Below are 115,343 nucleotides of genomic sequence, written 5' to 3'. Positions count from 1 at the left end.
TCATCTCTATCTGCTATATGTCGGTCTATTCGTTTTCTGTGGTCAGCATCCCAAACTCTTGAAGTTGCGATGTATTTGGGGGTATTAGAGTGTGATAGGGCTAGGTTTTGAGCGTAGCTACTTTTACCAGAACGCTCGCCACCTGTGATGTAATAAATCATAATTCTAAAATATCTGACAAAGGTTAAAAACATTTTTCACAATGGAAAGGTATATAAGAAAGATGTACTTTTGTTTTTAACTAATGTACGTTTTTATGATTGTTTCTTCTTTTATGCCTGCGGTTACCCAAATGATTTATGACATGGGTTTGCAAGATTATTTGGATGGCGTAACTTTTGAGTGCCCCGCAACTGCTCTACGTGAAAAACAAGTTGCTGTACGGTATAAACTGGAAGGACAAACGTTATCAAGTGAAGAAATAAATACCATTTTTTCAAAAACAAAAGCTGAAGGTGGGACTTTGTATTATGTAGATGAAGACATATTAGAACAAATTGCTCCAGATATTATTTTTACACAAGACGTTTGTGATGTCTGTCAAATTGATACTGCTTGTGTGGCAACTTCGGCGTATAAATTAACTAAAGTACCCCAACTCATTTCAATAACACCTAATTCTCTTGAAGATGTATTCAGTAATGCATTGACAATCTCTAAAGCCATTGGGGAAGAGGACGTGGGGATTAATTATGTGAATGCACTAAAAGAACGTATTTACAACATTATAGACTTTCAGCGTTCAAAGAGAATTCAGCCAAAAAGTGTGCTGCTTCTAGAATGGGTAGCACCTTTGTTTAATTGTGGCCATTGGATTCCTCATCAAATTGCTTATGCTGGTGGCATGGATTTATTATCGCATCCATCTGGAGATAGTATTGTAATTTCTTGGGATAAAATTGTGAAGTATGATCCAGAGGTAATCATCATTGCACCCTGTGGTTATGACATAAATCGTACTAAAGAAGATATGCATTTCTTAGAAAATAGACCAGAATGGCAGGCTTTAAACGCTGTAAAAACAAATCAAGTGTATATAGCAGATTTCGATATGTTTACCCAATCTTCTGCAGGAACATTAGTTGATGGTATAGCATGTTTGATGGCCATGATACATTCAGAATATTATAATGCTCCAGAACATTTAGCTTCAAAATTTTTAAATTATAGAGATTCACTTGTGTTTGATTCATAAAAAATACTCTACATTTGCATCGAATTTTGGTTCCAAGCCATAGTAACGTTTGGATTAAAAGGGAATCTGGTGCGAAGTCTTATTCAATTCCAGAACTGTTCCCGCAACTGTAAGCTATAAAGCTTCATGTTTAACTTCAAGTCACTGAAGAATTTCTTTGGGAAGACTAACATGAAGACGTAAGTCAGGAGACCTGCCATATTCATAACCAAATATTAAAACTTTCGGGATAAAAGTTTAGTTATTATGAAAAACACGCTATTCATAGCAGTATATTTTATTTCTTTTAGTTGCTTAGCTCAAAATGATAGTTTGGTAAACCAATTGGATGTGGTTCTTATTCAGGCCGATAAAAAACTGGATAAGCACTCTGCAGGATATAAAGTAGAACGATTAAACGATTCTGTAATTGAAAAAAATATAGAATCTTTTTCTAATTTACTTCGGTTTAATGCACCAATTTATCTCAGAGAATACGGGGCAGGAGGAACGAGTTCAGCTAGTTTTAGAGGAACAAGTGCTTCAAATACCGCAGTTATTTGGAATGGTATTAATATAAATTCTATTAATAATGGGCAAACGGGTTTTAATTCATTAACCGTTAGTTTATTTGACGCCATAGATATTAGGAGTGGGGGTGGAAGTTTGGAATATGGTTCTGGAGCTATTGGAGGGACCATTCATTTAAATGATAATTTGGAGTTTTCAAGTAAGTCTCAAACTAAAAATCAGGCTATCGCTTCAATTGGTAGTTATGAAACCTATAGAGGGATTTATAAATTAAAAGTGTCACAGAATAAGCTAGCCATTAATGCAGGTATATCTTATAATCAATCAGAGAATGATTATCCTTGGTTAGGTACAGCTTTTAAAAACACAAATGGAGCGTATCAAAATTTAGGCATTAATATAAGTGGTGCTTTTTTAATTAGTCAGGCTTCTAAGCTTAAGCTTTATACTGCTAATTACTGGGGAGAGCGATTCTTTTCTGGGGAATTACCAAATCCAACTTCGGCAAATGATAAGTATCAAGATTTAAGCAATCGCAATTTGTTAATTTATACGAATAATCAACAAAGATTTAATCATGAGGTTAAACTTGCTTATTTAACTCAAGAGTATCGCTATTTTGAAAATAAAGCCATTGAAGCGTACAATTTTGGGAGTTCTAGGCAATTTCTCATCAATTATAATGTTTCTTATGCCCTCCCTAATTTAAATGCTAGCATAAGTTCGTATTCGGAGTATGAATCTGCATATGGAAAAACGGATAGAATAGACGAAAGGAATAGGCGACAATTTTCTCAATCTTTCATCTATGATCAAAATATTAAGGGTGCTGTTTTTCTGGATGCTAAAATTAGAAAAGACTTTAATTCTGACTATGAAGTACCTTTTACTTATGCTCTGGGTGTAAAAGCAAAAGCTACACAACAGTTATTTGTAAGAGCCAATGGATCTAAGAATTTTAGAGTCCCAACATACAATGATTTGTTTTGGCCAGGTCAAGGAAACTTAGATTTAAAACCAGAAACGGCATCGCAGGTTGAGTTTGGTGTTGGCTTTAAAAACAATCAATTTTCAATAGATATCGGCTCATTTTTTATCCATGCAAAAGATAAAATCGTTTGGACTCCAAGTGGCGATCCTGAGAGGCCTGGAATATGGGTGCCCATAAACATTTCAGATGTTAAGAATAAAGGCGTTGAACTTGTGTTACACTACAAGGCAAACTTTAATAAACATGCTGTGCAGATAGACTTAAACTATAGTTACACTGAAGCTATTGACAGCGAAACAAATAAACAAGTCATTTTTGTACCAAAGCATTTGGCTAATTTGAATATGGGCTATTCTTATAAGCGCTTTAGTTTCTTTTTTCAGCAATTATTTAACGGTGAGGTTTATACAACTGAGAGTAATTCTAATGATTTTATTGTGCCCCACTATTTTGTGAGCAATACAGGATTGGATTATAGGCTGTTAAATGGAGCAAAACAACAACTATCACTAGGAGTCAAGGTTAATAATTTGTTTGATACCTATTATGTGATTCAGCCTAGACGTCCTATGCCCAATAGAAACTTTAATTTAAATATAAACTATAAATTTTAAACAATGAAAATGAATTCTTTAATTACCAAATGCCTCTTTCTGGCCTTAATTTGTCTTACTTCTTGTAGTGATGATGATGAAATAATTGTGGTTCCTAAAGGCGATTATGAAAACGGACTGATTATTAGCGGTGAAGGTTCAGGTGCTGGTACGGGATCGATTTCTTTTGTCTCTAATGATTTAAGTGAATCTGAAAATCTTATCTATAAAAAGGTGAATAATGTGGAATTAGGTACTTTTTTACAATCTATAGCTTTTGATGATGATAGTGCTTACATTATTGTAGACAATGCTAATACTATAACCGTTGTTGACCGCTATACTTTTGAATTTAAAAATGAAATTATAGTTAATTTGTCTACGCCTAGGTTTATGACCGTAGTTGGTGATAAAGGTTATGTGACAAACTGGGGATCTACATCTGATGATAAGGATGATTTTATTGCTGTTGTTGATTTGCAAACATTTGCAGTGGATAAAACTATTAGTGTAGGAAACGGTCCTGAACGTATTATTGCAAAAGACGGAAAATTATATGTTTCTCATAAAGGGGCGTTTACAAATAATAATATTGTTTCAGTAATTACTATTTCTACTGAAGAGGTTGAAGAAATTACAGTTAAGGATAAGCCCGATGAATTATTTTTTAATGATGCAGGCGATTTAGTGGTCTTATCTGAAGGAAGGACATTGTATGATGCTAATTGGAATGTAACCGGTCACACTTTGGCGAGTATTTCAACTATAGATGTAAGTACTTTGGTTATTGATACAGCATTAGATTTTGAGCTTGGAGCACACCCATCACTTATGGTTTTAGACGATAACACTATTTACTATGCCTTAGGTAACGATATTTTTGCAATGGATGCTGATGCAACTGTATTACCGGGAGCTTCACTATTAGCTGCAGAAGGTTATTTGTATGGTATGGCCGTTGGAGGTAATAGAATATATGCAACAAATGCATCTTTCACTGATGTTAGTACATTGAATATTTATGATTTAGCGTCTCAGGATAAAATAGATACTAAGGAGATTGCTTTGGGGGCGTCAAAAATATATTTTAATTAATAAAATAACCTGTCACACGTATTTCTTAAAAAAATACCACTTTTAGTGGCATTTTTTTATGGAATTAAGTCACAGTACCAAACGCCGTATTTATCTGAATCACTCTTACAGATAGTATCATCACCCTTGGGGTTTTTATATTCTCGATACACCTTTTCTCCAATACTAAAATTTACGGGCGCCTTAAAAATAGGTCCATCAAAACAAAACGTATGAAATTCACCATTTTCCCCGCATGGATCAACTTCTGGAGGTAAATCATTTATAAAATTTTCGTCAATAATAGTTCCAACAAATTCTTCTCCAAAATATTTGGAGTTGGCGCAAACTATAATGGTTTTAAATCCTAAATCTAGAAATTCTTGAAGCAATGCCTTGGTATTCCTTTTCCAGAGCGGAAAAACAGCTGTTATGCCTTGCTTGCGTAGCTGATCTTCTCGGTATTGTCGCAAATCTTCCAGGAAAATGTCACCAAAGGCTGTATGGGTAAATCCATCATTTTTTAATCTAGAAACCGTTTCTAACATTTTTTGTTCATAGACATCCATAGATGGCATTTCAGGAAGCTCTATTAAGCTGGCTTCTATGTCTAAAGCATTGGTTTGTGCAGTGAGAAGTTCTTTCCTTAATCCGTGCATAGACACCCTGTTGAAATGACTGTTTACGGTAGTAATCAGTTCATCAACTTGATATTTTTCATTTCGTAATATATGGTATAGTGCTAATGCTGAGTCCTTGCCAGAACTCCAGTTAAAGTACGTTTTGTGTTTAGTCAATGGTTTTTGTTTTAATCAATAATATTACCGCCTTCCAGTGGGTTAAAGTCATTACTGGTCAAAATGAGTTCAACATGTTTTTCGGTAGATTTTATTTTGTCGACCTTAGAAGTAGCATTTTCTATATCAGCTAGAGCCAGTGCTAACATGGGCTCATTACGATTTCCTAAAACACCATAATTTTGTGGATTTTCGTTATATTCATAACCAATACTTGGGGTTAGCCCCGTACCTGGAACCAATTCATCATTTTTGTTAAAACCATCTGCTATTAGTGGTTGCATGGCGTAGGTATGACCCGGATTTACACCTTCTCTTGAAAAATCTGGCGAATCATAAAGTGTTCTTGACGCCTGCGTTTTGCCAACCGTATTATTGCCTATATGTACCACCTCTATATAAGGTTTTAATCCATTAATGAGGCCTTCACTTGCTGATGCTGAAGACCTCGTTGCTAAAACATATACTTTATTAAGTCCTAAAGAATTAAGGCTTTCTCCAGATTGCAACTTGTTATAGAATAAAAAGTCAAAATCATTATTCGTTTGATTCTCATTATACCTTAATTTTTCAAATACTTGACCTGTAAACTGCCCAGTAATCATGCTAGCTAAAAAAGCTGTAGTTAGGACAGAACCTCCTGGATTGTATCTTAAATCTAAAACCATTTTAGTAACATTATTACCTTTAAAATTAGCAAATATGGCATTAAGCTGGTTTTCAGAATTTCCAATAAATCCATTATACATAAGATATCCAATATTTTCTCCTCCTACGTTTAGTATTTCGGTTTTGAAAATTGGGTTTTCGGTGTAGAGTACTTTTGTGAGTGTGACATCAACATTTAGCGGATCTATAGAATCATCTGATTCTTCTGGTGTCCCCTTATCATTATAAAAGCCAAGGTTAATGGTATAGGTGTCTTTATTAATAAGCTGACCAATATTTTCTCTGGTTAATTGCGTGCCATCAATACCGTAAATGATATCACCGCGCTTAAGTGTTGTATTTGTAGCAGGGCTTTCAGGTAGTACCAATCGAATTACACCATAGGCATTAATTTCATTATTAGGTGAACCGTAAAAGTTAAACTCCAATCCATTGGTTCCTCTTGTACCTTCAAACTGACGTTCTAATTCAAAATAATCGTCAACAATCCAACTAAATTTATCTATGGTTTGTCTTTCATATATAACACTTTCAAATAATTCTTCAGGACGAGAAAAACTATTTAAATAACTGGCATATTCATTGGTATTTGAAAATCGGTCATTTGCAAGATCAGGACTGTTCTCTAAATAGAGGTAATAGGAATTCATACCTTTCCAAACGAAATCATTTATTTGGCTGGCAGAAACCGTATTGTCATCGTTATCTTCAAAACAACTTAAAAAGCAAATAGAAAGCGAAAGTAAAAGAAGCGGGGCTATTAATCTTTTCATGCAAAGTATTTTAATAAGTAGTCTATTAAACCATAAAATTACTTACAATATTGTGTAATAAAAAATTAAGGAGCACAAATGTAAAGACCTGCTATGTTTTGTCGACATTGTAATACCTTTCTAAAAGAACAGTTTTAAGGGGTATTTTAAAAAATATGATATGTTTTGTAACAAAACATATTAACGCTCGTCGTAATATCAAATAGCGATAATTAAGCTGTTTTTAAAAACTAATTAAACCAAAAGATGACTCAGATAGAGTTTTTAAATATTGTTACCCCGTTTAAGGATAAGGTATTTCGTTTAGCAAAGCGATTACTGGTATCTACCGAGGAGGCTGAAGATGCTACCCAGGAAGTATTAATTAAATTGTGGAATAATAAAGCGAAAATTCAAGAGTATAAAAATGTAGAAGCGTTTTCAATGACCATGACAAAAAACTATTGTTTTGACAAACTGAAATCAAAACAGGCGCAGAATTTAAAAATTGTGCATAGTAATTATGAGGACAAACAAACGGCGCTACAAAAACAGGTTGAATTAAAAGATAGTGTGAGTTGGGTAGAACGTATTATTGAAGATTTACCAGAACAACAGCGCATGATTATTCAACTTAGGGATATAGAAGAATATGATTTTGATGAGATAGCCAAAATGCTAGACATGAATAATACAGCGGTGCGTGTATCTTTATCAAGAGCAAGAAAAACAATAAGAGAAAAATTAACTAATACACATAATTATGGTATTAAATAATATAGAAAAATTACTCGAGAAGTACGACAACGGCGAAACTACTTTAAAAGAAGAGCACATATTGAAAAACTATTTTACAGGCGATGATGTAGCTCCTCATTTAGAAATGTATAAACCTATGTTCGCGTATTTTTTGGCAAACCAGCAAGAACAATTTACTAAAGACGTTCCATTAAAAACTAAGCGAATTTTAAATTACAAATGGATTTCAGTCGCAGCAGTAGTGCTTCTTATGTTAGGTTTTTATTTTGGTAAATCATTAAATAATAATGATTTAGGTACTTATGATGATCCCCAGTTAGCTTTTAACGATTTCTCTAAGTCAATGGAGTTAATATCTCAAAAGCTTAATAGAGGAACTTCAACCGTAGGATATCTCAATGAAGTTAATAAAGGTACGGCAACATTGGGTTACCTTAATGAGATTGAGAATACAACAAATATTATTTTTAAAAACTAAAAAGAATTTACAACAATGAATATTTTAAATACAAGAACAATGAAAAATAGATTAATAGTATTGGTGATGGCGGTAATGCTTATGCCAATAATGGGAATGGCACAAAAGGATATTTTTGAAAAGTATAGTGATGATCCAGATGTTACTTATGTATCCATCAAACCAAAAATGTTTCAAATGATTGCCAAAATGGGTATTAGTGTAGATGATCCCGAAGCACAGGCCTATATGGATATGGTAAAGAGTATTACAAGTTTTAAAACCATAGTCACAGACAATAAGGCTATTTCTGAAGATATTTCTAAATATGTATCATCACGCTCTAGCTCATTAGAAGAATTGATGGAAGTTAGAGATGAAGGTACAGATGTTAAATTTTATGTTAAGGAGGGTAAAGATGCAGATCACGTTAAAGAGCTTTTAATATTTGTTAACGGTGTGGATAAGGCCATGAAGGGTCAAGGTGTTGAAATTAATGGGGAAACTAGAAAAATTGAAACTGTAGTGGTGTCTCTTACCGGGGATATTGACTTAAATGAAATTTCAAAATTAACAGATAAAATGAATATTCCAGGTGGTAAACATCTAGAAAAAGAAAACTAAAAATCAATCATGTTACGAACAATCAAATATTACTTCTACACATTATTTACCGCAGTTATTTTAGTTAGCTGCGGACAAGGTGAGACTTTACAACGTTATTATGTAGATCATCAGGAGGCTAAGAATTTTATTTCTCAAGATTTTCCGTTATCCATGATAGAAATAGATAAGTCTAATTTTACAGAACAACAGCAAGAAGCTTATAACTCAGTAGATAAGTTAAATTTTTTAGGATATAAAGCTAGTCAAGAAAATGCAGACACTTTTAAATCTGAATTGTCAAAGGTAAAAGCTATTTTAAGTAATGAAAAATACAACGACCTGATGGAGTTTAGCGATAAAGGGAATAAGATTTCTGTAAAGTACCTTGGCACAAATCAAGAAGCAGAAGAAATTATACTCTTTGGTAGTTCTCCTGACATGGGCTTTGGTATTGTTAGAATTTTAGGTGATGATATGAGTCCAGATAAAATGATAACGCTTATAGAGGCTATGCAAAAAGCAGATATTGATAAATCTCAAGTAGAAAACATCATGAATTTCTTTAATTAATTTCCTTTAGAGAAATTATGGTTATAAAAAAAGCTTCCTAACTGGAAGCTTTTTTTATAACCATAAGACATGGTAAATATTACATTTAGAAATGTTGTTTTATTCTTTGATCTTATTTCTGTTTTTAGATTTCGAATAGAGTATATTTATAATAATGGTAAAAAACAATATAGTTAGAACGGTAAGCACTACAAAGTTTTGTAACAAATCTAGAATGCCGAATATAAAAATACCCGCAACCATAAAACCTGTTAATATTAAAGACTGCCTATCGCTTAACATAAATTTAATTCTAGATTCCTGTATAGTTACTAGGAGTAATACGTTTTAATTCTTCTTTTATTGTGTTGGACACTTCTAAAGTATCAATAAAATCAGAAATAGAGTTTTGATTAATTCTAGAATTTGTTCTTGTTAAACCTTTTAATGCCTCATAAGGATTAGGGTAGCCCTCTCTTCTTAAAATAGTTTGAATGGCTTCGGCAACTACGGCCCAGTTGTTTTCTAAATCTTCAGCAAATTTAGTTTCATTTAATAATAATTTATCTAAGCCTTTTAAGGTGGATTTAAATCCAATGATGGTGTGACCAAAAGGTACTCCTACATTTCGTAAAACGGTACTATCAGTTAAATCACGTTGCAATCTTGACAGCGGTAATTTAGCAGCAAGATGTTCAAAAACAGCATTTGCAATACCTAGGTTGCCTTCTGAATTTTCAAAATCTATTGGATTTACTTTATGCGGCATAGCTGAGCTTCCAACTTCCCCGGCTTTTATTTTTTGTTTGAAATAATCCATAGACACATAAGTCCAAATGTCTCGGTCTAAATCAATAATTATGGTATTGATACGTTTTAAAGTATCGAATAAAGCAGCCATATGATCATAATGTTCAATCTGAGTGGTTGGAAAAGAATGATATAATCCTAGTTTTTCCTTCACAAATTTTCCTCCAAATGCTTTCCAATCAATGTTAGGATAAGCCACATGGTGTGCATTGAAATTTCCTGTAGCTCCACCAAATTTGGCGGCGTTAGGAATGGCATTTAGTAAATTGAATTGTTCTTCTAAACGTGTAACAAATACCGCTATTTCTTTCCCTAATCGCGTAGGAGAAGCAGGCTGACCATGTGTTCTTGCCAACATAGAAATAGAGGCCCAATCATTAGAAAGCGCTTTTAGTTTATTGAGCAATATGCTGTATTCAGGGATATAAACCGCATCAATAGCTTCCTTAATACTTAATGGGATTGCTGTGTTATTTATGTCTTGAGAGGTTAAACCAAAATGGATAAACTCTTTGAACTCAGATAATCCTAACGCATCAAATTTCTCTTTTATAAAGTACTCAACAGCCTTAACATCATGGTTAGTTACACTCTCAATTTTTTTGATGGCTAATGCGTCATCAGATGAGAAATCTTTATAAATAGCTCTTAAACTTTCAAATACAGAAGCGTCAACAGATTCTAATTGAGGCAACGGAATTTCACAAAGCGCAATAAAATATTCTATTTCAACTAAAACACGATATTTTATTAAGGCTTCTTCTGAAAAAAAAGGCGCTAATTCCTGCGCTTTACTTCTATAACGACCATCAATAGGAGAGATGGCATTCAATGCTGATAATGACATAATCTATGAGAATTTTTGAAGTTGCAAAGATAGGATTTTAGACCGAAGAAAGGCAATGTAAAGGGCGTGATTTTAGTTTTACGATTTCAGTTTTTTTAACTTTTTTAAAATATGACGAGCCCTAGCCTTAAATGCGGCACTTTGATTTTGAAAATCAGTTATTAGGATACCTTCTAGCTCTGGATATACCCAGTCAAATTCTTTTCCAAGCATAAAAAGAGTGGTCATGCCATAAGCTTTTGCTGCTACTTTTTCATCATTAATCATATAGTCAAAACAGGTTTCTATAATGCGTTCTTTGTGGCTATTCTTAAGATGGTGTTGAAGGTCGTTTTTAGTTTTGCAGGTATAGGCTTTTGCAATTAATTCACAAATTTTGGCTACAGGTCTTACTGCTGAGTCTAAATGGACTTCATGTATATGATTCGTAAACACATCTAAATAGGGTGTAATTGTGGCAATATTGGTGCTACACATAAACTCTAACACCCATCCCGCCCGTGGAGAAATTTTGTCGTCAACTTGAAATAATATATCTAAAAGTTTGGGGATTAAATCAGGATTGGCTAAAACCAAATTAGCATAATGTAAGCGTTTTTCTCTTGAATGATTAACATGATTTAATTCGGAATATAGTTGCTCTGTAGTCAAAAGCTTTTCTTATTTTAGTTTTTAAAAATAATTAAAATGACGGTATTAAAAAAGGTGTTATTTGGTGTGTTAATTGTTTTTGGAATAGCGCAATTTTTTGGTCCTGACAAAAATGAAGGGCAAATGGCTTCCATGAACGCATTTCTAGAAGATACAAACCCGCCAGAAGATGTACGGCTAATTTTGCAGAAAACATGCTATGATTGTCATAGCGATGTCACAGAATACCCTTGGTATAATCATATTACACCTATAAATTATTGGTTAGCGGGACATGTAAAGGATGGTAAAAAGCACTTTAATATGTCAAATTGGGCAGGTAATTCCATAAAGCGAAAAGATCATAAATTTGAGGAACTTATTGAAATGGTTGAAGATAAAACCATGCCTTTAAATTCCTATATATGGACCCACTCCGAAGCTAAATTAACCGATGATCAAATTAAGTCTGTTATCGATTGGGCCAATTTAGTGCGGATAAAATATAGCTTTGCACCTAAACCTGAATAGTTTTAAGACCCCTATAAGTTTTATGAGAAAAACGTGTCTTATTATTGGATTTGTGTGGCCTGAGCCAAAAAGTTCAGCAGCTGGGGTTAGAATGATGCAGTTGATTGAGACTTTTCAAAAAGATAATTATCAGATTACTTTTGCTAGCCCATGTGCAAAAAGTGAAAATGCTTTTAATTTGGAGGCTATTGGGGTTGGCCAAGCCACTATAGAGCTAAACAACTCTAGTTTTGATGGTTTTGTAAAAGAATTAAACCCACACATTGTTTTGTTTGACCGTTTTATGATGGAAGAACAGTTTGGCTGGCGTGTTGCTAAGCATTGCCCTGATGCCCTAAGAATCTTGGATACTGAAGATTTACACTGTCTAAGAAAAGGGAGACAGCAGGCCTACAAGAAAGGCGTTCCGTTTGACACTAACTACTTATTTAATGACATTGCCAAACGTGAAATAGCCAGCATCTACAGATGTGATTTAAGTTTAATAATATCTGAAGTAGAAATGGAAATTCTTCAGACTAGGTTTAAAGTGGATAATACGCTTTTAATGTACTTGCCTTTCATGGTGGAGCCCCTTACGGAAAAAGAGATTCTGAATTTGCCAAGGTTTGAAGAAAGGGCGCATTTTATAACTATAGGAAACTTTCTACATGCCCCTAATTATAATGCCGTTTTATATTTAAAAGAAACCATTTGGCCTTTGATAAAACAACAATTACCGGAAGCCACAATTGATATTTATGGTGCTTATGCGAGTCAAAAAGTGACACAATTGCATAATGAAAAACAAGGCTTTTTAATTAAAGGATTTGCAGAAGATGTTAATGAAGTCATGCAATACGCGAAAGTATGTTTGGCTCCAATACAATTTGGAGCAGGATTAAAAGGTAAATTGCTTGATACTATGATAAACGGCACACCCAGTGTTACTACCTCGGTTGGAGCAGAAGGCATGTATGGTAATTTAAAAGTGAATGGTTTTATTGAGGACACGCCTAAAGATTTTGTAAATAAGGCGGTGCATCTATACACGAATAGCGCTGATTGGAGTGATAAGCAATTAAAAGGCTATGAGATTATTAATTCACGTTTCAATAAGGCAGAGTTTCAGCAAAAATTATTGTTGAAAATTAATGCTGCTATTCTTGGGCTAAAGAAACATCGATTGAATAATTTTACAGGACAAATGCTCATGCATCACACAATGCAAAGTACTAAGTTTATGAGTAGGTGGATTGAGGAGAAGAATAAAAAATAATTGTAATGCGGAAAATAAAGGAATTATATCTTTTGATATTACTTAGTCTACTTATATCATGTAAGTCAACAAAGGTGGCTGAAATAAAGGTCGAGAAGCTCGCTGAAACAACTAAAAGTTGGAATGGAGATATATTGCCAAAATATCCTGAGGGAAGTCCTAAAATTACTGTTTTAAAAATTACTATTCCACCAAAAACTAAACTTCATAAGCATTACCATCCCGTAATTAATTCAGGAATTTTACTGAAGGGTGAATTAAAAGTAGTCGATATTGACGGTCATACGCTAATATTAAATGAAGGTGATGTTATTGTGGAATTGGTGAATAAGATACATTACGGTGTTAATGAAGGCAAAAAACCAGCTAAAATTGTTGTGTTTTATTCTGGAACAGTGGACTTGCCTATTACGATAGTTGAGGAAGAGTGATGTTTAATTATGTGAAAAAAAAATCGACTATCTGCCTATAAAGTAGAGCCTACGTCAATATTTTATCTATTTAAGAAGCAATGCGGAATTTATTTAGAATACGTTTTCTTATTCATGATTTTGATTTAGTCATGTAGTTTCTTGCAAGTAAAATGAGCCTCTAAATATTTATATTCGTATCAGTTTTATGAATTAGATTTAAATCGTAAATCGTAAATCGTGGATATTGGTAGATGCAAAATGATTTTTACCCTACTAAATTCCTGTGATTCAGTTTATGAAATAACTGATTATGCTAGAACGGTGATGTTTTTTTCTTAAAATCTATTAAAATACCGATTAATTTTTATGAGAAAATGATTTAATTGTATGCTTTCTAGGTGTTTATAAAATGGTTTTAATTGGATAGTTTTGTAGACAAAATCTGTATTTTTTGTATTTGTATTGATATATTTGTTACATTTGAACGGTATTAAATGCGTTTAGTCGATATTTTTGTTCCAGATGTACATGATTAAAGTGTTAAAAAATATAGTTTTATTTCTGTTTTTATTGTCCTGTGGATTGGTTTCCGCGTTTTTCTATTTTCGTACGGAGCTAAATAAGTCCGTCGATGAACGTAGAAGTGTTTATATTAAAACAATTGATTCTAAGCCTATACTTTTTAGAAATGGTAAACCTTTTAAAATCAGAGGTGCTGCCGGAGCTCGAGATGCTTCATTTGAATTGCTTTCCAAAATAGGAGGAAACACGATTAAAGTATATGATACCATTAATCTTAAATCAGTTTTAGATCGGGCATTTGAAAACCAACTCGCAGTAATTGTTGATATCAGGTTGCCAAAATACAATGAGAAATATAATGCCTATTCAGATCAAAATCAAAATGATAAATTAAAACAGGAAGTAAAGAAGTTGGTTCTTAAGTATAGAAATCATCCTGCGCTTTTGTGCTGGAATTTGGGGAATGAAATTGATTATCCATTCGTTTTAATAAAAAATAGCTTTATTAATACCTACAATCAATTAATTGATATAATCCATACAAATGATCCAAACCATTTGATAAGCACCACATTAACAGCATCTGTAAAGCAAACTTTGGCTATACATTACCATTCACCAAATTTAGATTTACTAGGATTTAATACATTTGGTGCTTTGAAGCGATTAGATTTGGTTTTGGAACGGGTCAACCTCATTAGAGAGCCATTACCTTTTTACATTGGTGAATATGGATATAATGGACCTTGGGAGCAAGAAAGTACATCATGGGGAGCTCCTATTGAGCCAACAAGTACTAAGAAATCTGAGATGTATGCAAATAGATTCTATAATATTGTGGAAAATGACATGCAATCTGTTGGAGATTTGGTTTTTTATTGGGGACAGAAACAAGAAAGAACACATACCTGGTTTAGTATTTTTGATGAAGCGGGAAGAACTTCTGAGGTTTATTATAAGTTAAATGAATTATGGGGAGGAAAGTCTAGTAACCTAAAACATCCGCCTAAAATAGATTATATGCTCATTGACAATAAAGGAGCAAAAGATAATCTGATTTATAAACCAGATATGGTAAAAACAGCTCAGTTGTTTTTTGAAAAAAATAAAAATTCCAAATATCAAATTGTTTGGGAAATATATGCTGAAGGATGGGATTACAATTTGGCGGATATCGAGAAAGACCCCCTAAGAATATCTAAAGACACTATTAATAGTGGCAGTTCTCATACTTTTAAAACCCCTGATAAAACTGGTCCTTATCGGATTTTTGTATATGTATACGATGATTTTGGGAACTATGCCACCACAAACACCCCATTTTACATTCTAGAATAATTATGATTGACCAGAATCAAGTAAAACAACCTACAAGAAAGGAAATTGTCAAGCTGAGACTTATTATAATTATAGGTCTACTTAGTACAATAAATTTTTTTTATTGGTTTCTAAAACCCCAACTTGTTGGTGATAAAATTCTCTTTTATGGAGTTGTTATCGTCTTGGTATTTGATACCTTAAGAGTCCTATACATATGGTATCACTACTGGAACATAAATATTCCAGAAAAGCCAGAAACTTTTAAGGCGTTAACGGTTGATGTATTAACAACATATTTTCCTGGAGAACCTTATGAGATGACCACTCAAACACTATTGGCTATTAAAGCAATGAGTTACCCGCATACAACATATTTATGTGATGAGGCAGATGATGAATATCTAAAAAAGTTTTGCAAGGAACATGATATAATACATGTCACAAGAGACAATAGAATTAATGCTAAGGCTGGAAATATCAATAACGCATTAAAACAAGCTAAGGGTGAAATTTGCCTTATATTAGATCCAGATCATGTTCCAAAACCCAACTTGTTAGATGAGGTTATACCTTATTTTTCGGATGATAAAATAGGGTTTGTACAATCGGTTCAGGGGTATTATAATATTAATGAATCTTACGTTGCTCGCGGAGCTGCAGAGCAAACGTTTCATTTTTATGGCCCGATTATGATGTGTATGAATGCGTATGGCACTGTTAATGCTATTGGTGCAAATTGTGTTTTTAGAAGGGAAGCTCTGGACTCCATTGGAGGACATGCACCAGGTCTTTCAGAAGATATGCATACCGCCATGCAATTGCATGCTAAAGGCTGGAAATCAGTCTATGTGCCTAAAACTTTGACCAAAGGCTTGGTGCCAGCAACACTTACATCTTATTATATGCAACAATTAAAGTGGTCAAGAGGGACTTTGGAACTCTTTGTAAGTGTTTTTCCAAAACTTTTTAGGAAATTTACGTGGAGGCAAAAACTACATTATGGCATACTTCCCTTGGGTTATTTGTCGGGCTTCTTTTTACTCATAGGCTTTCTTATTCCAATTATTTCATTATTCAACGCATCTTTACCATGGAAAGGAAACATTATTAATTTTGGACTTATATACATGCCGGTTTTTATTTGTATTGTAAGTATTCGAATGTATGTCCAAAAGTGGGTGCTTAATAAAAGTGAACGCGGCGTTCATATCATAGGAGGATTGCTTTTAATCTCTACTTGGTGGGTGTTTTTAATAGGATCTGTTTATACCGTTTTTAGAAAAAAAGTGCCTTATTTACCTACGCCAAAAGAAGATAAGGAATCCACCAGTTTTAAAATTTTAATCCCGAACATTTTGGTTGCTATGGTATCATTAGTAGCAATAGTTTATGGGCTATCTATTGATTTGACTCCTTTTACAATTTTTATGTCAGGCTTTGCTCTTCTGAATGTGTTTTTTATGCTTTACACGCTAGTATTTGCCTACCAAAAACCCAATACTGTTAAATTAAATTTAGAAGAACATAAAATAGCATACACTAAAAAAATCAGTAATTATAACTTTAGAGTTTTTAATAAATTGTCTCTTGCACTCGTGATATTTGGTACTTTATTGTCCATGGCATTTTTATATTATGGTGAACATTTAAAATGGTCTGGCATTATTCCATCTACTCAAAATAAAACACCTATTAATTATGTTGGTGTTTTTGCTCCAAAAGAAGATAATGGCTTGACTAATTTGAATGATTTGGAAAAAAATGGACATATCAATAGTTCTAGGTTCGATTTAATTTCTTTGTATCTGTCTTGGAACAAGGATATTGATAAAAACTTTCCTCAAAAATTAATAGATTCTATATATCAAAAAAAATCATTACCCGTAATAACTTGGGAGCCTTGGTTAAATTCTTTTCATGATGAACTTACATTTGAAGATAAACATGTCTATGATTATATTAATACAGGTTTTTTTGATCATTTTCTAAAAAGTTTTGCTAATAAATTAAAGGCATTGGATAGGCCTGTTTTTTTACGTTTTGCTCATGAGTTTGACAACCCGTTCTATCCTTGGTCCATCTCAGGCCTTGATGGCCAGGCTAAATTTAAAAAAGCTTGGATTCACGTTTATGAGATTTTTAAAAATCAAAATGCAGATAATGTTATTTGGATTTGGAACCCATGGCAACCAGATAATGTTGCCACCTATTATCCTGGAAAAGATTATGTAGATTGGATAGGCGTTAATATTTTGAATTATGGTACACTAAATGAAAATAAGAAGAATCGTAGTTTTGAATCTTTATACCAACCTTTTCATGAGGAGATAAAAAAATTGCCTGCAACGCCGGTAATTATTTCAGAATTGGGATCATTATCCAATATGTCATCTGAAAATTGGATGGATCATACAATACAGATGATCCAAACATATTATGAAGAAATAAAGTCTATTATTTATTTTCATAGTAAAGTAGATGATAACTTGCCCAACCAAGAATTACCTATTCAATATTTAAATTGGACGGAGGCATCCGAGAAATCTACTAAAAAGTTATTCCAAGATAAGCAGGTGCCTTCTTACGTTTTTAATAGTTTTAATAGCAAAAATCAGGGCGGCTTACAAAAGAGTTATGAGGCTATTAGTCTAGAAAAATTAGAAGGGGTTAATCTAAAAAAAGGTTATGACTGGAAAAATGATTACCATATTTTAAGCAGAAAGAACCTTATTGTTGATTTTGAAAAAATGAAGGCCCTTGGTTTTAATACCGTAAAATATCAGGGTAACGCTATTTATGATTATAATGTGATGCAAATAGGTAAAGACTATGGGTTTAAAATAGCATATAGTTTTTGGATTACTGAAGATACCAAGTTTGTAGAGGATACTCTAGTCACGCAAAATTTGTCTAAACATATTCTAAAAGATATTAAAAGATTGGAAGACAACGATCAAATAATTTCATGGCATATTGAAAATGATATTCTTTACAATCAAAAAGAATATTTTCATAAACCTGAGATTCTTTATCAAAACACAGCATACATTAAATGGTTGAAGGACTTGTTGAATGATATTAAATCTATTGATACTAAAAGACCAGTTGTAGTAGATATCGAAGTAAACACTGAAACAATTCATAATATTGAAAAGATAAGAAGTCAAATCAGTAATATAGATGTCTTTGGTTTGGTTGTTAAAGATGATGCGTATTTTAAAGTTGTAAGAGATTATCTTAATAAGAATAAAATTAATTTCATCATCAGTTCTTTAACAACGGAGTATATTGATGATTATTTAAACCTAAAAGAAGAATCTTCTGTGTTTATGGCCTCTTGGCAGGATAAGCATGAGGTAGGTAAATTAACTTTTGATGGGCTTATAGATCGAAAAGGACGTTTAAAAGAACCTTATCATTATCTGTACACACAAGAAAATGGAGATGAAGATACGTTTAATATTCCTGAGATAAGCATTTTGAAGCCTGCCATTTTAATTTATGATAATCTTCATTATACTTACATTGCCATGACCTATACTAAAGAAAGAGGTTGGCAACCTGGCACCGAAGAGGATGGATTAACTTATGAATGGACGCTTATAAAATGCGACAAATATGGTAATGAAATAGCGTTAAGAGAGCTTACCAAAACTTCAAAAATTAGATTTAAAGTTCCTGAGAATCATGAAAATTATAAATTACAACTCATCGTTTTAAAAGGTAATCAAGTTAGACAAATACATACTGAGTTAGATACGCCTCTTTTGAATGTAGCGATTTTGGAAATAATTGAATAATTTTTGTGTGATAGCATAAATGATTATTCGGGTGTAGAAAATAAAATTTTTTATTTAATTTATTAAAACTAAAAAGTTGTTAGTAAAGGCTGTTAAATATTGAGAAATTATTTTAAATGTTTGTTGTTCGTATAATGGACTGAGCACTCCAGTATATTGGAGGGAAAAGGTGTCAGACTAAAAACTAATTGTTGCTAGTTTAATCAGAACATCTGAATTAGAAGAAGATTCGAAACTTTTGATTTTTTTCTTTTTTTAGATATAAGCAATGCATGTTAATAGAAGATTTAATTTATCAAAAGGTTAACTGTTGAATTATCCAAAATTTTTGTTTCAACGATTAATATTTTTAAGATCAGTGATTGAATGTTGTGGCATCGAAGCCTGTTTGTTAAATAACTATGTTTCATTTGAACAAGATGTTATGGAAGTTGTATTATATTGGAAATAGGATAAAGTTTTTATGGGTTTTTGTAATGCTGTTTTATGTAATTGGTCTAAGGAAACTTATTGAAGGTCCTGCCTTAAAATTGAAGAAAAAAAGGATTTTAAAGGTCGTTTGAATTATAAGTTTCGTGTTTTCAGGATTTATGCCTTTATTAAGGATATCAGTTGCGTAACACCTTGTGTTGCTGGTAATTTAATTACCGTTATATTATCACTACTCCCAATATTTGGCTTAGGATCTATAAAATAGATAGGCGTGTTTTTAGTGATATTATGCATTAAGCTAGCAGCTGGATATACCTGCATGGATGTACCTATAATAACAAGGATATCAGCAGTTTCGCATATTGTAGCGGCTTTTTCTATCATAGGTACATCTTCGCCAAACCAAACTATGTGGGGCCTTAGTTGATAACCTGCTTCACATGTGTCTCCTAGGACTAAATCTGTTTTCCATTCTTTTATTTTATTGTGGTTTCCAGTGCTACGTACTTTTAATAATTCACCATGCAAATGAATAACGTTTGTACTTCCTGCACGTTCATGCAAATCATCTACATTTTGAGTTATAATACTAACCTGGTAATCTTTTTCTAAAGCAGCTAAATCAAAATGTGCTTGGTTTGGTTCAACTTCAAAGAGTTGTTTACGGCGTTGATTGTAAAAATCTAATACCAATGCTGGGTTAGAGGCAAAACCTTCAGGAGTGGCAACTTCCATAACGTCATGACCTTCCCATAAGCCATCAGCATCTCTAAAAGTTTTTATGCCACTTTCGGCACTCATCCCTGCGCCTGTGAGTAGGACGATGTGTTTCATTAATTTTATTAGCGTTTAATAGATTAGATTTTTACATTACCTAAAAGTATTATAAAAATTAGACTTCTTTAATATTAAACTATTAGTATTTTTGAAATTATGGAAAGACTATCATTTTTATTCGCGGCCGTTTTATTATTCTCAAATGGTGTTATGGCACAAGAGAAAGAAGTTTCTGTTTATGAGGTTTTTAGAGCACATGAATCGATTGTAATAGATGGTGAAATGAATGAAAACACATGGAATAGAGCAAGTGTTCAATCTTTTGATAATCTTTACGCGTCTCAAAAGCCAAGCGATAACCAAAGTAGTAAATTTAGAATGCTATGGGATGAAAAAAGTATATACGTGTTTTATGAGTTTGAAGATAAGTATTTGACAGCAAGAGAAATAAATCGTGATGGAGCGCCTTATAATGATGACTGTGCTGAAATATTTATAATTCCAGTTCCTGATGCCTTAGATACTCATTTTGGTTTTGAGGTAAATATGTACAAAGCTTCTAACGACTTTATTTATTTTAATAATTTTTATAAGAATAATAGTCTAGGCTTAAAAAGCTTTAACCCTGATTTTAATGTTGAAGTAAGGTATAAAGGTACCATAAATGATAATAGCGATATAGACCAGGGATGGACCCTAGAGATGGAAATTCCATTATCAGTTTTTGGGTTTTTAGGAGAAGTTGTACCTGTTCAAAAGGGAAACCTCTGGACTTTTCTAGCACTTAGACAAGATAGGAATGATATTGATGGGGAACGCAGATCAACTTCAACGCTATTTCCTATAGCAGATTTCTCTAAAAATGTACATGAACCCACCGACTTTGGTTTAATGAAATTTGTAGATTAGTATTGGGGGATTCCTAAGTGTATTCGTTACTATTTATTATGATTGATTTAAAACTCCTAGAACACCTTGAAGATTATCTTACGGCGCACAGATTGGAACGATTTGAAGCTGTTTTATCTGGACGTACCAAGCATTTTACTGTAGCTACCGAGGATGTTTATCAACTTCATAATACGAGTGCGGTGATGCGAAGCTGCGATGTGTTCGGAATACAAGAATTGAATATTGTGGAAGAACAAAATTCAAAACATATTGATAGAGAAATAGCTATGGGTGCTCAAAAATGGGTGGACTTAAACCGCTATAGCAACGTAAATGAGTGTATAACGAATTTAAAGCAAAACGGTTATCAAATAGTGGCTACAACACCGCATACTAATGATTGCGAACTACATGATTTTGATGTGACGAAAAAATCATGTTTTTTCTTTGGACGCGAAACGAAAGGATTATCGGATGAGGTCATAGCCCGTGCTGATAGTTTTTTGAAAATCCCTATGTATGGTTTTACAGAAAGCTTAAATATTTCGGTGTCAGCGGCCATTATTCTACAGCACGTAACCACTAGACTAAGACAATCAAATGTAAATTGGCAGTTAACAGACCATGAAAAACATGAAAAACGTCTGGACTGGTGCAAAAAGACCATTAAAAGCTATGATGACATTGTAGAACGATTTTATCAGAAATAGTGAAAACTATATTTTTCTGCTTCTACCTCTACTTAATAGCTTATATTCTTCATAACATTCACTAATAGCATCCAGAATTTGTAAATCGTTGGCCGTTTGTATAAAGCCCGCAGAATAATCACATTGATTTACGATTTCATCTAAATCTACACGGTCTACTTGCAGTAAAACCATAAGCATTTCTCTGTCAAATCTAGAGGCGAGCAGGTTTCTAATTTCATCATCCTCTTTCATCTTTTTGAGTTTTTTCATCTCATTTGGTTTTTTACCAAACATGCGATGTAAAAAGTCGGCTGGATTAAAAATAGAACCAATAACATTAGTTAATCCTGATTTTTTGCTTGCTTCATAACCTGTACCTTCCATGCCAGAAATACTATAACGGTAGTTATCATTAACAATAGGTACTTGCTTAATATCTACTTCTAAATAACCGGTTAGTCGCAGTTGATTAACAACAACTTCTTCCAGTGCTAATGCCAACTCTGTTAATTTAATTTCTGCACTCTCAAATAACATTAACCAGTCATTGGTTACTCTTACTTTGATAGATTTAAAACCTAAGTATGATAAGTGTAACGTGTCATTAACTTTTGCTGCAATTGAGAATTCTCCTTTGTCATTGGTAATAGTACCAACAACTTGATTAAGGTTAACAATGTTAACACTCTCAAGTGGTGAATCATCTGAAGAATTTATAATAACGCCTTTGACTCTATCAGTCTCTTGCGCCCACCCAGTAGCTGTAACAAATAATAAGGCAATTATGATGAGGTAGTGCTTCATGAAAATAGTCAACGTCAATTTTGAGATAAAAGTACTAAAGAAAACCCTAATATTAGTTTTACACGATTTAATTTTGTCTAAATATTAACAAATTTGCCGTTTACTTTAATGGACGTAAAGCTGTTTTTGAACCTTGGTTATTGAAAATCAAATATGTTTTATACAGGCTTAAAGCAAGTGACACTTTAATAATGAATTATTAAAGTGTCACTTTTTTTATCTTCTAGAACGTCTAGGTCTAGAAATATTTCCACTACCAGATCCGGAGTCTGATCGTCTAGGTTTTGAGTCGCCTTCGCTACGACGGCGATCACTTCGGTTCCCAGAAGCTCCTTTTCTATGCTCACGTCTTCCACCGCTATGATTATTATCGCGTCTTCCGCCACCGCGTTTGTCGTTACGTCTTCCTCCACCACGATTTTCAGATACTTCAACGTTTACAAAACGCCCCTCATATTTAAAATCAGTGAAATAGCTGAGTACTTTTTCTTTTAATTCATTTTCAGTATTAAAGAATGAGAAGCTATCTTTAGTTTCAACTTTAAAGACGTCATCTCTACCTAAATCTAATTGTTCTTTTAAGAAGTCTTTCAACTTCATCCAATCAAAACCATCTTTTCCTCCAACATTAATGAAATAACGTGTAGAATCATTTTTTCCACCATAATTACGCCCGCCATCTCTTTCTCTGCTACCAGTATCTGAAATATTTAAGTTTTTCGCTTTTTGATAGTAGTTATAGAAACGTGTGAACTCAACAGAAAAGAATTTTTTAATTAATTCATCTTTATCCGTGTCTTCAAAAAGCGTATTAATACTTGATAAGTGCTTGTCAATTTCATGGTTAATCTCTGTGTTATGAATTTTATTGGCTAGAGACATGAGTTGTACTTCACAAATATCAGCACCATCAGGAATATCTTTTTTCTCGAAAGCCTTATTAATAATACGTTCGATACTTTTTATTTTTCGCACTTCACTTTTAGAAACAATAACCATAGAAACCCCAGTCTTTCCTGCTCTACCAGTTCTTCCAGAACGGTGTGTGTAGGTCTCAGTTTCATCAGGTAATTGGTAATTTATAACGTGCGTAATATCATCAACATCAATTCCACGAGCAGCCACATCAGTAGCTACAAGCATTTGGATTTGTTTTTTTCTGAATGAGTTCATTACTAAATCACGCTGATTCTGACTTAAATCGCCATGTAATGCGCCTGCACTGTAACCATCTTCTATAAGTTGTTCCGCTACTTTTTGTGTGTCCCGTTTTGTTCTACAAAATACCACAGAAAAAATATCAGGATTGGCATCAGAAAGACGTTTTAAAGCTTGGTAACGGTCTCGTGCATTCACTAAATAATATTCGTGTGATACGTTACTGGAACTTTCATTTTTATTACCAACTGTTATCTCCTGTGGGTCATGCATGAATTTTTTTGCAATTCTAGCTACCTCACGAGGCATAGTGGCAGAAAACAACCATGTGTTCTTATCATCAGGTGTGTGTGATAAAATATCGGTGATATCTTCTTTAAAGCCCATGTTCAGCATTTCATCAGCTTCGTCTAAAACCGAATATTGAATTTTAGAAATGTCTACTAGACGTCTGCTAATCATATCTTTCATACGTCCAGGAGTAGCTACAATAATTTGCGCTCCACGTTTAATATCACGTGCTTGATCCGTAATGCTAGATCCGCCATAAACAGCAACTACATTCAGACCTTTGCAATATTTACCATACAATTTCATCTCGTTGGTAATTTGCAAACAAAGTTCGCGTGTGGGTGATAAAATTAATCCTTGTGTGGTTCTGCTATTTACATCAATTTTTTCAAGCATCGGAAAGCCGAAAGCCGCTGTTTTACCTGTACCTGTTTGGGCTAAGGCTACTAAATCTGTTTCAGATTCTAATAAAATTGGAATTGCTTTTTCTTGAACTTCACTAGGTTTTGTAAATCCTAAATCTGAAATTGCTTGTAATAGATCTTCATTAAGACCTAAATCTTGGAATGTGCTCATTTTTTTGAACTAAGTATTCGATTATATTATGCAGTGTTACATAGAGAAGCGAATCGACATACTTAACCTTAAACTTCTTGCAACACATCCTCTCTCTGAGGAATTTAAACCCATTTTCTGAGTTTCAAGCGGCAAAGATACATTATTTTTATTTGTCACGCTTATGAAGGTGAAAATCTTAATCATTAGAAGTTTTATCTTAGAGTTGTAATTATTTTGGTACTGCTTTATTACCAATGTTTAGTTTTTGTTCAATAGTAGGTTTCTTTTTAATTCTAGGTCTTCTAATACCGAATGTCCCTCGGTTAATTTTTCCGCGCTTCGTTTTTTTATCTCCTTTTCCCATATGACTTATGTTTGTATGTAAAACATACGAAATTTAAGGGAAATAGTCAAGTGAGGTAATGCTAATTATTTTTAAATTCTAAAGAAGTATGAAGACCACGAGGATAAAAACCGAGTAAAACGTTAAACCTCATAAAACTCCTTCAAAACGGAAAAGGAAGTCGTATGCAGATTATGTATCGTAATACAATAATTCATAAAAAAAAACGCTAACAAATGAATGCCAGCGTTTTTTATGAACAAAACTATATTTTGCTGTAATTATTAAATCTTAGCAGATTTAACAGTTTTAATAATACGTCCAGCAATTTTATATGGATCTCCATTAGAAGCAGGTCTTCTGTCTTCTAACCAACCTTTCCAACCTTTCTCTACAGTAATAATTGGAATACGGATCGATGCACCTCTATCTGAAACGCCATAAGAGAAATCTGTAATAGCTGCAGTTTCATGATCACCAGTTAAACGTTGGTCGTTAAACTCACCGTAAACTTCAATATGCTCTTTTACTACCGGGCGGAATGCCTCACAAATGGCTTCATAAGTTTCTTTAGATCCGCAAGTTCTTAATGTATTATTAGAGAAGTTTGCGTGCATACCAGAACCGTTCCAATCCATGTCTTTACCTAATGGTTTTGGATGGTAATCAATATAGTAACCATACTTTTCAGTTAAACGGTCTAATAAATATCTTGCAATCCAGATTTCATCACCAGCTTTTTTAGCGCCTTTTGCAAACAATTGGAATTCCCATTGTCCAGAGGCAACTTCTTGGTTAATACCTTCAAAGTTTAAGCCAGCATCAATACATAAATCTGCATGCTCTTCAACTAAATCTCTACCGTGTGTATTTTTACCACCTACTGAACAGTAGTACATACCTTGTGGTGCAGGATATCCTCCTACAGGGAAACCTAATGGCAATTGTGTAGCTGTATCCATGATGAAATACTCTTGCTCAAAACCAAACCAGAAATCATTATCATCATCATCAATAGTCGCTCTACCATTAGAAACGTGAGGCGTACCATCAGCATTCATAACCTCAGTCATTACTAAATAACCATTGATTCTATCTGGGTCAGGGTAGATTGCAACAGGAACTAACAAACAGTCAGAAGATCCACCTTCTGCTTGTCTAGTTGATGAACCATCAAAAGACCAGTTTCCTAATTCTTCTAACGTTCCTTGAAAGTTTTCATGCTCTTCTACCTTTGTTTTACTTCTCAAATTTTGAGTTGGGTAATACCCGTCTAACCAAAGGTATTCTAATTTAATTTTTGCCATAATAAATATATTATAATTGAAATATTGAAAATAATGTAACAAATATAAATTTTTATGTTTTCACTTTAAATTTAATGGGGGTATTTTAATAAATAGGCGACTTATTTTTATTTATACCCCATTAATTTAGGGTTTATATTAAAAAAAGACTATTATTTTATATAAATACTGAAAAATTGTTAACAAGAAATTTTTAGGATTTAGGGTTTTGTTAGTAATGCTGATTATTTTTGTTTAACAATTCAATTTTAAATCGTTTTAAGAAATGTCTTTATTAAGATTTCATGCTATAAAAGAATCGTTAGCCTATAAATTTGTGAATGTTCAAGAGCATGAAAGGCGCTCAGATTTGTTCGGAAGAAATGTATTCAATGAAAATACCATGCGTCAATATTTAACTAAGGATGCATTTGTTGGTGTTAGGAATGCCGTACAATTTGGTAAGAAAATAGATAGGAATATTGCCGATCAAGTTGCGTCTTCTATGAAAGATTGGGCATTGGCCAAGGGTGTTACACATTACACACATTGGTTTCAGCCACTTACTGGTTCTACGGCCGAAAAGCATGATGCTTTTTTTGAAACCGTAGGTGGTGGTATGTCTATTGAGAAATTTGGAGGTACGCAATTGGTACAGCAAGAACCAGACGCTTCTAGTTTTCCAAGTGGCGGAATAAGAAACACGTTTGAAGCAAGAGGATATACCGCTTGGGATCCTACATCTCCCGCATTCATTTACGAAACTACTTTATGCATACCAACTATTTTTGTCGCTTATACAGGTGAAGCGCTAGATTATAAAACGCCACTTTTAAGGGCCTTGCATGCTGTTGACGATGCAGCTACGGCAGTATGCAGATATTTTGATAAAAATGTTAAAAAGGTGACTTCTTCATTGGGTTGGGAGCAGGAGTACTTTTTAATCGATAAAATGTTGGCTTCTAGTCGTCCAGATATTACATTAACGGGGCGTACCTTGTTAGGGCATTCTTCAGCAAAAGGACAGCAATTGGATGATCATTATTTTGGTTCTATACCCAATAGAGCGCTAAACTTTATGCGTGATTTAGAAAAAGAATGTATGCTTTTGGGTATCCCTGTGAAAACAAGGCATAATGAAGTGGCTCCAAATCAATTTGAGTTAGCCCCTATTTTTGAAGAGGCTAACTTAGCCGTTGATCATAATTCTTTACTCATGGATATTATGGGGCGTGTAGCTTCTAGGCATAATTTTAAAGTCCTTCTACACGAAAAACCCTTTGCGGGTGTAAACGGTTCAGGTAAGCATAATAACTGGTCACTTTCGACAGATACAGGGGTTAATTTGTTGGCGCCTGGGAAAACACCAATGAGTAATTTACAATTCTTAACCTTTTTTATCAATACCATAAAGGCAGTTCATCAACATGAAGCTTTATTAAGAGCTGCGGTGGCTTCGGCAAGTAATGAGCATAGATTAGGTGCAAATGAAGCTCCCCCTGCAATTATGTCGGTTTTTATTGGAGAGCAATTATCTAAGGTGTTAGATGAGCTAGAGGGCGTTACCAAAGGGAAATTGTCTCCAAAAGAAAAAACAGAATTGAAATTAAATGTGGTTGGGAAAATCCCAGATGTATTGTTAGATAATACGGATAGAAATAGGACCTCGCCATTTGCGTTTACTGGTAATAAATTTGAGTTTAGAGCAGTAGGTTCTATGGCTAATTGTGGAAATCCTATGACGGTTTTAAATACCATTGTGGCTAAACAACTAAAAGATTTTAAGACAGAAGTAGATGCGCTTATTAATAAGAAAGATTTAAAGAAAGATGAGGCTGTTTTTAATGTGTTGCGTGAGTATATAAAATCAACTAAGTCCATTTTGTTTGATGGAAATAGTTATGGAGAAGCATGGGAAGTCGAAGCTAAAAAACGTGGACTTAGTAATAATAATACCACGCCTCAAGCTTTGAAAGCAAGGGTTTCAAAGGCAAGTATAAGCCTTTTTGAAGAAATGGGCGTAATGAGTAAAATAGAAACTGAGGCGCGCTATGAAATAGAGGTTGAAGTCTATATAAAACATGTTCAAATAGAAAGTAGAGTACTTGGTGATATTGCTAGAAATCATATTGTACCCACGGCTGTTAAATATCAAAATGTCTTAATTGAAAACGTAAGAGGTTTAAAGGAAATCTTTGAAGAAAAGTATCATAATGTATCCAAAGAGCAGGTTAATTTGATTGAGGAGATTTCAAATCATATAGCGGGTATTAACGCGAACGTGACGAAAATGATTGATGAGAGGAGAAAAGCCAATAACATAGAGGATATAGAGAAAAAGGCTGAGGCTTATTGCAAACATGTCAAGTCTTTATTTGATAAGATTAGACATCATTGCGACAATCTAGAGCTTCTGGTTGATGATGAAATTTGGCCATTAACCAAGTATAGAGAATTGCTCTTTACAAGATAGTTTACTGTTTTTCTATTGTTAATATGCATGCCGTCTGAAGTTACTTATATATAGCTTCTATTTGAAAGACTAAAAACTAGTGCTACTATTTATGGGCATAATTAGTAGCTGAACTAAAAAAAGGTTTCTGTTTTTCTTTTAAATTAAGTAAAATAGTATAAAATGGCCTTCCTAATGATGATCGTCTTTCAATAATTCCTTAGGAAAATTAGCCTTGAATCTATTTAATCTTGGTATAGAAACATTTCTAATATAGCTATTATTGGGATTTCGTTTTTCGTAATCTTGATGGTATTCTTCAGCTATCCAAAATTTTTGAAATGGATAGACTTCCGCGGCTATTTTTACATTCAACTTTTTTTCTAGCGCTAGCTTTTTTGCTAGAATAAGATTCTTTTGCTTTTCATTTTGGTAAAAAATAATAGAACGGTATTGAGAACCTCTATCATTGCCTTGTCCGTTAACTTGCGTAACGTTTTGTGATGCAAAATAGACATCCACTAAAGTCTCAAAAGTTACAATGTTAGGGTTGTATATTATTTCTACAGCTTCAGCGTGCCCCGTTTTTCCAGTATTACTTGCGCCATATGTTGGATTTTTGGTATATCCTCCAGAATAGCCTGAAATAGACTCTTCAACGCCTTTAACACTTTCATATATAGCTTCTACACACCAGAAGCATCCGCTTGCAAAATAAGCCCTTGCTTTGCCATTTTCTATAGGCACTTCAATTGGGATGGCATTAATAACAGCTTGCTGTTCTTTTTTAGATTGTGCCGTATTTTGACAACTGAAAAATAAGGCAAGTGCTACTATTGGGATAATCTGTTTCATATTTTTGCTTTTTCTTTTATTGTAGACGAAAAAAAACAGAAAACCTTAAATGATTTTGAAAAAAGTTGATTTTAAATAGCATCTCAGGCTGAACAGGCTTCAAGGGCGTCTAAATTTAGGAAATAAAAAAGCCTTCAGTTTAATACTGAAGGCTCTAAATTATGTATTGTTTCAATGGATTAAAGTTTAGCAAACATTTTTTCCATTTTCACTTTTTGTTCATCGGCTAATGCTGAATCCACTAAAATTCGTCCACTATGCTCATCGGTAATTACTTTTTTACGTGAAGCAATTTCAACTTGAATTTGTGGTGGAATGGTAAAGAACGAACCTCCTGCAGCGCCTCTTTCAATTGGCACAACTGCTAAACCGTTCTTTACATTAGTTCTTATTCTGGTGTAAGCCGATACTAAACGAGCTTCTATTTGTTGCTTATATTCTTCCGATTTTGCAATTAAAGCCTTTTCTTCTTTTTCAGTTTCAGCAAGAATAGCATTAAGTTCTCCTTTTTTGTGTTTTAAGTGACTTTCACGCTCTTTTAAACGCTCTTTAGTCTCTCCAATCACTTCTTTTTTCTGTTCAATTTGAACTTTAAATTCGCGGATGTGTTTTTCAGCTAACTCTATTTCTAATTCTTGGAACTCAATTTCTTTAGTTAAAGAATTGAACTCTCTGTTATTTCTAACATTTTGTTGCTGCTCAGCATATTTCTTCATTAAAGCTTTTGATTCTTCAATCAAATTCTTTTTACTAGCAATATCATTGTCTATTATTTCTAAATTAGAAACTAATTTTTCTAATCTTATGTTTAATCCAGCAACTTCGTCTTCTAAATCACGAACCTCTAAAGGAAGTTCTCCACGAACATTTCTTATTTCATCTATACGAGAATCGATGAGTTGTAAATCGTATAAAGCTCTTAAGCGCTCTTCAACAGTTACTTCTTTCTTTTTAGCCATACTTTAAAAATACTTAACAGGATTGGTGTTTATCTTTGATAAAATGATTGCAAAATTAGTAATTTTTTTTGTAAGATGTGCTACTAATTCATTTTTTGTGAATTGCTCACTTTCATAATGTCCTATATCAGTTAAAAGAATGCGATTTTCAGCAGAAAAAAAGTCGTGATATTTTAAATCTGCCGTCACAAAGGCTTCAGCACCAGCGGCTTTTGCAGCATTTATAGCAAAACTTCCGGAGCCTCCTAAAACGGCTACTTTCTTGATGGGTTTGTCTAAAAGTAAAGAGTGCCGTATAGATTCGGTTTTCATCTTTGATTTTAAATGATTCAGAAAACTTAATTCATTCATTGGTTCTGGGAATTCTGCAATCATTCCCATCCCTATATTTTGATTCGTATTCTCTATGGTAGTCACTTCATAGGCAACTTCTTCATACGAATGATTTTTAAATAAAGCCTGTAGAACTGCTGACTGCAAATGTTTTGCAAAGGTTACCGTAATTTTAGTTTCTTCTTCGGTATGCATTTCTCCTTTTTTTCCTTTGGTAGGATTAGAGTTCGCATTACCAGTGTAAGTGCCGTAACCTTCAACATTGAAACTGCAGTTATTGTAATTGCCTATACTTCCAGCACCAGCTTCAAATAAATGCATTCTTAGCGCTTGAGCTTCACTTTTAGGTACGTAAGTGGTTAGTTTTTTTATGGTTCCCGGTTGTGGGATTAAAATTTGCTTGTTTATTAATCCTAATTGATTACAAATAATACTATTGACACCTTGAATCGAATTGTCAAGAGCTGTATGCATGCTGTAAATGGCAATATCATGTTTTATTGCTTTCATAACAACGCGCTCCACATAATTTTTTCCTGTTAACTTTTTTAGGCCTTTAAAGATAATAGGGTGGAAGCTTACAATTAAGTTGCAATTTTCTGAAATAGCTTCATCAACAATACTTTCAAGGGTGTCTAGGGTAACAAGTATGCCTGTTATGTCTTGTGTTTTATCACCTACTAAAAGCCCCACATTATCAAAATCTTCGGCATAGTTTAAAGGGGTAAGTTCCTCTAAATGATTTATGATATCTTGTACAATCATACTTTATTTGTTTGGTTCAAAGATAAAATATTATACTTTCGTTATGATGAAAATAATAAGATACATATTATTTCCGGTCGTCCCTATTTACTTTTTGGTGACTTGGCTGCGAAACAAATTATATGATTTGGGAATAAAATCTTCTAAATCCTATGATTTTCCTGTAATCTGCGTGGGTAATTTAAGTGTTGGTGGTACGGGTAAAACACCAATGATTGAGTACCTTATTGATTTACTAAATGAAGAATTTAAGCTCGCTACTTTAAGTAGGGGGTACAAAAGAAAAACAAAGGGTTTTCAGCTAGCTAATAAAGATTCTACTGCTGATTCTATTGGAGACGAACCCTTTCAATTTTATTCCAAATTTAAAGATTTAACTATGGTTGCTGTTGATTCAAATAGGCAACACGGTATTACACGTTTAAGAGCTTCTAAACCTGAAGTAATTTTATTAGATGATGCTTTGCAACATAGAAAAGTAAAAGCTGGTTTTAATATTTTATTAACCACTTATAAAAAACCATATTATAAAGATATTGTGCTACCAACCGGTGATTTAAGAGAGCCGAGAAGTGGTGCCAATCGTGCAAACATTATAATGGTTACCAAATGTCCTAATCGTTTAATGGATGATGAGAAAAATGACATTTTAAAACGTATTAAACCTAAGTCTTATCAAAGTGTTTTTTTTAGTTCAATAGTTTATTCTGATAAGCTCTTCTCAGCCAATGACTCGCTATTATTAAATGAACTTGAGGATTTTGTTTTAGTAACAGGTATTGCCAATGCAGAACCATTAGTTGCGTTTTTAAAGGCAGAGAACTTAACTTTTGAACATTTTAATTTTAAAGATCATCACGATTTTACGCAAGATGATATTCATGTATTTGCTAATAAAGCACGTATTCTGACCACCGAGAAAGACTTTATGAGGCTTAAGAAATTTGATAGTATTGCTCACAAGCTTTATTATATACCAATAAGCATAGCTATTGACAATGAGTTAGCGTTTAATAATCAAATTAAAACGTTTATTAAGCATTAGCAATAGTATTCGTGTTTTTTGAAGCTAAAGCGTTGTAAAGTTTTTTCTCAAACTCTTCTTGTTTGAACGGTTTAGGGATAATATCAGTAAACCCAGCTTCTTCAAATTCATGCATTTTATCTTCAATCGTTACGGCTGTAAGAGCGAAAATGGTGAGTTCTTTATCAAAAGTTCTAACAATTTTTGTAGCCTCCATACCACTAATACCAGGCATATGAATATCCATTAAAATGATGTTATAGTCATTAGCTTTTATCATTTCTACAGCATCTTCACCGTTATCGACAATGTCACATTTTAATTCCATTTTAGTAAGAATCTTTTTAGTGATCATTTGATTGATTTTGTTGTCTTCAACAACTAATATTTTAACGCTCTTTAAATCTAAATCGGCTTTGTTGCCATCAAAATAATTTACTCTCTTTTCCTGAGCTTCTTCTACTGTACTATGTTCAAGAGGTATTTCAAAATAGAAAGTGGTTCCTTTGTCTAATTCACTTTTTACGTAAATTTTACCTTTTAAAATATCAATAAGTCCTTTAACGATAGATAGCCCTAAACCAGTTCCGCCATATTTACGGTTAATTTGAATTGAGCCTTGAGAAAAGCTCTCAAACATATGATCTTGTTTTTCCTGACTAATTCCTATACCATTATCTTCAACTTCAAAACGCAAGGTATATATTTTGCCTTTTTCTTCTATTTTATAGGCACGAATCCATATGTCACCATTTTTGGTAAACTTAATAGAGTTACCAATTAGGTTAATTAAAATTTGAGATATTTTTAATTGGTCAGCAATAAAGTTTTCTGGTAAATCTTTATCATATTCAAAATGAATTTTGATGTTATTACTTTGCGCAGAATTATTTAAAGCTAAAACAATATTGTTTATTTTTTTATTAAGATTAAATGGTTCCGGTTCAATATCAACTTTATTTGCTTCAATTTTATTGATTTGAAGTATATCATTAATAAAGGTAAGGAGATAGTCTCCTGAGAATTTTAACGATTTTAAATGTTGTACTTGTTCAGGTTTGGGGTTTTCTTCCAAAAGCATATTGCTCAAACCTGTTACGGCATATAATGGTGTTCTGAGCTCATGCGTAACGGTTGACAAGAAATTGGCTTTAGTTTTAGATGCTAATTCAGCTTTTTCTTTGGCAATAATAAGCTCTCCATTTTTTTTGTGGAGCATGTTATTAGTCTTCAGCCTAATATTATTGTTTTTATATAATGATAACGTTAGAAGGGATAAAATTGTAATTAAAGCCACACTTAAAATTGAAATAAGAGTGCCTAAATTTTTATCGTCTTCAGCTTTTTCTAATTTCTCTACAATTTCATGGTTTTTCTCAATTTCTTCATTCAGAAGGTATTGTGTTTCTTGATCACTAGAGGAATTTATGCGAGTTAAATTTCTTATGGAATCTGAAAGTTTTAAATGTAGATTCAAATACTCTCTGGAGTTTTTATAACTTCCAATATTGTTATATACATTACTAACGACTAAATAACCTTGATTAAGCGTGTTGCTAAATTGTTTTGTCTTTGCAATTTGTATGCCTTCTTTACCTGCGGCAATAGCTTTTTCATTATTACCTAATTTATTGTAGACTAGGGCGTGGTTAATAAGTGATCCACTTTGTGTTTCTAAATAGTCATACTTCTTAGCAATGGCCAATGCTTGCTCAATAACATCACGAGCTTTGTGATAATTTTTTAATTCAATATAGGTTTTCCCTTCTCGTAATAAAGTTTCAGCTAATTCTTCATTGAGTTCTTCTTCTTCAAATTTTGATTTGGCAGCACGGTAAGAGTCTAAGGCAGAATAGTAATCTTTTTTTGCCAAATAAACATCTCCAAAGGTTTTGTACGAACTGCCTAAATTTAGATTGTCATCAATGATACGCTGTATTTCAATGGCTTTATTCAGAGACTTTATGGCTTTGTCTTTCTCATCAATAATTAATTGTATGCGCCCTTTAAGTGCATAAATAAGACCAAGACTTTTTTTATTGTCTCCTTTTTCAGCCAATTCAAGAGCTTCATCTAAATGCTTTTGAGCATTATAGTAATTGAAGTTTTGTAGTTCGGTTTGCGACTGTAAAATGCGGTAATTTATATTATTCTGTGTAATTTCAGGATCCTCTTCCATCGTATTTTGAGCAGATAGACTTAGACTAAAAATTAGCAAAATAATATAAAAGTAGTGTTTAGTATGGGACATAATTAAATTAATAATACAGACAAATATAATTATTTTATCGACAAATGGGAATTTTTTCCGATAAATTGCACATTAGGTCTATAATTCGTTGCGAATATCCCGACTCATTATCGTACCAGCCAATTATTTTAACCATGTTTCCAATTACAGATGTCATCTGAGAATCAAAAACACAGGAATGTCTATTTCCAACAATATCTATAGAAACAATAGGATCTTCAGTATATTCAATAATTCCTTTATATTGTGCTTTAGAAGCTATTTTAAAAGCATTATTAATGTCATCAATAGAAACTTGTTTTTTTACATTAAATGTAATGTCTGTTAAAGAGCCATTAATAACTGGAACTCTAATGCCACACCCGCCAATAGCTTTAGATAAATCCGGAAAAATCTTAGTCAATGCTTTTGCCGCACCTGTAGTTGTTGGAACAATAGATTGACCTGCCGCTCTAGATCGTCTTAAATCGCGATGGGGTTGGTCATGCAAACTCTGATCTGTGGTATATGAGTGGACTGTGGTAATATAAGCTTGATCAATGCCGCAAAGCGTATTAATTACATCTATCATAGGTGCAGCATTGTTAGTGGTGCACGATGCATTTGAAATAATAAGTTCAGTACCATTAATGGTATCTTCATTTACGCCTAAAACAATGGTTTTAATGTTTTCCTCATCAGCAGGAACACTTAGGATAACCTGTTTGGCTCCATTTTTTATATGATGCTTGAGTGCGGCACTATTTTTAAACTTACCTGTAGCCTCGATCACAAAATGAACATCGAATGGTCTCCAGTCAATAGATTTAGGGTGAGATTCATTTAATAAGGAAACGCTATTTCCCGCAATATTAATGAAATTGGGTCCTGATGTAATGTTGCCATCAAAAACACCATGAACACTATCATATTTTAATAAGTGACTCAATGTTCTAGCATCAGCTAAATCATTAATGGCTACAACCTTAAACTGTTTGGAGTTTTGAAGTAATCTAAAAACACGACGACCTATTCTACCAAAACCGTTAATGGCAACATTAATCATGTCTAATTGATATGTTTTTGAGCTTTATAAGAAGATCGAACTAGTGCGCTACTTTCAACATGTCTAAAGCCTAAATCTAATCCAATTTCTTCATACTCTTTAAACTGATCGGGTGTTATAAATTGTTTAACCGGTAAATGTTTCTTGCTAGGTTGAAGATATTGCCCAATGGTAACAACATCAACATCATTAGCTTTTAGGTCATGTAATGTTTGTATAACTTCTTCTCGTTTTTCGCCTAAACCTAACATGATTCCAGATTTAGTTCTACGTTGACCTTGTTGTTTTAAGTATTTTAATACCCCCATACTGCGATCATATTGGGCCTGTATTCTTACTTCACGCGTTAAACGACGAACGGTTTCAATATTATGGGAAACCACCTCTGGCGCCACATCAATAATTCGATCAATATGATTGTGTATACCTTGAAAATCAGGGATAAGAGTTTCTAGTGTTGTATTAGGGTTCATGCGTCTAACGGCCTTTACTGTTTCAGACCACATAATACTACCCATATCTTTTAAGTCATCTCTATCAACGCTTGTTAAGACAGCATGTTTAATGCTCATGATTTTTATTGAACGCGCTACTTTTTCAGGTTCGTCCCAGTCCACAGTCTCCGGTCTACCCGTTTTAACGCCGCAAAAGCCACATGAACGTGTACAAATATTTCCCAGTATCATAAAGGTAGCAGTTCCTTCTCCCCAACATTCTCCCATATTTGGACAACTACCAGAAGTACAGATGGTATTTAAACTATATTTATCAACTAAACCTCTTAGTTCTGTGTATTTTTTTCCGGTAGGAAGTTTAACCCTAAGCCATTTTGGTTTAGCCTGACGTTCTGGTAAAATATTTGAAGTAGTATCTGTGTTCATAGTTGAAAAAATATCGCATACAAAGATACGAAGTATTCTTTAATAAGACTTATAGCGTTGTGATATACCAAAGGCTAAAACCGATTAAAAAAATAATACCTGAAATACTTAAAATATGCAGGGATTTAGAGGGGTGGTAGGCTTTTGGAGTGTGCTTTCCTGAAATTAATTTGTAATTGACAATGGCAAAAAAAGGCGCTGTAATAAATGATAAAATAGTGGCCACTTTAATTAAAAACCCCATTTCTGCTGCAAAAAATAAAAAAATGCAAACCGTTCCAATGGAGAGGATGCCAATCCAAAAACGGTAATTAAACATATTTGATTTTTTTAAAAGTAACTGTGTGGTTTTGTCCATAGCCCTAGGAGCGGCATCGAGCGTTGTAAGCGTTGTGCTAAACATGGTTGTAAACGCAGCAATACCTATTATAATATAGGCCCAATTTCCTAAGCTTGTGGTGTACATATTTATAAGTTGTCCAGAAAATATGGTAGCCGAATTACTAAAGGTTTCGCCAGAATTAAACATAATTAACGTGCCTAATAATACAAAACCAATACCCAGTATTACGGTGCCAATATAGCCTACATTAAAATCAAAAATAGCCGACTTAGTGTTGTAGTTTTTTGTGGTATTCTGTTTTTCTAGAGACCATAAAGATTGCCAGACAGATATATCTAAAGGACCAGGCATCCAGCCCATGAAAGCGATTAAGAATGCGATTTCAATCTTATTTTTCGGTAAAACTTGTTGTAAAGATATTGGAGTGGAATTTTTTGTTAGGGCCATGATAACGGCTGTTAGCGTGCTAAGCGTAAGGGTTATTATTATGACTTTTATTAACCTATCTAGTAGTCGGTACTTACCAAGAATTAAGATAATCAAGCAAATTATAAGAATGATTATTGTCCAGCTTTTTAAACTAATAATATTTCCAAAAATTGATGAAGCCAAGCCGGCAGTTACAATGGTTACCGCAGTTTGTACGGTGAACATTGTTGCAAAACTAATAATAAAATATGCTACTAAAATTCCACGTCCTAGTTTTTTATAGCCATCCAACAAGCTTTCTCCAGTGGCCGTAGCATAGCGTGATCCATACTGAAAAAAAGGATATTTGAACAGGTTTACCAACAGTAAAGCCCAAATTAAACCTAATCCGAAATCTGCCCCTGCCCGTGTGGACTGAACTAAGTGAGAAACGCCTATACATGCGCCGGCGAAGATGAGTCCTGGTCCTAGGGTTTTTAATTTATTGAGCATTTATTTCTCTCGTATAATTTCGGCTAGAAGTTTTTTAGCTCTAAGTAGTTTTACCTTGACATTATTCATAGGCTCATTGAGCTCTTTAGATATTTCCTTGTAGCTTAATTCTTGAAAATAGCGTAGGTTGATAACTTCTTGGTAATGTGGTTTCAGTTTTTTTATATCACGAAGTAACTTAGCCAGGTGCTGTTCTGTAATAAGTTTATCTTCGGGAGTAGGGGATTCGTCTATAACCTGGAATACCTCTTTCTCATCATTCGATATTAACTGAGAAATGGATTTTTTTTCTTTTCTCAATAAATCAATATGGATGTTTTTTGATATGGAAATTAACCAAGTCTTGAATTTGAAATTTTCATCAAAAGTATTTATTTTGTCGAATGCCTTGGAAAATGTTTGAATGGTAATATCCTCGGCATCATTCTCGTTTTGAGTATGTTTAAGTTGATAGCCATAAACATTGTCCCAATAGATATCTAACAAATAATTAAATGCTTTTTGGTCATTATTTTTTGCAAGTTTAATAGCTTTCTCTATTTCCAATGGCTAGGTTTTGAAATAAGATTGATTATAAATATAGTAAATTGAGTAATAATTAAAAATATTTCTAAAATAGGCAAAAAATAGATGAGGTCCTTTTCATTGAGTTTTTTCGAAGAAAAACCAAAAGTAATGTATTGAATAATTAGGCGGCTTAAAAACAACCCGAGCACAATTTTCCATTCATATCCAGTCAGAAATAGAAAACATGATAAGAGCCAAAAAAATAGATTTGAACTAAAAAGCATACCAAGTAATACTTTATGTTTTGATTGGTAGTGCTTTGCAGTGGTAACGTGTCTTCTTTTTTGTTTAAACCAAGCGTTAAAACTTGCCTTTGGTTTTGATTCAGTAAAGGCGTCTTTTGAATAAACCACTGCCGTGTTTTGTGATGTAGCAACCTGATTTACAAATAAGTCATCATCACCAGAATGTAATTTTATATGATTTATAAAACCATTGGCCTTAAAAAACTCGTCTTTACTGTAGGCCAGGTTTCTTCCAACACCCATGTATGGCATCCCTGCTAAGGCAAAAGAAAAATAATTGATAGCAGTAGTCACTGTCTCAAATCTCACCAATTTATTTAGAAATGATTTTTTTACTTTAGCATAAGCGCCGTATCCCAAAACAATAGATTTCTTGGTGCTAAAATGAGCACTCATTTCTTGAATCCAAAATTCAGATAAAGGTTGGCAGTCCGCATCAGTGAATAAAAGATAATCATAGGATGATGCCTTAATACCTAGAGTTAATGCATATTTTTTATTACCCCAAAAGGCTTCTATGCCTTTGACGTCAACAACTTTTATATTGTCATGTTGGGATTCAAAATGTTTAATGACTTCTAAAGTATTATCACTAGATGAATCATTAATTAGTACAATTTCAAACTTGGGATACTTTTGAGAAACTATAGAAGGTAGAAAAGTCTTTAAATTGGTTCCTTCATTTTTAGCGCAGATAATAACGGATACTGGGTGGTTTTCAGAACTAGCCTTTTCTTGCTTTGAAAAAGCAAATCTGGAAAATAATAACAAATAATAAAAGACTTGAATAACAACTACAACAATAAATGCGCAGAAAACAATATCAAGTAATGCCATAAACTATTTATGAATGTTGGGGTTCAGTACATTCGCTAAATTGGTCAGGCGTTTTACCACAAAAACCGCAGGATTCCCCTTCTGAATTTAAGACGGGGTTTTGGCTTGCACACGTTCCTGCAAATTTACCGTCTTTTTTTGCCCAAATTTTAATTGCTATTCCAGCAATACCTACTGCTAAAAGCGCAATAGTTATAAAAAAAAGTTTCATTTATTAAAAGTGATAATTTATGCAAAGATATGCTTTTAGAGCATTTATTTAATAAGAAGTATGGCTAAAATGTTTTTGGTGTTTCCGCATTAAGGAACTTATTTGTACATTTAAATTCTAATCCATTAAATATATTTATATTATGAAAAAATTATTTGCAGAGTTTTTTGGTACCTTTTGGCTAGTTTTTGGAGGCTGTGGTAGTGCTATTTTTGCGGCAGGTTACCCAGATTTAGGAATTGGTTTTGTAGGTGTCGCTTTAGCCTTTGGTTTAACCGTATTGACAATGGCTTATGCTGTGGGTCATATTTCGGGAGGACACTTTAATCCAGCGGTTTCTTTTGGACTTTGGGCAGGAGGGAAGTTTGACGCTAAAGATTTAGTAGGGTATATTCTGGCACAATTAATAGGTGCTTTTGTTGCAGCCGGAGCTTTGTATTTGATCATAACCAATAAATCTGATTTTGTTACTATTGGTGGATTTGCTGCAAACGGCTATGATGCCCTATCACCGGATGGGTATTCTATGACCGCTGCTTTGATTGCCGAATTTTTACTCACCATGTTTTTTCTGCTTATTATTTTAGGAAGCACTAATGAAAGAGCTCCCAAAGGTTTTGCTCCTATAGCTATAGGATTAGGTTTAACCTTAATTCATTTGATAAGTATACCTATTACGAATACATCTGTAAATCCAGCTAGATCAACAAGTCAAGCTATATTTGCTGGAGGTGAATTTACAAGTCAGCTATGGTTGTTTTGGGTAGCTCCTATTGCTGGTGCATTAGTTGCAGGATTTATTCACAAGGCGTTATTTGATAAAGAGTAATTGTATTGACAAATAAGAACAAATAAAAAGCCTCGTGTAATTATTAAACGAGGCTTTTCTTTGATTAGTTCAATGGATTATTGTAAACTAATTTGTGCTACAGAGTTTTCAACAGAAGCTATTTTGTTTCCGCCTTTTGGCTCTATAGTAATACTTAATGCGAGGGCATCTTCCATGTAAGGAATGTTTCTTAATTTTCTGTCAGCTTTATCTAAAATACCAAGGTTTACCATTTTCCCTTGCAATTCAGCCCAAATTTGGTAGCATTGCTCTTTTGGTAATTCGGGCAAAGACACCACATCAATCATTGAAGTCTTTTCTTTGGCGTTAATATAGGCTACAGTTTTTAAATCCTTTGCACGTTCATTTCCTGTAATAATATATTTTTCAGTTTCAGGATTATTAAGCCTTAAAAGTTGTCTCATCACTTTATCCAGCATTTTGTTGTTCTGCTCGATATCACTTCTCAAATCATAGATTTCTTCAACAACCACCTGGTTTTCTTCCGATAATTTTTGGTTCTGATTGTAAAAAATATAAGAGGTGCCAGCAAAAATAAGAGCAGCAACACTTGCTGCAATACTGTACTTATACCACTTTTTGTATTTACTTCCAGAATTTTTTAATTCAATTACTGGTTTATCATCAAGTTCATCTAATATGTTATTTAAGATGTGCTTTGGCGCTTCAACCGCATTTGCTTTTGCAACTATTTCTAAATTGAATTGTAATGTGTTGTATGCGTTTTGAACTTCTGGGTATTTTGAAATATAAGATTCAACCATTTCTGTTTCAGCAGTAGAGGTATCACCTAAAAGATATTTTTCTAATAGGCCAGAACTTAAAAAAGTATTGATTTTCTCATTCATGACTTAATTATATTGAGGGATTATAAATTTTTTTCAATTCTCGTAATCCTATTTTTAATCTAGATTTTATGGTTCCCAAAGGAATATCTAATTCATCGCTAGCTTCTTGCTGCGTCATGCCTTCAAAAAAGAGGGCGTTAATTACAATTTGATACTTTTCATCTATTGTGCTTAGATGTTTTTTTATATCCATAACATCCTGATTAATTTCGTTGGATGTTATTTTATATACGGCAGAGGTTTCAATCTGGACTTCCTTCCCGCTTTTATTTTTTTGAGATCTTACCTTGTCTATAGCTGTATTATACGCTATGCGATATAACCATGTAAATAATTTGGCCTTATTGGCATCATATTTCTTTGCGTATCGCCAGATTTTGACAAAGGTTTCTTGAAGCACATCTTGTGCCGTGTCTTCATCAGAAATAATCTTTTGAATCACACCATATAAAGCGTCAGCATAATTCTCATAAAGCAGACTAATGGCTTTTTTATCCCCATTTTGCAGTAAGTCTACTATTTCCTTTTCTATTGCTGTAACCAATTACTAATGCTTTAAATGAATTCAGGTTATTTACAAAAATGTAAAATTCAAATTTAGAAATTTCTTTTCGATTATAAGATATTTACTTCTGCTTCAATAGTAATGCCAAAAAGAAGCTTTACCGTTTTTTGAATGAGTTTGGATAAATTTAAGATGTCTAAACCTTTAGCGCCTCCATAATTAACAAGCACTAAAGCTTGTTTTTTATGCACGCCATAATTATTAAAAGTTTTTCCCTTGAAACCAGATTTTTCAATTAGCCAACCGGCAGGTACCTTAACCTCAGTATCAGATACTGGGTAACTTGGAATATCTTTGAAGTTTTTATGCAACACTTCAAAATGCGTTTTAGGAATCACGGGATTTTTAAAAAAACTACCACTATTACCAATCTCTTTTGGGTTGGGTAATTTACTTTCTCTAATATTTATTACGGCTTTTGAAATATCCTTAATTGAAGGATGTTCTATCCCATTTTTATCTAATTCAGAAGATATTGCGCCGTAATTTACATGCAGTTTATGATGGCGCTTGGTAAGTTTAAAAGTAACACTTGTAATGACATATTGCCCCTTTAACTCTTGTTTGAAAATAGAATTTCTATAGCCAAAATTACATTTAGATTTTGTGAATGTTTCTAGTGTTCCAGTAGTTATAGAAATGGCGTCACAGGATTCGAAAACGTCCTTTATTTCAACACCATAGGCGCCAATATTTTGGATGGGTGCTGTACCAACATTACCGGGAATTAATGATAAGTTTTCTAAACCTCCATAATCATTGTCTATGCACCACATGACAAATTCATGCCAGTTTTCTCCAGCATTACATTTAATATAAGCGAAGTTTTCATCTTCAAAAATGACTTCTTTCCCTTTTATTTCGTTAAGAATGACTAAACCTTCAAAGTCTTTTGTAAACAATATGTTACTTCCTCCACCCAAAATTAATTTTTTAGGGTAATCCGCTAATGTTAGTATGCTTTGTAGGTCAGCTATATTGCTCGCTACAGTAAAATACTTAGCGTTTGTGTCAATGCCAAACGTATTGTATGGTTTAAGAGATATATTATTTTGTATTTGCACTAGTCTTTATAAACTTTTAGGGCTTCTTTTAAAATATGGGCGGCTTTGATTAAGCTTTCTTTATTAAGTACGTAAGCAATTCTTATTTGGTTTAGACCTACCCCTGGGGTTGAATAAAACCCACCTGCGGGAGCAACCATAATTGTTTCATTATCAACATCAAAATCTTCTAAAAGCCATTGTGCAAAATGATCAGAGTTTTTAATAGGTAATTCAGCAATACAATAAAAAGCGCCTTTGGGTTTAGCTACTTTTACGCCCTCTATGTTCTCTAAATGTTTTATTAGGGTATTTCGTCTTTCAACATACTCTTCAATAACATCATCAAAATAACTTTGTGGGGTATCTAACGCAGCTTCACTAGCTATTTGAGCATATGTTGGTGGACTCAGTCTAGCTTGGGCAAACTTTAAAGCTGTTTCAATTACACTTTTGTTTTTGCTAACTAAACATCCTATTCTTGCCCCGCACATACTATAGCGTTTTGAAACAGAGTCTATCATGATACCATATTCCTCTAAACCTTCCTCTTCCATTATAGAGTAATGTTGTATCCCATCATAGGTAAATTCTCTGTAGACCTCATCTGCAATTAAAAATAAGTCATGTTTTTTTACAATAGCAGCTAATTTTTGAATTTCCTCCTTTGAATACAAGTAACCTGTTGGGTTTCCTGGGTTACAAATTAATATGGCCTTGGTTTTATTTGTTATTAATTTTTCAAATTCCTCTATAGGAGGTAATTTAAAATCATCTTCAATTTTAGAAATAACAGGAACCACTTTGATTCCAGATGCCTGTGAAAAGCCATTATAATTGGCATAAAAAGGTTCAGGGATAATAATTTCATCATTAACATCCATGACGGTGCCAAAGGTGAATAATAGAGCTTCACTTCCGCCTGTGGTCACAATAATGTCTTCAGAACTAACCTTTATATTATTTTTTAGATAATAGGACGTAATTTTTTTTCTGTACGTTTCAGAACCTTCAGACTTTGAATATGACAAAATCTTAATATCATTCTGTTTAACCGCTTCGAGTGCAATTTCTGGAGTTTTTATATCTGGCTGACCTATATTTAAATAATATATTTTTTTTCCTTTTTTAGTAGCCTGTTCAGCATAAGGAACAAGTTTTCGAATAGGAGAAGCAGGCATTTCAAGTCCTTTCTTAGATATTACAGGCATGTTTAGAAGTTTAACTACAAAGTTGAGAAAATAATCTTAAAGTTATTTAAAAAAACACCTTTAAATCTTAGAGCTTGTCTAAAGCTTTGTAATTTAATATCTTTAAAATCAATAATATTACATGAAAAAAACTATTCTCTTAGTTTGCTTGTTCTTAAGTCAGAGCTTTTTTGGCTTTGCTCAAGATAAGTTTGTAATTCAAAACAAGAAACATTCAGATAAAATTAAATTCAAACTCATTCATAATTTAATTGTTATTCCTTTGGAAGTTAATGGGGTGACCTTGTCTTTTTTGTTGGATACGGGTGTTAGTAAACCTATTATCTTTAATTTTTTAAATGTCTCTAATACTTTAAAATTAAAAGATCCAGAAACAATATATCTCAGGGGGTTAGGCGGTGATAAATCAGTCGAGGCATTAAAATCTGGAAATAATATATTGAAATTAGGTGATGCCATCAAGCTTGAACAGGATTTATATGCCGTATATAACTCAAACTTGAGTTTGGCACCTAGGTTAGGTTTTCCCGTTCATGGAATTATTGGATATGATTTGTTTAAGGATTTAATAGTTCAGATAAATTATTCAAATCAGACCATTATACTGACCGAACCAGCTTTCTTTAAAAAGAAACCATGCAAGTCCTGTGAATACTTTGATTTAAAGTTCCATAAGAGAAAACCTTATATTCAAGCCAATGTTTCTTTAAATCAAAAGAATATTCCGTTGAAGTTACTCATTGATTCTGGTGGTAGTGATTCATTATGGCTGTTTGAAAACGACTCTATAGGCCTTAGTCCTGAAGGTAATATGTTCCATGACTTTCTAGGTCATGGGCTTACGGGAAGTGTTTATGGCCATCGTTCTAAAGTAAAATCATTTTCATTAAAATCATTTGAATTTAAGAATGTTAATGTGGCTTTCCCAGATTCTGAATTTACGGTTTTTGCGCAAAGAATTAAGGATCGAAATGGTAGTATTGCTGGAAACATTTTAAAGCGTTTTAATATGACTTTTGATTATCAAAAAGGGCAGCTTAGAATGAAAAAGAATAAATATTATAATGAAAAATTTAGTTATAATAAAAGTGGGATTGAATTGGCTCATGATGGCATGAGGACTGTTAAGGAGGTTGATGTTGAATCTGGTGCGGATAAATTGAGTTTTCAAAAAAAGAATCAGTCAAAAAATGTTTTTTCTGTTAAAAGTACCGAGCGTTATAAAATACAATTAAAACCTGCCTATGTTATTGCCGAAATACGTGATAATTCTCCCGCAAGTGAAGCTGGATTAATGGTAGATGATCTTATTTTAAGTATTAATGGTAAGGATACCAAACAATATTCTTTACAAGAAATTTTAGAGATGTTTTATGAAGATAATGGAAGAAGAATAAAATTAAAAATAGAAAGAGGTGGGAATATAATGTATTTCACATTCTTTTTAAAAGCGGTTTTATAATGCACTAAAACAAAAAAGGCTTAAACAGATGTTTAAGCCTTTTTTGTTTTAAAACGTTTCGTTTTACTGTTGCATCACGCTTTTATCTTTTTTTTCTAAAACATTCACGTTGCTAGGGTCTACAACTAGACCTTTTATTTTTAAGGCCACAGTAGGTGTATCAGCATTTGAAATTACAGTAATTGTTTTTCTAATAGGGTTTACTCTATTGGTATCGTATTTTACTTCAATCTCACCTGTTTTTCCTGGTAAAATAGGGTCTTTTGGTTTTTTAGGAATAGTACATCCACAGCTTGAAGATACTTTCGAAATGATAAGTGGTTCATCTCCAGTGTTGGTAAATTCAAAAACTCTAACCCCGTTTGATCCTTTTTCTACAGTACCGTAATCAATGGTTTCAGATTTAAATTCGATTTTCGCTTGAGCATCAATAGATAAACTTATCAATGCAATAAATAATATTGTAATATAATGTTTCATGATATTTATTTTTAGGTTTTAATACTTCAATTTATTTCTTTATTAGTCAAAAAGTAAAGCAAAGGGTATTAAGACATTTCTTAGTCAAACATACTTGTTTTTTCTACAACCTGCAAAAAAAATAGATGTAATACACTTTTGTTAATCTACAAATAACATCACAAAAGTACATATAGGCTTTCATCTGATACGTTTAAGAACTGTTAAAATCTTAACTTATTTCTGTTTTATCTATTGATTTTATTGTTTCACAACAACAGAAATATAAGTACTTTTGCAATCATTATTCAAAAATTATTCTAAAGCATGCAAATTCCATCAAAATATGATGCAAGTCAGGTAGAAGATAAGTGGTATAACTACTGGATGACCAATAATTATTTTCATTCAGAACCAGATGAAAGAGAGCCGTATACTATAGTAATTCCGCCACCAAATGTAACTGGTGTATTGCATATGGGACATATGCTGAATAACACGATACAAGATGTGTTGATTCGTCGTGCACGCCTTTTAGGTAAGAACGCATGTTGGGTGCCGGGTACAGATCATGCCTCTATTGCTACAGAGGCTAAGGTTGTTGCTAAGTTAAAGGAGCAAGGCATTGATAAAAACGATTTATCGCGTGATGAGTTTTTAAAACATGCATGGGATTGGACCGAGGAATATGGTGGTGTGATTCTAGAACAGCTTAAGAAATTGGGTTGTTCATGTGATTGGGATAGAACCAAATTCACAATGGATGATGACATGAGTGAAGCGGTTATTAAAGTGTTTGTAGATCTTTATGAAAAAGGTTTGATTTATCGCGGGTATCGCATGGTGAATTGGGATCCGGAAGCAAAAACAACATTATCTGATGAAGAAGTAATTCATGAAGAACGTCAGGGAAATTTATATTATTTAAGCTATAAAATAGAAGGTGCTTCAGAAACGCTAATTATTGCAACCACACGTCCTGAGACCATTTTTGGAGATACAGCAATTTGTGTTAACCCCAATGATGAAAGGTTTGCGCACCTAAGAGGAAAGAAAGCTATTGTGCCAATTTGTAATAGGGTTATACCAATTATTGAAGATGAGTATGTAGATATAGAATTTGGAACGGGTTGTTTAAAAGTAACACCTGCTCATGATGAAAATGATAAAAACTTAGGGGATAAACATAATTTGGAAGTAATAGATATCTTTCATGAGGATGCCAGTCTTAATAGTTATGGGTTGCATTATGAAGGCAAGGATCGATTTGTTGTAAGAAAGGAAATTGTAAAAGAACTTGAAGATAGCGGTGTTTTAGTAAAAACAGAAACCCATATCAATAAAGTAGGAACTTCAGAAAGAACTAAAGCTGTTATAGAGCCTCGTTTGAGTGATCAGTGGTTCCTGAAAATGGAAGATTTGGCTAAGCCTGCTATAAAGTCTGTTTTAGAAGATGGCGATATTAAGTTGTTTCCAAAAAAGTTTGAAAACACTTATAGGCATTGGATGGAAAATGTTCGGGACTGGAATATTTCGCGTCAATTAATGTGGGGGCAACAAATTCCTGCCTATTATTATGGCGACGGAAAGGAAGACTTTGTAGTTGCTGAAAATATTGATGAGGCAGTAGAAAAGGCAAAACAAAGAACGAAAAATACAGAATTAACGTCTAATGATCTTACTCAAGATAAAGACGCTTTAGATACTTGGTTTTCTTCATGGTTATGGCCCATGAGTGTATTTGATGGTATCCGTAATCCTGAAAATGAAGAAATAAAATATTATTACCCTACCAATGATTTGGTTACCGGACCAGATATTTTGTTCTTTTGGGTTGCAAGAATGATAGTTGCTGGCTACGAATACAAAGATGAAAAACCTTTTGAGAATGTCTATTTAACCGGATTGGTTAGAGATAAGCAACGCCGAAAAATGAGTAAATCTTTAGGGAATTCCCCAGACGCGTTAAAACTTATTGAACAGTATGGTGCTGATGGTGTTCGTGTTGGCTTGCTATTAAGTTCTGCCGCAGGCAATGATCTCATGTTTGATGAAGACCTTTGTCAGCAAGGAAAAGGCTTTGGTAATAAAATTTGGAATGCCTTTAGATTAATACAAGGTTGGGAAATTGATGAAACTATTCCGCAACCGGAAACGGCTAAGGTAGGGCTTGATTGGTACGAAGCCAAGTTTCAAAAGGCGTTAGTTGAAATTGAAGATCATTTTAGTAAATATAGATTGAGTGATGCGCTTATGTCCATTTACAAATTAATAATGGACGATTTTTCATCATGGTTACTTGAAATTATTAAGCCGGCATATCAAAAACCCATAGATGCTAAAACCTATAAATTGGTTATTGAAGCCTTTGAAAATAATTTAAAAGTGTTGCATCCATTTATGCCATTTTTAACTGAGGAAATTTGGCAATACATTTCAGAGCGAACACCAGAGGAAGCTCTAATTGTTGCTAAGTGGCCGGAAGTAAAATCCATAAATAAAGAAATAATTAATGAATTTGAATTTGCTTCAGAGGTCATTTCAGGAATTAGAAATATCAGGAAGCAAAAGAATATTGCATTTAAAGATGCTTTAAATTTTTCGGTAATTAATAATGAAAAAGCCAGTGCTAATTTCGATGGGGTTATTGCTAAACTAGGCAACTTAGAAAGTATTGAAGTGGCAGCTGAGGCTATTGAGGGAGCATTAACATTTAGGGTGAAATCTAATGAATATTTCATTCCTATGGTTGGTGCAATTGATGTAGAAGCAGAAATTAAAAAGTTGACTGAAGAATTAAATTATACTGAAGGTTTCTTAAAATCGGTACAAAAGAAATTGTCTAATGAGCGCTTTGTAAATAATGCCCCTGAACAGGTGGTGGCTAGTGAAAAGAAAAAAGAGGCGGATGCCTTGGCGAAAATTGAAACGCTTACAGCAAGTTTAAGCAGTTTGAATAATTAATAAAATTACTGGTTAACATATCTAAAAAATATTGCTTTAAAGAGATAGCAAGCACTATCTCTTTTTTTGTTTTTTGTATTGATTACTTGACTTTGGAATAGTTATTCCTTTAAAATAAAAGACATTGGAATATGGAATCTTTCGCTCCATGAATTTTCACTGTGATCTTTTCCATGAAAATGCTTTGTTATCCAGTTTTCATTAGTGTAACCTTTTGCTGCCATAATTGCATCAACTTTAATTTGATAAGGCTCGTAAATTGAATCAATACCAACTGAACCATAATCAAAGTAAATACTATGTATATTGGGATCAGGTAGATGCTCTTCTAAATACGCATAGAATGCTTTAGGAATGAATTCATTTCGTTCTGTAAGTCCCGGCCAATGCGTTGAAATGCATGCCGCCTTTCCAAATACCTCGGGGTATTCACAAATGCTATACATTGAAATTAAACCACCATAGCTTGAACCAGCTACGTAGGTGTGTTCTCTGTCTGTATACACCGAATAAGATGTGTCAATATATGGTTTTAATTCAGTCACAATAAATTTGAGATAATTATCGGATTGAATATCTCCATTTAAAATAAGTTGACCACTATCAAAAAGTTCAGCTTTATAATACTGTGCTTGTTGGTCTTGTTTTAAGGACTCAAATACCTTTTGGGGAAAGTATTCGCTTTGCCTCATAATACCATTATTCCATACACCAATCACAATGCATTCATTTAATTTGTACTCTTTGAATAAATGACTTAAGGTTTCATCAACCCGCCATTCTTGATGGTTCCAAGTAATTGAAGCGTCAAATAAAGACATTCCATCCTGCATATATAATACTGAATATTTTTTGTTGGTAGAATAATTTGAAGGTAGCCAGATATCTACATTCCGTGAATCCACGTATTTAGAGGCGACGTTTTTCAGATGTACAATAGTTCCTTTAGAAACAACTGGTACTTGTGCAAATGCCCAACTTGTAAGTATAAGAAACATGATTAAAAGTCTAAAAATGCGTGATTTCATAATTCAATTATTCATAAAGTGGTAACTTACGGATGGAGGATTACTTTCTAATACTCCATATTTCATTAATTGGATTGCCTTTACTAGATAATCCAGTATGGTGCCATGTACCATTAGTCAATTCATAACCAAATTTTAAGCTTAGACCAACTTTAGAATTGTCTTTTGAAAAGAATTCAATATTTTCAATATAGTCACCATTTTTGGTGCTATAAGTTCCGCCTCCAGTACCCATGAACTTTTTAGTTTCTGTATTGTATGCAATCCATTGGAATCGCGTTCCTGATAAAATCTTCATAGTCTTTCGCGGTCCACTTGTATCTCTTGTCTGCGTTTTCCCATCTCTAACTCTACCAGACATTAACCAAGCACCATGCAATTTACCTGGTGAGCCATTATCTATTCGGGTAAATTTCATATTGCTACCCACTATTTCAATAGTAGTTTCAGTAATAACTACTTCAAAACTCACTTTTGTGCCTACGCGTTCTGGCTGGTCTGTATGAAACTCAATGTTTTCAGTCATTAAATTACCTTCCAATTCCCATGTGCCACCGTTGCTGTGAATAAACTTTCCAGTAGCAGAATCATAGGTTGATAATGCTTGATAGCCATCAGCGAATATGACCACGTTTTTAATTAGATCCCCGTTTTTGTTAGTTGTAGTACTTTCCCATGCACCAATAATTCCTTGGGCATTAAGTACAAAAGATAAAGACATGCTAATGATAAAAGTAATAATGTTTTTCATGTTTTTTTTTTTTAATAGTGCTCATAGTACGATGCAACTGGTTCGTTTAGTTATAATTGACTTGGTTTTCATTAGACCTAAATTTAATAAATAATTAGCTACTTATCTTTTATTAGAATCAACCTTTTTGCTCACAAAAAACAAATAGAATGTTCATGAACGCAACTCACGTATTTATTTCTTCTCAACGCGTAATATTTTCTCCATTTTCCGTCCTTTTGCCAATTCATCATAAAGTTTATCTAAATATCTGCATTGTCTATACAGTTCAAATTCATCTTCTATTTCTTCAATACGATAACCACAAACTACACCTGTAATTAGGTGGGCATTAGGGTTTAATTTTGCGTTTTTAAAAAAGGTTTTAAAAGTTGCTTTTTCATCAATCAATTCTTGTATCTTTTTGTCATCATATCCAGTTAACCATTCTATGACTTGATGGAATTCCTCTTTGGTTCTGCCATTTTTCTCTAACCTATTTATGTAATGTGAATAAACGGATGCAAAGATCATTTTACCAATTTTTTCGTTTTTTTCAGCTGTAACTTTCATGATTATTTTAATTAATGCGTTCTATTATTTCAGATTATTGCTAACTGTGATTCTAATTTTTATCATTCAATTTAACCCATTTAAGACGGGTTTTGGGGTATTTATTGGTAATAGGGTTTAGTATTAATGTATCTCCAGAAAAGAGATAATTCCTTTTAGCGACTTTGCCCCACATATTTTGAAAATTTACAGATTCAATATAATGCGCAATAATTTTAAGGGAGTCATTAATCTTGTACTTGCCAAAATAGACAAAATTGTCAGCTAAATGTATTAAGTCTTTTCTTGTTAAACTGTCAAGGCCACCTCTTCCTACAAATTCGTATTTGTCATAATTTTCGGTTACGTGATGCACGCCCATGCCACCTTTGCCATCATAAATGATAAAACCTTTTCGATTTTTGTAATGATCTTGCCGGGGCTCCCATAATGAAGTCGAATCTGCTCTGGTTTCAACAATGTCTAGAGCCCATCGACCAGTGAATTTATCGAAATCAGATGATGTTTTTTTTGTTTGCAGGAAAGCAGTATTATTAACATGTAAAGATATCTCAATCTCATATTTTTAAATTGTTGTCAACGCTTTGGTATATGATTCCTTAACGAGGTATTCTTATAATTTTCTAAGAATGAAATCAATACCATTTAAAGTTAATGATTTTCTTTGAAGTAGATGAGTGACTATGCAGTATACATGCTTTTAACCTAGGTGTATTTCCTTTTTTCATTCCATTTAATGGTGCACAATGATTTTTTATATCAAAATATTATAACAATTTTCACCTTTTACACACCTAGAATATATTTAGAGCTTTTGTTTACGTTAGCAAGGATTTAGGAATATGTCTCAAGCGATCAATATTCGAGATTGACTGGATTAATCTTTTTTTAAATAATGACGAATTGAGGTGTTGATTGTGATATTATCTTAATTTCCATCTAAATCATCAATTACCTTAGGGATTTTTGCGTTTAATAAATTTAGGGATTTTATCCCATTTCCAGATTAGGAAAGTGATACATAAGAAGAAACCATTGGTAAGGAGAAGTATCACAATAAATGGCGTCCATGAGTCGAAGTTTATTTGATCTGGAATGAAAAGTATGCTTTCTCCAGAATCACTATCAGTAATAATGTGCCGTGTTGCCCAATTATTGCCTAGGTGGATTCCAATTGGAAAAAATAGCGTTTTTGATTTAATTAAAGCAGTAGCAAATAATAAGTGTCCAACCGGAATGGTTACGGCAAGTAAAATCATCATCCCCATATTATTCAAAACGTTTTCATCTAAAACATGAATGAGCATAAAAAGCATTGAAAAAATTACGTTTGCTAAGAATATACTCGTAATACTTATTGTTTTTTGAAATAAATACCCTCTGAACAAAAATTCCTCAGTAGTCACTTGAGGTAATATAAAATAAAAAGAAAACAATATGGCTGAATAATTTATTGAAGTACTTATTTCTATAGACTCGCCAAAATATAAAGCTCTAAGAATTCGTGCGGCTAAAAAGGTCATGGCACCAGCCAATACTCCAATTGGGAGAAATGACATGTTTTTAAGACTGAAGTTTAATCCAATAGCCTTTAGTGATTGCTTGTCCAATCTGTAAAGAAACCAAGTAGCCATAAGCAAGAGCAGGCATGATACATATGGAAAATGACGTTTTACGACCCCCTTATTTAACATGCCGCTTATAAAAAGCGCAGAACCAAAAAGTATAATGGCCAATACAAATCTTGAGACAAAAGGATATTTATGTAAAATAGTCTTCATGCGTTTACGTTTGTTGTTTTATTATAAAGAGTTTCAAATCAAACAAGAGTAGAAATTTTACAAAAGCAAGCGTTATTATTGATGGAAATAAACCTTTAAATAGAGCATAATATAGGCCGTTTAACTCCGATACATTAATTCTAGATAGTTCTGTAAATAATAATTCACCATAGGGTTGTGACGTATAGAAAAATGTCATCACTAGATTATAACCTAAATGAAAACCTAAAGCCATCATTATTGATTTGGTCTTATTGAATGTGTAAGCCCAAACATATCCTGTAAATCCAGTTACCAGAATAACATAGAATATAGGAACAAAGCGCTCTGAAGTCATTCCGTATGAAAATACATGATATACTCCGAATGCTGCAGCTGATATTAATAAAGCCCATTTTGCCCCTAATTTACTTATGAGAATATACAGGATTGCGCCTCTAAATATAAGATCCTCGGTTAATGCAGATCGTAGGTGGTACATGAATGATTTGAAAATTAACGTGTAATCAATAGGGCTCTTCAATTGCCAATCCACAGTCAAAACAACACTTTCAATATAAATCGTTAAAAAAGTAACCAGCATCATAAAAAATAATCCTATTAAAAACTGAATAAGACGTTTTTCATACGGAATGATACCTAATGCATCAATACTCTTTTTTTCAATAAAATGCAGGAGCACCCATGAGACCACTATTATTACTAATAATCCTAACATATTTTATGTGATAATTTTAAAAAAAGTTAAACCGTTTTAGGTTTTAAAAACGGAATGGATAAGGGGTAATTATACGTTGGCGTATTTAATGAAGACATGATATTCATTATACTTACTATGATTCCGTAGAGGAAAACAGCTCCAGTGCCGAAAAAGTTAATACCTGGAAAAGGGAAAAACAATAATAAAGATATTATAAACAATAAGTTTATAGTACAATGAAAGTTGATCACAGCGCGGCCGTGAGCGTCATATATTTTATTGTCCTCAGCTTTGCTAATCCAAATAAAAAGTGGAATTAACACATTGGCAAAAGGAAGGATTAATCCAATAAAAGGTGTTCCATGAATTAATAACAACCACTTTCGTTTTACGACTTCTTCATTAGGATTATCAAGAACAATTAAATCTTCAACTTGCACATTTAAACCTTTTGCTAATAATTTTACAGTTTGTAAATGCGGTTGTACATCTCCTTTTTCAATGCGTTGAATTGTGCGAACACCAACGGTAGTTAAGTCAGAAAGGTCTTCTTGGGTATACCCTTTAAGCTTTCGTTGGTAAATTAAATTTTCACTTAAGGTCTGGCTTTTCATTTTATCTATTTTGATGAAACAAATCTAAGACAATCCATTGTTTTTTAGCACGTCATTTAAATGTCACCTATCTGTCATATACTGTAAATATAGGTGTTTCAAGATGTAAAATGTCAAAATTCATTTTTTCTTACATGTATTAAACAAAAATGAATAGTAGTTTTTATGAAGTCATTGTAGGCCTAGCGATTTTAGAAAAAAGCATTATCCTGCTGAAGCTAGAAGTCAAATCTTGTCCTATTGAAAAAAGTAAGAGGAGTATGTAGTCTTTGCTTAGTTTATAGCAAAAGGGGCGCTTAACTTAAATAGAGGGATTGCTACGTTGAATTTTTTGGTGGTTGTAAAATTAACCATGCTGTAGTACCCTTGCATAGCACCAAAAGGAGAGGTTAATAAACAGCCCGAAGTATAAGTGTGTGATTCTCCGGGTTTTAAAACAGGTTTTTTTCCTATAACACCTTCGCCGTCAACCGTTTCTGGGTTGTTTAAAGCGTCCTGTATTTCCCAATGACGTGCATTAAGTTGTACCGAATCTTTACTTTGATTTTCTATGGTAATGGTGTAAGCAAATGCATACTGCGCTTTATAGTTTTTATAAAACGAACCTTCAAAAAAAGTGTCTACAGTAATTTTTATGCCGCTTGTAACTTGTTGAACCATTGTTAACTATTGATATACAAAGTGTTTCAGGCTACTAAAGTAACAAATATTAAGTTGCTACAGTAAAAATTGATGTGTTTGATAGAAATATTAGACGAACGGCTGTTTTAATTGGTAATGTTAACTGAATTGCCCTCACCAAAACCTATAATACGATCATAACGGGCGCCTAATTCTCTATAATAGATAAGGACTTTATAGCTGTTTTCCGTTTGCCAAAAGTTCCCGCTAATTAATCCTTCATTCACGTTATTATTAGAATCAACGGCAACATATTTATAGTTATAAAAACCCTGTTTTAATAAAAGAGCTGCTGTAAAGACATTGCGCTCTGCGTTATAAGTCATAAGTGTGCTATCATCAATGGCATAATTGTTAAAACTACCATAAACATGAATATTCTTATTTTTAAAATGATCAGCGCCTACTAAAGAAAAATGCACCCAGACATAATCGGCTTCAACATTATTATTTGCGGCATCTATGTTATTCACTAAAAAATTACCATTGATATCGGGGTAATAGGTGTAGGGTTGATTTGCACGGGAGGCATTGGTAAACAAAAAGTTCTCATATAGATCATTGAGTTCAATATATTGAACCCCATTACTTGCCCTACGAACATCTTTGTTTTCAAAATAAAAATATTCATTACCACCACCAAAACTGGTTTCAGAATCGTACTTGTAAACCAAATCACTTCCTAGGGTATATTGTGGTTTGATATTTTTTATAGCGCTTTTAAGGTTGTTGTTTTGAATAATAACGGCCTTAACGGTTTGATAGGGATTGTTTAATTGCATGCCGTTTGATGCCACCAAAAGTTCAACACGCTGTTTGCTTTCAATTACCTTTATATCTCTTGAACGTTTGACAGCTACTCCCACACCGACTTTGTCCTCATAAACCATGAATTTGCGCGTAAAGATTAGCTCCCCTTGATTGTCATAAATGTAAAGCATATAATTACCAGAAACTTTAAGTCTTCGTGTATCCTTATTTGGTATGGTAAGTCTATAATGCGAAAACATTTGAAAGGTGTTGAAAGAGTTTTCGTAGTTGCGTATGCGCTGATTATCAAAACCCTCCATGTACTCAGATTGTACCAAGACCGAGGGAGTCCAGTCAAAATTAAAATGTTTTATTTTATAATAATAATCCTCTTCGTTGCCATTTAAAGCATCAAATTCTAGATTGACATAGTCACCATAACTAATTATTGGTAATTGGGTTTCTTCAGTATCTCCTCCAAAATTTACAGTTTTAATATAATCTGGTGGATTTATTTCTTCAACTTGAGCAAAAAGGAATATGGGGAGTATGAAAATGATAAAATTAATACAGGACTTTAATGGCATTGAGAGCATATTTGTGGTAAATATAATCAATTTTTATGCCTAAAAATGCAGGTATTTTTTTAGGGACAAAAAACTAAGTATTTTTTTGTGCAAACTGTGCATTTAATTCGTATTTTTGCACCGATTTTTAGACAATTAATTTCAATAAAATAAATATGTCAAACGACATCCGTATTAAAAAAGGTCTGGACATTAAACTTATAGGTGAAGCTGAAAAAACCGTTGAACAAGCGATTATCAGTAACTACTGCACCGTAAGGCCAGAAGATTTTCACGGCGTTATTCCAAAACTTATTGCTAAAGAAGGCACCTCAGTAGAAGCTGGAGGGACCTTGTTTTATGATAAGGCCAATGAGAATATTAAATTTTCATCGCCTGTTTCAGGTAAAATAGTTGAGGTGGTTCGTGGACCAAAAAGACGCATTGATGCGCTTAGAATTGAAGCTGACAAATCACAATCTTACAAAGATTATGGCAAGTTTAACGTGGATGCTGCAAAAGCAGAGGAAGTGAAAGAACATTTGCTTGAATCTGGTTGCTGGCCTTTCATTAAACAGCGTCCGTATGATGTGATTGCAAACCCTGAAAAATCGCCAAAGGCTATATTTATTTCAGCATATGCAAGTGCACCATTAGCTGCCGATTTAGATTTTACCCTACAAGGTAAAGAAGCTGAATTACAAGCCGCTGTTAACGCTTTAGGAAAACTAACTGAAGGGAAAGTGCATGTTTCTGTTGGGAAAAATTCTAATTCGCCATTGGCTGGATTATCTGGTATTACCTTACATAAAGTATCTGGACCGCATCCATCAGGAAATGTTGGAACTCAAATTAATAAAATTGACCCAATTAATAAGGGTGAAATCGTTTGGACAGTAAATGCTCAAGATCTTGTTATTATAGGAGAGCTTTTGTTGACTGGAAAATTTAACGCTGAACGTATTGTTGCTTTGGTTGGATCTTCAGTTCAAAAACCACGCTATTTTAAAACTAGTATTGGGAGCGAAGTAGCTACCATGGTTTATGATAAGGGTGTAGAGAAAGACGGAAACGATAGAATTATTTCAGGGAACGTGTTATCTGGTAAGCAAGTGCAAGCAGATGGGAGTTTAGATTACTATAGTAATATCATTTCTATTATTCCTGAAGGTGACGACTACGAATTTTTTGGATGGACTAAGCCAATTTTTAACAAATTGTCTATATCTAGAGCGCTTACTTTTTCTTGGTTAAATCCTAAGAAGGAATATGCTTTAAATACCAATACTAACGGTGAGCATAGAGCATTTGTTACTACTGGTACATATGAAGAAGTTTTTCCACTAGACATTTATCCAATGCAGGTTTTAAAAGCTTGTATGTACCAAGATTTAGATGAAATGGAAGCTTTAGGAATGTATGAATTAGCTCCAGAAGATTTTGCATTGACAGAGTTTGTATGTGTGTCCAAACAACCACATCAAAAAATAATAAGAGCAGGATTAGACTTAATGCTTAAAGAGATAGGATAATGAGTTTAAAAAAGAAATTACACGATTTTAAAGTAAAGAATAAAGATAAAAAGTGGTTGCCAGCGTTTTCGGCAATTCATACGTTTTTATTCTTACCAGATGAGGTAACTCACGGAGGGACTCATATTAAGGCTGCTGATGATTTAAAACGTACTATGAACACGGTTATCATGGCTATGGTACCTTGTTTGATTTTTGGTATGTTTAATGCTGGTTATCAGCATCATATTGCATTAGGCGAAATTCAAGCTGCAACAGCAGGTTTCTTTAGTCCAGAGTTTTGGTCTATGGATAACTTTTTTGTTGGGTTTTGGAAAATTTTACCTTTAGTTATTATCTCTTATGGCGTAGGATTAGGTATTGAATTTATTTTTGCCATTATAAAAGGGCATGAGGTTGAAGAAGGTTACTTAGTAACTGGAATGCTTGTGCCACTTATTGTTCCTGTAGATATTCCATTATGGATGTTAGCAGTAGCGGTAGTTTTTGGTGTTGTTATAGGGAAAGAAGTTTTTGGTGGAACTGGAATGAATATTCTTAATCCAGCATTAACTATTAGAGCCTTTTTATTCTTTGCATATCCTACATGGATGTCAGGAGATAAAGTATGGGTGCACGGTGCGGTTGAAAGAGATCAAGCTATTGCTGCAGGTGAGAATTTAGATGCTATTTCTGGAGAGACTATTTTAGGAACTCTTGCGCAAGGTAAGGAGGTTGCTTACAGTGCAGCCGATATGTTCTTAGGTTTTATTCCAGGTTCAGTAGGTGAAACTTCGGTATTATTAATTGTATTGGGTGGTTTGTTTTTGATTTTCTCAAAAATTGGAAGCTGGAGAATCATGTTGTCTTCTGTACTAGGAGCTGTGGTTATGGGATTAATTTTTAATCAAGTGGCTTCTGCAGGTATAATTTCAGAAAGTAGCAAATTTTATGGGTTAATGAGTGCACCGTTCTGGGAGCATTTATTAATAGGAGGTTTTGCTTTTGGTACCGTATTTATGGCTACCGATCCTGTTACGGCTTCTCAAACAACCAAAGGAAAATGGATTTATGGTTTCTTAGTTGGATTTATTTCAATTTTGATTCGTGTATTCAATCCAGCATATCCAGAAGGTGTGATGTTAGCCATTTTATTAATGAATGTGTTTGCACCGACTATCGACCATTATGTGGTTCAAGGTAATGTTAAACAAAGAATGAAACGTTTAAAAGCAAAAACAGCTTAGTCATGAGTAAAAAAACGGATTCAAATGTATATACTATAATTTTTGCCATCGCTATGGTAATTGTTGTAGGCGGATTATTGGCCTTTACAGCTTCTGCTTTAAGACCACGAATTAATAATAATGAGCGTTTAGAAAAGCAACAAAATATCTTGTATGCCATGGGTGTTAATGCAAACGATGCCAGCAGTGCTGTTTTCGTTTCTACTGCTGAAGCTCCCGAGTTATTCTCCAAATACATAACTAAGCAATTGGTTATTCAGGCCGGTGAGGTTTCTGAAGATGAAAATGCTTATCTAATTGATGTTAAAAAGGAACAAGCAAGTGCTAAAGCTGGGAACGCAAGACGTCTTCCTTTGTTTGTTGGTAATAAAGATGGAAAGACATTTTATATTGCACCAATTAGAGGAAAAGGACTTTGGGATGCCATTTGGGCTTATGTAGCTATGGATGAAAACATGGTAGTACAAGGTGCTTATTTTGATCATAAAGGTGAGACAGCTGGTTTAGGTGCTAATATTAAGCAACGTTATTTCATGGATGATTTTATTGGTGAAAGCTTAATGAGCAACGGCGAGTTTAAAGGTATCACGGTTGCTAAAGGTAACAATGATCCTAAGAATGAAAGAAAAGATGATAATAAAGTAGATGCCATAGCTGGAGCAACAATTACAGGAGATGGGGTTACAGCAATGCTTAAATCTGAGTTAAAGCAGTATGTACCTTATTTTGAAAACTTAAAAAACAACTAATTTATGGGACTTTTATCAAAAAAAGACGCGGCATTAATTAAAGATCCTTTAGCAGACAATAACCCTATTACCATACAAGTATTGGGAATCTGTTCGGCATTAGCAATTACGGCTGAATTAGAAGCAGCCATTGTAATGTCTGTATCGGTATTGTTTGTATTAGGTATAGGAAACGTGGTTATTTCATTAATGAGAAATATTATACCATCTAAAATTAGAATTATTGTTCAGTTAATTGTAGTTGCTGCTTTAGTAATTATAGTGGATCAAGTGCTTAAAGCATTTGCTTATGAATTGAGTAAAACGCTTTCAGTTTTTGTGGGATTGATTATTACGAACTGTATTATAATGGGACGTTTTGAAGCCTTTGCATTGGCTAATGGGCCTTGGCGTTCATTTCTTGATGGCATTGGAAACTCTTTAGGGTACGGTGTGATTTTAATTATAGTGGCTTTCTTTAGAGAGTTACTTGGAGCTGGAACTTTATTAGGATTTAAAGTTTTAGGAGATCCTATTGAGAAAACGGGAGTTTATGCTTTTGGCTATGAGAATAACGGATTTATGTTATTAGCACCAATGGCGTTAATTGTTGTAGGTATTATAATTTGGATTCAACGTTCAAGAAACACAGCATTAGTAGAAGATCATTAATCGACTTGTGGTCCTGGTTATAGTTCAGGATTTCATCAACACATAGAATATGGAACATATAGAATTATTTTTCAAATCAATATTTATAGACAACATGGTATTTGCTACATTCCTTGGAATGTGTTCTTATCTTGCTGTATCTAAAAAAGTGAGTACAGCTGTTGGTCTTGGTGCTGCAGTTATTTTCGTACTAGCTATAACAGTGCCTTTAAACTGGTTGTTAGACCAGTATTTATTACAACCTGGAGCTTTAACTTGGTTAGGTGCTGAATATGCAGATTATGATTTAAGCTTTTTATCCTTTATCATGTTTATTGCAACTATTGCTACCATGGTACAATTGGTAGAGATTGTGGTAGAGAAGTTTTCACCTTCATTATATAACTCCTTAGGTATCTTTTTACCACTTATTGCGGTAAACTGTGCGATTTTAGGAGGATCTTTATTTATGCAATCACGTGAAATTCCAACCTTAGGATTGGCAACAACGTATGGTATTGGTTCAGGGATTGGATGGTTTTTAGCCATTTTAGCGATAGCAGCCATTCGTGAGAAAATTAGATATTCAAATGTACCACCTGCACTTAGAGGTTTAGGGATTACATTTATTATTACAGGGTTAATGGCGATAGGTTTTATGAGTTTTGGAGGTATGTTAACTGGTGGTGATGATGAAGGAGCTAAAGAAGAGAAAACTGCTAAAATTGAAGATTCTAAAGAAGATTTAGAAAAAGTAAAAGATATAGCTAACAACATAAAAGTAAATGAGTAATATGATTTTAGCCGCAAGTACATCAGGAACAATCGTAGTAACAGTAATAGCGTTTTTAATTATTACGTTGTTGTTAGTTGCCTTACTATTATTTGTAAAACAAAAATTGTCACCTTCTGGTCCAGTTAAAATTACTATTAATGGCGAGCGCGAAATAGAAGTAGCTTCTGGAGGAAGTTTATTATCTACATTAGGTGCAGAAAAAATATTTTTACCTTCAGCATGTGGTGGAGGTGGAACGTGTATTCAATGTGAATGTCACGTATTATCTGGTGGAGGTGAAGCTTTACCAACTGAAACACCGCATTTCTCAAGAAAAGAATTACAACACGGTGCACGTTTATCATGTCAGGTAAAAGTAAAACAAGACATGAATATTACTATACCTGAGGAAGTATTTGGAATTAAAAAATGGGAAGCAACTGTTGTTAGAAATTATAATGTAGCTTCATTTATTAAGGAGTTTGTTGTAGAGATTCCGGAAGATATGGGCTATAAGGCAGGTGGATATATTCAAATTGAAATTCCACCTTGTGAAGTGAAATATTCTGATATGGATATTACTGCACATCCAGAAGAACATGATTCACCAGATAAGTTTCAAGCAGAGTGGGATAAGTTCGCACTTTGGCCTTTGGTGATGAAAAATACTGAAACTGTTGAACGTGCATACTCCATGGCTTCCTTCCCAGCTGAAGGACGTGAAATTATGCTTAATGTTCGTGTAGCATGTCCGCCATGGGATCGTGCTAAAAATGGTTGGATGGATGTTAATCCAGGTGTAGCTTCATCTTATATATTTAATCAAAAACCAGGTGATAAAGTTACTATCTCAGGACCTTATGGTGAGTTTTTTATCAATGAGTCGGATAGTGAAATGCTTTATGTTGGTGGTGGAGCTGGTATGGCGCCAATGCGTTCGCACTTGTATCACTTATTCAAAACCTTAAAGACTGGTAGAAAAGTAACCTATTGGTATGGTGGACGTTCTAAACGTGAGTTGTTCTATTTAGAACACTTCTATGAATTAGAAAAAGAGTTCCCTAACTTTAAGTTCTACTTAGCATTATCTGAACCTTTACCTGAAGATAACTGGAAAGTGAAAGCAGATATTGATGCTCCAGGAGACGGTTTTGTTGGGTTTATTCACAATTGTGTGATTGATAATTACTTGAGCAAGCATGATGCTCCAGAAGATATTGAATTGTATTTCTGTGGACCACCATTAATGAACAAAGCGGTTCAAAAAATGGGTGAGGATTTTGGAATCCCAGATGAGCATATTAGATTTGATGACTTTGGGGGATAATCAAAAAAACAGATTAAACTGAATTGTATTCAGTAATCCAAATTAATATAAAACCGATACGAAAGTGTCGGTTTTTTTATGCAAAAATCTCGGGGCGTTTTTCTATGGTTTTCTCAGTGAATGCAAACAATTTTGTGTAATCCATGACATTAGAAACACCATCCAAATCACACAAGAATCCTACAACGGCTGATAATCCTCTAAACAAAACCGTTTTATCTGTAGGGTTTTTTGGTTTATCATTTTTATAATGCAGTGGTATTTGAAACCCGACAGCTTTTAGAAAAGTGGCCTCAATGTTCAGGAGCTCCAAAGGCGAGTACCCATTAAATGTTCTACCAAAGCTTTGGTGAACTTGACCAACATAATTGAGTTTGAGACTCCCATGGGCATCTGACAAATGTTTCCAGCTATCCGTGTTATCTAAAATATTACCTACCGCACATTGTTTACAACATTCTGGGTTTAAAGTATCATTATGAAAGGCGGTATAAAGCTTTTTAATGGCTGCCTCAAGGCGAAGTGTAGTTTTCATAGCGTTTCATTTTTGACTTTAAATTACGAATTTTTTCCAAATTATAATATTATTTTTGCAATATGAGTAAAGCCCTTACAGATCAAGAACTGCATAATCTAGCCATGAATCATGTTGGTGAGGATTTAGAAAAACGTGGTTTCGAATTTATTGCCGTGAATAGCAAATTAAAAAAGCACCCCCAATTTGTTTGTATAGATAAGAATAAGCAGTACTTTTTTGTTATAGTTAGGGCGGTTATTCTTCCTGAAAATCCTAATAATTACGATGTCGTTTGGATGGAGTCTTTTAAGAAACACGCCCGAGAAAATGATGCTAAGGTACTTTATGCAGGTGTTGGCATTGGCAGTGTTGCTGGTGAAAAGGAACCCATATACTTAAATAAGGATTATTTACTTGAATATAATGGCATACAAGTTTTGGATACTCATTTAAATTAGATGCCTTGTTCAATCGGACATGTAAATTTCATAATTCAATCAAAGCGAATCACACCATGTACAAATACTTAATAGTAGCATTTTTAAGCATCAGTTTAGCTGCTTGTAAAAAGCAGCATTTGAAAAATACAAAACTTTCTGGAAATGTATTTGGGACAAGTTATGTTGTTATATATGATTCTAATCGTGATTACCAAACGCAATTTGATAGTTTGTTTTTCGTATTGAATACATCCCTGTCCACCTATCAAACAAATTCAGATATTTCTAAACTCAACAGAAATGAGTCTAATATTGTTGATGCTCATTTTGTAAACGTATTTGAAGCCTCAAAGGAAATTTATAAAAGTACTGAAGGTGTTTTTGATCCAACAATTGGTGCTGTTGTCAATGCTTGGGATTTTGGTCCAGAAGGGCGAATAGTGAATTTAGATAGCTTAAAAATAGATAGCCTCATGGTATCTGTAGGTCTTGATAAAGTTAAGCGTAAAGAATATACCATTTTTAAACCTGCAGCAACCTTTATTGATTTTAATGCCATAGCTAAAGGGTATGGGGTTGATGTTATTGGAGAATATTTAGAATCTCAGGGTGTTCAAAATTATTTAGTTGAAATAGGTGGAGAGATAAGGGTGAAAGGTGAAAATATTGAAAAACAAGCCCATTGGAAGGTTGGTGTTGAAAATCCAAATTTTGACGGCACACAGTCCATTTTAAAGGCGATTACTTTAAAAGATGAAGCTATGGCTACGTCAGGTACTTATAGAAAATTTAAAACGGATAAAGAAGGTAAGCGATATGCTCATATTATAGACACACGTACAGGCTATCCTAGCAAAACAAGTTTGTTAAGCATTTCTGTGTTGGCCGCAGACTGCATGACTGCTGATGCTTACGCTACTGCGTTTAAAGCTATGGGCATTGAAAAAATAAAGGCATTTTTGAAGTCGAAACCTGAATTGAAAGTGTTTTTAATTTTTGAAAACGAAAATAAGGAATTGGAAACACTTGCATTAAATAACTTTCCTGCTCAATAGGTTTAAATGACATTAAGCAGTAATAAACCCCAGCCTATTGCCAATAATAACCCACCAATAGGGGTAATAGGACCTAAAATACGCAGCTTCTTCTCTAGTGCGTCCGACATTACCAAGCCGTAAATACTAAATGAAAATAAAAGTATTCCTATAGTAAAACACCAGTAGATGGCCGGTGAGGTTTGTTTCGAATTAAAGCCTAATACTAATAGCACTATGGCATGATACATTTGATATCTGACACCAACTTCAAAACTTTTTAGTTGTTCGGGGGATAAAATTTTCTTTAAAGCATGTGCTCCAAAAGCTCCGAATATTACAGCGAGTAATCCAAAAATAGCCGCTGTAGATATAAGTATTTGCTGTGTCATAATTGTAATTGCCTTAAATCATTTACTAACCACCGGAATGAGTTCACCTTTTGCCAAGCAATAGTGGTCTATTTCAAAATCAGACATACCTGCAGTATAATCAATAGCTTCTACTTTAAAACCTATACGTCTTAGTATATCAAAATAATCTCTGCCATAAACGCGAACATGGTCATATTGACCAAAGATTTCAGCGCGCTCTTTTTTATCGGTAATAGTATTATCTTCAAAAGTTTTATCTCGATTCAGATCTTGTGGGATTTGAAATATACCCATACCACCCGTTTTAAGTACACGATATAATTCTTGCATGGCCTTGCTATCATCAGGGATATGCTCTAGGACGTGATTACAAAGAATCACATCAAATGCATTGTCTTCAAAAGGAAGGGCGCAAATATCGGCTTTCACATCTGCTAATGGTGAATTCAAATCCGTTGTAACATAATCTAAATTGGTCATCTTCCTGAACCGTTTGTAAAACGCCTGTTCAGGAGCAAAATGTAACACCTTTAAGTTATCGGTAAAAAATGTAGTTTCGTTTTTAAGGTATAACCAAAGGAGTCTATGGCGCTCTAAAGATAATGTTGAAGGGGATAAAACATTATTACGCTGATTGCCATAACCGTAAGGTAGAAAGGTTTTGAATCCTTTTCCATCAATAGGATCGGTATACTGGCTACCTTTTAAAAACAGCGCTAATATGGGACGAACAACATAGCTTAACCGAATAAGCATTGGTCTTGGAATTGTATTTAATATTAATTTGAAGAGCTTTTTCATTCAATCTAAAGCACCAATGCTTTTTGACGAAATTCATCTTCCTCATCACTTTCAATACCCAAGGCTTCATAGATATAAGCAAAAGTAGAAAGTAACTCTGGCTTACCATCTATTAAGGCCACATCATGCTCAAAATGGGCAGATGGTTTATTGTCAAGGGTGGTTATAGTCCAACCATCTCTATGTTGTTTAATACGGTGTGTTCCCATATTAATCATAGGCTCAATGGCCACAACCATACCTTCTACAAACTTTTTGCCTCGTCCACGTTTACCATAATTTGGCATTTCAGGATCTTCATGCATTTTTTTCCCTAAACCATGACCAACCAATTCTCGTACAACACCATACCCATGATCTTCACAGTATTTTTGAATGGCATAACCCACATCACCAACTCTATTATTTGCTTTGAATTCTTTAATGCCTACGTATAAAGACTCTTTTGTTATTTTTAGTAGTTTTTCGGTTTCTGGATCTATTTCGCCCACCGCAAAGGTATAAGCATGGTCTCCATAGAAACCATCTTTTAAAGCACCACAGTCAATTGAAATAATATCACCTTCTTTTAAAGGAGTACCATTTGGGATTCCATGAACTACTTGAGAATTCGGACTCATGCATAGCGTATTAGGGAAATCATATAAACCTAAAAACCCAGGTATAGCCCCATGGTCTCTTACGCATTCTTCAGCAATTTTATCTAATTGAAGAGTAGTTACTCCAGGTTTAATAGCTTTAGCTAGTTCACCTAAAGTTTTAGACACTATTAGAGCACTAGCGCGCATTAACTCAATTTCTTCTCTTGTTTTAACAATAATCATAGTCGTAAATATAGGATTGCAAAGATACTCAAAAAGTCAAATTGATTTTAAGTATTAAAGAATAAGATTGTAAGCGCTTAAGATGCGGATTTATTATTTGAATAAACCCAATAGGCCTTTCTTTTTCTTTGGTAGCACAGGCGCCGTATTTGTAAGTAATTGATATATTTCACCCCAACCTAAAAATCCGCCAACATTTCTGTCATCAATAAATAAATCGGCATTAATTTTTCTGCTTATGGAAGGGTCGTATTCTTCTTCAGGGAAACTGTTGTTAACAGCATAGAAATGAATACCATTGTTTTTACAGAATGATACAGCATCATCTAGTCTACTTCCTTTTCTATAGGTCCATAAAATTAGTCGATGTCCATCGCCTTGAAGTTTTTTTAGCGTTTCAAAAGCGAAAATCATGGGTTTTCCAATGCGAGGATAGGCGTCTTCAACAATGGTACCGTCAAAATCAACTGCAATTGTTAATTGGTTATTAAAATTCATAATAGCTAATAAGAATCTATATTTAATATACAAAAATACAATAATTTTTAGTGATTTGGTATCCCAAAATATGCTCTAAAAAAACAAAAAGCCCTGTATTAACAATACAGGGCTTAGATGATTTCCTATTATGAAAGATTACACAAGAGCATGTCTTGTCATTGCCTCTGGTTGCGGTACATTCATAAGTTTTAATATGGTTGGAGCCATATCCCCTAAAATACCGTCTTTAATCGATTTTAATTCATTATCAATTAAGATAACAGGTACAGGGTTTGTAGTGTGCGCTGTATTGGGCGTACCATCAGGGTTTATCATTGTTTCACAATTACCGTGGTCAGCAATTAAGAGTGTGGTATAACCATTGTCTAAGGCTGAGCCAACAACATCTTTTACACAATCATCAACAGCCTCACAAGCTTTTATAGCAGCTTCCATAACACCCGTGTGTCCTACCATATCGCCGTTTGCAAAATTTAGGCAAACAAAATCAACATCGCCTTTTTCTAGTTCAGGGACTAAGGCATCTCGTAATTCATAGGCGCTCATTTCAGGCTTTAAATCATAAGTAGCCACTTTTGGTGAATTTCTTAGTAAACGTTTTTCGCCTTCAAATTCAGCTTCTCTACCTCCTGAGAAAAAGAAGGTAACATGCGGATACTTCTCAGTTTCAGCTATTCTTATTTGCTTCTTGTTATGTTTTTCTAGAACCTCACCTAAAGTTTCGGTTAAGTTTTCCTTATTAAAAATTACATTGACATTTTTGTAGGTGTCATTATAGTTTGTAAGCGTAACGTAATGCAGGTCAAGTTTATGCATGTTATACTCATGGAAATCCTCTTGCGATAATACTTCGGTAAGTTCTCTACCTCGGTCTGTTCTGAAGTTAAAGAAAATAACTACATCACCATTTTTAATTTTAGTCTTTGGTTCATTATTTTCATCAAGAGCGATAATAGGTTTGATAAACTCATCGGTCACATCATTGGCATAATTGGCTTCAATACTTTCAACAATATTGTTTGATCGCTCACCGGTACTATTCACTAACGCATCATAGACTAATTTGACGCGTTCCCAGCGCTTATCTCTATCCATGGCATAATAGCGCCCTGAAATCGTAGCTATTTCGGTATTCGTGTTTTCAATATGTGCTTCTAAATCTTTCACAAAACCAGCACCAGATTTAGGATCAACATCACGACCATCAGTAAACCCATGTATATAGGTGTTTTTTAGACCAAAATCATTGGCTGCATCAACCAAACCTTTAACATGGTTAATATGTGAATGTACGCCACCATTACTTAGTAATCCTAAAAAATGAACATCTTTATTGTTAGATTTAGCATACTCAAAAGCATCCACCAAAACTTTTTCATTGTTAAGTGTTTTGTTCTCAACAGCTAGATTAACTTTTACTAAATCTTGATAAACGATTCGCCCTGCGCCTAAATTCATATGACCCACTTCACTGTTTCCCATTTGACCTTCAGGTAAACCAACGTGCAGGCCGTCTGTTCTTAAAGTTGCAAAAGGATACTTTTTATAGAGTGAATCAATAAATGGTGTATTGGCATGATCGATAGCTGAAACTTTTGGGTCTGGAGAGTTTCCCCAACCATCAAGAATCATTAAGATGACTTTTTTATTCATTTTTTTGTTAATTTTTTAAAGAAATCAAAGATACGGAAGTTTGATATAAAGTGAATATTAAAACCACTCTAAATGCCTAATTTTTATAGACTTTTAATGGTTTTTTAATCGAACGTATTTTCGTTAATTATTTGTGAATCAAACGTTAAAAATCTGTTATAAAATAATTTTAGTGTAACAGTTTCGGTTTTTTGTCGTCTCTTTAGTATATCAAAAAACGTAAAATCATTAATCAAACTTAATTTCTTTCATCATGAAAAAAACAATCATTATTTCCGCAATCGCATTATGCATTTCTTTTGTATCTGTAAATGCTAAAACAGACAATTCAACAATTAAAAATTACGATGTAGAAGCTTTTTTTAAAGTGAATTCTTTTTGTGTTTCTATTGCAAAGGGCGATTTAGAGACAGTACAAAAACTGATTTCAAGAGGGGCTGATGTCAATGAACGATCAAATGGAATGACTCCTGTTATGTATGCTGCTAAATTTAATAGAGTAGACATATTGAATTTATTAATCGAAAATGGCGCTAATTTGAAAATTAAATCAGATAAGAAAATGACCGCTGCAGATTATGCTGAATTACACGGAGCTTCTGATGCCTTAGCTATTATTGAAAAAGCAACAGCTAAGAAAAAGAAAAAATAATTATTTAATACATATAATTATTTGAGCTAGTCACTCATTTTATAAAAAGCCTTGATTTTCAAGGCTTTTTGTTTTTTAATAGAAAGATCTTTTTAAAGGATCAAGTTATAAGTTTTTAAACATGATATAATGAATGCCAATAGAGGCAATGTCAAAAGGCTCCCCAATGATATTATAGCCAAGTTGTTTATAAAAACCAAGGGCACTTTCTCTAGCGTTACACCAAATTATTTCTGTCTGTTTTGATTTTAACAGCTTTTCACCATAGTTAAGCATTTTACTGCCCACACCTTTACCTTGAAAGTTTTTAAGAATGGCCATACCTCTTAATTGGTATTGGTTTGCTATCAAAATATTTTTATTGTTGTTTTTAAAAAAAGAACACACCCCAATAATTTCATCATGGATATAAATTCCTAAATGTACAGTAGTTTCGAGGTTGTCACCTTCAAAAATACACGACTTTATGGGCTGCCCAGCTCTTAAAATGGGGAGCCGCACTGCATGTGTTTCTTCAGAATTGATTAGCTTTATATTATAATTAGAAGTTTTAATGGTGTATAACGATTTATTATCTTGTATCAAACTTAGAAAAATTATTCGGACCACTGATTAAACTTTATAGAAAAAAAATCAATGAGTATTGTTTTTAAGATTGTTGAACAGGAGCAAATTGAAGAAATTATACCATTAGTACAAAAGCTAAATGGATATAAAGATCCTGATGACCTTTTACGGGAGCGGTTTTTAGAGATGTTTACACAAAACTATGAATGTGCGGGCATTTATGATTCTGGCACCTTGGTGGGTGTTTGTGGCTTGTGGTTTTGTACAAGACATTATTCAGGAAGAAGTGTAGAACCAGATCATGTTATTATAGATGAAGCGTATCGTAATAAAGGTTTAGGAAAGCAATTTTTTAACTGGATCTACAATTATGCCTTAAGCAAGGATTGTGAAACCATGGAGTTAAATACCTATGTTGTTAACGCTGAATCTCATAAGTTTTATTTCAACGAGGGTTTTAAAATATTAGGTTATCATTTTTTAAAAAAGTTGTAATTTTTTCTTGCAAAAGAACAAAAGGTTTATATATTTGCATGCGATTGCGAGAGTAGCTCAGTTGGTAGAGCGTCAGCCTTCCAAGCTGAATGTCGCCAGTTCGAACCTGGTCTCTCGCTCTAAAAGCTTCATAGAAATATGAAGCTTTTTTTATTTCATGGTGTTAAGTTCTGTTCCTGGTTTTATTTCATATGGGGCCTGATTGTATTCAAATATCCTTGCTGTTAAATCCCCCTTTAAAATGATAGAACTATCTTTTACTAAAAGCCAGCTACCTTCTCTTAAGCCAATTACTGGTGGTGTATTATAATGATGAAATTCAGTAATTCTCGTTTCCCTTGTTTCTCCCATATGTGTACTAGAGGTATCGGGATTTAAATAATGGGGATTAATGTTAAACGGTACCAAACCTAAGGCGTTAAAACTTGGAGGATATACAATAGGCATATCATTGGTAGTTTTTATTGTTAAACCGCAGATATTACTTCCTGCACTAGTACCTAAATATGGTGTTCCATTGTTTACACAATATTTTAAGGTGTCAATTAAATTGTTTTTATGTAATTGATTGGTGAGTACAAAAGTGTTTCCACCACCTATAAAAATACCTTCCGCCTGTTTAACGGCGTCAATTGGGTTGTCATATTCATGAATACCTTTAATTGTTTTACCAATTTTAGAAAAAGCCGTTCTTGCAATGGCGGTATAATCATTATGAGAAATGCCTCCAGGTCTTGCATAAGGCACAAACAATATTGTATTGGCTTGCTTAAAAAACACATTCAGTTCATCGGTTATGTACTCTAAATAGCCACTTCCATGAATGGTGGAAGTACTTGCAATTATGATATTTCGCATAGAAAAATGAGTTATATTGTAAATCTAAGCAAAATTAATTTTAATAAAATTTAGTTCGATTTACTTTAACATTAAAAATTAAATTGGTAATTTCAAAATAAAAATATTTATGAAAAAGTTAATCCTACTATTTACACTATTACTAACATTTCCTTTGGTTTCTCAAAATATAAAACGCACTGAAGTTTCTGGGAAAATTATTGTTGAGGATAGTGATATTTCTGGAATTACTATTTTCAATACCACATCTAATACGGGAACCATTACAGATGAAAATGGCGAATTTGTAATACAGGTAGCAAAAAACGATGTCATAGAAGTGAGTGCACTGAAGTTTCAGAATATTAAATTTACAGTAAATGAGGCCATTATGGAATCAAAAAAAATGAAACTGTTTTTAATTGAGGAAATTAATAAGTTGGACGAAGTTATTGTAAAATCAAATGGTTTAACAGGTAATCTTGGTGCAGATGTAAGTGATAGTGAGAGTTTTAATCCGCAATTAGACGCCTTATATTTTGGAGTAAAACACAGCTCAGAATATGATTTTGAAATTGATGAAAAAACAGAGGTGAGCAACCTAGGGCAGAACTATCAACAGCAGCATATGGTAAATGGACTTAACATTGTAAATGTGGTAGATCAACTGTTATTGCCTTTATTTAGATCAGAGGTTCCAAATAAGAAAAAAGCAGGCGTACCAGATGTCCCTATTGAGTCGATTAAGTATTATTTTGGTTCGGAGTTTTTAGTGGATAATTTTAATATACCAGAACATCGTGTTCAAGAGTTTATCCAATTTGTTGAAAGTGATAATTTTGACTACGCCTTACTGAATTATGGAAATGAAATGGAGTTTTTAGAGTTCTTGAACCAGAAAAGTATTGAGTTTCTAAAAAAATAATAATTAAGCGCGCTTCTTTAACATAACATTAAACCCTATTTATCTTTTTTTTAAGATTTGAAATACGTTCTTTATATATTAAAGAACTGGTTTTGAAACGAGAGTTGCACGTATTTGTGATGCTTTTTTTTTCGCTATTGTCTATGGCGCAAACCGTTGAATTTCATGGCACGGTGGTTAGTGATGCCCATTTGGATACCGAAAATATTCATGTTATTAATCAAACATCGCAACGATATACAACGACAAACAAGGATGGTCATTTCAAAATGGTTGCAAAATTAAATGACACTATAATGTTTTCTTCCATACAATTCGTACCCAAAAGCATTGTAATCTCAACAGAACTAATGCAATCTAAAATACTTTTAGTACACCTTGAGGAGCAAATAAATGTCTTAAATGAAGTACTGGTAGGGAAAGTCTTAACTGGAGATTTACTATCTGATATTCAAAATACAGAGGGTAAAGCACCTATTAATTTTTATGATGTTGGTATTGTGGGGTATACAGGGAAACAGGCCACACAAAGTGAGCGAAGATTACATGAGGCTACCACAGGTGGCGGGTTTATGCCTCTAAACCCTATATTGAATGGCATTTCAGGAAGAACAAAAGAGATTAAGGAACATGTGCGAATTGAACGAAAAGATGCGCTTATGAGACGTATTAGGTCGGGCTTATCCGACGAATTTTTTGTTCTAAATCCATTGGATGAAGACGTTAGAATGGATTATTTTTATTTCTGTATGGATGACAAGGATTTTATGAATGCATGTAATAATAAAACAGACTTAGAAGTTCTGGTTTTTATGGAAAAGAAATATGTGCAATATGTCCAGAATAGAACGCAGAATAAGAATTGATTTTGGACGGTTTTTTAAGGATGGCTGTATGATAATGAAATCTAAGTGCAGGAGTTATTCCTATTAATGTATTTTTGCTAAAATTTAATGACGTTAGAATGTTAAGGACAATTATTTTTTTTATGCTTATACCTTTGCTTGCATTTTCAGGCATACATAAGTATTATATAAGTGTAACGCAAATTAACTATATACAAGATAAGGAAGCAGTTCAAATAACATCTAGGATTTTTATTGATGATTTTGAAAGATTATTGAGAGAACGCTATGATGATAGTTTAGTACTTGGAGGCGATAATGAGTCTAAAAATGTAGACCTTTATATGGGGCGTTATTTAAAAGAAAAACTAAAAATTAAAATAAATAGTAAAGCATCTCAACTCGTGTTTTTAGGTAAAGAATATGATGCAGATATTGTGCGCTGTTATCTTGAAATTGATAATGTCAAGACTATTGAAACCTTTGAAGTAAGTAATAGTCTATTATTTGATGTATTTGAAGACCAGCAAAATATTGTTAAGACAAAAATCAATGACAAACAGAAAAGCTTTATTTTCTATCCTCAAAAGGCAAGTGCAGTGTTAAAATTTAATTAAAATACGCTAAATGCCTGTCTAAATTATTACTTTCGAGAAATTTTTGTAAAAATTTGTTATCACAAAGCACGGAAAACGTGCTTTTTTATAATTTAATAGAAGAATATCAATGAGAAAAATTGCTTATAGCTGTTTCATGCTGGCTTTATTGTCCTCAGGACTTTATGCACAAGAGGACGTTCAGGAAGTAAAAGAAGTAAAAACGGGTCATAGAAATACCAATAAATTTAAACAATTATATGATGAGTTTTCTACGCCAAATATGTATCGGGCAGCCTCTGGTGCCCCAGGTTCAGCTTATTATCAGCAACAGGCAGATTATGAAATGGATATTGTATTAGATGATGAAAATGCTAGAATTTCTGGATTTGAAACCATTACCTATACTAATAATTCGCCAGACGAATTAAAGTACTTATGGGTGCAATTAGACCAAAATAAAAGAGCCGCAGATTCTAAGTCGCCATTAATTGAAGGAAGTGCTATTGCGCCTGTCATGCGACCTAAAGATTTTACTTCAAAATTTATGACCAAACCTTTAGAAAGAGGTTTTAATATATTGGAAGTAAAGGATACTAGTGGTAAACCGCTAACTCATATGATTAATAGAACCATGATGCGGATTGAATTGCCCAAAACCTTAAAACATGGAGAGAAGTATTCATTCTCAATTAAATGGTGGTATAATATAAATGACCATGTTAAAGAAGATGGACGTTCAGGTTATGAGTATTTTCCAAAAGATAAGAATAGAGCCTACGTTATTGCACAATTTTTTCCAAGAATGGCGGTATATAGTGACGTTGAAGGCTGGCAGAATTCACAATTCTGGGGGCGGGATGAGTTTGCCTTGCCATTTGGTGATTATGAGGTGAACATTACCGTACCTGCTGATCATGTTTTAGATGGAACTGGGGTTTTAATGAACCGCAAAGAGGTCTATTCAAAAACAATGATGAAGCGCTTTGAAGAAGCTAAAAAATCGTTTACTGAGCCTGTAATAATCGTTAGTCAGGAGGAAGTTGAGGCTAAAGAAAAAGGTTTTTCAAAAGAAACGAAGACCTGGAAACTAAAGGCAGAGAATGTTCGAGATTTCGGATTTGCCACTTCTAGAAAGTTTATTTTAGATATGATGGCCGTTAAGATTGGAGGGAAAGATAAAATGGCGGTGTCTTTGTATCCTAAAGAGGGGAACCCACTTTGGGAAGAATGGTCTACCAAGGCAGTTGCAAGTACTTTAGAATCTTATTCAAGAATGACTTTTGATTATCCATATCACAAGGCTATTTCAGTGCATGCCAAAAGACAAGGTATGGAGTATCCTATGATATGCTGGAATTATGGGAGACCTGCAGAGGACGGTTCTTATAGTGACCGCGTTAAGTATGGCATGATGGGAGTGATTATTCATGAGGTAGGACATAACTTTTTTCCTATGATTGTAAATAGTGATGAACGTCAATGGACTTGGATGGACGAAGGTTTAAACACTTTTGTACAGTATGTGGCAGAACAAGATTTTGGTGAAAAATACCCATCGGCATTGTCAGCAAAAGATGCACATTTTCCATCAGATAGAGGACCAGCAAAAATGATTGTACCTTACATGGGAGGGGATCAAGATTTTATTGCGCCTATAATGACTAAAGGTCTTAATACGTACCAGTTTGGAAATAACGCTTATGGCAAGCCAGCAACTGCGCTAAACATTTTGAGAGAAACAGTCATGGGCCGTGAATTATTTGATTATGCATTCAAAACCTATGCACAAAGATGGATGTTTAAACACCCTACTCCAGAAGACTTTTTTAGAACAATGGAAGACGCTTCCGCTGTTGATTTAGATTGGTATTGGAGAGGATGGTTTTATACTACAGACTGGGTTGATATTGGCATAAAAGATGTGAAAAAGTTTTATGTTTCAAATGAACCAAATGCCTATATGAGGGAAATTATGGAAGAAAGAGGCTATACCAGAGAGCAATTGGTACCTTTAGTATTTATGGTTGAAGAAGGCAGTGAAGACTATAAAGAGAGTATGAGTACTGGAAGTCTATTGGATAATGCCCAACCAGTAAAAGAATATCTCATGGATAATTTTACGGCTGAAGAACGTGAAAATATTAAAAGTCCGAAATACTTTTACAACATTACTTTTGAAAAACCAGGAGGTTTGGTTATGCCTATTATAGTGGAATATACTTATGCAGATGGTACAACTAAATTAGTGACCTATCCTGCGCAAATATGGAGGCTTAATGATAATGAAGTAAGCCAGGCTATTGCATCAGATAAGGAAATAGTTTCGATTATCATAGATCCTAATGAAGAAACAGCCGATATTGATACAACTAATAATTCTTGGCCAAAGAAAGCATCCGAGAGTGATTTTGATAAATTTAAACAAAAGGTTAAAGGATAAAACTTGAAAAAGCCGATTTTTAAAATCGGCTTTTTTTTATTCTAACAAAACAACTTACTATATTTGTGCTGTGATACAACAAGTAACATTCTTATTTATAAGTGGAGCAGAAATAGCTTTTATACTATTTATTGTCATTATGATTTTTGGTGCGGATAAGTTACCAGAAATAGCACGTGGTATGGGTAAGGGTATGCGAACCCTAAAGGACGCTACCAACGATATAAAACATGAGATAACCAAAACTGCGGATAGCAATGGCATCGATGTTACAGGTGTTACTTCCGATGTAAAAAAGGAATTGAACAAGGTAAAAGATGATTTAGAGGACTTTACGGGTTCAGTGAAGCGGAAATTTTAAATAGATCCATGTTTTTTATCGATTAATACGGTTAGTAGTTTTTCTTTGTCAATTAAATCAATCGCTTCAGCGATTTTTTTTATTTTAAATCTTAAGATTTTTTTTTGTTTTATAGCTTAGTTATCCCAAAACTAAGTATTTAGCCTATGAAAAAGAATGTAATTTATCGTATCCTGTCTTTATATTTTAAACGCAGATTAAAGGCTCTAAAAACCATAAAAAACCAAAGTAGGGCAGTAGAAGCTAGGGCTAACACGAACAAGAGCCTTGCTGAAAAGGAGCAACCATTGGCTTCAAATGTAAAAGTAGAACCTCTTGGAACTTCTGGGATAGAAAAGAACGATAAACTACACTATTCAAGAACTTTATTCCAAAAAACGAAGGACATAACCATATTGTTGGCAGAAGATAATAAGGATGAACAAAGTTTAATTAGTAGTTTAATTCAAAAGGAAAATTATAAAATTGATAGTGTTAAAAATGGATGGGAAGCACTCTGTGCTTTTGAAGCGGGGCAATATGATTTGATATTAATGGATATTAATATGCCTATCATGAATGGTGATGAGTCAACTATCGCCATACGTCAGCTAAATAGTCAAATACCGATAATAGCATTGACCAATGACATTTCTTATGATTTGTTTAAAGATAAGCTGAATTTGGGCTTCACAGATGTTATATCAAAACCATTAGATAAAGAATTACTTGTTAGAACAATAAGAAACTTAATTGCTTTAAAAGCAAATGCGCTTAGGGCTCGAACTGCCTTTGACAGTTTAACATGTGCCTCTTAAAGGTTGTAATTATATTTTTCTACTTATCGTTAAACCATCTCTAATAGGTAATACTACCGTTTCAACCCGTGTGTCTGCTTTTAGTAAGGCATTGTATTTTATAAGTGCAGGTGTTGAAGTATCATCTTTTTTAAAGGATTTTTCTAAAACTTTTCCACTCCATAATACATTATCCGATAAAATAATACCTCCAGTATTGAGCCTATCAATAATCACATGAAAGTAATTGGAGTAGTTCTCTTTATCGGCGTCAATAAAGACTAAATCAAAAGTTTTATCTAGTTTGGGTATAATATCTAAAGCATCTCCTAAATGTTGATGAATTTGAGCTCCATATTCTGATCGATCGAAATATTTTCGTTGAAAGTAAACCAATTCTTCATTAATATCAATGGTATGTAATGTGCCAGAATCTTGTAAACCTTCAGCTAGGCATAGGGCGGAATAACCTGTATAAGTTCCAATTTCAAGAATGCTTTTAGGGTTCACTAATTTGGAAATCATACTTAATATACGACCTTGATAATGGCCGCTAAGCATTCTGGGCTGTAATATTTTCTGATAGGTTTCACGTGTTAATTGTTGTAGTAAAACAGGTTCATTTTCAGAATGTTCTACCACATAGTCATCCAAGTTTTCTGCTATAAAATGCATTAATTTAAAATTCTTTTTATTAGTTTTTCTTTTTCTGCTTGATTATCGCCACATAACCATTGAATCACATTATCCTCCCAAATGGCATGATATTGGTCTTGGTTAATGATCTCTCTTTTCATGGCCAAGTCTAATATTTTTCCGGGGTAGGAAGACTGCTTATCGCTCTCCATTTCACCAAGTGGGTAGGGATCATCTAGTCCCATAATAACTTGTTTTGAGCCGTGATTTCTAATTAGTAATTCTAAACCACCCGTATCATGAACCAAAGTGTCAAAGAAGATGTTTTTATGGCCAACAGCTTTCCTAGGGTGGTGCTTGCCTTCAAATAAATCTGGTCTGCCATCAAAGCCTTGAATACGTCGTCCTAAATTAATTTGGGCCAATTGTCCACCATGTGCAAAACAAGTGCGCATATTAGGGTATTTTTCTTGATACCCATTTAAGGTTAAAAAATGATAGGCATCGGCACATTGTGCTAACATCCAAATTAAATGGAAACGCCATGAGGTGTTTTCTAGTTTTATGAATTTTTCGCCATCATAGGGATGTATTTCTACGGCCAAATTATATTGATTTGCCAATTCAAAAATTGGTTCGTTTTCTTCATCAAATATGCAGCGCCAAGTGCCAATAGTGTCCATATAATGTGTTGGCAAGCACAATAGTTGCATACCATGTTGTTCGACGCAGCGCTCAATTTCCCAACAAGCACTTCTTACAAAACCCGGGTGTACCACAAAACCGCAGGTGAATTTACTAGGGTGTTCATGCTGAATACCGGCATTAAAATCATTTTGGAATCTAAGCGCCTTTTTCATTTCTTCAACACGCAAACCATTACCATATAACTGCGAAAGATTTAGAACAACTGCATGATCTAGCTTATTGTGTGCCATCCATTCTAGTTTTTCATCTAAAAAGAAACTAGAATCAGTAACAGGCCGTTTCCAATCTTTTTGTAGCATAAACTTTCGGTCTTTATCTACCCAAAAAATCCCCTTTTCATGCATGAAATCAGGAATCTCTTCCGGGTACGGAAGTAAATGGGAATGACCATTAATTCTAAGTTTTCGCTTTTCCATGTTGTCATTGCGAGGCACTAGCCGTGGCAATTTGTTTATTATTAAAAGATTACTTCGTCATAACTTCCTCGAAATGACGTTTTTTATTTTAATCTATTTTTACTTTTTTAGGTGGTTCCATGATTTCTCCACAATTGGGGCAGCTTCGTTTGTTCTTATCGCTGTAATAGGTGTCAAAAATTTTGGGCATATCGGTTTCAATATTCTCTAAGGTAAAATCCTCTTCATAGAGTTTAGTAACACAGTGTTCACAAAACCAAAGTAAGGCATCACGCATGCCTTCCGGTCTTTTATATTCTATAACCAATCCAACGGTGTTAGGGCCACGTTGCGGAGAGTGTGGTACTTTTGGAGGTAATAAATAAATATCGCCCTCCTTTATATGTACATCTTTAGGCGTGCCGTTGTCAATTATTTTTAAAACAATATCTCCTTCAACTTGATAAAAAAACTCTGGAGTTTCGTTATAGTGATAATCTTTTCTATTATTAGGCCCACCAACAACCATGACGATAAAATCACCATCTTTCCATACTACTTTATTCCCAACAGGGGGCTTTAGTAAATGCCTGTTTTCTTCAATCCAAGCTTTAAAATTTATGGGTGATGTTAAATGACTCATGCTCTTTGTTTTTTTTTCTGCCCCCTCTGAATCCTATTGTCAAGCTAAACTTAAGCTGACTATAATCATTCACGCAGATTGTGTTTCTAAAATTAAGTAAAAAAATAAAAGAAACGCGCTCATTTCCTATGCATTTCTTATATTTTATTTAGATACATTTTGTTCGGCCACCATCAACAGGTATACTTGTGCCATTTACATATGCGGCCGATTCGCTTGCTAAAAACACCAGTACGTTGGCTAATTCTTCAGGGGTAGCAAAGCGTTTAATTGGAGTGTAATTTTTCATTATTTCTGTCATTTCCTCAGCCGAAGTTTCTTCAAAATCTGCTTTTATTTTTATAATTTCGGTGAGGCGCTCTGTTGCTGTAAAACCCGGTAATACGTTATTTACTGTAATGCCAAATTGAGCCAATTCAAAGGATAGGGTTTTACTCCAATTGCCAACCGCACCTCTAATAGTATTGCTCACACCAAGACCTTCAAGAGGCTCCTTAACAGACGTAGAAACTATATTAATAATTCGGCCAAAACCAACTTCTTTCATAAAAGGTACAGTAGCCTGTGCTAATAAATGGTTACATTTTATATGTTGATTAAAAGCATTTTCAAATTCAGATAATGAGGCATTTAAAATATTACCCGGTCTTGGGCCGCCGGTATTGTTGACTAGGATATGAAACCCATGCTCTTTTTCTATAAAATTAAGGACTTGCTCATGCAATTCTCTGGGGTTTGAAAAGTCGGCAACAATATAATTGTGGTTGCCATGTTTTGGCAATTCGGCTAAAACAGCTTTAAGCTTTTCTCTATTTCTAGCAACAAGGGTAATGTTTACGCCTTCTTCGGCTAGGGCTAATGCCGTTGCCTTTCCTATACCTTGAGTGCTTCCGCATACTAATGCATTTTTGTTATTGAGTTTTAAATCCATAATTATTAGTGTGTTTTGTTAGCTTGGGGGTTTAGTTTTTCCATCAGATTTTCTGGACTTTTAATCGCTGTAAAGCCAAATTTAGAATAAAGTGTATGAGCATCCTTTGTGGTAAGCATCCATTTTTTAACCGCTTGTAGTTCAGGGAATGTCATAATGTGATTTATCAGTAATTTAGCATAGCCATTTTTTTGTTCGCTAGCTACGACAAAAACATCCAAAAGATAAGCAAAAAATACTTTGTCTGTCATAACCCTAGCATAAGCTATTTGTTGATTGTTTTTAAATAAACCAAAGTTAATGGTGTTTTCTGAAGCTTTTTTTTGCTCTTCAAAGGTTCTTGATAGGCCCCAATATGAATGTTTAATAAAGTCATGAATGCGCTCTAAATTCATGTCATTAAAATTTGATGAAATATAAATATTGTCTGTTATTTTATGCATAAGGATCTATATAGGAGTTTCTTAGGTACTTTTAAAACCGGCAATTTCATTATCTGCCAGAATAGCTTGAGTTTCTTGATTTATTATTTCTAAAGTACGTTTTAAGTCATCTTGTAACTGTATACGGCCACTATGTAATAGGTTTAAAATAGCTTTATCCTGTGCCCGTCCTTTTAGCATGGCTTCTCGATAGCCCATGTCTTCATTAAACGTAACCATTGAATATTTAGAGACATAGGCGTTTGGAAACGCCTTTTCTAAGGCCATTTCTAACTTACGCTTTTCTTGAAATATGGGGTTGGCTACATGGTCCTTCATTTCGTGGAAATTATCGATAGCCAAATCAGCAATAGCATCTGTATCTTTTTTTCTACCTCGAGCATAGGTCTTGCATATCTCTTCCCAATTTTTAAGTTTCATATCCAAAACCTTGTCAAATTCTATAACATCTTCAAATGATGCATTCATACCTTGTCCGTAAAACGGTACAATAGCATGTGCGGCATCACCCATTAAAAGGGTGTTTCCTTTGTAGTGCCAAGGCGCACATTTTATGGTGCCCAATGGTGCCGTAGGGTTTTTAAAAAAGTCATCCAATAGATTTGGCATTAAGGCTAAAGCGTCCGGAAATTCGTTTTTAAAAAACTCTAATACTACAGCTTCTTTTGTAAGATTATTAAAGTTGTATTGCCCCTCATCATAGCTTAAAAATAGGGTCACGGTGAAACTACCGTCTAAATTGGGTAATGCAATGAGCATAAAACTTCCGCGAGGCCATATATGCAATGCGTTTTTGTGTAATCTAAAATCACCATTTTCTTTTGAAAGAATACATAATTCTTTATAGCCATGCGTTAAATAGTTTTGGGAAAAACTGAATAGAAATTTTTTAGCTAAATAGTAACTTTTTCGCAAAACTGATCCTGCGCCATCCGTACCGATAATAATATCAGCATCTTCTACAAACACATCCTGTGATTTATAATCTTTGAATAGGGCTGTTGTTTTTTCAAAATCGACGGACTGACATGCTTGGTCAAAATAGATGCTGACATTTTCATGTTTTTCAGCTTCATTCAAAAGTAAAGCATTTAAATCGCCACGAGAAATCGAATTAATAAATTCATGAGGTCTGCCGCTGTAATTGGATTGAAAGGTATTACCATGTGCATCATGAATCATGCGGCCATGCATAGGTATGCAGAGTTGTTTTACTTGTTTTTCCAGACCTACCAGCTTTATAGCCTTATAGCCACGATCAGAAAAAGCTAAATTTATAGATCGTCCAGCACTGATTTCAACCTTGCGTAAATCAGGTCGCTTTTCATATACAGAAACGTTAAATCCTCTTTGACCTAAGCGCAGCGCCAAAAGACTCCCACAAAGTCCTGCTCCAATAATGAGTACGTTCTGTTTATTGTTCATTTAAAATTGATTTTAGTTTTTCAACAAGATGGTACACATCTGTAAAAGAGTTGTATAAGGGAACGGGAGCACAACGAATAACATCAGGCGCTCTCCAGTCGCTAATTACGCCTTCATTTGTAAGTTTATCATGTAAAGCTTTATTGGCGTTTTTTACTTGAATAGATAGTTGGCACCCCCGCTCATTTGTGTTGTATGGGGTAATTATTCGTATTGTGTTTTCTCCGAGTTGCTTGAGTAGAAATTCTAAATACCCAGTTAACTTATTTGACTTAGTAATCAATTTAGACATACCAACCTCATGAAACATGTCAAGAGAGGCTTTTATCGCCGCCATCGATAGTATAGGTGGGTTACTGAGTTGCCAACCTTCAGCACCAGGTAACTGGTCAAATTCATCCCGCATATTAAAGCGTGTTTGTTTATTGTGACTCCACCATCCAGTAAAACGATTTAAATCCTTTTTATGGGCATGGCGTTCGTGAACAAAACAACCGCCTAAACTACCGGGGCCCGCATTTAAATATTTATAAGTACACCATACCGCAAAATCGGCACCGGAGTCATGAAGATTTAGAGCAACATTACCTGCCCCATGAGCACAATCAAAGCCTACAACACAATTGTATTTATGACCAAGCTGAGTGATGCGTTTTAAGTCAAGAAACTGCCCTGTGTAATAGTTAACTCCACCAATTAAAATAAGTGCAATTTCGTCGCCTTGCTCTTCAAGAATAGTTTCTAAATCTTCGTGTCTTAAGAGGACTTCACCTCGTCTTGATTTCCATAAAACAAGGCCTTCATTATCATCAAAACCATGATGACGTAATTGGGATTGTACGGCATACTTATCAGAAGGGAAGGCGTCACTCTCGATTACTATTTTAAAGCGTGTTTTAGATGGCTTATAAAAAGAAACCATCATAAAATGCAGGTTGGCCGTTAGGGTATTCATAACAATGACTTCTTGAGATTTTGCCCCTACTATTTGAGCCATTTTATCAGTGAGAAGTTCATGGTAGGATAACCAAGGTGTTTTGCCTTGAGTATGACCTTCAACACCCAAATTCGCCCAATCTTCGAGTTCTTCATTGATATAAGACTTTGTGGATTTAGGTTGCAGTCCTAACGAATTTCCTGTCATATAAATCCAATTATTACCTGCTGCATCTTTTGGTATATGAAATTGCTGTCTGTAGGCCTTCAAGTCGTCTTTTTGATCTTGTTCTAAGGCGTAAGCAACCCCTAATTTATAATCGGACAATGGCTTGGGTTTTTAAGGTTTCTAACAAAAATAAGGATTAAAACTTTAGAAAACACGCTAGAAATACTTCCATTTCATTCCTTTGATTTTTCGTATATTTAGTAAAAACTTAAAGCTATGAGTAAAATAAGGGAATATTCGAACGGAGAGACCACTGTAGTGTGGGAAGCTGAAAGATGCATTCATTCGGCTATTTGTGCCAAAGGGTTGCCCGAAGTATTTCGACCAAAATTAAGACCTTGGATTAAAATAGATGCCTCAAAAACGGAAACTATTATTGATCAGGTTAAACAATGTCCTTCCGGCGCACTTAGATTCTATATGAATGCTAAAGAGGATAAAACAGCAGAAACCTTAGAGACTAAAGTAGAGGTATTAGAGAACGGGCCTTTATTAGTTTATGGTACACTCCAAGTTGTTGCTAAGGACGGATCTTCTGAAACAAAAAATAAAACAACGGCCTTCTGCAGATGTGGTGCTTCTAAAAATAAGCCCTACTGTGATGGAGCTCATGTGGAAGTAGCATTTAAAGGCTAGAATAAAAAGACAAAGCGCTTAAACCATTGATTTAAGCGCTTTGATATATATAGACGCATGACGCGGAAAATAAATATTATATTTTATATACGTATTGGGGTATTAAAAAGATTTCGTTAAAACAAAAATTAATTAATTATTCTAAAATAACAGCAATATTCGTTAAGGTTAAATTCCAATCTGAACCTTCTTTTTTATGATCACTCGCTAACATTAACCCATTATAGTTTTTATAATTTTCAAAAGTGTTCATTAGTGAAGCCTTGTCCTTATTTCCTTTCCTAAACACCCATTCTTTTATAATAAAATCATCTGCATAGTAAATGTCATAAGCATCACCTGGTGTATAGCCACCTTCTGTAGGGTAGGTTAGGGTAATTTTATTCAAAGTCAACTTGCTTATTGGAGCTTGCTCTTTTTCTGGCTGAGTAATTGTAGCACTTTTATCCCAAACTAACTGAAAGGGAATTAGTAACCAAAATTTATCATTTATAAAAGCTCTATCTGCCTTGAGTGAAATGCTATCTATCGTTTTTCTGTTGTAACTAAGGCTGTCTTTTTCTGTACGGAGTGTAACCGTATCAGATTTTGGAGACCATGACCAATGGCGGTTATTATTAAACGTAAACTGTATTTCTGAAACATGCTTCCAATTCTTAAAACCATGGGCATTCGCTATTTTTTGTGCTATGGATAGCTCGGGTTGGGTATTTGAACTAACAGGTGATTTTTGGGTTTCTTTACAATTTGTTACAAGAGCAAAAGCCAAAATAGTGTAAAATAGAATTTTCATAACTTAGTTTTTTTGTAAAGATATAACTTGAGCATGACTACCAATAAAAAATATTTCGAAACTAATAAAGCCACTTGGAATTCCAAAGTTAAAATACATGCGAAAAGTGATATGTATAATATGCAAGCTTTTAAAAATGGAGCCTCATCATTACAGACCTATGAGTTAGAAGCGCTTGGCAATGTAACTGGGAAATCATTATTACATTTACAGTGTCATTTTGGTCAAGATACGCTTAGTTGGAGTAGAATGGGAGCCCAATGTGTTGGCGTGGATTTGAGTGATGAGGGTGTTAATTTGGCAAGGCGTCTCAACGACGAATTGAAATTAGACGCAGAATTTGTATGCTGTAATGTTTTAGATACTTCAAGTTTTATTAGCGACACATTTGATATTGTGTATACCAGTTATGGTGTTATAGGTTGGTTGCCAGATTTAAAACCTTGGGGTCAAATGATTGCAGAACGCTTAAAAAAAGGAGGTACCTTTTTTATGGCAGAATTTCATCCAATAGTTTGGATGTTTGATTATTTAGAAGATTCCTTGAAAATGAAATATGGCTACATGCAAGACGAAGTTATTTATGAGGAGTACGAAGGTACCTATGCCAATGAAAATGCCGCTATGATAAGTAAAGAATATGCTTGGAATCATGGTTTGGGGGAAGTCGTTTCTGCATTAACTAACGCCGGTCTACAAATTGAGTATTTAAAGGAGTTTCATGAAAGCCCTTATGATGTATTACCAAATTTAGTTCAAACTGAATCTGGAATGTATGAAACCAAGGATAAATTATATCCATTAATTTTTACCTTAAAGGCTACAAAAAGATAAGTTTTTTGGAATTGAAACCTATAGGTTTAAATGCAACATTTTTATACACAATTACACCAAAAACAATTTGGGAAGATAAAATTATATTGTACATTCGTTAAACTAACAACCAGAATAAACTTTATAATTATGAACAAAACTTTTTTATTAGTAGTATGTTTTATTACTTGTTTTACAGTCAATGTTTTTGGTCAAGCCAGAAGCGAGTTGAATATTGGGTTAATAGGTGTTAATTACGAAATACCTGTGCACAAAGATATTACTATCGCACCTGGGGCTTCAACCAGTTTAGACTTTGATTGGATAACATTAAATGTGAAAGGAAATTATTATTTTGATAATTTATTTGATTTAACTGCTGAGGCTTGGGATGTATATGGTGGTGTAGGTGCAGGTTATGCCATTTATAGTGGAAGTGGTAATACCAGTAGCGGATTTGATATTGGTCTCCATGTTGGTGGACGATGGTTTTGGAATGACAAATGGGGTGTATATTTAGAGCTTGGAGGCGCCAGTACTCAAGGTGCAACAGGCGGTATTGGTGTGACAATGAAACTGTAATATACCAGATAAATAAAAAGATAAAAAAGAGCTTCATAATTGAAGCTCTTTTTTTTTTCCTGTTTTTCATTGAGTTCATAGCTGGGGTGTTATGACTTAATGTAGTCAAAGGAAGCTTGTGCTTTCGTATTAGCTCTTTCAGGAATATACTACCATAAGATACTTTGTTTTTTGAAAGCTTATAATTCATGAGGCATTTGGATTGTATTTAATAAAATGCTTGTATTTTGGTACTTATAATGTTCAAGCACATTCATCCATATAAGCCTTTTATAAAAACAGATACCACAAAATTAATAGTGGGTACGCTGCCACCTCCGAGATTTTCAACGGGTGCATTATTAGAAAAAGATGTAGATTTTTGTTACGGCAGTTATTACAATTCGCTGTGGTTATTTATTGATGAAATTTATAATTTGAATTTGAGATATAATAATTCTCAAGAAGCTATTGAAGAGCGCAAACAGTTTCTAATTAAAAATAAGATTGGCGTTTGTGATATCGTTGCTAGCTGTGAACGGGATAAAATAGATGCTTCTGATTTGGGGATGAAAAACATTAAACTCCGAGATATTATTTCTTATTTAAAAGCGTACCCCAAAATAGAAACCTTATTGTTTACTGGTGGTAATAGTAAAAACGGACCTGAATATTTTTTTAGAAAACATTTGAAAGATCATAATCTGAAATTGAAATTGATTTCAAATGAAGTACCGCGAATACATGAATTTCTTTTGCCAAACAAACGCACAGAAAATTATAAATCGCCTAGAAAAATTAGAACGGTTTCTTTAACCTCAAGCTCTGGAGCTGCTAATATTTCTATTAGTAGATTACCTCTTTACAAACAGCTAAAGGCTAGTATTCCTGGTTTCAACACCTTTGATTTTAGAGTGATGCAGTATAGTGCGTTTTTGTAAAAGGTTTGTTTAGGATATGAATATAAGGTGGTTTTATTTTAATGCATAACGATTAAAAGGAATTTGACCGATTGGGGATATAATGATAGATTGGAACACGATTAAATTGGTCTTAAAATACGTTTGACATTACCCTACTTATAATACTATCAAATTAATATGAGTTTCTTTTAGAACATGACGATTCATTGTGATATAGCTATCTTAGTGTTTTGGAAAATAATAGTATTAAGATGATAAATTAAACTTTAGGAATTACAAAATATTATGTACGGTACTTGTTCCCGTCCTTACTTGTAGAATAAAAATTGAAATATGATGATTTTTAAAAATAACAACAGATTGCTACAATGTTTTCTCTTTATATGCCTAGTAATTCCAATGCTTGTCCAAGGCCAAGAGTCAGAAATTCGATCTATGGATGATATAGTTGAACAGACGGTCTTACCTCATCTAAGGGCATTGATTCATAAGCTAGATAACGAACGATTGGACTTTGAGTTAGACGGTGTAAGAACATTTGATAAGCCTCATAATTTTCTGCCTGGAAAAATAGCCTTAGGGTTTTCATACCTTATTTTAGCTACACCAAAAACTGCCCCAGAGTTTGATACATATATACACAGTTACAACGATCTGGCTAAAATGACTTTAGATATGGATAATGTCAAGTGGGGTGCATATTATTATATGTTGGCTATTTACCGTTTGCAAGAGGCGGGTTTGTTAGACCAGGTGTTGGATAAGGATACACTTGAGATATTGAAAGTTAAATTGGACTGGCGGAAATTTGTATCCATTCCCGAATATAAACTGCAAGAAGGTGTGCCTACAAACTATTATGGCGTTGCCTTTTCTATTGCCCGGCTGCGGTTTCTTATGGGCTGGGAAACTGAAGCTGGGAGTAATAAGTTGCTAGAAATAATGCTCAGTCATATTGATGAGCATTCAGGGGTATATGGGTTTTCTGATGAAACAGAGGGTGAAGGACGTTTTGATCGCTATAGTATCGTACTGATTGCTGAACTGTGTGCTAGATTTCTGGATACAAATGCTGAGGTTCCTAAAATGCTCAATGAACGCATGCGTAAATCAGTAGATTTTATTTTGCCACTTATGAATCAAACCGGGGCAGGTTTGCAATACGGTAGAAGCATTGGGCCTTATGGCGATGGAATTTTTGGAGAAATTTTATCAACGGCAGCTATGATGGGGATTCTTTCGGTAGAAGAAATGGAGGCAGGATACGCGTTTCAGACTAAAGTGACCGAACGACTGATGAATTTTTGGTACGACTCAGAAATGCAATCCATAAATTTTTGGGAAAATGGACGTCTAACAGATCCCTATCGCAACAAATCTCGCATTCTTGATGAAAATTTGAGTTTAATTCATCAACATCTTTCAAGTTATAATTTTTGGAAACAACTTGGATATACGAGCAAACGCCCTGGTTCTGAGTTTAGCTCATGGTTAATGACCCTACCTAGATATAATTTCACGTGGTTTGCAAAGGGTAAGTATGAACGAGCACACTTAACAATTCGAGACAATAATCAGGTAATCGAACTTCCTATGGTAGGAGGGGGAAAGGGGTTTCATGAAATTAATTCATATTTCCCTATTCCATATTCCATAGATATGGTTCAAGGTAGTCCCTTTAGGAGATACCCACAATTGCTTCCGCAGTTAACCTTAGAAGATGGTGTTGTAGTTGAGCCGCTCTCGTTTTTTAAATCTATCAGGACAGAAGAAGAAGGATCAAAGCTTATCGTTCGGATTAAGCAGGTTGAACTTGATAGGGTGAAACTATCCGATGGGTATTGGAGAGAACGCATACCAAAGCCCGAAAATCGTATTTCTGTGGAAACAACCTATGTGTTTGATTCTGGAAGTATGACCAGAACGGATTATATTACTCCTAATAAACCACTCAAGAATGTTACCCTTTCTATGGAGTTTGCCGGTTTCTCTACGGATGGGGTTGTTAATGGCAATACTGTAAATTATGGTGATGGCGTTGTTCAATCCTTTGAAACTAAGGGTTATCAAAACATTACTGTAGAACCTCTTGAGATGAGTACTAAATATGCTTCTCCTGTTGGTGCCATGTCTTCGCTGGTAAAGGTATCATCAAAACTGGATAACTTTTCTGAGCCTATTACCGTATCATGGACCTTGAACTATCAAAACTAATCTGCCTTTAATTTAGAAATAATGGTGCGCACATCTTTAGTTTCAAATTTTTGCATGAGTCGCAATAAAAACGTAATTATTCGTGAATTAGGAGCTTGTATAAGTTTGCTCAGCTGAAGAACAACATGGTCTATTTTATGAATCGCTTCTTCTTCATGACCTTCGCCTAATGACCAAATGAGATTTGCTGAATTCCAAGATTGCTCTCGTGCTTTTCTCATGCTAAAATCAATAATCTGTTCATCTTTGTTCCTGCCAATGACGTCAAGAATAAACATTAGGGGTGACACCCTACTAAGTCGACTTTGTAACTCGTTAGTTATTTTTTGAAGAATGTCGTTAACCTTATTGAAATCGGCTTCAATGTTACTAATTTCAAGACCAGTCATGATTTTTGCGGTAGAAACACCAAGGTCTAGGTTGATATGTGCGTTCATGCCTAACAAGATGTGTTGTAAAATGGTTAGTGGTTCAGTAGCTTGGCTAAAGGCATAAGCCCAAACAGCGCTTACCGTTTGCCCATTTTTAAAGTCTCGGTAAGCATCCAGATACATGTTAGCAAAAGCCACATCTAGAATTTCTAGGCGCTGATTATCCTCAAAATTACCTAAAGCAATTTCTGAAGCAATCTCAGCCGTTGTCCGTCTGTAGATATAAGCAAATAGTCCCAATCTACTGTTGGAAGCTATACTCTCATCAATTATGGCGTCAAGCTGCTCTAGGACTTGCTGTATGTTAGTTGCGCGTGGCATGGTTTAAATATATTAAATAGGTCTTTGCTTGGCGTATTTGAGTGTTTAAGCTTATAATTTAGTAAATAAAAAACAAAAAGGTAATCAGTGGGTCTATGAATCATTAGTGCGGTAGAAGAAATCTAACGCGTGGATTCTTTCAGTTTTACTATGGTTGGGTTTTCACAAGGGTTATTTTTTAAATTTTTGCCCCAGTATTTCTGAATGCGTCTTTCTTCCTTCTCTAATTATTATTTTAATAATTTCTTCAATGTCTTTCTTTGTGGTTCTAAAATTGACGACACAAGCTCGTAAGGCGTACATTTCTTTTATAACAGCATTAGATAAAAACAACTCACCACCAGTTTGTAATTTATTCAATAATAGTTCATTTAGTTTGTTTAAATATGCTTTGTCCTTTTCACCCTTTGTTGGAACATATCTAAAAGTGGTTATACTTAAATTTTGAGAAATAGCCTCTAGTTCAGTATGTTCTTTAGCGAGTCTAAACAATAACTCTGAGAGTTCAATGTCTTCATTTATGAGTTTTTGATAACCACTTTTGCCAACTTGCTGTAATGATAACCAAACCTTTAAAGCTCTAAAGCCCCTTGAGTTTTGAAGCCCATATTCATAAAAATTTTGAGCAATTTCGTCTTCACTAGTGGTGAAGTTATAATATTCAGGATGAGAGCTATAAGTGTCTATCAAATGCTGAGGGTTTTTAACCAAAGTACAACCCGCTTCAAGAGGACTGTATAACCATTTATGCGGATCAAGAGCAATGGAATCTGCTTCAGATGCGCCATCAAATAAGTCTTTGTATTTTGGTATAATTGCAGCCGGAATACCATAGGCTCCATCAATATGAAACCATAAATCATATGTTTTACAAATGGCGGAAATTCCTTTGAGATTATCAACAACGCCAGTACTTACATCTCCAGCAGTTCCTATTACCATTATAGGTTGACAATTATTGTCCAGATCCTTTTTAATGGTTTTTTCTAGAATTACATTGTCCATTCTATTTGAAGCATCCGTTTGAATCCAACGAATTGATTTGGTGCCTAGACCAAATAAAATTACAGCTTTCTCAATCCAAGTATGCGTGGTTTTAGAACAATACACTGTGAGTTTTTTGGATGTGTTTGATAGGCCGTTTTCCTTTATATTTTTAGGTGATTTAGCTGTCCTGGCAGCTAAAAACGCTGTAAAATTAGCCATATTTCCACCGCTAACTAGTAACCCGCCGTAGTCTGTGGAAACACCGATAAATTCTGCCAACCATTGAATGGTTTGTTTTTCAATCTCTGTGGCCATAGGGCTTAAAATATGCGCACCAACGTTTGGATTGATAGATGCTGCTAATAAATCCCCTAAAGCTCCAATAGGAGAGGCCGACGACGTTATATATCCCAAAAATTTAGGATGCCCATTAAATAATGAATGATTAAGTAATAGATCCGTTGCTCTGGTTAATAGTTCTTTAGCAGGAATACCTTTTTCAGGTAAATGAGTGTTTCCTAATATATGTTGCAACTGACTTGGACTTTCGTTGGGTGTTAAAGGTTTATTCTTAATGTTTGCAATAAAATCAGAAATATCATCAATTAGTTGATGTCCTATTTTTTGAAACTCATCTTTGTCGATTTCAATGGAATTAACTCTGTTTTCTGTCATAATAGTATGTTTGTCCTAAGGTGTTACTACAATCTGAAGAAGAATTATTTTAATGTTTGAAATCTAAAAGTTAATCCTTAATAAGTCAGTCGTTTCAGATCGTTTGAGCTTAGTGGAATTCCATATCTCTAATTGTTTGAACGCTATGATTGACTAATAAATGAAATTAAAAATAATTCCTTTCATTACAGATTGGTTGTGTTAAATGTATCGCCTTGTGAAATATCACCTGTTTCAAACCCTTTCTTAAACCAACGCATGCGCTGTTCAGAAGTGCCATGGGTAAATGAATCTGGCACCACTCTTCCTGATGCATTTTTTTGTAAACGGTCATCTCCAATGGCATTGGCAGCATTTAAAGCTTCTTCTAAATCTCCGGTTTCCATCATTTGGGTCATTTGTTGTGAATGATGCGCCCAAACCCCCGCAAGAAAATCGGCTTGAAGTTCTAATTTAACAGAATACTTATTGTATTCGGTTTGACTCACTTGCCCACGTAATTTATTCATCTTATCTGTAATTCCCATAATTTTTTGAATGTGGTGCCCTACTTCATGAGCTATAACATAGGCTTGAGCGAAATCACCTGGAGCATTCAGTTTGCGCTCCATGTCATTAAAAAAGCTTAAATCGATATAGAGTTTTTCATCTCCTGGACAGTAAAAAGGACCAGTGGCACTTGACGCATTGCCGCATGCCGAAGACACAGAACCTGTAAAAAGAACTAAGGTTGGGTTGCGGTAATTATTTAAAAGGCTATTCCATACGTCTTCTGTATTTGCAAGTATGGTGGCACTAAAGGCAGCCAATTCATTTTCTTTTTCAGACCCCTGATACGGTGTTGAGGATTCGGTTAGCGGTGCACCGCCAGTAAAGAACTGACCCAAGATATTCAAAGGATTATTACCCGTTGCAAAGGATACAACTAAAAAGATACCAACAATAACTAATCCCGTTTTTGAAAACAAAAGCTTAATTAATGGGCCTAATAGCATAGGATTAAAACCACCTAATCCACGTCCGGGACTGCTTTGCCCTCGTCTGTCATCAATGTTTGAACTTCTTCTTCTACCACGCCATTTCATAATACTTCTTTTTTTTATTAAAATTTACCATTCCAAGTTAGTTATAATTTAAAAGCGAGTAAAGTATATTAATAAAAAAAAGAGAATTTGAATAACTTAAGCAGGGGCCATGGCTTACAAGTTATCTGTTTTTATTAGAAGGCCTGTGTGTTTTTGGTAGGTTGTATAAAGTAAGTGTGTTTACTGATTGTTTTTGTTATAAAATCAAGCGGATGAGATAAAAAGGGGCACTCCATAAAATAAGCGTACATTTGCGGCTTAATAGAAAAAGGGGTGATATAAGAATTGCATTGTCATCTCAACAAGTCTTTTACGGACTATCTCAAACAATTTATATGTCATTTAACTCTTTAGGCTTATCCGAGGCCCTGCTAAAAGCGATTAGCAAAAAAGGATATACAACCCCAAGTCCAATTCAACAGAAAGCCATTCCACCGGTGTTATATGGACACGATGTATTGGCGTCTGCACAAACTGGAACCGGAAAAACAGCCGGTTTTACATTACCGCTATTACACCTTCTTTCTGAAAATCCGAAGCAAAAATATAGACCAATACGAGCCTTAATCTTAACGCCAACACGTGAGTTAGCAGCGCAAGTTTATGCTAATGTTAGAGAATATAGCGAGTTTTTAAATTTAAGGAGTGCCGTTATTTTTGGTGGTGTAAACCAAAAACCACAGGCCGCAACCATTCGTCAAGGCGTTGATATTTTAGTAGCAACGCCAGGTCGTTTATTAGATTTACAAAATCAAGGTCTATTATCATTAAAACGAGTTGAAATATTTGTTTTAGATGAGGCAGATCGTATGCTAGATATGGGTTTTTTAAGAGATATCGAAAAGGTTATTAAAAGTATGCCGGAGAAACGTCAGAATTTGATGTTTTCTGCAACATTTTCAAAAGATATTAAAAAATTAGCTCACGGTATTTTAAATCATCCCGTTCAAGTGGAAGCAACTCCTGAAAACACCACTGTTGATGCCATTAATCAAAAAGTGTACAGAGTAGCTAAAGGTTTAAAAACGGGCTTGATTATTAAATTGATTTCTGAAGGTGACTGGAAGCAAGTCCTGGTTTTTACAAGAACAAAGCACGGCGCAAACAAACTTTGTGAAAAAATGGGCAAAGCTGGAATTACGGCAGCAGCCATTCATGGAAACAAAAGTCAGGGTGCTAGAACGAAGGCGCTATCGGGTTTTAAAAGTGGTAGAGTTCGGGTATTAGTAGCCACAGATATAGCAGCAAGGGGATTAGATATCCCACTGTTACCACACGTGATAAATTTTGAACTACCTAATATACCGGAGGATTATGTGCATAGAATTGGTAGAACGGGTAGAGCAGGAGCAAAAGGAGAAGCCCTATCATTGGTAAGTGCTGATGAGACGACTTTTTTACGAGATATTCAAAAATTAATCGAAATCAAACTTCCTGTTGAGGTTGTTGAAGGTTTTGAACCCGATCCTAATGCTTCTACGGCACCTATTAAGCAAGGCCAGGGGCGTAATAGAAATAATTCAAGAAAAGGAGGGAGTTCTAGAAATTCTAGGAACTCTGGACAAAATAAATCTAGAAGTAATGCGTCTAGGTCTTCTAGAGGAAGAAATGATAGAAGAAATTAATAGCTGATGCAACAGGTAATAAAAGATAAAATTATAGAAGTTTGTAATAAAAAGATCGAACAGAAAGGGGAAGGTGTTGGTGTCTCTTTTTATGCGTTTTTCAAGAATAAAAATGACAATCCAGAGTTGTTAATGGAAGCGGCGCAATGGTGGATTATGGAGCATAAGTTGGATCATTTTGAAAAAGCCTCAAAAATAAAAGATTTGGTAAATGGAGTCACAACCAAATAATCCTTTGCATGGTGTTAAGCTAGAACAAATTATTAATGAGCTTGTGGCACATTATGGTTGGGAATATATGGGCTATACCATTAATATAAAGTGTTTTACTAATAACCCCACTGTTAAATCTAGTTTGAAGTTTTTAAGACGAACACCTTGGGCACGAACAAAGGTTGAAAATATGTATTTAAAAATGCTAAAAAATAAGGGTTAAAAAGAATTAAATACATAAACAAAGGCTCAAGATTTTAACTTGAGCCTTTGTTTTTTATAGTTTAGATAAACTAGCCTTGCTTTTTCTTCTTTTTGTTTTTCGCTTTTTTCCAACCTTCTTCTAATTCTTCACGAGTCACCATACCATTTTCATCCGCATCTAAATGGGCGAAGTTTTTTTCTAATCTTTCAGCAGGTACCTCTTTTTTTCTTTTGGCAGATTTAAATTCTTCTAAAGAAATGGAACCATCTTTATTGGCGTCAAGCCTTTTAAACATTTTATCGAAGTCTGGTTCTTTCCTTTCTTGCGCGGACATTGAGAAGGAGCAAGCCAAAAAGATAATGGATACGATACTTAATTTTAAATGTATTGATTTCATTTTTGTATATTATTGTGTTTATAAACATTTGGACTATAAAAAGTTCAATTGGTTTAATGGGGGTAGGACTTATTTACAAAATGATAATGCGTGTTATACTGTTAAGCCTCTTCCCATAGCCGTTGTACAGTATCTAAATCTTTTTTCATGGCTTTATAAACATTTTTTTTATCGATTGAAATGGAGGTTTTTCCTTTTTCAGCCCCTCCTAAATCATATTCCAAATGTAAGCTTACAGGGACATTTATGTTATACGCTTTAAGCATGGAAAAATAAGTCTTAAAGTCTACCATACCTTCACCTATAGGTACATTAACCGGATGCCAAACACCATTTTTTTGACCCCATTTAAAATCTTTAAGGACAATGGTTTTTATTGATGATTGTATAAGTTTTAATCCGTTCTCCCAAGACAAGCCCCCTTCTACAGTCGCATGTCTAATGTCATATTGCGTTCCGAAATACTTAGAGTTTGCTGATTCTAATATTTTTTTAATTTCCCAAATAGACGCACCAATCGAATGACCTGCATGGTTTTGATAGCAGCCTACAATACCATGTTGGCTATTAAGAAGACTTAAGGCTTTGATTTTTTGTTGGTAAAACGCTAAATCAGCTTCCATTGCATGCTGGTCTCTATATTTAAACCAATTAGATCTGTAATATGCAACGCCTTGATTAGCGGCAGTTTTGATTATATTAATATCTGTTTTATTGGAAGCATCTGTTATGGCTGTAGTTATCATAGAACAGGAAGAGCCGCCTTTTTTGATGTCTTCAATAGCTCGTGGTAGGGTTTGCGTAACATCTTCTGGTAGGACATGTCCTTTTGGGCGAACTGTCAAATCTAATCCTTGAAAACCTATTTCTGCGGCTTTTTCGGCAGCGTCTTGAGGGCTTAAAAATTGTAAGTGTTTTGAAAATACATGGACTGATAAGCCCTTAGTATCCAATTTAGGTTTTAGTAAACTTTGGCCAAAAGTTGCAAAAGGTAAAAACCCCATAGCTAGAGCGGATTTTTTAGTGAATTCTCTTCTAGTTATGGGATTCATATTTATGGTTTTAAGTTTTTATCTAGATACAATAATCATTTTTGTCATTGATAACTTATTAGAACTATTAATTGTTACTATATAAGCGCCAATGGATACTGACTCTAAATTTAGTGAAAATTCAGTGATTGGCGTACTATTAATTTGTTCTAATACTTGACGACCATCAAGGCTATGCATGGTAACCGATGTAATACTTACTGATTTACTTTTGATGGTTAGAAAATCATTGACAGGATTAGGGTACATGCTGAGCTGATTAGCCAGTTCGTTGTCTTCCACCGCAAGTGAGGTTGCATCTCCAAAAAATTCAATCTCCCCTATAGCACTCCATGCACTTTTTCGTTCAGTACCATCAAATCTTCCATAACCAATAAGTTTTATGTAACGTGCTTCAGCATCCACTTCATATTGATTAAATTCGGTGGTTCCCGTAGCTGTTAATAATAAATCCCCTGTAGTTGGCAAGATCACTGAAAAATCGCCTGTTTCGGTTCCTGTTGTTGAAACTAAAATTTGAAAGCCAAAAGCATCACCCTTATTTGTCGTATTAAATTGTATAAAATCGAGATTGAAGTTACTCCCTAAGTCATAAATTATATATTCGCCATCTCCTTTGTAATCTCCACCTACAATGGCCCCATCATCAGCAGTCCAAACGGTTGTCATATTTTTGTCTAAAGAGTTCGTTGCCACTTCGTTTTTAGAGGTATTTTCTTTGGAAACAAAAAATACAGATACAGGATCATCAGCTGTTCCGGTATTTATTAAATTCATGCGTGGCGCGCCTTCTTGAGATACAGTTAATACTCTTTCAATATCATCACCTCCAGGAGCCTGCGTAAAAGTAACAGTGCCCTCTCTAGGGGTTAAACCAGGGTTCTCCGTAACTGATACCAAGACTGTGGCATCTCCAGATCCTGAATTGGTATCAATACTAATCCAAGAGTCGTTTGCACTCGCAGTCCAACTTACATTGGCATAAACCGATACGTTAGCACTTGAGGCTTCATAACCTTGTGTTGGCATAGTGCCAACGATTAATGATTCTGGTATTTCAATGGAACAATCACCATCAATAATTTTAGTTCCTTCAAAATTTAAAAAACAAGCACCAATACCATATCCAACCATAGCGTCTGTAGTTGGTGTGTAAGCACCCATGTCAGCACCTTTATTTGTAGCAGCACTACCTGAGAATGAAAATATTTCACCATTGGCAGTCGCCGTAATTCCTGATTCCTCAGAGAAACCTACAACTGTTTCTCCTAATACCGTGCCGGTATACACATTACCAGTATAAGTCAGGGCTGTTCCTAGATTGGCATAAGCCGTATCACTGTCTCCAGAAATGACATCAGATTTGTTAGGATTACCATCTTCAAAATAAATAAGGTTATCCGTTACATTCCCTGTAGGGTCATCTGAACCTTTGTCTTCATTGTAAAATAATGGAGCATTTGTGTTAATAATAGTATTTCTAGATAGATTAATATTCTTGGATTCTTGGTATCCGCTCGAGCCATCATCTGACGCGCAGGGTACATCACCATCTGCACTTCCGCCTATAAAAGTGATGCCATTATTCCATTTGGCATTATCTAAAACAGTAATACAATCTTGAATATAATTATTAGTTATAGTATGCTCACTGTCCGTAATTCTAATTCCTCCTGTACCGTCAACATTTTCACCTAAAAAATAATTCCCATCAACGGTGGCGTATGAACCATGCCTAAGCACCAAAGAGCCTCTACATCTTCTAAACGTATTGTTTGTAAAAGTGTTCCCTTTGCTTTTATTCGTAATAATTTCATTTTCGCCATCAGCTTGAACAAAATAGTTATTACTAACGGTAACGTTGCTATTTACCATTTGATACGAGCTAGTACCTATACGAATGGTTTCACTATCTCCAGAATTTGAATAAGGATCACCATTAGGTTTAGTATAAGGGTATAATTCTGTGATTTTTTCGTAGTTAAAGAAATAATTATTCAATATGGAATGTCCGACTACAGCACAACTGTTGTTTACGCCATCATCGCCATCAGGAAATGCATTATATGAATATTCACCAAGAATAATGGCCCCAGCAGTAGTTTTATTCATGAATGAACAATTAATAACACTGTTGTATGTACCGAATAATACAACCCATCTGTGCTTTGTAATCTGTTCATCAGCTAAATCCTCTTCTAATTCGCTGGGTTCTGCTGCCAATTCATCAATTACACAATTTTGAATGGTGCTATGATGTGCAAAATCAGTTCCATTTCTGAATTCAATAAAATTACTAGCACCATAACCACCTTTCCAATGGAAACCATCTACAACAAGATATTCACCAGTTGAGGTTTTTACACCATTCTCAGATTCACCACCAATGGTTAATCTAGGACCTCCTGTAAAAATAACGCCTCCAGGTGTTTCAGACCTAAAAACAACAGGTTTCTCTGCCGTTCCAGATCCAAGGAAAATCATACGTTCGTCGGAATCGTATATGCCGTCCTTTAAAATAATAAGATCTCCAGGCTGGTATTCCACATTTCGGAGGTCTTCAGGGTCATCAATATTGTAAATTTTATCTTGTGAAAAGGCATAATAATGTCCAATAAAAAATAAAGCGACTAAGTACATTTTTAAACGTCGGCCTGCAAATAAAGTAAGTTTAGATTTAGTAATTTTTAATTTCATCCTGGTTTAGTTTAAGTGGTAATCCAAATTGGTAATCCAATTTGGTCAACCAAATATAAATTATAGGAATGAATTTTCCACAATAAAAAAGGACCAATTGTTAAAAAAGAAGGTAAAATTTCGATAATTAACCATTTTTCAGGCAAAGCTGTAAAAGACAAAAAATATTTAAAACAAGAAAGAAGCTTTACTTTCCATCAGTTTAAAGGACTACTGATGAATAAAACGGTAATTAATTGATATGTTTTAATCCTTCATAAATTACAATACTGACGGCATTTGCAAGATTTAAGCTTCTTACATGTTGGCTGTATAGTGGGATTTTATAAAGTTTGTTGCTATTTGCAGTAATAATTGATTTTGATAATCCCACGGATTCCTTTCCGAAAACTAAGAACATATTGTCTTTGAATGGAATATCCCAGTGATTTTGGCTGCCATGGCTTGAAAGGAAGACCATATTAGCATCTTTATTTTGTTCGAAAAAGTGATTTATATTTTCATAATAAACGACTTGGAGATGTTGCCAGTAATCTAAACCAGCACGTTTTAAACGGGTATCATCTATTTTGAACCCAAAAGGTTTTACTAAGTGCAAAATTGAGCCAGAAGCTAAAGCTAGCCTTCCTATATTTCCCGTGTTATTTGGGATTTCGGGTTCTATTAATACAATATTAAGTGCCATTATCTTTTAAAAATTTTAAGTGTAATTAGCCATAACAATAAAAGAAAAGGAAAACCATGTAAAAGAATATCAAACCAGTCCATAAATTCCATCCCTTTGGCACCTCCATATACCCATTTTAATTTACCCCAAATATGTGGTTCAGGAAAAAATGGCGCAAGTCCTAGGGTCAAACAGAGTATTATTACAATTTTAAAGTCCTTAAAAATTTTCAATAATTTCTTAATTTAAAATAACATTCACAAAGTTGTCAATAGTATTGATACCTTGCTTAGTTACGTGTTTTACAAAAGCACTACCAATAATAGCACCTTTGGAGTATTTTGTGGCTTGGGTAAAGGTTTCATTATTACTAATTCCAAAACCAATAATTTGTTGGTTTTTTAAATTCATGTTTGCAATACGTTCAAAGTAGGCTGTTTGTTCTTCTCCAAAGCCAGATTGTGCACCTGTAGTACTTGCACTACTAACCATATAAATAAATCCATTTGAAATTGAATCGATATACCTAATACGTTCATCACTCGTTTGTGGTGTAATTAGGAATACATTTATTAAACCATATTTTTCAAAAATGGCTTGGTATTCTTCGTGATATACATCAACAGGTAAATCAGGAATAATTAACCCATCAATACCAAAGTCTTGACATTTTTTACAAAAGGCTTCAACGCCATATTGAAACATTGGGTTAAAATAGCCCATAATAATTAACGGGATATTTACCGTTTTTCTAATATCTTTTAATTGATTAAAAAGAACTTCGGTGGTCATACCATTTTTTAATGCTGCTGTAGAGCTATCTTGAATGGTAGGGCCATCAGCTAAGGGGTCGCTAAACGGAAGCCCAATTTCAATCATATCAACACCATTTTTTTCTAAATTTTCAATGATAGTTACAGTATCGTTAATATTAGGGTAACCTGCGGTAAAGTATATTGACAATAATTTTTTGTCTTCTTGTAGCTTACTTTGAATACGATTCATCTTATTTTATTTTGGCGTTTTCCCAACAGGAATGGAAGTTCTTATTAGCGCTAATTGCGCAGCATGAACATTCATTTCTTCTTTAACGCGTTACATTTTAATTTAAATTTTGAAATAATCAATATAGTTCTGTAGGTCTTTATCACCTCTACCAGATAAACTTACTACAATAACATCATCTGGCTTAAACGTTCTTTGACCAAAAATTGCCAAGGCGTGCGAGGTTTCTATAGCAGGGATAATGCCCTCAAGTTTTGAGAGTTCTAATCCAGCTTCCATGGCATCGCTATCTGTGATAGATAAAAACTCGGCTCTTCCTGTTTTTGATAAATGCGCATGCATCGGACCAACACCTGGGTAGTCTAATCCAGCTGAAATGGAATAAGGTTCAGTGATTTGTCCATCATTGGTTTGCATTAATAAAGTCTTACAACCATGAATAATACCCTCCTTACCCAAAACAGAGGTTGCTGCACTTTCTCCAGAATCTACGCCTAGACCAGCAGCTTCAACAGCAATAATACCAACTTCTGGCTCATGTAAATAATGATAATATGTGCCTGCAGCATTACTACCACCACCAATACAAGCCACCACATAATCTGGGTTTTCACGACCCTCATGTGCTTTTAGTTGCCATTTAATTTCTTCTGAAATAACTGCTTGAAAGCGGGTTACCATATCTGGATAAGGGTGAGGCCCAATGGCCGAACCTATAATGTAATGCGTGTTTACTGGGTTATTAATCCAATCACGAATGGCTTCATTTGTGGCGTCTTTTAGGGTACGACTACCTGATAATGCCGGTACAACTGTTGCTCCCAGCATTTTCATTCGGGCTACATTTGGAGCTTGCCTAGCGATGTCTATTTCTCCCATGTAAACAATACACTCTAAGCCCATTAAGGCGCATACGGTTGCTGTGGCCACACCGTGTTGTCCGGCTCCAGTTTCGGCAATAATTCTAGATTTACCTAAACGTTTTGCCATTAAAATCTGTCCAATAGTATTGTTGATTTTATGGGCGCCAGTATGGTTTAAATCCTCGCGTTTTAAATAGATTTTTGCGTTGTATTTTTCTGATAGTCGTTTTGCGAAATATAAAGGAGAGGGTCTACCAACATAATCTTTTAAAAGTTGATCAAATTCTTTTTGAAAATCTGGTTCTGCCATTACCTTGAGATAATTTTGGCGTAACTCTTCTACATTGGGATAAAGCATCTCTGGAATAAAAGCACCTCCAAATTCGCCATAATATCCTCTGTCATCTACGTTATAATTCATTGTTTTTTTATTATTCAATTTATTAATGAATTCTCTTAAAACTGAAGTGTTTTTAAGTCCAGGCTCTTTTTCAAATTTACTATTGACATCTAAAGCATAGCAATATTTTGATGCCTGACTTGCTTTGAAATTTTTAATATCCTCAACTTGATCTATACCAATGCCACCGCTTAAGAAGAATGGCTTTGAGGACGGATAGTTGTTTAAAAGACTCCAGTCAAAACGGTAACCATTGCCACCAGGAAGTTTGCCTTTAGTGTCAAACAAATAGAAATCACAAACGTTTTCATAAGCCTCTAAAATGTCAAAATTGAATTTGTCTTTGATTGAAAACACCTTAATAATCTCAATAGGTGTGTCGTTAGAAAACAACTTCGTTGAACGCAAAATACTGCAGTAATATGGTGATTCTTCACCATGTAATTGCACCGCATCCAAATTGAATTCATTCACTTTTTCAATGACCGTACTAATCTCTTCATTGACAAAAACACCAACTTTTTTAATGTGTTCTGAAATATTGGGAATCTTTGTATCAAAATGCCTGGGTGTATCTTCATAAAATATAAAGCCTAGATAATCTGGTTGCAACGCAGCAACCTGCTCTATATTATCTTGATATTTCATACCACAAATCTTTAGTTTCATAGCTCTAAATTTTTGATAAATTGTGTTGCATTTACTCCTGGGTTATCTGTTTTCATAAAGTTTTCACCTATAAGAAAACCTTGGTAACCAAAAGGTTGTAATGTTTTTATAGCTTCAACATTGCTTATGCCACTTTCTGATACCTTAACAAAGTCATCAGGAATCATGCTACTTAAACTTTTACTGGTTTCTAAACTAACCTCAAAGGTCTTTAAGTTTCTATTGTTCACCCCTAACATATCAAGACTAGGCATTACAGATTTATGTAATTCTTCCTCATTATGCACCTCTAAAAGGACGTCAAGATTTAGGCTTTTAGCAAACTCAGAGAATGCCTTGATTTCATCTCTTGATAAAATGGCTGCAATCAATAAAATAACATCGGCACCATAGGCTTTTGCTTCCAATAATTGATATTCATCAATAATGAATTCTTTTCTTAACAACGGCAGATTACAACTGGCTCTAGCTGTTAATAAATCATCCAAAGAGCCTCCAAAGTATTTCCCATCTGTCAACACCGACATACCACATACGCCAGCATCTTCATAGCCTTTGGCGACATCTTGTACATTTAAGGTGTTATTAATTACTGATTTTGAAGGAGACCTACGCTTATGTTCCGCAATAATACCTGTTTTACTCTGACGTAAATTATTTGCTAGGGATACAGTTGGTCGTTCAAAAAGAACAGATTGTTCTAATTGAGAAACCGGAATTAGGTTTTTACGAAGGGCTACTTCTATACGTTTATCTCGTGTTATTTTATCTAGTATATTCATGATTTACTTAACTCAATCAATTTGTCTAAACTTGTTTTTGCTTTTCCAGAAAACAAAGATTCTTTAGCTAATTCAAATCCTTTTTGATGTGAAATTTGTTTGCTTGTAGCTATAGCTAATCCTGCATTAGCACATACTACATTATTTTGTGCCTCTGTACCATTACCACCTATAATATCTACAAATATTTTTGCAGCATCTTCTACGGTGTCACCTCCAAAAATGGCTTCTTGCTTTATAGACTTTACACCTAAATCTTCAGGTGCGAATAATTTTTCAGTATGATTAGAAATAATTTTTGCTTTTCCTGTTAATGAGATTTCATCATAACCATCTAAAGCATAAACAATGTTGTAATTGCTATTCGTATTTTGGTATAAGAAGCTATATAGACGTAAAAGTTCTAAATTATAAACACCCAAAACATGATTATTAGGAAATGAAGGGTTTACAAGGGGGCCAAGCATATTGAAAAAAGTCTTAACGCCTAAAGCTCTTCTAATGGGTGCTACATTTTTCATTGCAGGATGAAATAATGGTGCGTGTAAAATACAAATACCAGCTTGGTCTAAACATCGCTTTAAAAAATCTTCCTCATTAGAGAATTTTACACCTAAATTCTCCATCACATTAGATGAACCAGAAGTTGATGATACGCCATAGTTTCCATGTTTGGAAACATTAACGCCAGCACCCGCCGTAATAAAAGAGGAAAGCGTGGAGATGTTGAATGTATTTTTTCCATCACCACCAGTACCCACAATATCGATGGCATTGAAATCACTAAGGTTTATGGGCACACAAAGTTCTAAAAGAGCATCTCTAAAGCCCTTTAATTCTTCAATGGTGATACTACGCATCATATAAACTGAAAGAAAACATGTTATTTGACTTGGGTTATACATATCGTTTGAAATGTTTACTATAACCTGTTTTGCCTCTTCAGTTGAAATGGTTTCGTGATTTATTAGCCTATTTAGTATGTCTTTCATTAACTACTTTTTTTTGTCATTCCCTCGAAAGCGGGAATCTATATTTATTTGTGTTCATTTTGTTTTGATACAAAACGAATCTAAAAATCAAGTCTAAACGAAGTATTTTTATGTCCTCCCGCGTTCTTCATAAATTCTGCCTTTTGACTTCTATTCTAAAATGTTATTTCCTTTTAGTGAATAGCAACTGCTAGTTATTTACCCAGTTTTCTAAAATCTTTTTTCCTTTAGGTGTTAAAACAGACTCTGGATGGTATTGTACGCCTCTAACATCATAAACTTTGTGTCTTAGAGACATCACTTGGCCGTTTTCATCAAAAGAAGTGGCTTCTAAAGTTTCTGGTAAATTTGGATTTACAACCCAAGAATGATAACGTCCTACCTCAATGTTTTTATCTAAATCCCTAAAAATGTATTCATCATCTACACTAATGGTCACTTGGGTTGCCACACCATGGTATACATCGTCTAAATTGATTAAAGAACCACCAAAAACCTCGCCTATAGCTTGCTGCCCTAAACAAACACCTAAAATACTTTTTGTAGGTGCATATTCTTTAATAATTGCTTTTAATAGCCCAGCCTCATCAGGTATTCCAGGACCAGGTGATAATACAATTTTATCAAAAGGAGTAACATCTTCTAAAGCTAATTTATCGTTTCTTACTACCGTAACGTCACAGTTTAAATCTTCTAAATAATGTACAAGATTGTATGTGAAACTGTCGTAATTATCTATAACTAATACTTTCTTCATCTTAAATATCTTCTGCTAATTTAATAGCTTTAGTTAACGCTCCTAATTTATTATATACCTCTTGTAACTCATTTTCTTGATTAGATTTAGACACCAAACCGGCGCCTGCTTGCCAATTTAATTTGTAGTCTTTGCTTAAAAAGGTTCTAATCATAATGGCATGATTGAAATTGCCATCAAAGTCCATAAATCCAATGGCACCGCCATAGAACGCTCTGCTGGTTTTTTCATATTGCTCAATCAATTGCATGGCTCTATGTTTTGGCGCTCCACTAAGTGTTCCCGCAGGAAAGGTATCTGCTACAACTTGCATGGTTGAGGTTGTATTGTGTTTTTGGCCTGTCACTTTACTTACTAAATGAATAACGTGAGAGAAAAACTGAACTTCTCGATAGGTAACCACCTTGACATCACTACCGTGACGACTCAAATCATTTCTTGCTAAATCTACAAGCATGACATGTTCTGCATTTTCTTTATCGTCTTTTTTAAGTTTTTCGGCTAGAGCCTCATCTTTTTGCTCATCGCCGGTTCTTTTAAAAGTACCTGCTATTGGATGAATTTCTGCCAAACCATCGTCAACAATAAGTTGAGCTTCTGGTGAACTTCCAAAAATTTTAAAATCTCCATAATCAAAATAGAAGAGGTATGGCGACGGATTTATACTTCTTAAAGCCCTATAAATGTTGAAGTCATCACCTGAAAATTCTTGAGAAAAGCGTCTGGATAATACCAGTTGAAAGACATCACCCCGCTGACAATGTTTTCGTGCTACTTCAACATGTTCGCGAAACTCATCATCTGTTAAATTAGATTTTATATCACCTTTTGAACTAAAATTATAGGAAGCAAAATTTTGAACATTTATTAATTTATCAATGGCATCTATATTGTTTTCTACCCCTTTATAACAATGGGCAAAAATATAAGCTTCATTTTTAAAGTGATTGATGGCAATAATGTTTTGATAGACCGCATAATACATATCTGGGATAACCACAGAATCATCTTTTTTGCTTATGTCTATATCTTCAAAATAGCGAACCGCATCATAGGCCGTATAACCAAATATGCCATTGTTTATGAATTTGAAATTTTCCTCAGATTTGGTGTCAAATCGCTTTGTGAAATTGTAAATTTCATCAACTACATTAACTTCATCTGTTATGTTTAACTCAGTACTACTGCCATCAGGGAATGTTTGAGAAATCACTTCGTTTTCAACTTTTATTGACGCAATGGGGTTGAAACAGATATATGAAAAGTTTTTGTGACTTCTATGGTAATCCCCACTTTCTAATAAGATACTATTAGGGAATTTGTCACGAATTTTATAGTAAACTGTAACAGGTGTTATGGTATCTGTTAAGATTCTTTTATGATGTGTATAAAGACTGAATTTTTTCATTTTGTTTTATTTGTTTCATTCTAAATTACTTCAGAACAAAGAAAAAGGCTTGTCGTGAATGACAAGCCTTTTGAATATTTTAAGTTATAAATATACTAGGATTTTACTTCACGAAGATTAGTTTCGAAAGCACCACCACCAAGTATTATTTAAGATATTATTCATTTTAAATTTTTTACTTTGCCAAATATAGAAATGAAAATAGTATTACGCAAAACTTCCATCTACTTTTTATTTAAATGTTTGTTAAACTATAAGATTTTCAATGAAGTATTATTTAGTTTTATGCTTATGAAGTTAAAACTGTTATTTATTGCCATTTTATTAATGGTGAGTTGTGGGAAAAATAAAAAGGGTAATGACATCTCAGCCTCAGAAGTTGAGCCAATTGAGCATGTCGAGACTAAAGCAATTGATATTCCATTAGAAATTTATGATTATGCTGGTTTAGAAACCTTTCTGAATTTGAAGGACGATAAGATTCACGTTGTTAATTTTTGGGCTACTTGGTGTGCCCCTTGCGTGAAAGAGTTACCTTATTTTGAAAAATTAAATGATGCTTATAAAGAAAAAGGCGTAGAAGTCATGTTGGTGAGTTTGGATTTTCCACATCTTTATGATAAAAAACTGAAACCCTTTATAGTAAAAAATAACCTGCAATCTAAGGTTGTTGCTTTAGATGATGCAGATATGAATGCATGGATACCTAAAGTTGATGAGAGTTGGTCTGGATCAATACCAGCGACAGTCATCTATAAAAATGGAGACAGCCATTTTTATGAGCAATCATTCACCTATGAAGAATTGGAAAAGGAAGTTAAAAAAATGCTGTAACTGTGGACGTGGACAGTCTCTAGTGATTGAGGTTAAGCCAATTACATGTTAAATACCCTCAAAATTAAAGTTAAACAATTTATAAATTAAAACATCATGAAAAAATCAATCAAATTAATGTCTGTTGCTATTCTAGTATTGTGTTTAAGCGCCTTTACATTGAATATAGGAGCAGGTGAAGGTTATAAAGTTGGAGATAAGGCCGAAGATTTTTCACTTAAAAATATTGATGGCAAAATGGTTTCGCTTAGCGATTATAAAGGAGCCAAAGGTTTCATAGTGACCTTTACCTGTAATACATGTCCATATGCGGTAATGTATGAAGACCGCATTATTGCATTAAATAAAAAATATGCGCCTATGGGTTATCCGGTAATAGCTATAATGCCCAACAATGTTGCCGTAAAGCCTGGTGATGCCTTGCCAGAAATGAAGAAGAGAGCAGAAAAGAAAGGGTTTGATTTTCCTTATTTAATTGATGCTGATCAAACTGTTTATCCAAAATTCGGGGCAACTAAGACCCCTCATGTATTTGTTTTGGAAAAAACGAATTCGGGAAATATTGTGCAATACATTGGTGCAATAGATGATAATTATAAGGATGCTTCTTTAGTAAGAACCAAATATGTAGAGCTGGCAGTTGATGCTTTATTGGGCAGTAAAGAAATTAAGGAAAAAGAAACCAAGGCTATTGGTTGCAGTATAAAAGTTTGAGTTTTAATTAGAAAAATTGAAATGTAGTAATACTTTCGGTTTTGTTTCGTCTATACTATGAGAAATATTAATTTTGCAATTAAAAATTAAACACACATGGAAGATTTAACACAAGAGGAGTGGGCAGAGCAATTAGTGAATGATTCTAATGCAGTTGTACTGGATGTAAGAACGGATGCCGAGGTTGCTGATGGTATTATTCCGAATGCCCTTCATTTCGATATATATAAAGGTCAAGAATTCATAAATGAAATTGAAGACCTCGATAAAAGCAAAAATTACTACGTGTATTGTAGATCTGGAAACAGAAGTGGTAAAGCTTGTCAAATCATGGAACAATTGGGTTTTGAAAATACGTACAACCTTGAGGGTGGTATGTTAGATTGGACTGGCGAAGTAGTAGATTTAGAATAGTTTTAATGAAAAAATATGGTATATACCTATGCGTTGCTTTAAGCTTTTTAGTTTTTAGTTGCCATCAGATGAAATCTCAGGAGGGTGTAACTAATGTTGATTCTGAAAAATTTAATACGCTAATTTCTAATGGTAATGTCCAACTTATTGATGTGCGTACCCCAAAGGAATATAGAGAAGCTCATATTGAACAAGCTGTTAATGTCGATTTCTTTTCAAAGGATTTTTCAGAACAACTAGGTGGTTTTAATTCTGATGAACCTGTCTATATATATTGTCGATCAGGTAAGCGCAGTGGTAAAAGTGTAGCCCAATTTCAAAAAGCTGGATTTAGGCAAATCTATAATTTAGATGGCGGTATATTAGGTTGGATCTCTGCAGAGCTTCCTGTTGAAGAATCTGAAGAGTAATTCTAAATCATTTTTAGTGCTACTTTGGATCTGTAATATAAGAAGTGCTGCATAAGCTCATAGACTCTTTGTTTATTCTTCAAACGCTAATCTGTTTCTAGCTTCCTGCTACTGGTAGGTCTTGGATACTCTTTAAATTGATCTTTTTAATATTTTCTAAAGTATGCAGTTATTTTTATTAGAGCTCAAATAACCATGTTTTGCACAATGGATTTATTGAATTTTATTCCCATATGTAGTTCGTCGGATTTTATAACGAGCTTTAATAATTCAACTAATTTTTGAGTTATTCAACCTTTAAATTTTATGCCAACACACTGTTTCTCTATCTTTATTCAAAGTTTAATAATTATTTAAAAATAAGGGTTTAAAAGAGTCTTTTAACGAGGCTTTAATTATAAATTAAATTGAATATGGATAACGGTTATATTATTTTAGGCATTATTGCATTATTATTTTTAAGCATATATGGATTCTCATATCTGTCTGTTGCTAGAGAAAAAATGGCAATGAAGAGAGACAAGAATAAGCAATTACAAAAGGATGCATTAAGACGTGAGCGAAGACTTAAACATCAAGCTATAATTGATGAAAAAGTTAGAAAGTTTAATGAACGTAAAGAAGAGATTAAAAGAGAGCTTCAATTGCTAGAACAATCTAAAATGCAACAAAAAGTGAGCTAGTCTTTTTGTGTTTGAATAACATATATTAAGCCTGTATATTTTATATACAGGCTTTTTTAGTTTTAATTAGGATTTGGAATGGGGTTATTTCAATCGATTCAACCTCGCAGATATTAGAGCAAAATACAAACAGTTGTTATATTACTTAATGGTATTTAAAAACATCAACTATTAATTATTAGAGCCATTAAAAAACGAAACTGTTTTGCGTTCCCCGATAAAGGGGAGTTTTTAAAAATGGAATAATACTGCGAATGAATTAAAAACAAAAGGGTTTAAGATAGCAGTAAGTGATTTACTAGAACATACTGCCATTAATACTGGGTTTGATCTAGCAGTTTATTATTATTATTATTATTATTATTAAAATTTAAAGTTATGGAAAGCAAAAAAGTTTACTAAAGTTTACAGAAATAGAGAATATAAAAACAGCAAAAAAGGTTAAAAAATTCGCAAAAGAAAACCCTGATTTGTATTATTAACTTTGGAAAAGTATTGCTGAAAGGCTTGGTAAAAGCTATGAAGAAGAATTAGGCGAAGAATTTAATCTTACAAATATGTTAGTTGCCACAACAGATGACCTCACTATTATAGACGATGTTAGCAATACAACTTATGACACAAATCACAATATAATTACTGGTTGTAACCACAATTACCTAATAGAGAATAGACATTTCCCATCAATGAGCGCCATTATAGAAGAAACAAAATTATCTAGACAACCAGTTTATAATAATCTCAAAACTGGATTAAAAGCAAAACATAATAGTCTAGTTCAGGGTGAAAATGAAATTATGACAATGAAGGCATTATAGAAACTATATTTGATTACAGTTGAAGATAACAACGCTACAGCATTGAATCATTTTATACTGCTTTCAGGAACGGGATACAGAATACAACAAATATTAATAATTATATTCAGATTAATAATCTTAAAATATCTAATGAAGAATTTAATAAACTTCCTAAAGAAACTTTAATGGAAGTGGAACAGATAATTTCAAATAGCCTTAATAAACCAACTAACTGAAAATGACTTACAGAATTAATTTATCTTTTTTAATTATATTTATTTAACGAAATATGATAATGAGAAATACGAACCTAAACAATATAAGACTTACACATGGGGTATTGAAAACTTAAAGTTTGGCTTTATTATGATTGTTATAGGTTCACTAAAATTTCGATACAAACCATAAATTAGAAAAACCGCGTCTAGGCGGTTTTTCTTTAAATTCTTTGTTTTAAAAATTTTACTACAGCATATTCCCCGGATTGCGGGAGGCAGCTGCGGCACCATCTAATCAACTATTCCGTCCAATACATCAATAAATCCATCATGTACTTGTTGTTGGCTTAAGATTTTTCCTTTTTTCTGTGCGCTGATGGCGAGTTCATATCCTAGTCTTGCCGCTTCCATGCGCTGTATTGGTGTACCATGATGCCCGTTGCTGGTAAATCCGCAATCTCCTATTTCAAAGAATGAACTCAAAACTCCTTCTACACGCTTCCAATTGTAAGTAGCACCTCGCTTATGCGTTAGGTAATAGCCAGTAATGAAATCGGCTTCCAATTCGGTCATTCGTGTTGATTCAGGTGTGCCGATAAAAGCTGGAACGGGATAATTAAAAACACCAAAATTTAAAAACTGTATTTGGTGAGCCCACTCATGCGCCAAAATAGAAGACCAAACCACCTTCGGGTCGATTCCAGTTTCTGCGAGCATACTGACTATGCCGTCACCAACCACAATAAATCCGCTAAAAGTGGCAAAACCATCAGAAGCATAAAATGGATTTTCTGGAATTTGATTACTTGTGTTGTTAAAATGTTCGGCGATTTCCAAGAAATAGTCAATTACCACATCAGGGGCAGTAGAATATTTCTCGTAAACCAATCTAATAAAATCCAAATCTTCCAATGTTGATGTATGTTGACCCCTTACTTCGATAAGATCTGACATATCCCAAAACTTTTCCAAACTTCGTACTCTATTATTCACATAATTAGTGTGCTCTCCATTGGCTCCAAATGTATCCGCATTAAAATTTTCATCTAAGGCAGCTATTTGATTGATAATGAAATAATCATCAAGTATGATACCGATGGCATCAGGGTTTCCGTCCCAACTAGCAATAAAACCGTTAATTAACGCATCATTGTAAAAAGAAGTTATATCACGAAACGGGGTAGTGCCACATTCACTGGGGACAACTGCGGTAGCCAAAGAAAAAAGGCTGTTGTCAGTAACAATGCCATGTAAGCTTGAAACAGTTGGCAAAGGAGAAACACGATCGGTACTTAGATTTTGCGAGGTTTTAGCAGAAACAGCTTTTAACTCAGATTCTAGATTTGGCGAATCAATTTCATTGGTGCAGGATGATAGTATAACGCCAATAGTTATGGCCAATACTGAGATTTTTTTTGTGAGGGTTTTCATAATGGGTAGTTTTAAATGTTAATAATGAAATGTTTGCTTTTAGACAATATTATATGCCTAACTTATTTTTTAAGTTGCTAAAAATTAGAGAGAAATCTTATCCGGGGAAGACATACAAGATAGTTCTTTTTTTTTAAAGTAATTCTTTTTTATAATTCCATTTCTTACTATTTCAGTTTTCTATGAAATCATAAGAGTTGGTTATTACATTCGGCAAATATTCATTTTCGTCAATCAAATATTAAATAGTTCTGGATGTTGTAGAAAATAAAGACTCTAAGGATAAAGAAATAATAGCAGCAGAAAGAACTCTTAAGCGAGAAAATATCTTACAGTGTTAGATAATGACTTAGAAGAAGTTTTTACAATTAAAGAAACAGAAAAAAACAATGATTGGTAGAATATTGATTTTAGTTAAATTATTATAATGGCAATAAGAAAAACAGGGATTGAATGGCTTATTTCACGAAGTGTTTGTGACTTGAATCAGGCAATTAGTTATGATAAAAAAACCATAATTGATTTTTATAATTCATCAATTAAAAAACACACAAATATAAATTAAATAAGATGTATTGTGGGGTTATTACAACTTTCTTTCACAGTATACGCCCTCTAAATAAAAGACCAGCACGATCTTTATAAAACTCTTTCCAGTATTTATTTCACAATGTCAATATCTAGATTTAAATATGAAAAAATTGATCCAAGAATTAGATAATTAGTCTATGGTAATTATGTAAAAGGCTTGGGGCAATATCATAGCTTCTTGAAATGGAGGTAGCAATTATTAGAGGTAATGATTGTTGCGCCTATTGTAAATCGATTAATTCAAGGAAATTTGATTATAATTTTGCAATCAGCAATCAAATAGCGGATGCTTCAAAATGCTCCGGTGTAAAAGGATTTTGGGCTATCAGAAGATTAACGGCAAAAAGAGATCCAGAAGATAATTTGGTTTTTATTAAAGATGAAAGAGTTTAAGACCAATTAAAAAATAAAAATAGAGGTTGATTTACTACAATTCTGTTTTGCTTATTATGTTTACTTTATCACTTTATTTAACGTTGACTACTTCAAATTGCACCTAAATTTATAAGAATCTGATATTCAGTATTGATTACTTTTTGTATCGAGAATTAAAACTTTATGAAACAAATGCACGAAATGAAGCTATAAAAACAACATTTTTTCTTTTCCAATAATAGATTGGTTTTATTAATTTTTAGTTACCCGAAAATTTTCAAAAGACTAAATAATCAGCCTTCTTGAATAACCTTATCTTGAAGTATTATCTGTTGACTTTTTGTCTCCGGATAATTGTTTATACCCCATAATATCTACATTGTATTCATTTGCCCCCCCTAATGACACAAGAAGCCCCCCCTGTATTTAGAGTTTATTTTAAAAATTTGCTCTAACAAAATTAAACTAAATATATTTTTATGAAAAAAACGAAACTAAGAGAGAAAAAGAATTGGTTTATTCCATTCTGTTTACTTGTGTTATTAAGTAGTATAAGTGTTGCTCAAAGTAAAGTTACAGGTGTCATTAAAGATGATGCTGGCGTTCCAATAGCTGGAGTTAATATTCTAGAAAAAGGAACGAATAATGGGGCCGTTTCAGATTTTGATGGTAATTTTTCAATGACACTTCAAAAAAGCCCTTCTCAAATCTCGATGAGTTATTTGGGGTATCAAACTCAAGAAAAGGAAGTTTCTTCGGGAGATGCAATAGTTATTATACTAACTGAAGATGCAGAGAGTTTAGATGAAGTTGTTGTGGTGGGTTACGGTACAGTAAAACGCTCAGATGTTACAATGGCGGTATCTTCTGTAGGTTCAAAATCATTTGAAGATCAACCCGTGTTTAGAGCAGAAGATGCTTTACAATCTAGAGCTTCTGGTGTTCAGGTTATTAAATCATCTGGAGCCCCAGGGGCTAACATAAAGATAAGGGTAAGAGGTTCAAGTTCTTTAACTAGAAGTAGTGAGCCCTTATTGGTTGTTGATGGTATTGTTGGTGGTAATATTAACTCCATTAACCCTAATGATATACAATCTATGGATATTTTAAAAGATGCATCAGCTTCTGCCATATATGGTGCAAGAGGAGCTAATGGTGTAATTTTAATAACAACAAAAAGAGGTAAAGGTGTACCAAAAATTGAAGTGAATTATTTTTCGTCATTTGCCAGTTTACCAAATAAGCTACCTCAAGTGACACCACAAGAATATTCTGATTTATATCCAGCAGCCGGACCCGTTATTGATGGAGGTACAGATTATCAAGATGAATTTTTTAGACCTTCTATTGTTAATAATATTCAATTGTCGGCGAAAGGGCAAGAAGGCAGACTTAAGTATTATTTGTCTGGAAATTATGTGAATCAAGAAGGAATTGTAATTAATACTGATTATGAAAGATTGACCTTTAGATCTAATTTGGAAACTAAATTTGGTGAAAAATTTAAACTTGGACTGAACATTTCGGGATCAAGGTCTCAAGGACATAATTTATTTAGTGGTGGAGCAAGAGCTTCTTCTGATAACAGAGGCGGAATTTTATCAGTACTTACTTATAATCCAACATTTCCAGTGAGAAATCCTGATG

General features: G+C 33.9%; 116 protein-coding genes, 1 tRNA gene, 1 pseudogene and 1 riboswitch (2 of these 119 running past the window's edge). Of the genes and pseudogenes, 52 read left to right on the top strand and 66 right to left on the bottom strand.

Annotation, left to right across the window (positions count from 1 at the left end):
- A protein-coding gene (locus IE051_RS10290) for a bifunctional adenosylcobinamide kinase/adenosylcobinamide-phosphate guanylyltransferase (protein ID WP_189360690.1) crosses the window boundary here: on the bottom strand, nt 1-161 show its 5' portion. Its footprint begins 343 nt before the window's first position; only the first 161 of its 504 coding nucleotides appear in the window; the start codon lies at nt 159-161; its stop codon lies off the left edge, out of view.
- 95 nt (nt 162-256) lie between these two features.
- On the opposite strand from IE051_RS10290, the gene IE051_RS10285 reads away from it, so the two are divergent.
- The 3 genes from IE051_RS10285 (at nt 257) to IE051_RS10275 (ending at nt 4,384) form a co-directional block, all read left to right on the top strand.
- The gene (locus tag IE051_RS10285) at nt 257-1,195 is read left to right on the top strand and encodes an ABC transporter substrate-binding protein (RefSeq protein ID WP_189360689.1); all 939 of its coding nucleotides are present in this window, start codon (nt 257-259) and stop codon (nt 1,193-1,195) included.
- Nucleotides 1,196-1,205: 10 nt separating this feature from the next.
- Nucleotides 1,206-1,410, top strand: a riboswitch (cobalamin riboswitch).
- Between the two features lie 31 nt (nt 1,411-1,441).
- Nucleotides 1,442-3,310 (top strand): TonB-dependent receptor domain-containing protein, encoded by a 1,869-nt coding sequence (locus tag IE051_RS10280; RefSeq protein WP_229796780.1) that lies wholly within the window; start codon nt 1,442-1,444, stop codon nt 3,308-3,310.
- A 9-nt stretch (nt 3,311-3,319) separates the two neighbouring features.
- A complete protein-coding gene (locus IE051_RS10275; protein WP_229796779.1) occupies nt 3,320-4,384 on the top strand; it encodes a YncE family protein in 1,065 nt (354 codons plus the stop codon).
- A gap of 56 nt (nt 4,385-4,440) precedes the next feature.
- Here the strand turns inward: IE051_RS10275 and IE051_RS10270 are convergent, their stop codons facing one another.
- Both IE051_RS10270 and IE051_RS10265 read right to left on the bottom strand, forming a co-directional pair.
- The gene (locus IE051_RS10270) at nt 4,441-5,160 is read right to left on the bottom strand and encodes a Dph6-related ATP pyrophosphatase (protein WP_189360687.1); all 720 of its coding nucleotides are present in this window, start codon (nt 5,158-5,160) and stop codon (nt 4,441-4,443) included.
- Nucleotides 5,161-5,171: 11 nt separating this feature from the next.
- On the bottom strand, nt 5,172-6,602 hold the full coding sequence (locus tag IE051_RS10265) for a GFO_1087 family putative carboxy terminal peptidase (protein WP_189360686.1): 1,431 nt from the start codon (nt 6,600-6,602) through the stop codon (nt 5,172-5,174).
- A 246-nt stretch (nt 6,603-6,848) separates the two neighbouring features.
- Here IE051_RS10265 and IE051_RS10260 point away from each other — a divergent pair, with 246 nt between their 5' ends.
- The 4 genes from IE051_RS10260 to IE051_RS10245 are packed head-to-tail and all read left to right on the top strand — an operon-like array spanning nt 6,849 to nt 8,973.
- Nucleotides 6,849-7,358, top strand: a complete 510-nt coding sequence (locus IE051_RS10260; protein WP_189360685.1) for a GFO_1088 family ECF-type sigma factor — start codon at nt 6,849-6,851, stop codon at nt 7,356-7,358.
- The gene (locus tag IE051_RS10255; protein ID WP_189360684.1) at nt 7,345-7,818 is read left to right on the top strand and encodes a PG0215 family putative anti-sigma factor; all 474 of its coding nucleotides are present in this window, start codon (nt 7,345-7,347) and stop codon (nt 7,816-7,818) included. The genes IE051_RS10260 and IE051_RS10255 overlap by 14 nt, the downstream gene beginning before the upstream one ends.
- 39 nt (nt 7,819-7,857) lie before the next feature.
- On the top strand, nt 7,858-8,421 hold the full coding sequence (locus IE051_RS10250) for a GFO_1090 family protein (RefSeq protein WP_189360683.1): 564 nt from the start codon (nt 7,858-7,860) through the stop codon (nt 8,419-8,421).
- Nucleotides 8,422-8,430: 9 nt separating this feature from the next.
- Nucleotides 8,431-8,973 carry a GFO_1091 family lipoprotein gene (locus tag IE051_RS10245; protein WP_189360682.1) on the top strand — a complete coding sequence of 181 codons (543 nt, stop codon included), beginning with the start codon at nt 8,431-8,433 and terminating at the stop codon, nt 8,971-8,973.
- Nucleotides 8,974-9,265: 292 nt separating this feature from the next.
- Here the strand turns inward: IE051_RS10245 and purB are convergent, their stop codons facing one another.
- Both purB and IE051_RS10235 read right to left on the bottom strand, forming a co-directional pair.
- Nucleotides 9,266-10,609, bottom strand: coding sequence for an adenylosuccinate lyase (gene purB / locus IE051_RS10240; protein WP_189360681.1), 1,344 nt, complete (start codon nt 10,607-10,609; stop codon nt 9,266-9,268).
- Nucleotides 10,610-10,687: 78 nt separating this feature from the next.
- Nucleotides 10,688-11,260 carry an adenylosuccinate lyase gene (locus tag IE051_RS10235; protein ID WP_189360680.1) on the bottom strand — a complete coding sequence of 191 codons (573 nt, stop codon included), beginning with the start codon at nt 11,258-11,260 and terminating at the stop codon, nt 10,688-10,690.
- 36 nt (nt 11,261-11,296) lie between these two features.
- Between IE051_RS10235 and IE051_RS10230 the strand changes: the two genes are divergently transcribed.
- The 5 genes from IE051_RS10230 to IE051_RS10210 all read left to right on the top strand — a co-directional run bounded on the left by IE051_RS10230 (nt 11,297) and on the right by IE051_RS10210 (nt 19,083).
- Nucleotides 11,297-11,770 (top strand): heme-binding domain-containing protein, encoded by a 474-nt coding sequence (locus IE051_RS10230; RefSeq protein WP_189360679.1) that lies wholly within the window; start codon nt 11,297-11,299, stop codon nt 11,768-11,770.
- A gap of 22 nt (nt 11,771-11,792) precedes the next feature.
- A complete protein-coding gene (locus IE051_RS10225; RefSeq protein WP_189360678.1) occupies nt 11,793-13,028 on the top strand; it encodes a glycosyltransferase in 1,236 nt (411 codons plus the stop codon).
- Between the two features lie 5 nt (nt 13,029-13,033).
- A complete protein-coding gene (locus tag IE051_RS10220; RefSeq protein ID WP_229796778.1) occupies nt 13,034-13,459 on the top strand; it encodes a cupin domain-containing protein in 426 nt (141 codons plus the stop codon).
- Between the two features lie 510 nt (nt 13,460-13,969).
- Nucleotides 13,970-15,301: a glycoside hydrolase family 2 TIM barrel-domain containing protein gene (locus tag IE051_RS10215; protein WP_189360677.1), complete on the top strand. Its 1,332-nt coding sequence runs from the start codon at nt 13,970-13,972 to the stop codon at nt 15,299-15,301.
- Between the two features lie 2 nt (nt 15,302-15,303).
- On the top strand, nt 15,304-19,083 hold the full coding sequence (locus tag IE051_RS10210) for a glycosyltransferase (protein ID WP_189360676.1): 3,780 nt from the start codon (nt 15,304-15,306) through the stop codon (nt 19,081-19,083).
- A 588-nt stretch (nt 19,084-19,671) separates the two neighbouring features.
- On the opposite strand, the gene IE051_RS10205 is transcribed toward IE051_RS10210, so the two are convergent.
- A complete protein-coding gene (locus tag IE051_RS10205) occupies nt 19,672-20,349 on the bottom strand; it encodes an SIR2 family NAD-dependent protein deacylase (protein WP_189360675.1) in 678 nt (225 codons plus the stop codon).
- A gap of 99 nt (nt 20,350-20,448) precedes the next feature.
- Here IE051_RS10205 and IE051_RS10200 point away from each other — a divergent pair, with 99 nt between their 5' ends.
- Both IE051_RS10200 and IE051_RS10195 read left to right on the top strand, forming a co-directional pair.
- A complete protein-coding gene (locus IE051_RS10200) occupies nt 20,449-21,201 on the top strand; it encodes a carbohydrate-binding family 9-like protein (RefSeq protein ID WP_189360674.1) in 753 nt (250 codons plus the stop codon).
- A gap of 38 nt (nt 21,202-21,239) precedes the next feature.
- A complete protein-coding gene (locus IE051_RS10195) occupies nt 21,240-21,893 on the top strand; it encodes a TrmH family RNA methyltransferase (RefSeq protein WP_189360673.1) in 654 nt (217 codons plus the stop codon).
- A gap of 6 nt (nt 21,894-21,899) precedes the next feature.
- On the opposite strand, the gene IE051_RS10190 is transcribed toward IE051_RS10195, so the two are convergent.
- The 4 genes from IE051_RS10190 to IE051_RS10175 all read right to left on the bottom strand — a co-directional run bounded on the left by IE051_RS10190 (nt 21,900) and on the right by IE051_RS10175 (nt 26,336).
- Complete coding sequence (locus IE051_RS10190; RefSeq protein WP_189360672.1) at nt 21,900-22,679, bottom strand: carboxypeptidase-like regulatory domain-containing protein; 780 nt, start codon at nt 22,677-22,679, stop codon at nt 21,900-21,902.
- 216 nt (nt 22,680-22,895) lie between these two features.
- Entirely contained in the window at nt 22,896-24,704 is a 1,809-nt protein-coding gene (locus IE051_RS10185) for a DEAD/DEAH box helicase (RefSeq protein WP_189360671.1), read from the bottom strand.
- A 211-nt stretch (nt 24,705-24,915) separates the two neighbouring features.
- A complete protein-coding gene (locus IE051_RS10180) occupies nt 24,916-25,050 on the bottom strand; it encodes a 30S ribosomal protein THX (RefSeq protein ID WP_189360670.1) in 135 nt (44 codons plus the stop codon).
- 263 nt (nt 25,051-25,313) lie between these two features.
- The gene (locus IE051_RS10175) at nt 25,314-26,336 is read right to left on the bottom strand and encodes a glutamine synthetase beta-grasp domain-containing protein (protein ID WP_189360669.1); all 1,023 of its coding nucleotides are present in this window, start codon (nt 26,334-26,336) and stop codon (nt 25,314-25,316) included.
- Nucleotides 26,337-26,601: 265 nt separating this feature from the next.
- Here IE051_RS10175 and IE051_RS10170 point away from each other — a divergent pair, with 265 nt between their 5' ends.
- Entirely contained in the window at nt 26,602-28,788 is a 2,187-nt protein-coding gene (locus IE051_RS10170; protein WP_189360668.1) for a glutamine synthetase III family protein, read from the top strand.
- Between the two features lie 171 nt (nt 28,789-28,959).
- Here IE051_RS10170 and msrA read toward each other — a convergent pair whose 3' ends face one another.
- From msrA to IE051_RS10155, 3 genes are all read right to left on the bottom strand, one after another.
- Entirely contained in the window at nt 28,960-29,622 is a 663-nt protein-coding gene (gene msrA / locus IE051_RS10165; RefSeq protein WP_189360667.1) for a peptide-methionine (S)-S-oxide reductase MsrA, read from the bottom strand.
- A 179-nt stretch (nt 29,623-29,801) separates the two neighbouring features.
- On the bottom strand, nt 29,802-30,581 hold the full coding sequence (locus IE051_RS10160; RefSeq protein WP_189360666.1) for a zinc ribbon domain-containing protein: 780 nt from the start codon (nt 30,579-30,581) through the stop codon (nt 29,802-29,804).
- Between the two features lie 3 nt (nt 30,582-30,584).
- Nucleotides 30,585-31,679 carry a Nif3-like dinuclear metal center hexameric protein gene (locus tag IE051_RS10155; protein WP_189360665.1) on the bottom strand — a complete coding sequence of 365 codons (1,095 nt, stop codon included), beginning with the start codon at nt 31,677-31,679 and terminating at the stop codon, nt 30,585-30,587.
- Nucleotides 31,680-31,722: 43 nt separating this feature from the next.
- On the opposite strand from IE051_RS10155, the gene lpxK reads away from it, so the two are divergent.
- The gene (lpxK, locus tag IE051_RS10150; RefSeq protein WP_308427720.1) at nt 31,723-32,724 is read left to right on the top strand and encodes a tetraacyldisaccharide 4'-kinase; all 1,002 of its coding nucleotides are present in this window, start codon (nt 31,723-31,725) and stop codon (nt 32,722-32,724) included.
- Here lpxK and IE051_RS10145 read toward each other — a convergent pair.
- From IE051_RS10145 to IE051_RS10115, 7 genes are read right to left on the bottom strand one after another with little or no spacing between them, the layout of a single operon-like run.
- Nucleotides 32,714-34,954, bottom strand: a complete 2,241-nt coding sequence (locus IE051_RS10145) for an ATP-binding protein (RefSeq protein WP_189360664.1) — start codon at nt 34,952-34,954, stop codon at nt 32,714-32,716. The genes lpxK and IE051_RS10145 overlap by 11 nt on opposite strands.
- 34 nt (nt 34,955-34,988) lie before the next feature.
- Nucleotides 34,989-35,999: a type I glyceraldehyde-3-phosphate dehydrogenase gene (gene gap / locus IE051_RS10140; protein ID WP_189360663.1), complete on the bottom strand. Its 1,011-nt coding sequence runs from the start codon at nt 35,997-35,999 to the stop codon at nt 34,989-34,991.
- A gap of 2 nt (nt 36,000-36,001) precedes the next feature.
- Nucleotides 36,002-36,880, bottom strand: a complete 879-nt coding sequence (lipA, locus tag IE051_RS10135) for a lipoyl synthase (RefSeq protein WP_189360662.1) — start codon at nt 36,878-36,880, stop codon at nt 36,002-36,004.
- A gap of 49 nt (nt 36,881-36,929) precedes the next feature.
- A complete protein-coding gene (locus IE051_RS10130; protein WP_189360661.1) occupies nt 36,930-38,144 on the bottom strand; it encodes an Nramp family divalent metal transporter in 1,215 nt (404 codons plus the stop codon).
- On the bottom strand, nt 38,145-38,690 hold the full coding sequence (locus IE051_RS10125; RefSeq protein WP_189360660.1) for an RNA polymerase sigma factor: 546 nt from the start codon (nt 38,688-38,690) through the stop codon (nt 38,145-38,147).
- A complete protein-coding gene (locus IE051_RS10120; RefSeq protein ID WP_189360659.1) occupies nt 38,681-39,793 on the bottom strand; it encodes a glycosyltransferase in 1,113 nt (370 codons plus the stop codon). The genes IE051_RS10125 and IE051_RS10120 overlap by 10 nt, the downstream gene beginning before the upstream one ends.
- A 7-nt stretch (nt 39,794-39,800) precedes the next feature.
- Entirely contained in the window at nt 39,801-40,004 is a 204-nt protein-coding gene (locus tag IE051_RS10115; protein ID WP_189360658.1) for a membrane or secreted protein, read from the bottom strand.
- 142 nt (nt 40,005-40,146) lie between these two features.
- On the opposite strand from IE051_RS10115, the gene aqpZ reads away from it, so the two are divergent.
- Nucleotides 40,147-40,833 carry an aquaporin Z gene (aqpZ, locus tag IE051_RS10110; RefSeq protein ID WP_189360657.1) on the top strand — a complete coding sequence of 229 codons (687 nt, stop codon included), beginning with the start codon at nt 40,147-40,149 and terminating at the stop codon, nt 40,831-40,833.
- Nucleotides 40,834-40,910: 77 nt separating this feature from the next.
- Here aqpZ and IE051_RS10105 read toward each other — a convergent pair whose 3' ends face one another.
- The 4 genes from IE051_RS10105 to IE051_RS10090 form a co-directional block, all read right to left on the bottom strand.
- Nucleotides 40,911-41,702: an anti-sigma factor gene (locus IE051_RS10105; RefSeq protein WP_189360656.1), complete on the bottom strand. Its 792-nt coding sequence runs from the start codon at nt 41,700-41,702 to the stop codon at nt 40,911-40,913.
- A gap of 7 nt (nt 41,703-41,709) precedes the next feature.
- A complete protein-coding gene (locus tag IE051_RS10100; RefSeq protein WP_189360655.1) occupies nt 41,710-42,246 on the bottom strand; it encodes an RNA polymerase sigma factor in 537 nt (178 codons plus the stop codon).
- Nucleotides 42,247-42,317: 71 nt separating this feature from the next.
- On the bottom strand, nt 42,318-43,331 hold the full coding sequence (murB, locus tag IE051_RS10095) for a UDP-N-acetylmuramate dehydrogenase (protein WP_189360654.1): 1,014 nt from the start codon (nt 43,329-43,331) through the stop codon (nt 42,318-42,320).
- Nucleotides 43,331-44,521 carry a pyridoxal phosphate-dependent aminotransferase gene (locus tag IE051_RS10090; protein ID WP_189360653.1) on the bottom strand — a complete coding sequence of 397 codons (1,191 nt, stop codon included), beginning with the start codon at nt 44,519-44,521 and terminating at the stop codon, nt 43,331-43,333. Before IE051_RS10090 ends, murB begins: the two co-directional genes overlap by 1 nt.
- Before the next feature lie 121 nt (nt 44,522-44,642).
- Here IE051_RS10090 and IE051_RS10085 point away from each other — a divergent pair, with 121 nt between their 5' ends.
- Entirely contained in the window at nt 44,643-45,983 is a 1,341-nt protein-coding gene (locus IE051_RS10085) for a PDZ domain-containing protein (RefSeq protein WP_189360652.1), read from the top strand.
- A gap of 63 nt (nt 45,984-46,046) precedes the next feature.
- Here IE051_RS10085 and IE051_RS10080 read toward each other — a convergent pair whose 3' ends face one another.
- Nucleotides 46,047-46,463 (bottom strand): DUF1573 domain-containing protein, encoded by a 417-nt coding sequence (locus IE051_RS10080; protein WP_189360651.1) that lies wholly within the window; start codon nt 46,461-46,463, stop codon nt 46,047-46,049.
- Between the two features lie 306 nt (nt 46,464-46,769).
- Here IE051_RS10080 and IE051_RS10075 point away from each other — a divergent pair, with 306 nt between their 5' ends.
- Nucleotides 46,770-49,406, top strand: a complete 2,637-nt coding sequence (locus IE051_RS10075) for a valine--tRNA ligase (protein ID WP_189360650.1) — start codon at nt 46,770-46,772, stop codon at nt 49,404-49,406.
- Between the two features lie 101 nt (nt 49,407-49,507).
- Here the strand turns inward: IE051_RS10075 and IE051_RS10070 are convergent, their stop codons facing one another.
- From IE051_RS10070 to IE051_RS10030, 9 genes are all read right to left on the bottom strand, one after another.
- Nucleotides 49,508-50,434, bottom strand: a complete 927-nt coding sequence (locus IE051_RS10070; protein WP_189360649.1) for an alpha/beta hydrolase — start codon at nt 50,432-50,434, stop codon at nt 49,508-49,510.
- 40 nt (nt 50,435-50,474) lie between these two features.
- A complete protein-coding gene (locus IE051_RS10065) occupies nt 50,475-51,185 on the bottom strand; it encodes a membrane or secreted protein (protein WP_189360648.1) in 711 nt (236 codons plus the stop codon).
- Between the two features lie 174 nt (nt 51,186-51,359).
- Nucleotides 51,360-51,737: a DUF2200 domain-containing protein gene (locus IE051_RS10060; protein ID WP_189360647.1), complete on the bottom strand. Its 378-nt coding sequence runs from the start codon at nt 51,735-51,737 to the stop codon at nt 51,360-51,362.
- 52 nt (nt 51,738-51,789) lie between these two features.
- Complete coding sequence (locus tag IE051_RS10055; protein ID WP_229796789.1) at nt 51,790-52,197, bottom strand: lipocalin-like domain-containing protein; 408 nt, start codon at nt 52,195-52,197, stop codon at nt 51,790-51,792.
- A gap of 496 nt (nt 52,198-52,693) precedes the next feature.
- Nucleotides 52,694-53,518 carry a CPBP family intramembrane glutamic endopeptidase gene (locus tag IE051_RS10050; RefSeq protein ID WP_189360646.1) on the bottom strand — a complete coding sequence of 275 codons (825 nt, stop codon included), beginning with the start codon at nt 53,516-53,518 and terminating at the stop codon, nt 52,694-52,696.
- Between the two features lie 4 nt (nt 53,519-53,522).
- Nucleotides 53,523-54,236, bottom strand: a complete 714-nt coding sequence (locus IE051_RS10045; RefSeq protein WP_189360645.1) for a CPBP family intramembrane glutamic endopeptidase — start codon at nt 54,234-54,236, stop codon at nt 53,523-53,525.
- A 26-nt stretch (nt 54,237-54,262) separates the two neighbouring features.
- Nucleotides 54,263-54,832 (bottom strand): helix-turn-helix domain-containing protein, encoded by a 570-nt coding sequence (locus IE051_RS10040; RefSeq protein ID WP_189360644.1) that lies wholly within the window; start codon nt 54,830-54,832, stop codon nt 54,263-54,265.
- Between the two features lie 273 nt (nt 54,833-55,105).
- Nucleotides 55,106-55,492 carry a Co2+/Mg2+ efflux facilitator ApaG/CorD gene (apaG, locus tag IE051_RS10035; protein ID WP_189360643.1) on the bottom strand — a complete coding sequence of 129 codons (387 nt, stop codon included), beginning with the start codon at nt 55,490-55,492 and terminating at the stop codon, nt 55,106-55,108.
- A 107-nt stretch (nt 55,493-55,599) separates the two neighbouring features.
- Nucleotides 55,600-56,850, bottom strand: a complete 1,251-nt coding sequence (locus IE051_RS10030; protein WP_189360642.1) for a type IX secretion system plug protein — start codon at nt 56,848-56,850, stop codon at nt 55,600-55,602.
- A 155-nt stretch (nt 56,851-57,005) separates the two neighbouring features.
- Here IE051_RS10030 and IE051_RS10025 point away from each other — a divergent pair, with 155 nt between their 5' ends.
- From IE051_RS10025 to nqrF, 6 genes are read left to right on the top strand one after another with little or no spacing between them, the layout of a single operon-like run.
- A complete protein-coding gene (locus IE051_RS10025; protein WP_189360641.1) occupies nt 57,006-58,361 on the top strand; it encodes a Na(+)-translocating NADH-quinone reductase subunit A in 1,356 nt (451 codons plus the stop codon).
- Nucleotides 58,361-59,587, top strand: a complete 1,227-nt coding sequence (locus tag IE051_RS10020; protein WP_189360640.1) for an NADH:ubiquinone reductase (Na(+)-transporting) subunit B — start codon at nt 58,361-58,363, stop codon at nt 59,585-59,587. The genes IE051_RS10025 and IE051_RS10020 overlap by 1 nt, the downstream gene beginning before the upstream one ends.
- A gap of 2 nt (nt 59,588-59,589) precedes the next feature.
- Nucleotides 59,590-60,336: a Na(+)-translocating NADH-quinone reductase subunit C gene (locus tag IE051_RS10015; protein WP_189360639.1), complete on the top strand. Its 747-nt coding sequence runs from the start codon at nt 59,590-59,592 to the stop codon at nt 60,334-60,336.
- 3 nt (nt 60,337-60,339) lie between these two features.
- Entirely contained in the window at nt 60,340-60,987 is a 648-nt protein-coding gene (locus IE051_RS10010; protein ID WP_189360638.1) for an NADH:ubiquinone reductase (Na(+)-transporting) subunit D, read from the top strand.
- 49 nt (nt 60,988-61,036) lie between these two features.
- Nucleotides 61,037-61,759, top strand: a complete 723-nt coding sequence (gene nqrE, locus IE051_RS10005) for an NADH:ubiquinone reductase (Na(+)-transporting) subunit E (protein WP_189360637.1) — start codon at nt 61,037-61,039, stop codon at nt 61,757-61,759.
- A 1-nt stretch (nt 61,760) separates the two neighbouring features.
- Complete coding sequence (gene nqrF, locus IE051_RS10000; protein WP_189360867.1) at nt 61,761-63,068, top strand: NADH:ubiquinone reductase (Na(+)-transporting) subunit F; 1,308 nt, start codon at nt 61,761-61,763, stop codon at nt 63,066-63,068.
- A gap of 76 nt (nt 63,069-63,144) precedes the next feature.
- On the opposite strand, the gene IE051_RS09995 is transcribed toward nqrF, so the two are convergent.
- Nucleotides 63,145-63,603, bottom strand: a complete 459-nt coding sequence (locus IE051_RS09995; RefSeq protein WP_189360636.1) for a Na(+)-translocating NADH-quinone reductase subunit F — start codon at nt 63,601-63,603, stop codon at nt 63,145-63,147.
- A gap of 62 nt (nt 63,604-63,665) precedes the next feature.
- Between IE051_RS09995 and IE051_RS09990 the strand changes: the two genes are divergently transcribed.
- Complete coding sequence (locus tag IE051_RS09990) at nt 63,666-64,043, top strand: DUF8840 domain-containing protein (RefSeq protein WP_189360635.1); 378 nt, start codon at nt 63,666-63,668, stop codon at nt 64,041-64,043.
- A 119-nt stretch (nt 64,044-64,162) separates the two neighbouring features.
- Nucleotides 64,163-65,080, top strand: coding sequence for an FAD:protein FMN transferase (locus tag IE051_RS09985; RefSeq protein WP_229796777.1), 918 nt, complete (start codon nt 64,163-64,165; stop codon nt 65,078-65,080).
- Nucleotides 65,081-65,082: 2 nt separating this feature from the next.
- Here the strand turns inward: IE051_RS09985 and IE051_RS09980 are convergent, their stop codons facing one another.
- The 5 genes from IE051_RS09980 to gpmI form a co-directional block, all read right to left on the bottom strand.
- Complete coding sequence (locus IE051_RS09980) at nt 65,083-65,451, bottom strand: DUF423 domain-containing protein (protein ID WP_189360633.1); 369 nt, start codon at nt 65,449-65,451, stop codon at nt 65,083-65,085.
- An 18-nt stretch (nt 65,452-65,469) separates the two neighbouring features.
- The gene (locus IE051_RS09975) at nt 65,470-66,234 is read right to left on the bottom strand and encodes a class I SAM-dependent methyltransferase (protein WP_189360632.1); all 765 of its coding nucleotides are present in this window, start codon (nt 66,232-66,234) and stop codon (nt 65,470-65,472) included.
- Between the two features lie 5 nt (nt 66,235-66,239).
- Nucleotides 66,240-67,058 carry a type I methionyl aminopeptidase gene (gene map / locus IE051_RS09970; RefSeq protein ID WP_189360631.1) on the bottom strand — a complete coding sequence of 273 codons (819 nt, stop codon included), beginning with the start codon at nt 67,056-67,058 and terminating at the stop codon, nt 66,240-66,242.
- Between the two features lie 93 nt (nt 67,059-67,151).
- Complete coding sequence (locus IE051_RS09965; RefSeq protein WP_189360630.1) at nt 67,152-67,556, bottom strand: BT0820 family HAD-type phosphatase; 405 nt, start codon at nt 67,554-67,556, stop codon at nt 67,152-67,154.
- A 138-nt stretch (nt 67,557-67,694) separates the two neighbouring features.
- The gene (gene gpmI, locus IE051_RS09960) at nt 67,695-69,212 is read right to left on the bottom strand and encodes a 2,3-bisphosphoglycerate-independent phosphoglycerate mutase (protein WP_189360629.1); all 1,518 of its coding nucleotides are present in this window, start codon (nt 69,210-69,212) and stop codon (nt 67,695-67,697) included.
- A gap of 253 nt (nt 69,213-69,465) precedes the next feature.
- On the opposite strand from gpmI, the gene IE051_RS09955 reads away from it, so the two are divergent.
- Nucleotides 69,466-69,864, top strand: coding sequence for an ankyrin repeat domain-containing protein (locus tag IE051_RS09955; RefSeq protein ID WP_189360628.1), 399 nt, complete (start codon nt 69,466-69,468; stop codon nt 69,862-69,864).
- Nucleotides 69,865-69,969: 105 nt separating this feature from the next.
- Here IE051_RS09955 and IE051_RS09950 read toward each other — a convergent pair whose 3' ends face one another.
- Nucleotides 69,970-70,449 (bottom strand): GNAT family N-acetyltransferase, encoded by a 480-nt coding sequence (locus IE051_RS09950; protein WP_229796776.1) that lies wholly within the window; start codon nt 70,447-70,449, stop codon nt 69,970-69,972.
- A 51-nt stretch (nt 70,450-70,500) separates the two neighbouring features.
- On the opposite strand from IE051_RS09950, the gene IE051_RS09945 reads away from it, so the two are divergent.
- Nucleotides 70,501-70,926 (top strand): GNAT family N-acetyltransferase, encoded by a 426-nt coding sequence (locus IE051_RS09945; protein ID WP_189360627.1) that lies wholly within the window; start codon nt 70,501-70,503, stop codon nt 70,924-70,926.
- 46 nt (nt 70,927-70,972) lie between these two features.
- Nucleotides 70,973-71,045 (top strand) — tRNA-Gly (locus tag IE051_RS09940).
- A 31-nt stretch (nt 71,046-71,076) separates the two neighbouring features.
- Here IE051_RS09940 and pepE read toward each other — a convergent pair.
- Nucleotides 71,077-71,784, bottom strand: coding sequence for a dipeptidase PepE (gene pepE / locus IE051_RS09935; RefSeq protein ID WP_189360626.1), 708 nt, complete (start codon nt 71,782-71,784; stop codon nt 71,077-71,079).
- Nucleotides 71,785-71,893: 109 nt separating this feature from the next.
- Here pepE and IE051_RS09930 point away from each other — a divergent pair, with 109 nt between their 5' ends.
- The 6 genes from IE051_RS09930 to IE051_RS09905 all read left to right on the top strand — a co-directional run bounded on the left by IE051_RS09930 (nt 71,894) and on the right by IE051_RS09905 (nt 77,730).
- Complete coding sequence (locus IE051_RS09930; RefSeq protein WP_189360625.1) at nt 71,894-72,688, top strand: carboxypeptidase-like regulatory domain-containing protein; 795 nt, start codon at nt 71,894-71,896, stop codon at nt 72,686-72,688.
- A 92-nt stretch (nt 72,689-72,780) separates the two neighbouring features.
- Nucleotides 72,781-73,554 (top strand): peptidase associated/transthyretin-like domain-containing protein, encoded by a 774-nt coding sequence (locus tag IE051_RS09925; RefSeq protein ID WP_229796775.1) that lies wholly within the window; start codon nt 72,781-72,783, stop codon nt 73,552-73,554.
- Between the two features lie 122 nt (nt 73,555-73,676).
- Nucleotides 73,677-74,150 carry a DUF6702 family protein gene (locus IE051_RS09920; RefSeq protein ID WP_229796774.1) on the top strand — a complete coding sequence of 158 codons (474 nt, stop codon included), beginning with the start codon at nt 73,677-73,679 and terminating at the stop codon, nt 74,148-74,150.
- A 109-nt stretch (nt 74,151-74,259) separates the two neighbouring features.
- Nucleotides 74,260-76,572 carry a M1 family metallopeptidase gene (locus IE051_RS09915; protein ID WP_189360623.1) on the top strand — a complete coding sequence of 771 codons (2,313 nt, stop codon included), beginning with the start codon at nt 74,260-74,262 and terminating at the stop codon, nt 76,570-76,572.
- 70 nt (nt 76,573-76,642) lie between these two features.
- Nucleotides 76,643-76,933, top strand: a complete 291-nt coding sequence (locus tag IE051_RS09910) for a Sec-independent protein translocase subunit TatA/TatB (protein ID WP_189360622.1) — start codon at nt 76,643-76,645, stop codon at nt 76,931-76,933.
- 146 nt (nt 76,934-77,079) lie between these two features.
- A complete protein-coding gene (locus tag IE051_RS09905; RefSeq protein WP_189360621.1) occupies nt 77,080-77,730 on the top strand; it encodes a response regulator in 651 nt (216 codons plus the stop codon).
- Between the two features lie 9 nt (nt 77,731-77,739).
- Here IE051_RS09905 and IE051_RS09900 read toward each other — a convergent pair whose 3' ends face one another.
- The 7 genes from IE051_RS09900 to kynU all read right to left on the bottom strand — a co-directional run bounded on the left by IE051_RS09900 (nt 77,740) and on the right by kynU (nt 84,154).
- Nucleotides 77,740-78,384: an O-methyltransferase gene (locus tag IE051_RS09900; RefSeq protein ID WP_189360620.1), complete on the bottom strand. Its 645-nt coding sequence runs from the start codon at nt 78,382-78,384 to the stop codon at nt 77,740-77,742.
- On the bottom strand, nt 78,384-79,469 hold the full coding sequence (locus IE051_RS09895) for an amidohydrolase family protein (RefSeq protein WP_189360619.1): 1,086 nt from the start codon (nt 79,467-79,469) through the stop codon (nt 78,384-78,386). The genes IE051_RS09900 and IE051_RS09895 overlap by 1 nt, the downstream gene beginning before the upstream one ends.
- 88 nt (nt 79,470-79,557) lie before the next feature.
- Nucleotides 79,558-80,091 (bottom strand): 3-hydroxyanthranilate 3,4-dioxygenase, encoded by a 534-nt coding sequence (locus tag IE051_RS09890; RefSeq protein ID WP_189360618.1) that lies wholly within the window; start codon nt 80,089-80,091, stop codon nt 79,558-79,560.
- Nucleotides 80,092-80,239: 148 nt separating this feature from the next.
- Complete coding sequence (locus IE051_RS09885) at nt 80,240-81,022, bottom strand: SDR family oxidoreductase (RefSeq protein ID WP_189360617.1); 783 nt, start codon at nt 81,020-81,022, stop codon at nt 80,240-80,242.
- A gap of 5 nt (nt 81,023-81,027) precedes the next feature.
- A complete protein-coding gene (locus IE051_RS09880) occupies nt 81,028-81,465 on the bottom strand; it encodes a GNAT family N-acetyltransferase (protein WP_189360616.1) in 438 nt (145 codons plus the stop codon).
- Between the two features lie 21 nt (nt 81,466-81,486).
- Nucleotides 81,487-82,890 (bottom strand): FAD-dependent oxidoreductase, encoded by a 1,404-nt coding sequence (locus tag IE051_RS09875; protein ID WP_189360615.1) that lies wholly within the window; start codon nt 82,888-82,890, stop codon nt 81,487-81,489.
- Entirely contained in the window at nt 82,880-84,154 is a 1,275-nt protein-coding gene (kynU, locus tag IE051_RS09870; RefSeq protein WP_189360614.1) for a kynureninase, read from the bottom strand. Before kynU ends, IE051_RS09875 begins: the two co-directional genes overlap by 11 nt.
- 117 nt (nt 84,155-84,271) lie before the next feature.
- Between kynU and IE051_RS09865 the strand changes: the two genes are divergently transcribed.
- Nucleotides 84,272-84,691, top strand: a complete 420-nt coding sequence (locus IE051_RS09865) for a (4Fe-4S)-binding protein (protein ID WP_189360613.1) — start codon at nt 84,272-84,274, stop codon at nt 84,689-84,691.
- A gap of 136 nt (nt 84,692-84,827) precedes the next feature.
- On the opposite strand, the gene IE051_RS09860 is transcribed toward IE051_RS09865, so the two are convergent.
- Nucleotides 84,828-85,484 (bottom strand): hypothetical protein, encoded by a 657-nt coding sequence (locus IE051_RS09860; RefSeq protein WP_189360612.1) that lies wholly within the window; start codon nt 85,482-85,484, stop codon nt 84,828-84,830.
- Between the two features lie 33 nt (nt 85,485-85,517).
- On the opposite strand from IE051_RS09860, the gene IE051_RS09855 reads away from it, so the two are divergent.
- From IE051_RS09855 to IE051_RS09840, 4 genes are all read left to right on the top strand, one after another.
- Entirely contained in the window at nt 85,518-86,318 is an 801-nt protein-coding gene (locus IE051_RS09855; protein ID WP_189360611.1) for a class I SAM-dependent methyltransferase, read from the top strand.
- Nucleotides 86,319-86,447: 129 nt separating this feature from the next.
- Nucleotides 86,448-86,879, top strand: a complete 432-nt coding sequence (locus IE051_RS09850; protein WP_189360610.1) for a hypothetical protein — start codon at nt 86,448-86,450, stop codon at nt 86,877-86,879.
- Nucleotides 86,880-87,118: 239 nt separating this feature from the next.
- Nucleotides 87,119-87,799 (top strand): uracil-DNA glycosylase family protein, encoded by a 681-nt coding sequence (locus IE051_RS09845; protein WP_189360864.1) that lies wholly within the window; start codon nt 87,119-87,121, stop codon nt 87,797-87,799.
- A 417-nt stretch (nt 87,800-88,216) separates the two neighbouring features.
- Complete coding sequence (locus tag IE051_RS09840) at nt 88,217-89,995, top strand: hypothetical protein (RefSeq protein ID WP_189360609.1); 1,779 nt, start codon at nt 88,217-88,219, stop codon at nt 89,993-89,995.
- Here IE051_RS09840 and IE051_RS09835 read toward each other — a convergent pair.
- The 3 genes from IE051_RS09835 to ypfJ form a co-directional block, all read right to left on the bottom strand.
- The gene (locus IE051_RS09835; protein WP_189360608.1) at nt 89,992-90,747 is read right to left on the bottom strand and encodes a DUF5995 family protein; all 756 of its coding nucleotides are present in this window, start codon (nt 90,745-90,747) and stop codon (nt 89,992-89,994) included. The two genes, IE051_RS09840 and IE051_RS09835, sit on opposite strands and share 4 nt — an antisense overlap.
- Before the next feature lie 171 nt (nt 90,748-90,918).
- Nucleotides 90,919-92,409: a pyridoxal phosphate-dependent decarboxylase family protein gene (locus tag IE051_RS09830; RefSeq protein WP_189360607.1), complete on the bottom strand. Its 1,491-nt coding sequence runs from the start codon at nt 92,407-92,409 to the stop codon at nt 90,919-90,921.
- Between the two features lie 185 nt (nt 92,410-92,594).
- Nucleotides 92,595-93,494, bottom strand: coding sequence for a KPN_02809 family neutral zinc metallopeptidase (gene ypfJ, locus IE051_RS09825; protein WP_189360606.1), 900 nt, complete (start codon nt 93,492-93,494; stop codon nt 92,595-92,597).
- Nucleotides 93,495-93,829: 335 nt separating this feature from the next.
- On the opposite strand from ypfJ, the gene IE051_RS09820 reads away from it, so the two are divergent.
- The 3 genes from IE051_RS09820 to IE051_RS09810 are packed head-to-tail and all read left to right on the top strand — an operon-like array spanning nt 93,830 to nt 95,555.
- Nucleotides 93,830-95,119 carry a DEAD/DEAH box helicase gene (locus IE051_RS09820; RefSeq protein WP_189360605.1) on the top strand — a complete coding sequence of 430 codons (1,290 nt, stop codon included), beginning with the start codon at nt 93,830-93,832 and terminating at the stop codon, nt 95,117-95,119.
- A gap of 6 nt (nt 95,120-95,125) precedes the next feature.
- Nucleotides 95,126-95,350, top strand: coding sequence for a DUF6500 family protein (locus tag IE051_RS09815; RefSeq protein ID WP_189360604.1), 225 nt, complete (start codon nt 95,126-95,128; stop codon nt 95,348-95,350).
- Nucleotides 95,331-95,555 carry a VF530 family protein gene (locus tag IE051_RS09810; protein ID WP_189360603.1) on the top strand — a complete coding sequence of 75 codons (225 nt, stop codon included), beginning with the start codon at nt 95,331-95,333 and terminating at the stop codon, nt 95,553-95,555. Before IE051_RS09815 ends, IE051_RS09810 begins: the two co-directional genes overlap by 20 nt.
- 70 nt (nt 95,556-95,625) lie before the next feature.
- Here IE051_RS09810 and IE051_RS09805 read toward each other — a convergent pair whose 3' ends face one another.
- The 12 genes and pseudogenes from IE051_RS09805 to IE051_RS09755 form a co-directional block, all read right to left on the bottom strand.
- Nucleotides 95,626-95,934 carry an EF-hand domain-containing protein gene (locus tag IE051_RS09805; protein WP_189360602.1) on the bottom strand — a complete coding sequence of 103 codons (309 nt, stop codon included), beginning with the start codon at nt 95,932-95,934 and terminating at the stop codon, nt 95,626-95,628.
- A 101-nt stretch (nt 95,935-96,035) separates the two neighbouring features.
- Nucleotides 96,036-96,986: a sugar phosphate isomerase/epimerase family protein gene (locus tag IE051_RS09800; RefSeq protein WP_189360601.1), complete on the bottom strand. Its 951-nt coding sequence runs from the start codon at nt 96,984-96,986 to the stop codon at nt 96,036-96,038.
- 18 nt (nt 96,987-97,004) lie between these two features.
- Nucleotides 97,005-99,683: a chondroitinase-B domain-containing protein gene (locus IE051_RS09795; protein WP_189360600.1), complete on the bottom strand. Its 2,679-nt coding sequence runs from the start codon at nt 99,681-99,683 to the stop codon at nt 97,005-97,007.
- A 232-nt stretch (nt 99,684-99,915) separates the two neighbouring features.
- Nucleotides 99,916-100,368, bottom strand: coding sequence for a tRNA (cytidine(34)-2'-O)-methyltransferase (locus tag IE051_RS09790; RefSeq protein WP_189360599.1), 453 nt, complete (start codon nt 100,366-100,368; stop codon nt 99,916-99,918).
- A complete protein-coding gene (locus tag IE051_RS09785; protein ID WP_189360598.1) occupies nt 100,368-100,583 on the bottom strand; it encodes a hypothetical protein in 216 nt (71 codons plus the stop codon). The genes IE051_RS09790 and IE051_RS09785 overlap by 1 nt, the downstream gene beginning before the upstream one ends.
- A gap of 7 nt (nt 100,584-100,590) precedes the next feature.
- Nucleotides 100,591-101,355 (bottom strand): tryptophan synthase subunit alpha, encoded by a 765-nt coding sequence (trpA, locus tag IE051_RS09780; protein WP_189360597.1) that lies wholly within the window; start codon nt 101,353-101,355, stop codon nt 100,591-100,593.
- 102 nt (nt 101,356-101,457) lie between these two features.
- Nucleotides 101,458-102,639: a tryptophan synthase subunit beta gene (trpB, locus tag IE051_RS18725; protein ID WP_308427722.1), complete on the bottom strand. Its 1,182-nt coding sequence runs from the start codon at nt 102,637-102,639 to the stop codon at nt 101,458-101,460.
- A gap of 33 nt (nt 102,640-102,672) precedes the next feature.
- Nucleotides 102,673-103,266 (bottom strand): annotated as a pseudogene (locus IE051_RS18720) (phosphoribosylanthranilate isomerase); the annotation flags it as partial.
- A gap of 17 nt (nt 103,267-103,283) precedes the next feature.
- Complete coding sequence (gene trpC, locus IE051_RS09770; protein ID WP_189360595.1) at nt 103,284-104,069, bottom strand: indole-3-glycerol phosphate synthase TrpC; 786 nt, start codon at nt 104,067-104,069, stop codon at nt 103,284-103,286.
- Nucleotides 104,066-105,061, bottom strand: a complete 996-nt coding sequence (gene trpD, locus IE051_RS09765) for an anthranilate phosphoribosyltransferase (protein ID WP_189360594.1) — start codon at nt 105,059-105,061, stop codon at nt 104,066-104,068. The genes trpC and trpD overlap by 4 nt, the downstream gene beginning before the upstream one ends.
- A 190-nt stretch (nt 105,062-105,251) precedes the next feature.
- Complete coding sequence (locus tag IE051_RS09760; RefSeq protein WP_189360593.1) at nt 105,252-105,818, bottom strand: anthranilate synthase component II; 567 nt, start codon at nt 105,816-105,818, stop codon at nt 105,252-105,254.
- A 1-nt stretch (nt 105,819) separates the two neighbouring features.
- A complete protein-coding gene (locus IE051_RS09755; protein WP_189360592.1) occupies nt 105,820-107,226 on the bottom strand; it encodes an anthranilate synthase component I family protein in 1,407 nt (468 codons plus the stop codon).
- 291 nt (nt 107,227-107,517) lie between these two features.
- Between IE051_RS09755 and IE051_RS09750 the strand changes: the two genes are divergently transcribed.
- The 6 genes from IE051_RS09750 to IE051_RS09725 all read left to right on the top strand — a co-directional run bounded on the left by IE051_RS09750 (nt 107,518) and on the right by IE051_RS09725 (nt 111,099).
- Nucleotides 107,518-108,060, top strand: a complete 543-nt coding sequence (locus IE051_RS09750) for a TlpA family protein disulfide reductase (RefSeq protein WP_189360591.1) — start codon at nt 107,518-107,520, stop codon at nt 108,058-108,060.
- A 96-nt stretch (nt 108,061-108,156) separates the two neighbouring features.
- The gene (locus IE051_RS09745) at nt 108,157-108,774 is read left to right on the top strand and encodes a thioredoxin family protein (RefSeq protein WP_189360590.1); all 618 of its coding nucleotides are present in this window, start codon (nt 108,157-108,159) and stop codon (nt 108,772-108,774) included.
- A gap of 96 nt (nt 108,775-108,870) precedes the next feature.
- Nucleotides 108,871-109,188 carry a rhodanese-like domain-containing protein gene (locus IE051_RS09740; protein WP_189360589.1) on the top strand — a complete coding sequence of 106 codons (318 nt, stop codon included), beginning with the start codon at nt 108,871-108,873 and terminating at the stop codon, nt 109,186-109,188.
- Nucleotides 109,189-109,256: 68 nt separating this feature from the next.
- Entirely contained in the window at nt 109,257-109,598 is a 342-nt protein-coding gene (locus IE051_RS09735; RefSeq protein WP_189360588.1) for a rhodanese-like domain-containing protein, read from the top strand.
- Between the two features lie 413 nt (nt 109,599-110,011).
- A complete protein-coding gene (locus IE051_RS09730; protein ID WP_189360587.1) occupies nt 110,012-110,281 on the top strand; it encodes a hypothetical protein in 270 nt (89 codons plus the stop codon).
- Between the two features lie 557 nt (nt 110,282-110,838).
- Nucleotides 110,839-111,099 (top strand): hypothetical protein, encoded by a 261-nt coding sequence (locus IE051_RS09725; RefSeq protein ID WP_189360586.1) that lies wholly within the window; start codon nt 110,839-110,841, stop codon nt 111,097-111,099.
- Nucleotides 111,100-111,590: 491 nt separating this feature from the next.
- Here the strand turns inward: IE051_RS09725 and IE051_RS09720 are convergent, their stop codons facing one another.
- A complete protein-coding gene (locus IE051_RS09720) occupies nt 111,591-112,730 on the bottom strand; it encodes a hypothetical protein (protein WP_189360585.1) in 1,140 nt (379 codons plus the stop codon).
- A 774-nt stretch (nt 112,731-113,504) separates the two neighbouring features.
- Here IE051_RS09720 and IE051_RS09715 point away from each other — a divergent pair.
- The gene (locus IE051_RS09715) at nt 113,505-113,714 is read left to right on the top strand and encodes a hypothetical protein (protein ID WP_189360584.1); all 210 of its coding nucleotides are present in this window, start codon (nt 113,505-113,507) and stop codon (nt 113,712-113,714) included.
- Between the two features lie 461 nt (nt 113,715-114,175).
- A protein-coding gene (locus tag IE051_RS09710; RefSeq protein ID WP_189360583.1) for a SusC/RagA family TonB-linked outer membrane protein crosses the window boundary here: on the top strand, nt 114,176-115,343 show its 5' end (the start). 1,784 nt of this gene lie beyond the right edge of the window; 1,168 of the gene's 2,952 nt are visible here — the first part of the coding sequence; it begins with the start codon at nt 114,176-114,178; the stop codon falls past the right edge of the window.

The organism is Algibacter mikhailovii (assembly GCF_014651495.1).
Taxonomy (GTDB): domain Bacteria; phylum Bacteroidota; class Bacteroidia; order Flavobacteriales; family Flavobacteriaceae; genus Algibacter_E; species Algibacter_E mikhailovii.
Note: the sequence above shows the minus strand (reverse complement) of the source record. Positions and strands in the feature narration are given on the sequence as shown.

Coding starts and splice junctions, on each gene's coding strand:
- IE051_RS09885 (WP_189360617.1), bottom strand. CDS start 81,022: ATGGATTTAAAACTCAATAACAAAAATGCATTAGTATGCGGAAGCACT.
- IE051_RS09840 (WP_189360609.1), top strand. CDS start 88,217: ATGGATGATATAGTTGAACAGACGGTCTTACCTCATCTAAGGGCATTG.
- gpmI (WP_189360629.1), bottom strand. CDS start 69,212: ATGAATAAAAAAGTCATCTTAATGATTCTTGATGGTTGGGGAAACTCT.
- IE051_RS10010 (WP_189360638.1), top strand. CDS start 60,340: ATGGGACTTTTATCAAAAAAAGACGCGGCATTAATTAAAGATCCTTTA.
- IE051_RS10020 (WP_189360640.1), top strand. CDS start 58,361: ATGAGTTTAAAAAAGAAATTACACGATTTTAAAGTAAAGAATAAAGAT.
- IE051_RS10105 (WP_189360656.1), bottom strand. CDS start 41,702: ATGAATGAGAAAATCAATACTTTTTTAAGTTCTGGCCTATTAGAAAAA.
- IE051_RS09795 (WP_189360600.1), bottom strand. CDS start 99,683: ATGAAATTAAAAATTACTAAATCTAAACTTACTTTATTTGCAGGCCGA.
- IE051_RS09715 (WP_189360584.1), top strand. CDS start 113,505: ATGGAGGTAGCAATTATTAGAGGTAATGATTGTTGCGCCTATTGTAAA.
- IE051_RS09725 (WP_189360586.1), top strand. CDS start 110,839: ATGTTAGTTGCCACAACAGATGACCTCACTATTATAGACGATGTTAGC.
- trpB (WP_308427722.1), bottom strand. CDS start 102,639: ATGAATTATAACGTAGATGACAGAGGATATTATGGCGAATTTGGAGGT.
- IE051_RS10070 (WP_189360649.1), bottom strand. CDS start 50,434: ATGAAATCACGCATTTTTAGACTTTTAATCATGTTTCTTATACTTACA.
- IE051_RS10180 (WP_189360670.1), bottom strand. CDS start 25,050: ATGGGAAAAGGAGATAAAAAAACGAAGCGCGGAAAAATTAACCGAGGG.
- IE051_RS10065 (WP_189360648.1), bottom strand. CDS start 51,185: ATGAAAAACATTATTACTTTTATCATTAGCATGTCTTTATCTTTTGTA.
- IE051_RS09990 (WP_189360635.1), top strand. CDS start 63,666: ATGAGTAAAGCCCTTACAGATCAAGAACTGCATAATCTAGCCATGAAT.
- IE051_RS09895 (WP_189360619.1), bottom strand. CDS start 79,469: ATGGAAAAGCGAAAACTTAGAATTAATGGTCATTCCCATTTACTTCCG.
- trpC (WP_189360595.1), bottom strand. CDS start 104,069: ATGAATATACTAGATAAAATAACACGAGATAAACGTATAGAAGTAGCC.
- IE051_RS10230 (WP_189360679.1), top strand. CDS start 11,297: ATGACGGTATTAAAAAAGGTGTTATTTGGTGTGTTAATTGTTTTTGGA.
- IE051_RS10200 (WP_189360674.1), top strand. CDS start 20,449: ATGGAAAGACTATCATTTTTATTCGCGGCCGTTTTATTATTCTCAAAT.
- IE051_RS10210 (WP_189360676.1), top strand. CDS start 15,304: ATGATTGACCAGAATCAAGTAAAACAACCTACAAGAAAGGAAATTGTC.
- IE051_RS09880 (WP_189360616.1), bottom strand. CDS start 81,465: ATGCATAAAATAACAGACAATATTTATATTTCATCAAATTTTAATGAC.
- IE051_RS10015 (WP_189360639.1), top strand. CDS start 59,590: ATGAGTAAAAAAACGGATTCAAATGTATATACTATAATTTTTGCCATC.
- IE051_RS10275 (WP_229796779.1), top strand. CDS start 3,320: ATGAATTCTTTAATTACCAAATGCCTCTTTCTGGCCTTAATTTGTCTT.
- apaG (WP_189360643.1), bottom strand. CDS start 55,492: ATGGTTCAACAAGTTACAAGCGGCATAAAAATTACTGTAGACACTTTT.
- IE051_RS09860 (WP_189360612.1), bottom strand. CDS start 85,484: ATGAAAATTCTATTTTACACTATTTTGGCTTTTGCTCTTGTAACAAAT.
- IE051_RS10245 (WP_189360682.1), top strand. CDS start 8,431: ATGTTACGAACAATCAAATATTACTTCTACACATTATTTACCGCAGTT.
- IE051_RS10215 (WP_189360677.1), top strand. CDS start 13,970: ATGATTAAAGTGTTAAAAAATATAGTTTTATTTCTGTTTTTATTGTCC.
- IE051_RS09995 (WP_189360636.1), bottom strand. CDS start 63,603: ATGAAAACTACACTTCGCCTTGAGGCAGCCATTAAAAAGCTTTATACC.
- IE051_RS10265 (WP_189360686.1), bottom strand. CDS start 6,602: ATGAAAAGATTAATAGCCCCGCTTCTTTTACTTTCGCTTTCTATTTGC.
- IE051_RS10225 (WP_189360678.1), top strand. CDS start 11,793: ATGAGAAAAACGTGTCTTATTATTGGATTTGTGTGGCCTGAGCCAAAA.
- IE051_RS10085 (WP_189360652.1), top strand. CDS start 44,643: ATGAAAAAAACTATTCTCTTAGTTTGCTTGTTCTTAAGTCAGAGCTTT.
- IE051_RS10075 (WP_189360650.1), top strand. CDS start 46,770: ATGCAAATTCCATCAAAATATGATGCAAGTCAGGTAGAAGATAAGTGG.
- IE051_RS09790 (WP_189360599.1), bottom strand. CDS start 100,368: ATGGCACTTAATATTGTATTAATAGAACCCGAAATCCCAAATAACACG.
- IE051_RS09730 (WP_189360587.1), top strand. CDS start 110,012: ATGGATAACGGTTATATTATTTTAGGCATTATTGCATTATTATTTTTA.
- IE051_RS09735 (WP_189360588.1), top strand. CDS start 109,257: ATGAAATCTCAGGAGGGTGTAACTAATGTTGATTCTGAAAAATTTAAT.
- IE051_RS10090 (WP_189360653.1), bottom strand. CDS start 44,521: ATGCCTGTAATATCTAAGAAAGGACTTGAAATGCCTGCTTCTCCTATT.
- IE051_RS09980 (WP_189360633.1), bottom strand. CDS start 65,451: ATGACACAGCAAATACTTATATCTACAGCGGCTATTTTTGGATTACTC.
- IE051_RS10285 (WP_189360689.1), top strand. CDS start 257: ATGATTGTTTCTTCTTTTATGCCTGCGGTTACCCAAATGATTTATGAC.
- IE051_RS09800 (WP_189360601.1), bottom strand. CDS start 96,986: ATGAATCCCATAACTAGAAGAGAATTCACTAAAAAATCCGCTCTAGCT.
- IE051_RS09750 (WP_189360591.1), top strand. CDS start 107,518: ATGAAGTTAAAACTGTTATTTATTGCCATTTTATTAATGGTGAGTTGT.
- IE051_RS09760 (WP_189360593.1), bottom strand. CDS start 105,818: ATGAAGAAAGTATTAGTTATAGATAATTACGACAGTTTCACATACAAT.
- IE051_RS10060 (WP_189360647.1), bottom strand. CDS start 51,737: ATGAAAGTTACAGCTGAAAAAAACGAAAAAATTGGTAAAATGATCTTT.
- IE051_RS10130 (WP_189360661.1), bottom strand. CDS start 38,144: ATGCTCAATAAATTAAAAACCCTAGGACCAGGACTCATCTTCGCCGGC.
- IE051_RS10050 (WP_189360646.1), bottom strand. CDS start 53,518: ATGAAGACTATTTTACATAAATATCCTTTTGTCTCAAGATTTGTATTG.
- IE051_RS09975 (WP_189360632.1), bottom strand. CDS start 66,234: ATGAAAAAGCTCTTCAAATTAATATTAAATACAATTCCAAGACCAATG.
- IE051_RS10260 (WP_189360685.1), top strand. CDS start 6,849: ATGACTCAGATAGAGTTTTTAAATATTGTTACCCCGTTTAAGGATAAG.
- IE051_RS10205 (WP_189360675.1), bottom strand. CDS start 20,349: ATGAAACACATCGTCCTACTCACAGGCGCAGGGATGAGTGCCGAAAGT.
- IE051_RS09905 (WP_189360621.1), top strand. CDS start 77,080: ATGAAAAAGAATGTAATTTATCGTATCCTGTCTTTATATTTTAAACGC.
- IE051_RS09915 (WP_189360623.1), top strand. CDS start 74,260: ATGAGAAAAATTGCTTATAGCTGTTTCATGCTGGCTTTATTGTCCTCA.
- IE051_RS10080 (WP_189360651.1), bottom strand. CDS start 46,463: ATGAAACATTATATTACAATATTATTTATTGCATTGATAAGTTTATCT.
- purB (WP_189360681.1), bottom strand. CDS start 10,609: ATGTCATTATCAGCATTGAATGCCATCTCTCCTATTGATGGTCGTTAT.
- lipA (WP_189360662.1), bottom strand. CDS start 36,880: ATGAACACAGATACTACTTCAAATATTTTACCAGAACGTCAGGCTAAA.
- IE051_RS09855 (WP_189360611.1), top strand. CDS start 85,518: ATGACTACCAATAAAAAATATTTCGAAACTAATAAAGCCACTTGGAAT.
- IE051_RS09850 (WP_189360610.1), top strand. CDS start 86,448: ATGAACAAAACTTTTTTATTAGTAGTATGTTTTATTACTTGTTTTACA.
- nqrE (WP_189360637.1), top strand. CDS start 61,037: ATGGAACATATAGAATTATTTTTCAAATCAATATTTATAGACAACATG.
- IE051_RS10255 (WP_189360684.1), top strand. CDS start 7,345: ATGGTATTAAATAATATAGAAAAATTACTCGAGAAGTACGACAACGGC.
- IE051_RS09890 (WP_189360618.1), bottom strand. CDS start 80,091: ATGAGTCATTTAACATCACCCATAAATTTTAAAGCTTGGATTGAAGAA.
- nqrF (WP_189360867.1), top strand. CDS start 61,761: ATGATTTTAGCCGCAAGTACATCAGGAACAATCGTAGTAACAGTAATA.
- IE051_RS09965 (WP_189360630.1), bottom strand. CDS start 67,556: ATGAATTTTAATAACCAATTAACAATTGCAGTTGATTTTGACGGTACC.
- IE051_RS10220 (WP_229796778.1), top strand. CDS start 13,034: ATGCGGAAAATAAAGGAATTATATCTTTTGATATTACTTAGTCTACTT.
- IE051_RS10250 (WP_189360683.1), top strand. CDS start 7,858: ATGAAAAATAGATTAATAGTATTGGTGATGGCGGTAATGCTTATGCCA.
- IE051_RS10115 (WP_189360658.1), bottom strand. CDS start 40,004: ATGAAACTTTTTTTTATAACTATTGCGCTTTTAGCAGTAGGTATTGCT.
- IE051_RS09945 (WP_189360627.1), top strand. CDS start 70,501: ATGAGTATTGTTTTTAAGATTGTTGAACAGGAGCAAATTGAAGAAATT.
- IE051_RS10175 (WP_189360669.1), bottom strand. CDS start 26,336: ATGGCAAAAATTAAATTAGAATACCTTTGGTTAGACGGGTATTACCCA.
- IE051_RS10280 (WP_229796780.1), top strand. CDS start 1,442: ATGAAAAACACGCTATTCATAGCAGTATATTTTATTTCTTTTAGTTGC.
- IE051_RS10025 (WP_189360641.1), top strand. CDS start 57,006: ATGTCAAACGACATCCGTATTAAAAAAGGTCTGGACATTAAACTTATA.
- IE051_RS10195 (WP_189360673.1), top strand. CDS start 21,240: ATGATTGATTTAAAACTCCTAGAACACCTTGAAGATTATCTTACGGCG.
- IE051_RS10045 (WP_189360645.1), bottom strand. CDS start 54,236: ATGTTAGGATTATTAGTAATAATAGTGGTCTCATGGGTGCTCCTGCAT.
- IE051_RS09845 (WP_189360864.1), top strand. CDS start 87,119: ATGTTCAAGCACATTCATCCATATAAGCCTTTTATAAAAACAGATACC.
- IE051_RS10185 (WP_189360671.1), bottom strand. CDS start 24,704: ATGAGCACATTCCAAGATTTAGGTCTTAATGAAGATCTATTACAAGCA.
- IE051_RS09955 (WP_189360628.1), top strand. CDS start 69,466: ATGAAAAAAACAATCATTATTTCCGCAATCGCATTATGCATTTCTTTT.
- IE051_RS09755 (WP_189360592.1), bottom strand. CDS start 107,226: ATGAAAAAATTCAGTCTTTATACACATCATAAAAGAATCTTAACAGAT.
- IE051_RS10190 (WP_189360672.1), bottom strand. CDS start 22,679: ATGAAGCACTACCTCATCATAATTGCCTTATTATTTGTTACAGCTACT.
- IE051_RS09745 (WP_189360590.1), top strand. CDS start 108,157: ATGAAAAAATCAATCAAATTAATGTCTGTTGCTATTCTAGTATTGTGT.
- aqpZ (WP_189360657.1), top strand. CDS start 40,147: ATGAAAAAATTATTTGCAGAGTTTTTTGGTACCTTTTGGCTAGTTTTT.
- IE051_RS10145 (WP_189360664.1), bottom strand. CDS start 34,954: ATGTCCCATACTAAACACTACTTTTATATTATTTTGCTAATTTTTAGT.
- IE051_RS09930 (WP_189360625.1), top strand. CDS start 71,894: ATGAAAAAGTTAATCCTACTATTTACACTATTACTAACATTTCCTTTG.
- IE051_RS10170 (WP_189360668.1), top strand. CDS start 26,602: ATGTCTTTATTAAGATTTCATGCTATAAAAGAATCGTTAGCCTATAAA.
- IE051_RS09865 (WP_189360613.1), top strand. CDS start 84,272: ATGAGTAAAATAAGGGAATATTCGAACGGAGAGACCACTGTAGTGTGG.
- IE051_RS10155 (WP_189360665.1), bottom strand. CDS start 31,679: ATGATTGTACAAGATATCATAAATCATTTAGAGGAACTTACCCCTTTA.
- ypfJ (WP_189360606.1), bottom strand. CDS start 93,494: ATGAAATGGCGTGGTAGAAGAAGAAGTTCAAACATTGATGACAGACGA.
- IE051_RS10160 (WP_189360666.1), bottom strand. CDS start 30,581: ATGGCTAAAAAGAAAGAAGTAACTGTTGAAGAGCGCTTAAGAGCTTTA.
- IE051_RS09815 (WP_189360604.1), top strand. CDS start 95,126: ATGCAACAGGTAATAAAAGATAAAATTATAGAAGTTTGTAATAAAAAG.
- IE051_RS09810 (WP_189360603.1), top strand. CDS start 95,331: ATGGAGTCACAACCAAATAATCCTTTGCATGGTGTTAAGCTAGAACAA.
- lpxK (WP_308427720.1), top strand. CDS start 31,723: ATGATGAAAATAATAAGATACATATTATTTCCGGTCGTCCCTATTTAC.
- IE051_RS09900 (WP_189360620.1), bottom strand. CDS start 78,384: ATGCATTTTATAGCAGAAAACTTGGATGACTATGTGGTAGAACATTCT.
- IE051_RS09830 (WP_189360607.1), bottom strand. CDS start 92,409: ATGACAGAAAACAGAGTTAATTCCATTGAAATCGACAAAGATGAGTTT.
- IE051_RS09920 (WP_229796774.1), top strand. CDS start 73,677: ATGCTTATACCTTTGCTTGCATTTTCAGGCATACATAAGTATTATATA.
- IE051_RS09720 (WP_189360585.1), bottom strand. CDS start 112,730: ATGAAAACCCTCACAAAAAAAATCTCAGTATTGGCCATAACTATTGGC.
- msrA (WP_189360667.1), bottom strand. CDS start 29,622: ATGAAACAGATTATCCCAATAGTAGCACTTGCCTTATTTTTCAGTTGT.
- IE051_RS09740 (WP_189360589.1), top strand. CDS start 108,871: ATGGAAGATTTAACACAAGAGGAGTGGGCAGAGCAATTAGTGAATGAT.
- IE051_RS10040 (WP_189360644.1), bottom strand. CDS start 54,832: ATGAAAAGCCAGACCTTAAGTGAAAATTTAATTTACCAACGAAAGCTT.
- trpD (WP_189360594.1), bottom strand. CDS start 105,061: ATGAAAGACATACTAAATAGGCTAATAAATCACGAAACCATTTCAACT.
- IE051_RS09875 (WP_189360615.1), bottom strand. CDS start 82,890: ATGAACAATAAACAGAACGTACTCATTATTGGAGCAGGACTTTGTGGG.
- map (WP_189360631.1), bottom strand. CDS start 67,058: ATGATTATTGTTAAAACAAGAGAAGAAATTGAGTTAATGCGCGCTAGT.
- IE051_RS09820 (WP_189360605.1), top strand. CDS start 93,830: ATGTCATTTAACTCTTTAGGCTTATCCGAGGCCCTGCTAAAAGCGATT.
- gap (WP_189360663.1), bottom strand. CDS start 35,999: ATGATTAATGTTGCCATTAACGGTTTTGGTAGAATAGGTCGTCGTGTT.
- trpA (WP_189360597.1), bottom strand. CDS start 101,355: ATGAATCGTATTCAAAGTAAGCTACAAGAAGACAAAAAATTATTGTCA.
- IE051_RS09835 (WP_189360608.1), bottom strand. CDS start 90,747: ATGCCACGCGCAACTAACATACAGCAAGTCCTAGAGCAGCTTGACGCC.
- IE051_RS10120 (WP_189360659.1), bottom strand. CDS start 39,793: ATGGCATTACTTGATATTGTTTTCTGCGCATTTATTGTTGTAGTTGTT.
- IE051_RS09805 (WP_189360602.1), bottom strand. CDS start 95,934: ATGAAATCAATACATTTAAAATTAAGTATCGTATCCATTATCTTTTTG.
- pepE (WP_189360626.1), bottom strand. CDS start 71,784: ATGCGAAATATCATAATTGCAAGTACTTCCACCATTCATGGAAGTGGC.
- IE051_RS10030 (WP_189360642.1), bottom strand. CDS start 56,850: ATGCCATTAAAGTCCTGTATTAATTTTATCATTTTCATACTCCCCATA.